Annotated in this window: 77 protein-coding genes and 9 pseudogenes; 30 read left to right on the top strand and 56 right to left on the bottom strand. The window is 58.4% G+C overall.

The features are described from left to right. Window positions 1-306, top strand: a 306-nt coding sequence (locus tag XI09_RS07840) for a hypothetical protein (protein ID WP_271566363.1), incomplete at its 5' end; no start/stop codon positions are given. Between the two features lie 4 nt (window positions 307-310). Here XI09_RS07840 and XI09_RS07845 read toward each other — a convergent pair. Next, window positions 311-1249, bottom strand: a complete 939-nt coding sequence (locus tag XI09_RS07845; RefSeq protein WP_245570259.1) for a class I SAM-dependent methyltransferase — start codon at window positions 1247-1249, stop codon at window positions 311-313. 302 nt (window positions 1250-1551) lie between these two features. Here XI09_RS07845 and XI09_RS07850 point away from each other — a divergent pair, with 302 nt between their 5' ends. Next, window positions 1552-2259 (top strand): hypothetical protein, encoded by a 708-nt coding sequence (locus tag XI09_RS07850; RefSeq protein ID WP_271554269.1) that lies wholly within the window; start codon window positions 1552-1554, stop codon window positions 2257-2259. A 699-nt stretch (window positions 2260-2958) separates the two neighbouring features. Here the strand turns inward: XI09_RS07850 and XI09_RS07855 are convergent. Then, on the bottom strand, window positions 2959-4452 hold the full coding sequence (locus XI09_RS07855) for a DUF1521 domain-containing protein (RefSeq protein ID WP_271566364.1): 1494 nt from the start codon (window positions 4450-4452) through the stop codon (window positions 2959-2961). A 763-nt stretch (window positions 4453-5215) separates the two neighbouring features. Here XI09_RS07855 and XI09_RS07860 point away from each other — a divergent pair. The 10 genes from XI09_RS07860 to XI09_RS07905 all read left to right on the top strand — a co-directional run bounded on the left by XI09_RS07860 (window position 5216) and on the right by XI09_RS07905 (window position 13487). Continuing rightward, the gene (locus XI09_RS07860) at window positions 5216-5521 is read left to right on the top strand and encodes a hypothetical protein (protein ID WP_097669892.1); all 306 of its coding nucleotides are present in this window, start codon (window positions 5216-5218) and stop codon (window positions 5519-5521) included. Window positions 5522-5565: 44 nt separating this feature from the next. Beyond that, entirely contained in the window at window positions 5566-5757 is a 192-nt protein-coding gene (locus XI09_RS07865) for a hypothetical protein (protein ID WP_161533283.1), read from the top strand. Window positions 5758-5874: 117 nt separating this feature from the next. Then, on the top strand, window positions 5875-6768 hold the full coding sequence (locus tag XI09_RS07870) for a SctD/MshK family protein (RefSeq protein ID WP_097669894.1): 894 nt from the start codon (window positions 5875-5877) through the stop codon (window positions 6766-6768). A gap of 33 nt (window positions 6769-6801) precedes the next feature. Beyond that, a complete protein-coding gene (locus XI09_RS07875; RefSeq protein ID WP_097669895.1) occupies window positions 6802-7335 on the top strand; it encodes a hypothetical protein in 534 nt (177 codons plus the stop codon). A 3-nt stretch (window positions 7336-7338) separates the two neighbouring features. Continuing rightward, window positions 7339-7767, top strand: a complete 429-nt coding sequence (locus XI09_RS07880) for a tetratricopeptide repeat protein (RefSeq protein ID WP_097669896.1) — start codon at window positions 7339-7341, stop codon at window positions 7765-7767. A 9-nt stretch (window positions 7768-7776) separates the two neighbouring features. Further along, window positions 7777-9894 (top strand): type III secretion system export apparatus subunit SctV, encoded by a 2118-nt coding sequence (gene sctV / locus XI09_RS07885; RefSeq protein ID WP_097669897.1) that lies wholly within the window; start codon window positions 7777-7779, stop codon window positions 9892-9894. Window positions 9895-10000: 106 nt separating this feature from the next. After that, window positions 10001-10516: a tetratricopeptide repeat protein gene (locus XI09_RS07890; protein ID WP_271566365.1), complete on the top strand. Its 516-nt coding sequence runs from the start codon at window positions 10001-10003 to the stop codon at window positions 10514-10516. Window positions 10517-11100: 584 nt separating this feature from the next. Next, window positions 11101-11328 (top strand): hypothetical protein, encoded by a 228-nt coding sequence (locus XI09_RS07895; protein ID WP_246740486.1) that lies wholly within the window; start codon window positions 11101-11103, stop codon window positions 11326-11328. A 630-nt stretch (window positions 11329-11958) separates the two neighbouring features. Beyond that, window positions 11959-12708, top strand: coding sequence for a hypothetical protein (locus XI09_RS07900; RefSeq protein ID WP_097669301.1), 750 nt, complete (start codon window positions 11959-11961; stop codon window positions 12706-12708). A gap of 59 nt (window positions 12709-12767) precedes the next feature. Next, window positions 12768-13487 (top strand): hypothetical protein, encoded by a 720-nt coding sequence (locus XI09_RS07905; protein WP_161533281.1) that lies wholly within the window; start codon window positions 12768-12770, stop codon window positions 13485-13487. A gap of 286 nt (window positions 13488-13773) precedes the next feature. Here XI09_RS07905 and XI09_RS07910 read toward each other — a convergent pair. From XI09_RS07910 to XI09_RS07930, 6 genes and pseudogenes are all read right to left on the bottom strand, one after another. Then, window positions 13774-14144: pseudogene (locus tag XI09_RS07910) on the bottom strand (NEL-type E3 ubiquitin ligase domain-containing protein); the annotation flags it as partial. Window positions 14145-14317: 173 nt separating this feature from the next. After that, window positions 14318-15825, bottom strand: a pseudogene (locus tag XI09_RS07915) (ISNCY family transposase); the annotation flags it as partial. A 370-nt stretch (window positions 15826-16195) separates the two neighbouring features. Continuing rightward, a pseudogene (locus XI09_RS07920) lies at window positions 16196-16464 on the bottom strand (IS21 family transposase); the annotation flags it as partial. Between the two features lie 159 nt (window positions 16465-16623). Further along, window positions 16624-16818: pseudogene (gene tnpB, locus XI09_RS46030) on the bottom strand (IS66 family insertion sequence element accessory protein TnpB); the annotation flags it as partial. Between the two features lie 379 nt (window positions 16819-17197). Then, window positions 17198-18403 (bottom strand): IS91 family transposase, encoded by a 1206-nt coding sequence (locus XI09_RS07925; RefSeq protein ID WP_271566366.1) that lies wholly within the window; start codon window positions 18401-18403, stop codon window positions 17198-17200. An 11-nt stretch (window positions 18404-18414) separates the two neighbouring features. After that, window positions 18415-19296, bottom strand: coding sequence for a tyrosine-type recombinase/integrase (locus XI09_RS07930; RefSeq protein WP_172648948.1), 882 nt, complete (start codon window positions 19294-19296; stop codon window positions 18415-18417). A gap of 340 nt (window positions 19297-19636) precedes the next feature. On the opposite strand from XI09_RS07930, the gene XI09_RS07935 reads away from it, so the two are divergent. Beyond that, the gene (locus XI09_RS07935) at window positions 19637-20305 is read left to right on the top strand and encodes a hypothetical protein (RefSeq protein ID WP_271566367.1); all 669 of its coding nucleotides are present in this window, start codon (window positions 19637-19639) and stop codon (window positions 20303-20305) included. 29 nt (window positions 20306-20334) lie between these two features. On the opposite strand, the gene XI09_RS46035 is transcribed toward XI09_RS07935, so the two are convergent. Beyond that, window positions 20335-20619 (bottom strand): transposase, encoded by a 285-nt coding sequence (locus XI09_RS46035; protein ID WP_442869548.1) that lies wholly within the window; start codon window positions 20617-20619, stop codon window positions 20335-20337. A 221-nt stretch (window positions 20620-20840) separates the two neighbouring features. Here XI09_RS46035 and XI09_RS46040 point away from each other — a divergent pair. Continuing rightward, a pseudogene (locus XI09_RS46040) lies at window positions 20841-21102 on the top strand (transposase domain-containing protein); the annotation flags it as partial. Between the two features lie 166 nt (window positions 21103-21268). Here XI09_RS46040 and XI09_RS07940 read toward each other — a convergent pair. After that, window positions 21269-22993 carry a M4 family metallopeptidase gene (locus XI09_RS07940; RefSeq protein ID WP_271566368.1) on the bottom strand — a complete coding sequence of 575 codons (1725 nt, stop codon included), beginning with the start codon at window positions 22991-22993 and terminating at the stop codon, window positions 21269-21271. Between the two features lie 30 nt (window positions 22994-23023). Then, the gene (locus tag XI09_RS07945) at window positions 23024-24301 is read right to left on the bottom strand and encodes a M20/M25/M40 family metallo-hydrolase (RefSeq protein WP_271566369.1); all 1278 of its coding nucleotides are present in this window, start codon (window positions 24299-24301) and stop codon (window positions 23024-23026) included. A 1386-nt stretch (window positions 24302-25687) separates the two neighbouring features. On the opposite strand from XI09_RS07945, the gene XI09_RS07950 reads away from it, so the two are divergent. Beyond that, the gene (locus tag XI09_RS07950; RefSeq protein WP_161533271.1) at window positions 25688-26173 is read left to right on the top strand and encodes a prepilin peptidase; all 486 of its coding nucleotides are present in this window, start codon (window positions 25688-25690) and stop codon (window positions 26171-26173) included. A 416-nt stretch (window positions 26174-26589) separates the two neighbouring features. On the opposite strand, the gene XI09_RS07955 is transcribed toward XI09_RS07950, so the two are convergent. Genes XI09_RS07955 through XI09_RS08000 form a run of 10 tightly spaced genes read right to left on the bottom strand, consistent with a single transcriptional unit; the run spans window position 26590 to window position 34766 of the window. After that, window positions 26590-27219: a general secretion pathway protein GspN gene (locus XI09_RS07955; protein ID WP_271566370.1), complete on the bottom strand. Its 630-nt coding sequence runs from the start codon at window positions 27217-27219 to the stop codon at window positions 26590-26592. 13 nt (window positions 27220-27232) lie between these two features. Next, window positions 27233-27796, bottom strand: coding sequence for a type II secretion system protein GspM (gspM, locus tag XI09_RS07960; protein WP_271566371.1), 564 nt, complete (start codon window positions 27794-27796; stop codon window positions 27233-27235). Beyond that, window positions 27793-28854, bottom strand: a complete 1062-nt coding sequence (locus XI09_RS07965) for a PilN domain-containing protein (RefSeq protein WP_246740484.1) — start codon at window positions 28852-28854, stop codon at window positions 27793-27795. The genes gspM and XI09_RS07965 overlap by 4 nt, the downstream gene beginning before the upstream one ends. 2 nt (window positions 28855-28856) lie before the next feature. Further along, the gene (locus XI09_RS07970) at window positions 28857-29795 is read right to left on the bottom strand and encodes a general secretion pathway protein GspK (RefSeq protein ID WP_161533267.1); all 939 of its coding nucleotides are present in this window, start codon (window positions 29793-29795) and stop codon (window positions 28857-28859) included. Beyond that, on the bottom strand, window positions 29795-30523 hold the full coding sequence (locus tag XI09_RS07975; RefSeq protein WP_271566372.1) for a PulJ/GspJ family protein: 729 nt from the start codon (window positions 30521-30523) through the stop codon (window positions 29795-29797). Before XI09_RS07975 ends, XI09_RS07970 begins: the two co-directional genes overlap by 1 nt. Next, on the bottom strand, window positions 30523-30933 hold the full coding sequence (locus XI09_RS07980) for a PulJ/GspJ family protein (RefSeq protein WP_271566373.1): 411 nt from the start codon (window positions 30931-30933) through the stop codon (window positions 30523-30525). Before XI09_RS07980 ends, XI09_RS07975 begins: the two co-directional genes overlap by 1 nt. Further along, the gene (locus tag XI09_RS07985; RefSeq protein ID WP_161533264.1) at window positions 30905-31366 is read right to left on the bottom strand and encodes a prepilin-type N-terminal cleavage/methylation domain-containing protein; all 462 of its coding nucleotides are present in this window, start codon (window positions 31364-31366) and stop codon (window positions 30905-30907) included. The genes XI09_RS07980 and XI09_RS07985 overlap by 29 nt, the downstream gene beginning before the upstream one ends. Further along, the gene (gspG, locus tag XI09_RS07990; RefSeq protein ID WP_161533263.1) at window positions 31359-31871 is read right to left on the bottom strand and encodes a type II secretion system major pseudopilin GspG; all 513 of its coding nucleotides are present in this window, start codon (window positions 31869-31871) and stop codon (window positions 31359-31361) included. Before gspG ends, XI09_RS07985 begins: the two co-directional genes overlap by 8 nt. Before the next feature lie 21 nt (window positions 31872-31892). Beyond that, complete coding sequence (locus tag XI09_RS07995; protein ID WP_161533262.1) at window positions 31893-33104, bottom strand: type II secretion system F family protein; 1212 nt, start codon at window positions 33102-33104, stop codon at window positions 31893-31895. A 9-nt stretch (window positions 33105-33113) separates the two neighbouring features. Then, window positions 33114-34766 (bottom strand): GspE/PulE family protein, encoded by a 1653-nt coding sequence (locus tag XI09_RS08000; RefSeq protein WP_161533261.1) that lies wholly within the window; start codon window positions 34764-34766, stop codon window positions 33114-33116. Between the two features lie 1499 nt (window positions 34767-36265). Here XI09_RS08000 and gspD point away from each other — a divergent pair. From gspD to XI09_RS08020, 4 genes are all read left to right on the top strand, one after another. Further along, window positions 36266-38389 (top strand): type II secretion system secretin GspD, encoded by a 2124-nt coding sequence (gene gspD, locus XI09_RS08005; RefSeq protein ID WP_333939052.1) that lies wholly within the window; start codon window positions 36266-36268, stop codon window positions 38387-38389. After that, on the top strand, window positions 38361-39011 hold the full coding sequence (locus XI09_RS08010) for a tetratricopeptide repeat protein (protein WP_161533259.1): 651 nt from the start codon (window positions 38361-38363) through the stop codon (window positions 39009-39011). The genes gspD and XI09_RS08010 overlap by 29 nt, the downstream gene beginning before the upstream one ends. 717 nt (window positions 39012-39728) lie before the next feature. Further along, the gene (locus XI09_RS08015) at window positions 39729-41060 is read left to right on the top strand and encodes an MFS transporter (RefSeq protein ID WP_271566375.1); all 1332 of its coding nucleotides are present in this window, start codon (window positions 39729-39731) and stop codon (window positions 41058-41060) included. 323 nt (window positions 41061-41383) lie between these two features. Next, complete coding sequence (locus XI09_RS08020) at window positions 41384-41626, top strand: hypothetical protein (protein WP_271566376.1); 243 nt, start codon at window positions 41384-41386, stop codon at window positions 41624-41626. Window positions 41627-41978: 352 nt separating this feature from the next. Here XI09_RS08020 and XI09_RS08025 read toward each other — a convergent pair. Continuing rightward, a pseudogene (locus XI09_RS08025) lies at window positions 41979-43516 on the bottom strand (S10 family peptidase). Between the two features lie 166 nt (window positions 43517-43682). On the opposite strand from XI09_RS08025, the pseudogene XI09_RS08030 reads away from it, so the two are divergent. Beyond that, window positions 43683-43832: pseudogene (locus tag XI09_RS08030) on the top strand (hypothetical protein); the annotation flags it as partial. A gap of 526 nt (window positions 43833-44358) precedes the next feature. On the opposite strand, the gene XI09_RS08035 reads toward XI09_RS08030, so the two are convergent. Then, complete coding sequence (locus tag XI09_RS08035) at window positions 44359-44649, bottom strand: hypothetical protein (protein ID WP_271566377.1); 291 nt, start codon at window positions 44647-44649, stop codon at window positions 44359-44361. Between the two features lie 1216 nt (window positions 44650-45865). After that, a complete protein-coding gene (locus tag XI09_RS08040; RefSeq protein WP_271566378.1) occupies window positions 45866-46120 on the bottom strand; it encodes a hypothetical protein in 255 nt (84 codons plus the stop codon). Between the two features lie 508 nt (window positions 46121-46628). On the opposite strand from XI09_RS08040, the gene XI09_RS08045 reads away from it, so the two are divergent. The 5 genes from XI09_RS08045 to XI09_RS08065 all read left to right on the top strand — a co-directional run bounded on the left by XI09_RS08045 (window position 46629) and on the right by XI09_RS08065 (window position 51825). Then, on the top strand, window positions 46629-47255 hold the full coding sequence (locus tag XI09_RS08045) for a hypothetical protein (protein WP_271566379.1): 627 nt from the start codon (window positions 46629-46631) through the stop codon (window positions 47253-47255). A gap of 681 nt (window positions 47256-47936) precedes the next feature. Then, on the top strand, window positions 47937-49007 hold the full coding sequence (locus XI09_RS08050; RefSeq protein ID WP_246740482.1) for a cytochrome-c peroxidase: 1071 nt from the start codon (window positions 47937-47939) through the stop codon (window positions 49005-49007). 462 nt (window positions 49008-49469) lie between these two features. Further along, on the top strand, window positions 49470-49958 hold the full coding sequence (locus XI09_RS08055; protein WP_271566380.1) for a hypothetical protein: 489 nt from the start codon (window positions 49470-49472) through the stop codon (window positions 49956-49958). Between the two features lie 34 nt (window positions 49959-49992). Further along, complete coding sequence (modC, locus tag XI09_RS08060; RefSeq protein WP_271566381.1) at window positions 49993-51117, top strand: molybdenum ABC transporter ATP-binding protein; 1125 nt, start codon at window positions 49993-49995, stop codon at window positions 51115-51117. 123 nt (window positions 51118-51240) lie between these two features. Further along, window positions 51241-51825 (top strand): DUF2478 domain-containing protein, encoded by a 585-nt coding sequence (locus XI09_RS08065; RefSeq protein WP_333939053.1) that lies wholly within the window; start codon window positions 51241-51243, stop codon window positions 51823-51825. On the opposite strand, the gene XI09_RS08070 is transcribed toward XI09_RS08065, so the two are convergent. Further along, the gene (locus tag XI09_RS08070) at window positions 51722-52240 is read right to left on the bottom strand and encodes a hypothetical protein (protein WP_271566382.1); all 519 of its coding nucleotides are present in this window, start codon (window positions 52238-52240) and stop codon (window positions 51722-51724) included. The genes XI09_RS08065 and XI09_RS08070 overlap by 104 nt on opposite strands. A gap of 936 nt (window positions 52241-53176) precedes the next feature. On the opposite strand from XI09_RS08070, the gene XI09_RS08075 reads away from it, so the two are divergent. After that, window positions 53177-53731: a peroxiredoxin gene (locus XI09_RS08075; protein ID WP_097669268.1), complete on the top strand. Its 555-nt coding sequence runs from the start codon at window positions 53177-53179 to the stop codon at window positions 53729-53731. Between the two features lie 6 nt (window positions 53732-53737). Next, window positions 53738-54286, top strand: coding sequence for a carboxymuconolactone decarboxylase family protein (locus XI09_RS08080; RefSeq protein WP_271566383.1), 549 nt, complete (start codon window positions 53738-53740; stop codon window positions 54284-54286). Between the two features lie 220 nt (window positions 54287-54506). On the opposite strand, the gene XI09_RS08085 is transcribed toward XI09_RS08080, so the two are convergent. From XI09_RS08085 to nifH, 7 genes are all read right to left on the bottom strand, one after another. After that, a complete protein-coding gene (locus tag XI09_RS08085) occupies window positions 54507-54803 on the bottom strand; it encodes a ferredoxin family protein (RefSeq protein WP_161533252.1) in 297 nt (98 codons plus the stop codon). Between the two features lie 38 nt (window positions 54804-54841). After that, complete coding sequence (locus tag XI09_RS08090) at window positions 54842-56149, bottom strand: FAD-dependent oxidoreductase (RefSeq protein WP_161536958.1); 1308 nt, start codon at window positions 56147-56149, stop codon at window positions 54842-54844. An 11-nt stretch (window positions 56150-56160) separates the two neighbouring features. Next, complete coding sequence (locus XI09_RS08095; RefSeq protein WP_271566384.1) at window positions 56161-57270, bottom strand: electron transfer flavoprotein subunit alpha/FixB family protein; 1110 nt, start codon at window positions 57268-57270, stop codon at window positions 56161-56163. A gap of 985 nt (window positions 57271-58255) precedes the next feature. After that, complete coding sequence (nifW, locus tag XI09_RS08100; RefSeq protein ID WP_097669272.1) at window positions 58256-58597, bottom strand: nitrogenase stabilizing/protective protein NifW; 342 nt, start codon at window positions 58595-58597, stop codon at window positions 58256-58258. A 190-nt stretch (window positions 58598-58787) separates the two neighbouring features. Continuing rightward, on the bottom strand, window positions 58788-59936 hold the full coding sequence (locus tag XI09_RS08105) for a homocitrate synthase/isopropylmalate synthase family protein (protein ID WP_271566401.1): 1149 nt from the start codon (window positions 59934-59936) through the stop codon (window positions 58788-58790). Between the two features lie 298 nt (window positions 59937-60234). Next, window positions 60235-61026, bottom strand: coding sequence for a nitrogen fixation protein NifQ (locus tag XI09_RS08110; protein WP_271554240.1), 792 nt, complete (start codon window positions 61024-61026; stop codon window positions 60235-60237). A 148-nt stretch (window positions 61027-61174) separates the two neighbouring features. Continuing rightward, window positions 61175-62059, bottom strand: a complete 885-nt coding sequence (gene nifH / locus XI09_RS08115) for a nitrogenase iron protein (RefSeq protein ID WP_097669307.1) — start codon at window positions 62057-62059, stop codon at window positions 61175-61177. Window positions 62060-62677: 618 nt separating this feature from the next. Between nifH and XI09_RS08120 the strand changes: the two are divergent. Both XI09_RS08120 and XI09_RS08125 read left to right on the top strand, forming a co-directional pair. After that, window positions 62678-63038 (top strand): annotated as a pseudogene (locus XI09_RS08120) (ArsC/Spx/MgsR family protein). A 467-nt stretch (window positions 63039-63505) separates the two neighbouring features. After that, complete coding sequence (locus tag XI09_RS08125; protein ID WP_271566385.1) at window positions 63506-64249, top strand: OmpW/AlkL family protein; 744 nt, start codon at window positions 63506-63508, stop codon at window positions 64247-64249. Between the two features lie 431 nt (window positions 64250-64680). Here the strand turns inward: XI09_RS08125 and XI09_RS08130 are convergent, their stop codons facing one another. From XI09_RS08130 to XI09_RS08200, 14 genes are all read right to left on the bottom strand, one after another. Further along, on the bottom strand, window positions 64681-65028 hold the full coding sequence (locus tag XI09_RS08130) for a (2Fe-2S) ferredoxin domain-containing protein (protein ID WP_271566386.1): 348 nt from the start codon (window positions 65026-65028) through the stop codon (window positions 64681-64683). A 1391-nt stretch (window positions 65029-66419) separates the two neighbouring features. Continuing rightward, entirely contained in the window at window positions 66420-66893 is a 474-nt protein-coding gene (locus XI09_RS08135) for a Rieske (2Fe-2S) protein (RefSeq protein WP_271566387.1), read from the bottom strand. Window positions 66894-67478: 585 nt separating this feature from the next. Beyond that, entirely contained in the window at window positions 67479-68633 is a 1155-nt protein-coding gene (locus XI09_RS08145; protein ID WP_271566402.1) for a DegT/DnrJ/EryC1/StrS family aminotransferase, read from the bottom strand. Window positions 68634-68674: 41 nt separating this feature from the next. Next, window positions 68675-68944: a hypothetical protein gene (locus XI09_RS08150; RefSeq protein ID WP_271554231.1), complete on the bottom strand. Its 270-nt coding sequence runs from the start codon at window positions 68942-68944 to the stop codon at window positions 68675-68677. A 34-nt stretch (window positions 68945-68978) separates the two neighbouring features. Beyond that, the gene (locus XI09_RS08155) at window positions 68979-69338 is read right to left on the bottom strand and encodes a DUF3024 domain-containing protein (RefSeq protein ID WP_097669278.1); all 360 of its coding nucleotides are present in this window, start codon (window positions 69336-69338) and stop codon (window positions 68979-68981) included. Window positions 69339-69353: 15 nt separating this feature from the next. Next, window positions 69354-69593 carry a nitrogen fixation protein NifZ gene (locus XI09_RS08160; protein WP_271566388.1) on the bottom strand — a complete coding sequence of 80 codons (240 nt, stop codon included), beginning with the start codon at window positions 69591-69593 and terminating at the stop codon, window positions 69354-69356. Further along, entirely contained in the window at window positions 69590-69904 is a 315-nt protein-coding gene (locus tag XI09_RS08165; RefSeq protein WP_097669310.1) for a nitrogen fixation protein NifZ, read from the bottom strand. The genes XI09_RS08160 and XI09_RS08165 overlap by 4 nt, the downstream gene beginning before the upstream one ends. Before the next feature lie 356 nt (window positions 69905-70260). Then, window positions 70261-70485, bottom strand: coding sequence for a 4Fe-4S binding protein (locus XI09_RS08170; RefSeq protein ID WP_271566389.1), 225 nt, complete (start codon window positions 70483-70485; stop codon window positions 70261-70263). A 10-nt stretch (window positions 70486-70495) separates the two neighbouring features. After that, window positions 70496-72055: a nitrogenase cofactor biosynthesis protein NifB gene (nifB, locus tag XI09_RS08175; RefSeq protein ID WP_271566390.1), complete on the bottom strand. Its 1560-nt coding sequence runs from the start codon at window positions 72053-72055 to the stop codon at window positions 70496-70498. Between the two features lie 341 nt (window positions 72056-72396). Further along, complete coding sequence (locus XI09_RS08180) at window positions 72397-73260, bottom strand: SIR2 family NAD-dependent protein deacylase (protein WP_271566391.1); 864 nt, start codon at window positions 73258-73260, stop codon at window positions 72397-72399. Continuing rightward, window positions 73257-73481: a putative nitrogen fixation protein NifT gene (gene nifT / locus XI09_RS08185; RefSeq protein WP_097669282.1), complete on the bottom strand. Its 225-nt coding sequence runs from the start codon at window positions 73479-73481 to the stop codon at window positions 73257-73259. Before nifT ends, XI09_RS08180 begins: the two co-directional genes overlap by 4 nt. Then, a complete protein-coding gene (nifS, locus tag XI09_RS08190) occupies window positions 73478-74659 on the bottom strand; it encodes a cysteine desulfurase NifS (protein WP_271566392.1) in 1182 nt (393 codons plus the stop codon). Before nifS ends, nifT begins: the two co-directional genes overlap by 4 nt. After that, window positions 74656-74922, bottom strand: a complete 267-nt coding sequence (locus tag XI09_RS08195; RefSeq protein ID WP_271566393.1) for a NifU family protein — start codon at window positions 74920-74922, stop codon at window positions 74656-74658. The genes nifS and XI09_RS08195 overlap by 4 nt, the downstream gene beginning before the upstream one ends. A 40-nt stretch (window positions 74923-74962) precedes the next feature. Then, on the bottom strand, window positions 74963-75283 hold the full coding sequence (locus XI09_RS08200; RefSeq protein ID WP_271566394.1) for a HesB/IscA family protein: 321 nt from the start codon (window positions 75281-75283) through the stop codon (window positions 74963-74965). 273 nt (window positions 75284-75556) lie between these two features. Between XI09_RS08200 and XI09_RS08205 the strand changes: the two genes are divergently transcribed. Continuing rightward, entirely contained in the window at window positions 75557-76147 is a 591-nt protein-coding gene (locus XI09_RS08205; protein WP_271566395.1) for a hypothetical protein, read from the top strand. Window positions 76148-76156: 9 nt separating this feature from the next. Here the strand turns inward: XI09_RS08205 and XI09_RS08210 are convergent, their stop codons facing one another. The 10 genes and pseudogenes from XI09_RS08210 to XI09_RS08255 form a co-directional block, all read right to left on the bottom strand. Further along, entirely contained in the window at window positions 76157-76552 is a 396-nt protein-coding gene (locus tag XI09_RS08210; RefSeq protein ID WP_271554221.1) for a Rieske (2Fe-2S) protein, read from the bottom strand. A gap of 1369 nt (window positions 76553-77921) precedes the next feature. Continuing rightward, window positions 77922-78221, bottom strand: coding sequence for a ferredoxin III, nif-specific (fdxB, locus tag XI09_RS08215; protein ID WP_161533243.1), 300 nt, complete (start codon window positions 78219-78221; stop codon window positions 77922-77924). Between the two features lie 15 nt (window positions 78222-78236). After that, window positions 78237-78437 (bottom strand): CCE_0567 family metalloprotein, encoded by a 201-nt coding sequence (locus XI09_RS08220; RefSeq protein WP_097669289.1) that lies wholly within the window; start codon window positions 78435-78437, stop codon window positions 78237-78239. Between the two features lie 8 nt (window positions 78438-78445). Next, the gene (locus XI09_RS08225) at window positions 78446-78910 is read right to left on the bottom strand and encodes a NifX-associated nitrogen fixation protein (RefSeq protein ID WP_271566396.1); all 465 of its coding nucleotides are present in this window, start codon (window positions 78908-78910) and stop codon (window positions 78446-78448) included. Window positions 78911-78916: 6 nt separating this feature from the next. Then, window positions 78917-79312 (bottom strand): nitrogen fixation protein NifX, encoded by a 396-nt coding sequence (gene nifX / locus XI09_RS08230; protein ID WP_097669291.1) that lies wholly within the window; start codon window positions 79310-79312, stop codon window positions 78917-78919. Continuing rightward, window positions 79309-80718 carry a nitrogenase iron-molybdenum cofactor biosynthesis protein NifN gene (gene nifN, locus XI09_RS08235; protein ID WP_271566397.1) on the bottom strand — a complete coding sequence of 470 codons (1410 nt, stop codon included), beginning with the start codon at window positions 80716-80718 and terminating at the stop codon, window positions 79309-79311. Before nifN ends, nifX begins: the two co-directional genes overlap by 4 nt. Before the next feature lie 9 nt (window positions 80719-80727). Then, window positions 80728-82374: a nitrogenase iron-molybdenum cofactor biosynthesis protein NifE gene (gene nifE, locus XI09_RS08240; protein ID WP_271566398.1), complete on the bottom strand. Its 1647-nt coding sequence runs from the start codon at window positions 82372-82374 to the stop codon at window positions 80728-80730. 93 nt (window positions 82375-82467) lie between these two features. After that, window positions 82468-84024 carry a nitrogenase molybdenum-iron protein subunit beta gene (nifK, locus tag XI09_RS08245; RefSeq protein ID WP_271566399.1) on the bottom strand — a complete coding sequence of 519 codons (1557 nt, stop codon included), beginning with the start codon at window positions 84022-84024 and terminating at the stop codon, window positions 82468-82470. Window positions 84025-84090: 66 nt separating this feature from the next. After that, entirely contained in the window at window positions 84091-85593 is a 1503-nt protein-coding gene (gene nifD / locus XI09_RS08250; RefSeq protein ID WP_271566403.1) for a nitrogenase molybdenum-iron protein alpha chain, read from the bottom strand. 433 nt (window positions 85594-86026) lie between these two features. Then, window positions 86027-86373 (bottom strand): annotated as a pseudogene (locus XI09_RS08255) (aminotransferase class V-fold PLP-dependent enzyme); the annotation flags it as partial.

The following is an 86373-nucleotide window of genomic DNA, read 5'->3' on the forward strand; positions in this document are numbered from 1 at the left end:
ATACATCTGCAAATGCTGGACATCCCAGCCAGAACGATTCAAGCTCAATCCGCTCCAGCAAATGCCGGGACTAAACACCTAGAACACCAGCACGTTTATCGCTCGCGCTATAGCCTCCCGCTCGAAAGTGATCGGTCCCGCGTGGGCTATATTCCTGGTTTTTACTTCGGCTTGCGCATGGTCGAGCCAGAGGTCCATCCCTCCGAAATATCATCGGCTGCGGCGCTCTGTTGGCCAGAATGGCTTCGTTCTCGACCTCCTGATCCAGCCCAGAACGGGGCTGGCGCGCAGCGTAGCGGCTTCTGACCTGTCATGGCTCTAGCGCGACCTGCAAGCCCTCGGTGCCTTCAACATGAACGTAACGGGGGCCGATCGGCCGCCCCCTGCCGCTGGCGACCGTGACAATGTTTTCCAGAGGAGTGGCGCGCGCATCGGCCTCAGGGCGAGACAAGATCAGATCGGCGTGAAACAGCCCTTCTGATTCAAGGCCGGTCGCATCAACGCCAAGAGCCGCCAAGCTGGCCAAACAACCTTCAAACTCTTCAGCATCGCGAAAGCGGCGCTGGATAAATGTCGCGCCGTAAAGACGTTCCGTCACAAGGCCACGGTTCGCGAAGGTCGAGGCCAAAGACTCAAATGGAAACATTCGTAGCACGAAGGAGATGATCCATGGACATCTCTCGGTCGCATCGAGAATTTTTCTGAACGTCTTCTCGGTAATATAGCCGATGCAACCCGTCGACATGATAACATCCGCAGAGCGGAGAATTTGCGCGCTGTCTGTCGATAGCGCGTCTTTTTCAAGGTCAGCGACAATGCCCTGGTCCAGGAGGCCAACGTTTGTTGCATAGCTAATCGCCGGCGCCGACACGTCCAAGCCGATAAACCGCGCCAACCCGACATCGGGCCAAGCCGCATAAAAATTGCGATCGAGGCGCACCAGTGTCTCAGAACTGATTGCCCTCATTTCGCGCCGAGCGTAGCGGTGACGCAGGCCCCCGAAGGTCAGTGGAAAGCGATGCACTGCTGCGTTGATGCCGTATGAACATCCAATATCAAGAACGACAGGCTTAAGACCGGTTGCGGAAGCTTTCGCTGCCAGAATTTGTCGCACGACCGGCTCAGCCACGTCCGGGATCATATAATCCAAGTCGCCCAGGACAGAGAAGTATGCCCTTGGATCATCCAAAGCATAAATGTCATCAAAGATCGCTTTAGACCGATTGATACACGAAAACTCTGTTCGCACCCAAATGTCTCCCATCTCATTTTGCAACCCGGTCGCCGGCTGCTACTTCCAAGTACTTGACGACCTATCCCAGAAGTTTGGCGAGGTGCAACCCCATCGCGTCTTTTTTTGGCTCGCATCGTGAGACAGAGGGCGGGCCTCCTTATTGCAGCGTACGAGAAGACAAATTGGCGCCAAAAGCGATCCTCAGAGTCGCGGCACTTTTGTGGGAGCTCGAAGACCTATTGAACTTCGAACGGCAGCGACTGCGATAATTACGGGCTAAGCGCGCAGGCTTTCGTAGCCCCATCAACGTGATACGCTTGCGCACGCGCCGGAAAAATCGTTCTGCAGGGTTAGAAAGAATCAAGATCAGCCGCGCCGCGTCTTCGCAATCTAGGTGCTTGACATTCAGAACCGCGAACAAGAACGGCAAGCGCGAGGTCGATTTCGTCACATCTGCTGCATCTTGCCATGGACAGTTGGCTTGGGAGATCTGTCCTTCGATTGCCTGCTGGACCGCATCGCGGCGGTTGAACGTGGCGACTTTTATGATGCAACAGAATTTCGCCGAGCCGGAATTTAATATTCGCTCACCAAGGGCTTGCCCCCGGACGGTCTTTTCGCTGACAGATGCCCAGCCGATCCACCTTTCGTGTCGTGCCAGCACAGTCCTTTGCACATCGACATTCCACGAGGCAAATCAACTCAACATCAGTGATCGCAGAATTTATCAGAGACGCGATCTTCGTCAGCTTCTCGCAAGCTGCCCCTGCTATCAGAGAGCAGGTCATCTCGCGGCGACGCCGCTATGTGAGTGTTACGACATGGACGCAGGCGCCGCCGATATCGCAGCGACAAGGCCAGAGGCTGGCGCAGACCCCGACACCGCGGCGAACGGCGGCAACCGCTCGCCTGCGGCATTGTTGCAGCAAGCTTTCGAGAAGGCGCTCGTTTCCGTCGCCACGCAAGTCATAAGCGACTCCCAGTCGGATATGGATGATGCCATGAGCGAGCTGGATGAGGGGTGAGGCGGGATGGGGATACATCGGGCCCGCTGTTTAAAACGAGCCCGATTGGACGAAGCAAGTGGGACTTGGTACCTGCAGCAAGCCAGACGCGCCTTCAGCGATGCTCCAAATGGCTTGCCGAGCGGGTCCACAAATCGGTGTGCACCCGGCTCTCTCGGCAAACGCTGCTGCGACTTTTGGTCTTCCGCAGCGGCAGACCTGCACAGCAAGGCCGAAGCTCCACCGGCAAGCTCCTTGCTATCCCGCCCAAGAATGACGATACGAGCGCTCTCAGCAAGGGGTAATGAACGATAGCACGCAAGCCGTGCAACATTTCCCTCATTCGAGGATCGATTGCGCTCGCCAGGCTGTCCTTGTTCAGATCCGCGGCTGACCGCGAACCTGTCTGCTAGAGAGATCTCAAGGACTTTTCCTGAGGGCCAGCATCGTTGGCGCTCAGAGCGTGAGGGCTCTCCTGCGTATGCAACTCGTGCGCCTTCGCCACAGCATTGGAAGATGTTGCCAGTACTTTGTCCTGCCGTCACGGGCTGCTGTTGGCCCGGTTGGGGCCAAAGCTTTGACTGCGCGATCGTCGGACGCGAGCAGCGATTCTGGATTCATAGGCGGCAGCACCTGCTATTCTCATCGTCGCTTGCCGAACATGAGAAGCGGGCGCTAGCGCCGCCCGCTTCACAATTTGTCCAATTGATGGACTCGGCCTCACGCAACCCGCCGCAACATCATTTCCCGCATCATGGTCTTGAAATCCGGCGGCGCGTCCGGGTTCTCATTGTGGTCGATGACCGACTGCGTCACCCTGCGTCCGGAGTTGTCAACCCATCCCTGATTTTGCTCGTGGATTGTCTGAGCTCCATCAGATGTCAGCTGATCAAGGGTTCGGCCGGCATTGGATTGGGTCACCTTCAGATTGTTCTTTCCATCCTTATCATCACCGAGTCCCTCGACAACCATCGCATTGTCGCCGTTGGTGATGGTCAGCTTTGAGGAAATGGTTTTGCCTTTACCAAAATCGACCGTGTCTACGGTAATCTTTGTGCCGTCATCGAGCTCGAAGCTCATGCCTTTCTTGAAGTCGAAGTCATCCTTGCCGTCGCCATTCGCATCGACGTGAGGATCGCCGTGGATCTTCGTGACATGGCCGGTCTGATTGTTGCGAACGGTCCAGGTGCCGTCTTTCTCATCGGCCGTGATCGTATACTTATCACCAAGGTTAATCGTCGCCTTGCCGTCCTTCACCTCATGCGACCAAACTGGCGCCGGCTGAGGCGACTGCCCAGGAGTCGGAGCGACCGCAACCGGCACCATCGCGAGGGGCGGCGGCGGAGGCGGAACGAAGAAGACGGGGCTCGCACAGCCTGACGGCGGACTTGCATACTGGTAGTTGCCCGGTCCGCGCCCCCGTTCACCCGCATTGATACTCGCCTGATTTACCGCGCGTCCGGCGCCATCGACCCAACCCTGGCCGCTCTCATAGATTGTCTGAGCACCATCGGCTGTCAACTCATCAAGGGTCATTCCAGCATTGGACTGCGTCACCCTCAGGTTGTTTTTGCCATCCTTAGCGTCGCCGAGCCCCTCCACAACCATCGCGTTGTGGCCGTTTGTAATGGTAAGCTTTGAGGAGATGGCCTCACCATTGCCGTAGTCGACGTTATTGACCGTAATTTTCGTGCCATCGTCGAGCTGGAACGTCATATCTTTCTTAAAATCGAAGTCGTCCTTGCCGTCTCCGTCGGCGTCGACGTGGGGGTCGCCATGGATCTTCGTGACATGGCCGGTCTGGTTGTTGCGAACTGTCCAGGTGCCATCCTTCTCGTCCGCCGTAATCGCATACTTGTCGCCGAGATTGATCGTGGCCTTGCCATCCTTGACCTCATGCGTCCACACCGGATCCACAGGAGGCTCAGAGCTCTGATTCGGCTGACCCACCAGCATGGTGGGAGGGGGCGGCGCCATCATGTACGCCTGGGTAGTAACGACGGCTGGAGCCACGGCGACGGGAACAACACTTGTAACGACCGAACCGACCAGGGCTGGCGAAGCTACCGGTAGGTACTGATAGCTCACCGGGGCATACTGCCCCAACAAGGCGTTGAAAGCAGGAGCGACAACCGCGCCTTCCGGCACCACTCCGTTCATCGTCGAATCGAGCGCGCCGACCACGGGAAGACCGGCCACGGGAAGATACGGCATTTAGTTCACTCCTGTTGCATTGAAGAAAGCTGTAAACCTTCAAGCCTTACGCGCTAGTCAACCGAACACGCCCTTCAGACCTGCATGAGCACACCATTAGCCCACCCAAGCGCATATATGCCTGTCGTCACTAGCACCTGCGTCCCTGAAGAGGCCACTCCGTCCTCATACTCCGCAGTTATGGCACGAGCATATCGCACGCGCATTCAACGTCAGAAACGCTACCCGCAATACCTGTCGAAAAGCTGACGATAATAAACTATCGACGTCGCACTTGCTGCGATGACACCGATCGGGGTACAGCAATCCATAGACTTCAGATGCGATCTGTATGCGTGCGGGCCACTAGACGGTCAGCTTCCACAGCATCAGGGGCTCGCCAAACCTGCGCCCCTTCGGCATCCGCCAACGGCCAAAGCTGGGGACTGGATGACTCAACCAGTCACTCCAACTCGATCGCCTTATCCGGCCGGTCGCGTCGCTCCACGCAACCGAAACGCCGCCGCTCGTTCCGCAAGAACGAACAATTCGCATGAACGCAGGCAAGCACGGTAACGCTATTTTTTCCGACGCGCCGAGCCATACGCGCGGCTAGACAAGCCTGAGCGAACCGATAAGTCGAGCAAGCGCTGGGCCGCCGCAACAGTCCCTTCGGACGTGTGACTCGTCAGCTTCTGGAAAGGTAGCGCCCCTAGCATGAGCACGCTGAACTCTAGGCGAGGAGTCGTCTATTGAGCGTAACAAGACAGCATAGGAGAAACTGATGATCGGAGAAATGATCGGAAGCGCTGCGGGCGGATGGCTTGGCGGCCCCGCCGGAGCGGCGATTGGTTCTGCCTTGGGCGGGACAGTCGACAAGGTCTTTGATAAGGTTGTCCTTAACCTGGAGCCCGAGAAGAGTGGCCCCGCTAAGGCCGCCGAGACCAAAGACGCCGGCGAGGAAAGCAGCGTACACACCAGGCCGACTCTCGGCAAGAACCCGGAGCTGAACCTTAGCCTTAGCACGCTCGGGGGCGAGCCCATGTTTCTTTCCATTCCTGCCATCGTTTCGCCCGCCCGCGCGACGTAACAGAGCACAAACTAGCAACATACGACGAAGAAAGGTGAATCGACATGGCAGTTAATAGTGTTGGCGGTAACGGTGGCGCGACTGGCGCCCAGGCGACCGGGGATGCTGGCTTCCAGAATCAGATGGCTGAGTTCGAGCGTGTTAGCCATAAGGTTCAGGAGCAGGCCGTGGCAATGCGCAGAATCACGACCGAGCTCTCGTCCGAGAAGAAGATCGCCGACGAGCGCGTTCAGTAATTCTGCAAGACGGGTGGCTCATCGCGTCGCTTATCATGGCCGCGTTGTGAATGACGAACTCTGAATCAGCCGTACGGCACTGCCGTACGGCTTCTCTCGTTATTCAGGAGATTATCCGTGACCGAATCGATTTCCCTCGACTTCGAGGTGCTATCGGGACTCTATACCGGGCTTAAGGGCAAGGCGGCGGCCGGGCACAGTATTGTCGGCAGCGGCCTCGATGCCGATATGATCTTCGTTGAACAAGGGCTCGAACCGCATCACCTTCGCATCATCCCACAGCGGGATTCGATCGAAGTGGAGGCGCTTGGTGCTGGTATCAGCGTAGACGGCCACGAAAGTATCACCTCAGGGGAGCGCGTCAGTGTACCTCTTCCTGCGATCGTTCATGCTGGCGCGATGTCAATCCGCTGGTCGGCGCAGGATCTCCCGCAAGCTAGTCCCAGCAATCGCTCACGTGGCTTGATCGTGGCACTCAGTCTCCTCTTGCTCAGCTCTGTCGCGATTGGCACCGTCTCAACTATCTTCGGTCCTACCGACAGCGCGGGGGTGCTGAGTACTGATTCATTGCCGGCAGCCGAGGTTGCCGCCAAACCAACCATCAATCATTATGAAGCGAGCGACGCTGATGCAATCGCCGAATTGCTACGGCAGGAGGTCGAGCGAGCGGGCCTTCTTGATGTCAAGATCGGGGCTGGCTCCGGCGTTGTCACTGCGGAAGGCACTGTTACGCCTAGCCTCATCACAAAATGGAAACAAATCCAGCAATGGTTCGATCATCAAACCAACGGCACTCCTACCCTTGTGAATGCAGTCACGGTCAAGGAGGAGAAGACGCCGTCTTCGATCGCTGTCCAAGCCGTTTGGCGTGGAACCGAGCCTTATCTGCTTATCGGCGGCCAAAAGTATTTCGTGGGTGCGCTATTAAGCAATGGATGGACCGTCGACCGAATTGAGGATGGGCGAGTGCTGCTCAGCCGCAACGGCCGATTTGCTGCTTTGCCATATTAGAGTGTCTACCCTGCAAGAAAGAAGGAGAAGTCGATGGCTAGGCTGCCCCAGCACGCTGTAGGGCCCGGCACCCCATTGCAGGGATTGGACGCGGGCCAGAACGCACCGGCTATCGGCTCGTCCTCCTCGCAAGCCGATATGGAAGTCGGAGTTGCTCATGCAGATGGGGGCACGAAACGGGCGTCGTGGCGAGACGCGCCCGCGCAGAATCTGCCAATTGAAGGCGCGAGCGAAGCCGCTCTCGAGGTCAACTCCATCAACGCCGTCTCGGGCGTCGCTCTGTTCGAGATGGGTGCCGGCGCAAATGAGATCGACCCACGCGTAGTACTGGCTTCGCTTTATGGGTCCAATCTCTCACACGGCCTACTCTCCTTCGTCATTCCACGTCTACGTCATCCGGACGTGCTGCGCGCGGACAAGCATGGTGTTCTTCTGGAGCGCCTAACCCAGACATTGGAGGCTACGCCAGACGACAAGACGGCTTGTGAGTGTCTGGCAATCCTGCAGCAGGAGCTGCGCCGGCTGCTTCTGCTCCGGCAGAATCAAAACAGCATAATCAAGGGCTAAGCGATGGCCGAGCCTAATGTATTGCAGCATGTCCCCGCCACGTTGGCACCGGAAGCTTCCAAATCGGGCGATATCTTGTCGATCTCCGGGCCGGAGCGCGACCTGCTCTGCGCCCTCTCCTATGTCCACCTCGCGTGCGGGCAGAGTGCACAGAGTCTGGCTCTGCTGAGAATCGCAGCTCGCGAGCATTCCCACGACGTCGATCTGCTCCGCATCCTGGCCTACACTCTTATCGCAGAGGGCCTTGGCGATGAAGCGCTTGATGTGCTGGATCGGCTGGACGCGCTCGATGTGCACCCCTCTTCACGCGTGCCTATGACGCTCTTGCGTAGTCACGCATTGCGACACGCCGGCCGCATGACCGAGGCTCGTGATGTTTTCCAGCGCTATGTGTCACTGCGCGCGAGCACAGCCTTCATTAAACAGCAATAGGGATCTTTCATGGCCAACGTCTTGCGTAACTTCGTCGTGCGCGCGCCGGCCCACCCGGATTTCATGGTCGCCTTGATGCTGCTTCTGGCGATCGGCATGATGATCATGCCGATCCCAATCATTGTGATCGACATGCTGATCGGCTTCAATCTCGGCTTTGCTATATTGCTGCTGATGGTTGCCCTCTATCTCAGCACGCCGCTCGATTTTTCGTCCTTGCCGGGCGTCATCCTGATCTCGACGGTATTTCGTCTGGCGCTGACTATTGCAACAACGCGACTGATTCTTGCTGAGGGCGATGCCGGCAGCATCATCCACACCTTCGGCGATTTTGTCATATCGGGGAATATCGCTGTCGGAATTGTCATATTCCTGATCGTGACCATGGTTCAATTCATGGTTCTTGCCAAGGGCGCCGAGCGTGTCGCAGAGGTGTCGGCCCGCTTCACACTCGACGCGCTGCCGGGCAAGCAGATGGCGATCGACGCCGAATTGCGCAACAGCCATATCGATCAACACGAAGCACGTCGCCGGCGCGCCGCGCTGGAACAAGAGAGCCAACTTCATGGCGCCATGGATGGCGCCATGAAGTTCGTGAAGGGCGACGCGATCGCCGGACTGATCGTCATTTGCATCAATATGCTCGGCGGAATCAGCATCGGTCTGCTTTCCAAGGGTATGTCGCTCGATGAAGCGCTGCATCAATACACCCTCCTCACGATTGGTGATGCACTTATTTCACAGATTCCGGCGTTGCTGCTGTCAATTACGGCCGCAACCATCGTCACGCGTGTGAACGGGCCTTCCAAGCTCAAACTCGGCGCCGATATCGTTCACCAACTCACCGCGAGCACGCAAGCGCTTAGATTAGCCGCCTGCGTTATGGTATTCATGGGGCTCGTTCCAGGCTTCCCTTTGCCGCCGTTCGTCACCCTGGCTGTTCTTTTTGCTGCGGCAAGCTATATCAAGGTCGGCGCGAAAGCTGACAAGGCTGCCGTTAAGACAGGCGCTGACGGCGTCGCTTCGGCGCCGGCCCCTGCGCCGCCTCAGAAGCAAGCCGTGCATGCGGAAGCACTTCCGATTGCTTTATTTCTTGCACCGAACCTGACGCATTCGATTGACAAAGACGAGCTGGAACAGTGCATTGCGCGTGTTTCAACACTGGTATCGGCGGATCTTGGCATCACCGTTCCGCGCATACCGGCCCAGATTGGGCAGAACTTGTCCACGTCGCAATTCAGGGTGGATGTCGACAGTGTGCCAGTTGAACGCGATGTGATCGATCCGACCCAACTGGTGCTCAATGACGATTTGGCAAACATCGAATTGAGCGGCCTCCCCTTTCGGCAAGACCCGGAGACAAATCGGGTCTGGATCGAAGAACGGCATGCAGCCGCTCTCAAAGCAGCCGGCATCGGATATCACCGACCGAGCGAGATTCTTGCCTTACGTCTCCATTCGACATTGACACGCTATGCACAGCGCCTGGTCGGCATCCAGGAGACCCGCCAATTGCTCGCCCGGATGGAACAGGAATACCCCGACTTGGTGAAGGAGGTGCTGCGTACGGCCACCGTCCCTCGGATCGCCGAGGTCCTGCGCCGGCTGCTCGATGAGGGCATCCCCATCCGCAACACCCGCTTGCTCCTGGAGGCGCTGGCAGAGTGGAGCGAACGCGAGCAAAACGCCGTCCTGCTCACTGAATATGTTCGTGCTACTCTGAAGCGGCAGATCTGCTTTCGCTATGCTAATGCTCATCGTGTTGTGGCCGCCTTTATCATTGAGCGCGAGAGCGAGGAAATTGTGCGCGGCGCGGTGCGCGAAACTGCTGTCGGCCCATACCTCGTTTTGGATGAATGGCAGAGCGAGAAGCTGCTTGCACAGTTCCGTCACATCCATTCGACCATCGCACAAAGTAAGAGTCAGCCTGTCATTCTTGGATCGATGGACATCCGGCGTTTCGTGCGTGGCTTTCTCACGCGCAACGGGATCGACCTGCCCGTCCTATCCTATCAAGATCTCGCCGCGGATTTCACGGTTCAACCGATTGGATCCATTAAGCTTCCAGCTTCCAAGGACAGGGTCCCTTCCCCGGAACGTGGCGGGCTCCTTCCCGCTGCGGGTTAACAGTTTACAGCAGCTCGTCATGAGAAAGCCTATGAATTCAAATGAGATCAGGGGCCGGAGGCGCTTGTGCTCCATTCTTCCGGGGGCGTGGCCAGCTCTGCTCGCAATGCTCGCCGTTGTGCTGCTCGCGGGTTGCGCTATCTCGGATAGATCGGGTGTTTCACCGCAGCAGACGTCCACATCAGACCTCGCAGGCAGCAAAGAGATTGACCCTGCCGTGCGCCAGCGCATTTCGTACACCCTCAGCCGGGATCCTGATGAAGGGGCTCTGCGCGATACATTGAAGCAACAGCCGAACAACATCGATGCGGCGATTCCTCTTGCGCGAGCCCTGCTGGCACGCAACTGTCCGAATGATGCGCTAGAGTTGCTCGACGGCGTCTTATTGGCAGCCCCTGGCGACCTGCGCGCATTGAATGCCAAAGCAGTTGTTCTCGATCACGAGGGCCGACATCAGGAGGCCCAAGAACTATACCGCCAAGCTCTCGCAGCGGAACCCGCAAACCCGATGCTGCGCAACAATTTCAAACTGTCCCTCGCCCTTGAAGGCAAGAGGGAGGTCGACGACGCCGACCCAGCACCGCAGGCGGACGGCCGGCACGCATTGGCTCGTTCGAGATAGCGCAGCGAACAAGAGCGGATCGGAATGGCGAAGTTTTGAGGCCTAGCTGTCATCTTGCCGACAGCTAGGCTTACTATGAGCGCGGAATCTCAATCGGCGGCAGCCCCCGCGACCCTCATGTCGTCGATACAAATAGGAAGTGTCATGTTTCAGCGTACCAACAATTTATCCAATACCCAACGTGCTTCCGAGCCCGATGAAGTGAGAATGAGCGCGACCCGTACGCCTACGCGGATAGCCAAAGGTTTGCGGATATATTCTCTACCCTGAATTCGGCGCCATCGAGTTTCTCCTCTGATCCATCTTCGACGGCAGTCCCGCCATACGCGCTGGTTGACGAGCCACCGGTTGAGATCTCTAGATCTTCATTCGAGCACAAGCTGGCAGAGTTTTATGGAGGAGACATAGAGGATATTGCTGCTAATCCGCAGCGATACTCTAGCTGGGTGTCCCGAAAGGCTCAACGCACAGCGGACGTTGCGTTTCGCTTCGGCATGAAGTCAATTTCGGAGAAAGCGCGATATTTCAGCTATCAGCTTGGGAACAAGAGCGTCGGGCTCCTGAGAACGGAACCCGGAAGTCGCATGAGTGAGCTGTTCGAGGGCAACAATGATTGGCGCGAAAAATTTCCTGGGCGAGATGAAATCACCTCAACAATAGCTTTCCGGGTTACTCATCCGCTTGTCGATAACGCGGGCGATATCTTGCTTGAACATCAGCTCCGGATCGACGGCACGAACCGCTCGTTCTCTCCCACTCTTCCAATCCGGAAGCGAAAGCCCGCGCAGCAGCGTTGGGCTTTCTTGAGGTAAGTGACTCGATGATGGTGCTTGATCCCACCAAGCACAAGGACAAATGGAAGAACAAAGGACCACACTCCCGCCAGGCGCCGAGCAGCTAGACGCCGCCCCGAAGGCGCCCCCCAATTAACTTTCTAGCAGCCCAGGCGCTTAGCAAGCGCCTCGCTCTTGCGCGCAGAGTGCGTCTAGCCACCCGCCTTAGCTCGCGGAGATATTCGCTCGTTGGGCAGTTACCATGTGGCCGCTCGAGACCGCCTCGATTTGCGCTTTCATCGAGCTCGCAATCTGACGCTACGTAAGATTCGGTCGCTTCATGTAAATTAGAAGCGGCAGCGACGGCGTCGATAGATAACCTATGGCAATGCAACGATCACCACAGGCAGGCAGTTGGTTCTTGGCGGCGCGCATTCCAGCTGTCCACAAACCTCACGTAGATCACCGGTACAAGTGATTACTACCCATTCTCGGGCCCGCATCGTCACACGACGTCACTCGCTTAATGTTGAAAACGTTCGTCGGTTGCAGAGCTCTCGCATCGAAGGTTCATTGCCCCTTCTTTCTGCCATGTTCACACCCAAAGCAGAGACGCGCCGATTGCGCACTTTGCGCGCGGCAACAGCGAGTGTCTCAGGAGATATTTTCATGGTGAAACCAGTTGTAATTGTGGTAGGTGCGGACAAGGGAGGAGTCGGCAAGACGACCGTATCACGAACGCTACTGGACTACTTCAGCGTAAACAACGTGCAAACACGCGCATTCGACACGGAGTCGCCGCGGGGAACGCTGAAGCGATTTTATCCCGAGATCACCCAGATCGTCGACATGACGACGACGGCGGACCAGATGAAAATCTTCGATACCCTGAACTCAGGGCTGTCCGTCACTGTCATCGATGCTCGCGCAGGCTTACTGTCCTCTGCGTTGGCTTCCTTGCGCGACATCGGATTTCTGGACTCGGCACGGTCTGGCCAGATCACATTTGCCGTGTTCCATATCCTGGGATCATCCATCGCTTCGCTAGACGAGATCGCGGAAACCGCGACCTTCATGAGCGGCGCAAAGTACTACCTGGTCAAGAACTTCATCAACGACACTCAATTCTTCCAGTGGGATCAAGCGACCTATAATTCCTATTTTCACCGCATCAAACATGCGACTGAGTTGGTCATACCGAAGCTTAACGAGATGGCTTATGAGCAGGTGGAAGTCGCATCCGTCCCATTCATAGACTTCGTCGCAAACAAGGGTAGGAACGATGAGCCCGCGAACAACTCCTTCGTGCTGCGCGGCTATGTCCGGCACTGGCTGGCAAATGTCTGGAGCGAATTTGATCGCATCAACTTGACGGAATTGGCCGGCGCCAAGTCTGGCACCCGGGCCGGCGAGAAGTAGTCGCACATTCGGTGGGCTCAGATCGGGCCCACGTACGGAACGAAATTGATCTGCTGGCTATGTTAGCGACCCCCATCTACATCATCTGCTCTCCTAGCCCGCAGGTCGGTAAAACCCTCATCGCTCGGGCCATGAGCGAGTTCTTGCTGCTGAAAAACGGCACAGCGCTGTCCTTTGATGTCAACTTGAAAGAGCCGTCATTGCTCGACTACCTCCCCAACATCACGGAGACCGCGGATGTGATCGACACTTACGGCAAGATGCAGCTGATGGATCCTCTTATCATCCACGATCGGGTACCCAAGGTAATCGATCTCGGCTTTCACGCCTTCGACGAATTCTTCAAGATGTGCGAGGAGATCGGCTTCATGAAGGAGACGGCGCGCTGCTATGTCGTTCCTATCATCCTCTTCGTCGCGAGCGCTGACCGTATCTCCTTTCGCGGTTATGAAATGCTGCGGCGGCGAATTCCGCCGGCGTCGCTGGTCACCGTCCACAATGAATTCGTGCTACGCGGCGGATTACCTGAAGCGATGGATGGCGAGCGGGTGCTTCGGATTCCCGCACTTTCGCTGTTCCTCAAGAGATATATAGACCGGCTTAGCTTTTCCTTCACTGGATATCTGCGCAACGAGAAGGACTGGTCTACCGAGCTGCATCAATGGATCCGACGGAATTACAGCATGTTTCGCGATCTGGATTCGAGTATGATGCTGCGAGGGTCCTATCGATCGCGGGGGACGGATATCGATAGCCTACGTTTCACAAGAGCCACTTGAGATTTCGGTCTGCTCGCCATCTATTCGTCCGGCCTATGAATGTGTCGTTGACCAATGACTTCAATGGCCGCCGCGGGACGCGAACGCATGAATTGCGGTATACGAATCTTCGCTTTGATCGCGCATCTTTACCGTGATCGTCCGCACGGACCGCGCGACCGGCAGTTGACGGCAGCTCATTCGCCGAATGGCTTCATGCAGACACGCCCGTCCTCGAAAGGATCGATGACTGTCTTGACCTTGTGACCGGCTAAGCGGATCGTCGGGCCCTTCAGTCCGAGGGCGCTCATAGCTCAAGGCCGAGTTTCCCGAGCACCTGGTGCATGACCGCGCTTTTGATCTCGCGGGCGATCTCGTTGCGTATCTGGGCGCCGAGCACCCACTCGGCATCGGCATCGCCTGTCAGACCATGCTCGGCCAGTCGCCCGTCCAAGCGGGTTTGAAACTGTACGCCCATCGCGTCGACGAGCCGCTCCTGCATTTCAGCATTGTCTTCGGGTGCGACACCACGCTTTCCCATGGTTGCCAGCGCGCTGCCAAATAGTCCGGAAATTCCGCCGCTTCCTGGTTCCGCACCGATGCCTCGGCCCTGGCCACATCGTCCTCGGTCACGTGAGAGACGTTCGTGACGCGCATGTCGGGAGCGATGTGCCGCAGCTATAGCGCGACGATCTGGGTGGGAAGACGTATTGCCTCACATATCGATGCTCCCGAGTGAGATCGGCTGCCTCATTTATTTTGCTCCCGGCTTGGGTTGAGGAGGAGGCCGGGTGCGGAGATGGCCGGGGTTTCGGAGCGCCCGGCCTCCTCCGCTGGCACCTGGCACAGCATTGGGGTGTTGTGACCTCATACCCCGGAAGCGTTTCCTCCGTAGGAACGAACAGTAACGCGTTCGCTTGCTCGCTGCGCCAAGATTTAAGTCGACGTTGAAGCGTTCGAAGAAGCTTGTTCGGATAGGCTCCAGGATATTCCACCTGCAACCGGGAGAGCAGTTCGCTGCCAGTCCGCCAGGGTTCGATTTCAAACCATTTTCGCAAGTCCGGCGTTGCCCTGATGAGCGGGTCGGGACGGCGCCGGCCTCTCTTCGCTTTCACGATTGGCCGATCCGTCGGTCGCATAGCTCCGTCCTTCCAGGCGGTTCGTAGACTTGCCAGAAAGAGATCAATCGATTGCGATGCCGCAGCAGGATTGACGATTGGCTGGGTATCCGCAAGCGCCGCGAGGCGTTCCTGCGCGCCGCGGATATCGCGCACCAACGCGACCGGGTCGAGAGTGGCATAGATTTTTTTGGAGATGGGCGCGAACCACGTCGGGCGTGCGCGCGTCGGCGGCCAAGCGCTGGTGTGGTGTTGCCGGCGCGCTGTATGTCTTGCGCACACGCGCCCCGTCGCGCTGCTTGGCTATCAATTTGAACGAGGGCTGGAAGAAGTTCACGAGCAGCCGCGCCGATCGATAGCGTTCAGCCAGCAGCTTGGCCGCTTCCAGGCCCTCGAACCGACGATAGCCGACCATCCTGCGCACGACGGCGCCGTTCTTCTGCTCGACGAACGCTTGGTCATTCTTTCGGTAGGGCCGGCAACGCGTGAAGACGATGTTGGCCGCCTCGCAGTAGGCTTTCAGCGTCTCGTTCATGAACACGGTATCATTGTCAGTATCGAGGCCGAGCAGCGCAAAAGGCAATTGCTTGCGCAATTCCGTCAGCACGGTGCTCAACAGCGTCTGTTCGCGCACGATCAGAGGAGCGCACTCCGTCCAGCCGGTAGCAATGTCGGTGAGCACGAGGGTCTGGATGAAGCTGCCGCGCGCAGATGGACCGCTATGCGCTACAAGGTCGGCCTCGACGAATCCCGGCGCCGGATCATTGCAATCTGCCGACGTCCGTATTGGAACACTGCGACGCAACGAGTGCGTCGCATGCCGCCGGCGCTTGCGACCTAATTCTTTCGGATCCGCACCAAGGCGCGGTCGATCGTCGCAGCGCTCATCGCCAAAAGTTTGGCGCGGATCTCGGGGGCAAGGTCGAGGTGGCCGTGCCGTTCCATCGCCTCAATCAGCGCAGGCATTAACGCCTTCAGCCGCTTCCCGCAGATCCGGTCTGACGCCTCCCAAAGGAGCACGAGCGCGTCGTGTTCTGCCTCATTATAGACTCGACGTCCCGTCGGTCTGGGCGTGCGTCTTCCTGACCTCGAAGTAGTCGCATCGCATGCTTGCGATGGTATCCGGTGATGTCGACGAACTCGTCCAATATCCGCGCCTTCTTCGCGCGATCCGAACGCCGATAGCGCGCGCCTGCTGCTGCCGTCAGTTCCTTCCGCGTTGCCATGCTTAGCCATCCCATCTTCGCCCCCGCTCGTTCCCGATCCAAGGGAGCAATTTACGTGAGGCAACGGCTCAGCATCCGGTAACAATTAGGGCGAGGCAATGCGAGGTCTCACCTTGATCGCCGCCGCCCACTCGAGGCGGCCGCGCTGCGTGCGATTGAGATCCAGGCTCGCAACTACCCAAGTGCCAAATCGATCCTCGAGAAGGGGCTCGATCGCGTTGCAACGCCTGCGTCCCCCAAGCGCGAGCCGATCATACACACCAACATCAGAGGCTCGGACTATTCCCACTATAAGGGAAGAAAATGCTGACACACCCCACACTCCACTTACTTACCCGCCGGCGAGGCTCGTGAAGGCATCGCCGGCCTTACCGGCATGGCCGTTGCGGAACAAGTCACAGAAACGGCTGTATCGGTACCCGTCCGGATGGTCCGCAATGTACTCTTCCCGCAGCACCTGTAAGGTCACATGCTTGCGCTTGAGCTCGCGGGCAACAACGGACCAGTCAGGCTCGGCCACCTTGCGGCGACCCGGCTTCACGCCAGGCACCCCGTACAGCAGTTGCTCCAGCCCGGCGTCGCTTATCGCTTCCGGGACGGGTGCCATGCCAGACCCGCGCGCATAAACCGCTTCAGCGTGTCACGTACCCTCGACTGCCAGCGCCTTCTTCAGCGCGGCACTGTCATCCGGAACAGCGTCGCGGTCGGCATCCATGCGACGCATGTGAATCACAGATTGGAGGCGTTGGGACTCCCTAAAATGCCGGCAGGCGCAGATTTTCCTGGATCAGCCCGCGCTCCGCGGTCGCCAGCTCAGTTGCGGATTCCGCCAGTCGATCCCAGCATATAGGCCATCTGAGCTGCTGAGATCGATACCGCCCCGTCCGACGCCGAAGGCCATATGAACTTGCCGCGATCCAGGCGCTTGGCGTAGAGCGACATGCCCAGCCCGACATGCCAGAGGATCTTGACCAGGTCGCCGCGGCGACCCCGGAAGATGTAGAGATCGCCAGCATACGGTTATGTTGCGCGCAACATAATAGAGAGCGTTTTTAGATTGGCGGCCCGGCACCGAAGCTTCAAAGTGCGTCGGTGTGAGTGCGCCGGTAATCTAAAAACGTGTTGGACGAAGCCGCCTAGCGCGCCGGTGCCGCTATGGAAATTGGATGCCGCATCCCCACGTACAGTGCCGTCGCTGAGGCTTCGGGGACATGCTGGATGCGGTCTGGATGGTGAAACATTCTAATCAAGATATGGTCTCCCGGTCGAAAAGACCGGCGACGCCCGCGCCTGGAGCGCTCGATGCCGGAGGCGTGACAATAGGATGCCTGCTGTCTACCTTGGCAGATAGAACGAACGATGATCAATGATTGAAAAATCCCGACCGTCATGAAGTGTCCAGAAACGGTGGGTCTTGTGACGCAACCGGCGCGAGCACCTCGATGCACACCATCTGCCCTTGACGGCAAAAGGGACATTCCCGCAGGGAAACCCCGGTCAGCTCCTCGACCTTGTCGCGATAATCGTGCCCTTCCTTCGGATTCACCGGAGTATCGGAGTGCTGCATTCCGAGGAGTTCGCGGCAGCGGGCGAGCTTTTGCTTGCGGTAGCGGTTGCCCATGAAACCGTAATAGCGGATGCGCTGAAATCCCTCGGGCAAGACATGGACGAGGAAACGCCGGATGAACTCCCCAGCGTCGAGCGTCATCACCTTTTGTCGGTTCTCGTTGCGATAGTCCTTCCACCGGAAGCGTACCTTGCCATCCTCGATATCGACGATCCGGTTGTTGGCGATTGCCACCCGGTGTGTGTAGCGTCCGACATATTCCAGAACCTGCTCAGCGCCCGCGAAGGGTGGCTTGGCATATACCACCCAGTTGACCTGGCGGGCGGGATCCAGATAGCGCCGGAATGCGACGAGATCGCGCAGCCGTTCCAATGATGAAAAGAATCGCAACTCACCGGCCTCGAATGCCCTTTGCAGGCCTTCGAGAAATAATCGCCGGAAGAGTCGGGAGAGCACGGCGACTGGTAGGAAGAAGCCGGGACGGCACGCGATCCAGCGGCTCCCGTCCGGCGAAAGCCCGCCGCCGGGCACGACGCAGTGGAGGTGGGGATGATGGCTAAGATTCTGCCCCCAGGTGTGAAGCACCGCGAAAAACCCGATCTCCGCGCCGAGGTGTCGCCGATCGGCAGCGATGGTGCGCAACGTCTCGGCGGCCGCGTGGAACAGGATCTTGTAGACCGTGCTGGCATTCTGGAAGGCAATCGCGGCGATCTCGTCGGGAACGGTGAAGACGACGTGGAAATACTGCGTATCGAGAAGCTCCTCCCGCCGAGCCTCGATCCATTCCGCTCGGGCGAGCCACTGGCACTTGGGGCAACTGCGGGAACGGCAGCTGTTGTAAGCGATCCGTCGTTCACCGCAGCGGTCGCACTGTTCGACATGGCCTCCGAGCGCTGAAGTTCGGCAGCGCTCGACGGCAGTCATAGCTGCGCGTCGTTCGGTCGATAGCGAGGCCCAGTGCTGCTCTCGCCAGGCAGCACCGTAGCGACGGAATATATCCGCGACCTCCGGACCTGAGCGGCCCATGAGACTGGCCGTCAGAAATGTTCGGGTGGTGGCGAGGAAGCCTTGGGGATCGGACGCGGCAGCAGTTCAAGCGGGCTCGTCGCTGCGCAAACCTTGTTGGTGGCGATCCGCAGATATTGAGCGGTCGTTGACAGGCTGCGATGGCCGAGCAGGAGCTGGATGGTGCGGAGATCGGTTCCAGCTTCGAGCAGGTGCACCGCAAATGCGTGCCGCAGGGAATGAGGTGTTACCGGCTTGGAGAGTTTCGACATCCGATGTGCCTGGCGGCAGGTGGCATCCACGGCGCTTGTCGATATCGGTTCTCCAGCAACGGCACCGGGAAACATCCATGTTCCGGTTGGTCGCACGGCGCGCCAATAGTCCGTCAGCACCTCCAGCAACCTGGCCGACAGCATGACGTAGCGGTCTTTCTGTCCCTTGCCCTGCTCGACGCGCAGCACCATGCGCTGGCGATCGATAGCCTCAGGCTTCAGCCGGGTCGCCTCGGAAATACGTAGGCCGGCGGCATAGCATGTCGTCAGGATCGCCTGGTGTTTGAAGCTCTCGATGCAGCCAAGGAAGTGCAGCACCTCCTCGGGGCTGAGAATGACGGCCAGTGTCTTTGGCGCCTTTGGGCACGGAATGATCCGGTCGAAATCCCAATCGAGGCCGAGCGTGACGCGGTAGAGAAATCGAAGCGCTGCGACGGTCACTTGCACCGAGCGCGGCGCCAGCTTCTTCTCGTTCGTCAAATAGACCTGGTAGGCGTGGATATCCTCCGGGCCGAGCAAAGCCGGCGATTTAGCGAAATGCCGAGCGAACTGCGAAACCTGCAGCAAATACGAATCCTGCGTGTGTCGCGACAGGTTGCGGACCTGCATATCTTCCATCATGCGTAACCGAAGCGAGGTCATAGCGAACTCCTTGACAAGAGGGACGCTGCGCGCGGGCAGCAACACCATCTTGTCAGGGGCAAGCGCTGATGAAATCGGGTGGATTACGTCGCTGTGCGGGTGGTGCCCGGTCAGTCAGAGACACGGGCTGGCTTCAAGGGGGATACGCCGCACTCAACGCGGATACCCTCCCGCGGAGCTGGTTCGTCCAACCGTTCTTATGTGTCGGACGCGATTATGTGGCGGAGACGCCCTAACGCCAGCCAGGGCCGGCCAGGCCTGGATTCCTCCGTCACATAATATTTTCGTGCCTCTTGCGCGGACGCGGGATCCCCCTGCGCCGCAACGCCAGAGGGGCACAATGCTCGAGTTCTATTTTTCGTATCGCGGGGTGCTCAAGCGCCTTCGTAACGGAGCGCTCGGCGCCGAGATGGATCGCATCGCGGGGCACTTTTTCTCGCTCGGTTACAAGCAAACATCCGCTAAGCTCTATCTGAGCCGGATTGCGCGGTTCAGCCATTTTGCTGCAGCACACTGCGGTTCGGGGCCGATCGGCGAAGCTATCGTCGATTGCTATCTACACTCGTTCACCACGGACTCTCCGCGGATTGCGGCAGTGTCCGCGCTTCAACACGCGCGGCGAGTGGCGCCCGAACGATTCATTGCTTCGGCGCCCAGTGTAGTCGATGATCCGGACGCTCCGCTTTTGAGCTTCTTTTCGGACTATCTAAGCAGGGTACGAGGCCTTGAGCCAAGGTCCCGCGATGGCATTCTCTTGGGCGCGCGGCGCTTTCTGGATTGGCTCCGCCATCGCCACCCCGGCCAAGACCTCGAGACGGTGACGGCGGAGCATGTCCTTGCCGCCGTCGAGTATCGGCTGTCGCTCTCGGCGACCTCCGCCACTCGCACGGCGGCGACCTCTTACATTCGAACGTTTCTCCGCTTTCTGCATTGGGCTGGCCACCACGAGCAGGATCTGGCCCGCGTCGTACCCGCGCATGTCGGTGTGCCCGGGCGATCCAGACCCTGACGCCGCTCGGGATCGGGATCATCGCCGTCTCAGAAGCTCAAGAGCCCGCTGCAGCGCCTCCGTGTCCACGCCCCGGTCAACGCGCTCGCGCCGCCGCCAAGCTCGATCTCGATAATGCCGGCCCTTGCACATTGCGCAGGCGGTGAAGACCCCGGTTGTGGCGCGCCACTCGAGATCGGAGCCGCCGCAGGCGTGATCTCAACCGGAAAAAGCACCGGCGCGGCATCCCCGCTCAACTTGCCTTCGCGCGCCAACCGGCGCCACGTGAACAATTGACTTGTCGACAGCCCGTTACGTCGTGCCGTAACCGACACCAGACGTCGCCCGCCATAGCTCTGCTGACGATCCGCTGCTTTTCTTCCAATGTCCAACGGCGTCGAGCGCCTGTCGAGACGACTTCAAGTCGGGAAACCTTCGAAATAGGCATCTGGTCAGTCGTCAGTCATGCGCCTATGTCTTCATCCTCCTTCAAACCGCACAAGGCGGTCCTGCCCGGCCTGCCCGGAGCGCCCACCCCGAGCTACAGGCCGCCTCCGTGGGCCCAAGAAATTGAACCTTCGCCGGCTCCGATGAGGGCATGCGGCTGCGATCTATACCTTGATCGCACGGCCAAGCTCCACGAGATCTATCCACAGGCTAGGCTCGCCGACGTGCTGGCCCGCCTGCCGGATCATCGCGCCAAGCGCATGTCCTGGGAATTGTCGACCTCAGAACGTCGCTCACGCCGCATAAGCGCGGACGACGTACCCCGCACGATGGACATAGGCCGACATTTCCGGACGCCCGAACCGTCATGACAGGCTTCTCATCCTGGAAGCGCGCACTCTCTACGACAACTCCACGCGGCACCCGAAAGGAGCGCTGGAGTTTTTGCTGCATGGCGCTGATTCTTCCCCAATCAATGCGCTGGAGATCCCTCGGGCCCGAACGAGATCTGGTCCGGGCCTGGGAAGCCATACGCCATCAGTTTACCGAGCCGGCAGCGGCCCGGCCAGAGACACAGGCCCAATGTGGTTTGTCTTCAAGCAACTTCCCGGCGGCCTGGGATGCAGCCATCGCGCAACTAATCCCTACTTGATCAAATGCAAAGACGATATCTTTGGTTTGATACTTCAGCTTATCCGCTGCGCGGAGCACCCCTTCGGCACCATTTTGAAACGTGGCGTTCAACGTCCAGTAGTCTTGATTCGCGACAACAAACGTGTGGAATGCCTTCCTGATATCCCAACCAGAGCGTTTCGATAGGATACAAAACACCTTGTTATAAATTCCACTAGAATAGTGAACCTCCAGTCCATCGTAGTATTTGGAGACGTGGTCTATAGACACGCCATCCTGTGGCGGGTCGCACATATATCGCAAGGACGTGCCAGCTTTTTGGGTAACATCCGCCCCCACGGTCAAGTCAGGCCCCGATCTTCCGAATGTATCGCCATACTTCTGGAAGTAATAGGACTCGGCAGCCTCTCCTGCCATGTCGGAAAACGACTCATTCATTCCACCTGACTGGTACTGATATTCGAGGTTCGAATTCTGCTCTGTGAAACCATGCGACACTTCATGGGCAACAACATCCAAGCTCACGAGAGGATAGAACATCGTTTTCCCATCGCCAAGCGTCACTGAGCTGCCACTCCAAAATGCGCCGTCCTTATTCTTGGAGTAGTGTACGCGCAAATGCAGTTTCTGCTTCAAAGGACTGACGCCGTACCAGTCCCTATACATGTCCACAACAACCTTCCCGAAAAATTGGGCATCATTGAGCGGTGAGAACGCGCCATTGATATCATCCCCTGCGTTGTTGTAACACCTAAACGCAAAAGGCTCGTTCGTACCTTCGTCAGAGAAGTTCATGTGCTCGGTGAAAACATCTGGGCTATCCATTTGACAGATGCTGCCCTGCTCGTTCACTTCGAAGGGCGGAACGGTTTCGCTTCCATAGGTGTATTGGCCAGTCTTGGCATTTCCGCCAGGCCCCGTTCCTTTTTGGGCGTGTTGTAGGTTTTCATAGGAACTCACCGTTTCGCCTGTGATAGCGTCGATAAACAACACAGGACGTGTCGGGCGTGGAGCTGCTGTTCCGTCCCGGACAGTTGTAAAGAACGACGTGCGGTACACAAGCCGGACCTCGCCATTCTTTTGAACGAGATACACGAGATCGGCCTCTTCATTTTTGTAGCTGCTCCCGCGAAGCGTAGGAGCAGAGGAGAGCACAATCTCCTTAGCTTTTTGAAGCGCCTGCTGTTTGGTGATCTTGGCGGTCAGGGCCGGACCTAGATCGTAGGCGGCAGTTCCGCTTAAGGCAACAATTCTCGTGCCATCAGCAGATCTCTCGGCAACGATCTGCGGGCCCCACACGGGAATTCCGTTGTGCTGCTGCTCAAGGCGGAGGGTGGCGCCGGAACGGTTAGGCAGCGCCTTAAGCGACGAAGAAGTATCGAGTTCGAGTAATCCGGCAACGGAGGCCTCAGGTGATCTTCCTTGAGCTATTTCACCTAGGGGACCGGTTTGAGGTACAACCTTGTTCACCTCACGAATCTCGGCGGCGGTAGCTGACCCTAGCGAGGCACTCAATACAAAGCACGCCAGTGCGTGGATACGGTTATGACGCATGACACTGTCCTCAAGCTCGATTAATCGCTTCGCTGCGCTGAAAGTAGCGAACGTAATTGCTGCGATCTGGCTCAACCTGCATATTCATTGTCATCTCCCCCTTCATCAGTTGCGATAGCTCTCACGACCATCGACGCCTTTTGCTGTTTCGATCACAAACTCAATTGCAAGCTTGGCGAAGCGCGCGGCTTTTGTTGCATCCAACTTGGAGACCACGTCCTCCGAAGTGTGAATGTATGGATTGATACCTTCGAGCGGAGCCTCGAAAGGCCAGGCTGCGCGGATGCCATTTCTCGTCCACGAGGCATGATCAGAGCATGCGTAGCAGCCCTTAGTTTCACCGTGCGTGATCGCATGAGCACCAGAATGGTTGTATTCCTTTAGGAGCTTAGTGAGAAAACCATTTAGTTCGGGGCTGGTGTAATCATCGTTCACCAGGTAGATGTCCCGGGGGGACCGGTCGGCATTGAAGCCGGTCATGTCAAGCTGCAAGGCCGCAATTACCTTTTGCCCTTCTTTGCTGTATCTGTCCGCGATTTCTGCGGAACCTCGGAGCCCTACCTCTTCTGCCGAGTAGGCCATAAACTTAATGGTCCGCTGCGGTTTGAATCCCGTTTCCATCAGCACACGAAGCGCCTCTGTGACGACCGCGACTCCGGATGCGTCGTCGTCAGCACCAGGCGCGTTCTCTTTGGGGTTCTCTTTATTCTTATTAATTGAGTCGATATGCGCGCCAATCACCACTATTTCATCCGGCAGGGACGCGCCTCGGATTGTTCCGATAACCGAGTTCTGAACCCAGCCGTGCGAAAATAGCGCGACTGTGAAGTCTGGACGCTCCTGTCCCATGCTCTCCCATTCTCTACGAACAAACTCAGCCGCTTCTTGCCCTTTGGACGTTTCGAAGTGTCGCGTCCCGAAACCTTGGAGCATTGTGATCGTGCTGAGGATCTTATCGCCCTTAACCCGATCAAGGGCTCGGCTCACGATACTCTGCTGATCAAGCGTCTCCGGAAGGGAAGCTAAGTAGCGAAATCCGGGCTTGTAAGCTGGGTTGTCCACCTCCTTGAGGGCTGCCTCGCGCGACGCGTGAACAGTGAAGCCGCCGCAGCGTGGGCATGCGCTGCGCATCCAATTAGAAAACCTGTCTAAGTCTTTCTCAGCGATGTCAGCAACGGACATGCCGTTGATCACTTGAAACGTGGGAGCAACGAGATCGTCAGCAACTGATTGGCGGCTCGCAAGAGACCGCTGCGCGGCAGCTGCCGCATTGTCGCCAGTGACAACCCAAAGCCTTGAGGATTGTGCATAAGTACGGGGACTGCCCACCAGCAACATGGCTAAAGCAGTTAGAATTGTCTTCGAGCAACTCATTCTTTTCATGCCTACTCCTTTTCGCCGACGCATGAGCATGCCGATGACGCAACCGCGCTACGCACGGTTTGCGGCGGCTGCCGGACAACCAGTCGTCCAGCGATGACTCGCGGCCGGTCCGCTTGAGGTTGATGTCCTTTGCGAGAATTGCTGTGGTCGTGCGAACAGAGCAAGCGGCGTGCCAAATCGAAATTCCAACATTACGCGTGCTTCGTAGCATCTGGGTGCGTCGAAGCTCGATATTGGGCTAACCTGACAATCGGCACGGCTAGTGACCGACATTCGTTGCAGCGTTAGCGACGAAATTGCGACTATTCAGATACTGTGCAATCGGTGCCGCTGAGCGCACCGAGTTGCAGGACCGGCAGCCCGGCCATGGGGATCCGCGCCATCAAGTTCTGTTGAAATGGAGAACCAAGCTAGCCTTGGCGCCATTCTCAAGGTCCCGCAAGTAGCCAGCTTTGTGCTCGTGTTGGATCGTTCAGAACGAGCCGCGCTCACGGCGGGTTGCGCCAGCAGCAACTGAACGCCGGCGAGCGCTTTGTAATGGCCGGGCGGGCAGTTGTGAGAGGCCTTGTCCTGCTCAGCCGCCCGAATTGCTGCTACTAATTGAAACAGGACCGCTCGCATGAGAGCAGGCCTAATCAAAAACCTAGTCGAACTCGGACGGCTGCCAGCGTTGCCGTAGCGACGCGGATCATATTCTCACTGCGGCATATTCCGCTTGTGGCAGGGGGATCCACTCGAGACCTAGCCAAGACCTCGTTGCAAATGCGCGTGCGATCAATAGATGATCCCCGCAGATGGGGCTGCCAGCGCTACATTCTCCGGACGTGCCGCTTGCGGGGAGGAGTATGAAAATTGTAATGCGGCACTGCCGATGGCCTGGATCGCCGTCGTTGTCGAGGGGGACTCAATCGAGACGAAACTATTCCTTTCCGCCGCGGCCCAGGATCTGCAGAGCGGTCGAGTGAATGTGTCGCTGATACCGAATCCTCGTCGGGACTGCCCTTGTTCGGTCAAACCAGGGATGCCGACCTGCGGTTAGCTGGTTTGTGTGTGACGAAACCGCCGGTCACCCTCCGAGGCGAATGACGACTACGCATTCCCACGCCGCTGCTGTGCGCGGGGTACCGTCACCCAGCCTTTGACCGTAGGCGACCGCTGCAAGCAGTGTCCCGCCTCAGTCATTGCATGCCGGTTGCGGCCCGGCTAAGCTCGTAGCGTGCCTATGTGCATCGCAATTACATTCTCATTTGCCGAACCGAGTTCAGGTGGCAACGCGCACCGTCTGGCCACCCCGGTGCTCGGAAGCTGGATCGCCGCGGTCGATCTTGGTGGCCAGCCCCGCTCGCATTGTGAGCCGCCGCTCCGTGTCGTCATGCCGCCCCCTTCATGACAGACTTGACTAACACTATTTGCTACGCGCTGCTGCTGTTCGCGTGTGGCTGGCTGATCTGGACCGATCTCCGCCATGGCATCATCCCTGATTGGATCAACGGCTTGATCGCAGCGCTGGGACTTGCGAGGACGTTTGCAATGGAGGGGGCTCTTGGTCCACTGATCGCGGGCAGCCAAGGCCTGATAATCGCTGCCCTGCTCCTGCTGCTGAGAGTACTCTACTTCCGTTGGCGCAGCATACAAGGGCTCGGCCTTGGTGACGTCAAGTTCCTGGCCGCCGCTACGCTTTGGACTGGACTATTCGACTTGCCGATTCTGTTGCTTGCCGCAAGCGTCGCGGCGCTGTTCGTCGTACTCTGTCTCCATGTTGTCGGGCAAGGCGTCACCGCACGAACGTCGATCCCGTTCGGACCATTTCTGGTCGTTGGCCTACTCGTCGTGCTTGCTGTGCAGACAAGTTTTGCAAGTATCCCTTTCTAAACTATCAATTTATTGGATGGTTTTTTCCCGCCAGGCAGAATACGTCGGACATTCACGGCGCGACAACAACGCGCCGTGCTGCCTCGCCTACAACCGCTCTGGCGCAAGAGAGGTCACATAATGACGAAAATTGATGTCAACGGCGATTGCGGCATTCTGAAGGTGTTTTAGAGATCCCGAGCAACAACATGCTCACGACTAGCTCCTGGACCTTGACGAATTAGCACGCTTACCGGAAATCTGATCGAGAACGTCGTCACGGCACAGGCGAGTCGAAATCGCTGGGCGCTCGGGCATTGAATCCATGCAGCGGAGAAGCGTGCAAAGGCAACACGCATTCATTCCGCGACTTCGTAGATTGACAATAAGACGGAACACAGGCGTTGTTTGGGAGGACCGGATGTTGGATCGGACCACTACTGCAGTTGTCGAGGTCCCAGCTCCTGTTCGGCGGTCGTCGAGTTCAAGGGTGATAGCTGGATCTCTCCCTCACTTCCTTTTCCAGGCTGGGGCATAGACATGATCGCCTTCTTGGAGGGGTTTTCCAACATCACCTCGCGAGCACGCACCTCGCGTAGGACCCAGCCATCATGCTGTTCGCCGACCCTCATCCGAAGCGACAACTTGCTGGACTGATCGATGAAGATCCCGAAGCTCTCGAGCCCTCCTACAACGGTTCCAACCAGCGAGAGCGCCGGCTTCTCCGGTCTCTTGGAGGACAGCGGAGGCACGGGCACAGCGGCAATGGGCGTCGACACGGGAAGAACCAGCGCCCGTCGTGAGGGCGAGAAGATGGGACGATCGCGGGTAGCGGATAGCCGGGTCAACGGAATCCCCCACAAGGGATTGGCACTGGATGCGGCCTCTTTCGGCGCCGGCACCGAATTGACGGTCAATAGCGAGGGCTCAGGCTTGTCGACTCCTGCCCCACCCTCCCGCTGCCCTATCGAACCAGTGTCCGTCACTTCCTCGCTTTTCACAGCCGCTATGGCCGCGCAGACCGACAGGTTTGTTATGGCTAATACGACGGCGGCCAACCGGATCATTTGATAGGACGCATCATTTGCGTTCCTGCCATTGGCCCGATACCGTCAGCGAAACGCGCAGCTTTCCTGGCGGGGTGGTCGTGACGGTCAAGAACGTCTCGACCAAGAGTTGCTCCACAAAGAGGAATGGAAGACCGGCTTCCAGATCATAGAGCAGTTGCTGTAAGGCTGGTTGTTCGATCTCGCAACTCGTCACTACACTAATGAAGCCTGCTTTCGAATGGTTACCCTGCAGTTCGACCTCGGTCGACAGAACGTTGCCCCCAGTTTTTGTGACGGCGCCCACCACCCTTTGCACCAGTGCAGCGCCTGCAAGGGTCACAGTCTTTCCTTCGAGAAAGGCCGAGCCGCCAGGCCCGGTCAGATTAGGCTCGCCGCGGCGATCTGGCCGAACCGCTCGTCCCTCGAACTGAGCCAATAGCTCTCCAGCGTCGTGGAGCTGGTCGTATCGCGCAAGTAGATCGGTGATGGCGCTTGCGATTACCCAGAGGAAAGCGAGAACTACGATACCATAGCCTGACGCGGCTGCGGCAGGTGATGACCGAAATGCCACCTGAAAGAGAGCGGATCCCCTCATGTGCTTCCCCTGAAATAGGCATTCACATGAACCTCGATGTGAAACCGCTCGCCGGGCTCGTTTGATGATCTGGTTGTCGGCGCGAAAAATGCGGCTCGGCTGAACTGCGGCGACTGCTCGATCAGCTGGATCAGCGTCGGGGCGTCCTGAGTCAGACCAACCAGTTGCAGCCGATCGCCCTCGACACGCAGTTTGGTGACATAGGTACCATCGGGCAGGATGCTCGAAAGATGATCCAGAACCACCACCGTCGCTGGCGTAGTCTGCTTACGCCGAGCGAGCAGCGCGTCGGCAGTTGATGCAGCGTCGCTCGGATCGCTCTTGACTGCTGCCCGCTGACGCGCGATCGTGCTGCGCAGTTCTTGCAATGCTCCGTCTGCTTTGGTGCTGAGCACCATGGTTATTATCAGCACCAATGCAGTCGCAGTCCCAGCGCCGAGCAGAAAAAACTTCAGGAGTTTCGCGAGGTCTCGGCGACCGGAGATTGCCGAACGAAGACCTGCGCTGAAAAGCGTAATCGGTTGCAAGGACAACTCGCTGTGAGTATGGATCGCGACTGTGGCAGCTCCGACATGATCCGCGAACTGGACCAGCGGCTCTACCGTGGCACGCGACACCGCCGCTAAAATGAGGCCGATGCGTTCCTTGGGTGCCGACTGAGGCTCACTAAAACCAAAGAGCGCCTGTTCGGCACTCCAGGGCGTTAGTCGATCGATCTGTGAACGGATCATTCCATTTAGAAATGGTTCTGCCTGCTTTGGAAAGTCGAGCTGCCGAACCAGAACTTGGTTTGGGGCGAGGTAAATGTCCATTACGCACCCGCGCAGTACCCCAATCCAGTTGCTTGGCAGGGTATGGTCGCCGGCCAGCCGAACTTGGGCATTCTCTGGCCGCAGCTTGCGTGCGGAGTGCTGCAGCAGCTGTAGCGTCAGCCCGTCCGCTCCGTTGTGCCAAGCGCTTACCCGCCGGCGCCGGTGGACACGGTTCGCGATCGCTTCAAGAGCGCTAGCCACCGCGGCACACCACGCGTTAAGCGCCGTTTCGATGTCACTTGCCATCTTCATGCCCCACGGCGCGCGCCGCGCGCGTCGTGTGTTTGCGCGCCCTCGTCCTCGTGCGACAGAACTCGATAAGGCAATTTCCCTTCGCCCAATTCAATTACGACCACCGACGACCGCCGCCGACCATCGGCTGCCTCTAATGACACACGCAACCTCCACGCGTTGCTCTTGCCCGCGATGACCCTGGCACTTGCGGGTACCAGCGCCTGCCCAATAGCAGCCGGGTCGGCGGATAACGAGTCTCGTGACGCGAGGAAATCCTTCAGGATTAGCGGCGTCATTCCCGGAACTGAAGCGACCACCTCCGCCGGGGCGGCCAAGATGTCTATCCCAGGCGAGCCGCTGAAGACGGTGACAAACGGCATCACTCGGTCAAGCAACCAGGACGGCGGCCCCAGCACCAGCGGTAGCTCGTCGACATGGACGAAGGGGGCCAGCCTCGGACCATATTTACGTCCCGCCGCTGCATAAAGCGCCTCTTCCGATCGCGCAGCCGCCTTATCCACCGGCTTGGTACGCCACGATACCACCCTATCGGCGTAATCCTGCGCCGCTTCGGCGTCTGCGCCAAGGATATTGAAGAGATTGGCGATCATCTCCTTCGGCGCGGCATTGAGATCGACTCGGGCGGCCTCGGTTAGGAACGAGACCGCCACAACGTCCCCGCCGATCCGGATGCTGAATCCACCGCGCCTTGGCCGCTCCTCATTTTTAGCCATGAGCAACTGATAAGCCGCTAGCTCAACGCCGGCAGCGACCAACGCTTCTGCTTGCAAGGCGTCATCATCAATCCGCAAGACTCGCGCCGAGTTCGAAAGGTACTGTGAGAATACCACGATGAGCGCGGCCAAGGCTGCTAGAAACCACAGCACCGCCACCAGGATGAAGCCATCCCGAGGGCCAGCCTTGCGTGACGATTGCCCTTTCGATTGCAACATTAATCGCTCCGCGCGCCACCGAAAGCGGCCTTCGGACCCTGCTGTGGCTCGTCCGACCTCGAGCTAACGCAGTCCCTCTCGCCTTCAATACATCCCGCAACCGGAGCATCGACATGAATCCGGGCCACCCTCGACATTATGGCTAATCCGCCCCGACTACGATCGAGAATAGTCAAGCGAACGGCAGTAGGAAGCCGACCCGCCTCATGCCAATCCGACCACCAAGCGAGGCTCGCATCCGCATAGGCAAAGGACAGTCGGAAGGGAGGAGTAAGCAGCACCACTCGATCGGCGAAATGCAGAGTTTCGGAAAGTGAAACGCCGACGGGCAAAGGTGTGAAAGGGGTTCGCGAGCGCACGAGCGCAACATCGGGTCCGTTAGAAGTTTCGCCAATCTGGACGATGTCAAGGCCAGGCTCGACATTCGGTCCAATCGCCTTGCGAACAAACGTCACCCCCAGCTCTCCCCCTTCAAACAGCGGCCGCGTCTGGTCGCGATTTGACGGGACAAACTCCGCTGCAGAAAGATCGTTGGCTATTCGGCGCAGGGCCAAACCGAGCATCTCCGCACGTTGAACACGATTGACGCCGCGATTCCACGCCGGAAACCATTGCGACGTCATCGTCGCGAGCACCGACATCACGAGCCCCGCGACAGCAAGCGCAGCCAGGGCCTCGATCAGGGTGAAACCGGCCCGCTCCTCACGATATTCTGATGCCGCACACATCAGCCTGCAGTCCGCGCCAGTCGCACTGTGCGCACATCGACGACGGCGCCCGATGCCGAACGGAGACGCAGCTCGACCATGCGAGGAATCCAGCCCGCCTGACCGGCGGCGACGTCCCAACCCGTCCCGATCGGCGCAACCAGAACAGTCCACTCGCCAGAGGCGGACGCACCGCGCAATGTACCGGGTAGCAACCGATCACGGCCTGGAACCGCGGTGACAAGAGCCGCGCTCGCCTCTTGGATGACTGCGACCCTCTCCTCGATCTTACGAACGGCACGCATATTGGTTGATACGACCGTGCCAATTAACCCAAGTGACAGGCTGAGCACCGCGAGCGCGACTAGCATCTCTATCAGAGTGAAGCCAGCGTCACTCTCTTCAGCCATTGATGAGGGAACGAGAGACAACCTCAATCCTCCCAGTCAGCCAGTCGATCCTGATCTCGAGACGCAGGTCAGCCCGCCAGAGTGCAATCGCACCACCGCAGGACAGGCCGTCGGGAAAGAAACTGATCGTCGATAAGACCGGACGTTGGTTGCAGCTGCGTGGCAATATCGCCTCGAATTCGACGTCGTCCGGCACCTGGACAGCAGCGGAGCTGGCCCCCGAACGAATCGCCCGGCCTCGCGGATCAACCAGAGTATCCACCCTGACGCCACCGCCGACCGACATCGCCCGGTCAGCTTTCAGGATCGAGGCGGCCGCAAGAGCATAGGCCTGCAGCCTTGCCTTGGAGGTCTGCCGCGGCACGAACGGCAATAGCACGGCTACGATCATTCCGGTGATCGCGAGCATGCAAACCACCTCCAGCAATGTGAAGCCGCGTTGACCATCACTCATTGCGTGCACTCGTCTGCGCACCGAGCATAATGTCGGCAGCCGTACCGCTACCTCCCTCCTGACCGTCGGCGCCAAAGGATATGATCTCGTATGGGCCGCGCTCGCCGGGGGAGCGATAAACATAAGGCGTATTCCAGGGATCGACGGGGATCGCGCCACCTCTCAGGTACGGGCCATTCCAGGCCGTAATGCCGGCGGGCTGGCTCGCCAAGGCGCGTAACCCTTCTGATGCCGTGGGATAACGACCCGCATCCAGATAAAAGAGGTCCAGTGCGCTCGCGAAGCTCTGCAACTGGATCTTGGCTGCCTTGACCTTGGACTCCCCGAGATAATTGAGGACCCTTGGTCCGATCAGCCCCATGATCAGGCCGATGATGGTGATCACAACCAGCATCTCGGCCAATGTAAATCCGCGCTCGCCTTCGGAGACCTCCACTGGAATACGCCATATAAGTCTCGATTGGTATGCACGACGTTCCGCGACCGGCTGGCATTCTGTTGTCATGCTGATCTCCTCTGCGCTTCGTCAGTCGACGAGCTGCGTGACGGAAAGCAGCGCCGTCATGACCGAAACGATCAGGCCTCCGACGACAATACTGATTGTCAGTATTGCGGCTGGCCCGACCATTCCCAAGACACGATCAAGGCTGCGCTGGAGTTTCGCCTCATAGAATTCCGCGATGCGGCCGGCCAGCACCGGCAATTCGCCGGTCTCCTCGCCCAGCCGTAGCATGCGAACCGCCATGGGCGGGAGCACGTTGGACTCTGCAAGCGCTTGCGACAGCTTGCCGCCGTACCGAACGCGATCAGCCGCTTCGATCCACGGGGCAGGAGACGAGGTTACGGACATCACGTCGACGAGAATGCGCTGCGTTGCGGTGAGATTAACGCCACACCCCAACAACAGTCCCAAGTTCCGACAGAACAGGCTCGTGCGGTGGAAGACGAAGATTCTGCCAATTCCAGGCAGCGTTGCAAGCGCAGCAACGATCGAAGCACGCACCTTCGTCTGCCGCATGAGCCACCAGCCCCCGGCCAGGACGAACGCGCCTGAGATCAGCAGCAAAGCGCGGTTAGCTCGCATCAGATCAGAGGCTTCCATGAAGAAGCCAAGTGCCGGGTCAGCGCGGCCGCCGAAATCGCGCAGCACTGATGAAAACTGTGGCAACACAGCCAGAATGAAGAACAGCATAACGCAGCCCGCTGCAAGCAACACGAAAATCGGATAATGCATGGCATCACTGAGCTTCCGCCGAGTTGCCTCAGCCCGATCACGCTCCGCGGCCAGAATCTCAAGGACTTGGCTGAGCGTACCAGAGGCTTCACCGACCTTCATGAGTGCGCCATACATTGACGGAAACAGATCAGGTTGCGCGGAAACTGCATCGGTAAAACTTTCGCCGCCAAGCACGGCCAACCTCAATCGTGCAATCACCGGCCGCAGCCGGCCAACATCGCAATCGCCTGACAGCAGATCAAGAGCGTCATCAAGGCGCGCTCCTGCCTTCAGAAGCAGCGCAAGGTCGCGCGTGAAACTCGTGACCTCGGCGTATGAAGGACGGTTAGGCCAGAATCCGCGGCGAAATACCGACGCGGAACGGGCCTCCTCCACGGCTTCAATCGGTAGCAGATGCAGAGATGAAATCCGGCGCTCGGCCTCTGCTTGCGTCGATGCCACCAACGAGCCGGCAACGATCTCTCCGAACTGAGTCAATGCTCGATAGCGGAAACTTGGCATAATCCTGATTCAGCGTGCAGCAACAACACGAAGAATTTCAACCGGCGCTGTGATTGCAGCTCGGCATTTAGCAATCCCATCGTCCAGCATCGTCGTCATCCCCCCGCCGATCGCCGCCTGATCGATTGCCAGCCCATCGGCATTATCGGCGATCAGCTCACGCAAACCGCTGCTGAGTTCGAGGAGTTCAAATACTCCGATCCGACCGCGATAACCGCTGTGGCTGCAGCGTGCGCAGCCCCGCGGCTGCCACATGATTTCCCCTGCAGATAGTCCGAGGCGGCTCACTCTTGTGTCCTGGCTCTGTTCATCCTCGCCGAACGGTACCGGCGCCTTGCAGTGCTCGCAGAGTTGTCGCACCAGCCGCTGTGCGATAACGCCACGCAAAGTCGATCGCAAAAGATAGCCTTCCACACCGAGATCAAGCAGTCGCGGCACGGCCGCCACGGCCGTTTCGGCGTGCAGCGTCGTGAGCACAAGATGTCCCGTGAGCGCGGCATGGACGGCAACATTCGCCGTTTCCGGATCCCGGACTTCACCGACCATGATCACGTCGGGATCCTGACGAACAAAGGAGCGGAGTGCACTCGCGAAAGTAAGCCCGATGGCAGGCTTGATTTGCGACTGATTGATTCCGGGGATGTCGTATTCCACGGGGTCCTCGACCGTCAGGATTTTCCGTTCTGGCACATTAAGCATGGACATTATGGTTGCGAGAGTTGTCGTTTTGCCGCTGCCAGTCGGCCCTGTGACCACGATCATGCCGTGCGGAGCCGTGATCAGCCTGCGCAGAACAGCCTCATCGCGCTCGGAAAGGCCAAGACGGTCTACTGCAAGCTGGGAGCGGTCCTTCGGCAGAAGACGCAGAACCGCGGACTCGCCATACTGCGTCGGCATGATAGCGACACGCACGTCGATCTCGCGGCCGACCCGAATTCGCGCAGCTCCATCTTGCGGCAGACGTCGCTCCGCGATGTTCAATCCAGCAATGATCTTGATGCGAGAGATGACTGCCTGGGGCAGCACACCCGCTGGCGGCTGAATGGCACGAAGCAGCCCATCGATTCGCAGCCGAACCGTAAGGCCCATTGAGAACGGCTCGACATGAATGTCACTAGCGCGCATCTCGAGGGCTTTTTCGATCAGATCATTGACCGCGCGCACGACGGGCGCGCCGCTTGCCAGGTCGCGCAGACTTTCGATGTCGTCGTCGCGCAGCTGCTGAACGGCGGACTGCCCCCTCTCTTCAGCAGCCCCGAGCTTCTGATCGAGAAGGATAGTAATGTCCTCTATCGAAGCTACCTTAAATGAGGTCGGCACCCCGAATACCAGCTCCGCGGCTCTACGCGAGGGCTGGTCGGTGGGATCCGCCATGGCAAAGACAGGTGTGCCGTCCGAAAGGCGGTGAGGAAACGCGACCACTTCGCGAAGAAAGGCTGGCGAAAACTGATCGATTGCAGGAGCGGCCGCCATCATTTCCTGCAGCGTAATACGCTCGAGACCAGAAAAGCGGGCGGCTTCGTCGGCAAATGACTCTGCCGATAAGTCAAACATCTCCCAAGTTCTCGTCGGCCGATCACCGGTTTGAGCGTCGCCCTCCAGGTGTGCCGAACACATCCGCCGGAGATGCTCGATGAATTGCATTGACGACGTGCCGCACATAACATGATCCGCTCGCGCCCTGGGTCGGCATAGGACCCGAGGCGACTCGTCAAACATCTCTGGCAAGTCACATGCCAAATTGTGAGAGACGCCGACATCGGCTCGCAGTGTTGTTTAGGCAGATCGTCCGCCGGGGAGCCGCGCGCTTCGTCGGCTGGAATGCGCTAGTGTTCGACTCCGAACAAGAAGGGGAACGAAGCCTACAATCCGCGAGCTCCGTCGCGAGCGCGACATATCAGATAGGCGCCATGTCGCCCCTGCAGATTGGTACAGTCCTTGCTGAAGACTTAAAGCTGGAGCGAGCCTGAGACTCTGACCGATTGGGCAATTTGACTTGGGCCGCTCCGCCGAAAGCGACAGAGGGGAGAATGACCCAGAGCACGAGACGAAAGATTGATGCGGCTGATGGGGCTGCAGAGACATGCGATGGAGGGCAATCTGACGCAGCGCTATTAGCTGCATCCGGGGCAACGAACCCAGCAACTTCTGGAGCCGGTGGCCCGCACATTCAAGAGCGGCAGCGGCGAGTACGGCGCAGCAATCATGGAAAGCCGCTGGTCGCAGGCACTGCCAGTTGCTCCGTCTTGTCCGCTCAAGCGCCTATGGGCCGCCACCCGCCGCTAACCAGGCGACGATCCGGCGCTGATGCGGCGGATCGATGAACGTTCACGAGTTACCACGATTACTCCAGCACGACGTCCGTGGCGCTGGCGCTGAGCCTAGAACGATCCCGGTGACCCCGGCCGGCGAGTGAGGCGCGTGGTCAAACCAGCTCAAACATGAAACGCTATCCGCACGAGGACCGTCGTTTGGAGAGACGTTGAGTTTCACCAACCCGCCGGTCGCGAGCGCCAACGACACTCTTCCTATAGCGGCACTTGGATATGTGGGCCTGGGGCGCTTGGCCACTCAAACGGTACGAGATAATGACTGCGACGAACTACACCGCAAACTGGGCACTCGCCGCAACGTTGAGCTCTTCTTGCCATTGCGCCTCTTCAGGGTCGCGATCCGGCTCTTCAGTAACGTCGATGTGGGCGGGGCGACTTCAAGCGCATCAAATACTGCAACGGGCAAACGAGTCATCCATTCCACCTCACTTCGAAGAAGACGCGGGCGGGCAACCGATAAAAGGATGAGTCAGCTGGACATAAGCGATCGAACGCGTGCTCCGACAAGATAACCTTGGTGGCGAGATTACCCATCCTCCGCGGAATGGGCTTCAGCTTCAAACGATTGGCTATCGACATGGAAGTGGTTAATCGCGGCGCATCGGCGCACCCACGTTGCTGGCTTTCGTGCGCGGGACAGTAAATCTGCCGCGGAGCTCCAAGCCACATCCATCACTAGCCTAAGTGGATCGCAATCCAGTGAGTCTTCCAGTAAGTCGAAGTCAGTGCGGTGGAGTCGCGCGCAAGGTACTGCTTGTCGCGGCAATGCTTCTGTTCGCTTCATGTAGCATCGTCACGAACGGCGCACCCACGACAGCACCCGCTGATTTGGACGTCCTCGACAAGGTCCGATCGCTCGACATCCTTCCGCGCAGCGAACAGCCGATCGCGTCTTTCCAAGCGTCGCCTAACTCAGACGGTGTGGCAAGCAGCACCTACTCGGGTTCAGAGGTCTTCGAAGCCACGGAGGTGCGGCGGCAGCAGACCCCAAATGGTCCCGGCTACGATCTGAACTTCGAGAACGCGCCTGTCGCCACCGTGCTAAAGGTGATGCTCGGGGACACTCTCGGTCTCGGCTATACCATCGATCCACGCGAGCAGGCCACAGTCAGCCTGGTGTCCGCGCGACCGGTGCCCAGATCTGACATCGTTTTCGTGCTCGAGAGCGCGCTGCGACTTTCCGGCCTTGCGCTGGTACGCGATACGGGCGGATACAAAGTCACTCCCCTCGGCAATGCCACTGGAGCAGGCCACGTCGATGCCGATGCTCGTCGTTCCGAAGCCGGCTATGGTGTGTCAGTGGTACCGCTGCAATATGTTGCAGCGAAAACCATCCTCAAGTTGATGGACAGCTTTGCAACCCGCGCCGGAAGCGTACGTGCGGACCCCACGCGAAACCTGCTTCTGATCCAGGGGACCGGACCCGAGCGGCGAACGGCCGTCGAAACTGCCCTGAGCTTTGATGTCGACTGGATGAAAGGCCAATCGGTAGGCATTTATCCCATTCACAATTCCGCGCCAGAGCCTCTGATCGCAGAGCTCGAGAGTATCCTGGATTCCGGCGACAACGGGCTCAGTCATGACCTTGTGAAGCTTCAAGTCGTCTCCAGGTTGAACGCCATCATGGTCGTAACGCGCAAGCCGCCGTTGCTCCAGACCGTAGCGACTTGGATCCATCGGCTCGATCGGGCAGACTCAGCTCAAACCGGCGTTCGTGTCTATCGTGTCCGCTATAGTGACGCCCGCTACTTGGCCAAGGTGCTGAACCAGATGTTCGTCGGCAGCGCCTCGACGTCGATCGACATCGGCGATAAGGAGGCCGCTCGCACGACTTCGGCTGCCGAACGGCTGTCTGCGGATACATCCGCGCCGTCCCCCAGCCTGTCCACCCCCGCGTCGGGCGGCAACGGCGTAAGTAACACCTTCCCATCAGGCTTGAATTCGTCGAACGGAACGGATGCCAGCGGTGGACTTGACACACCAACCGGTGGTCGACCGCCGGTCATGCCCAACGTACGGATCACCCCTGATATCGTGAGTAACTCTGTCTTGATCTATGCCAGTCGCGAAAACTATCGGATTATCAGTTCCACCTTAAAGCAGCTCGATCAACCCGTGCTGCAGGTCGGCATCGAGGCGACGATCGCGGAGGTAAAGCTCACCAACGAGTTGAGTTACGGGGTCCAGAGCTATCTGACCAGCAAGCAGCTTGGATTGAAGACCGACCAGGGTTCTATTCTTAACTCGACCAGCGGTGCGGTGAGTAAGGCAGCGAACGCGCTGCTAAATCGCGCAGTTCCGGGATTCAACTTCCTGATCGGATCGGAGTCACAGCCGGCCATTATTCTCGATGCGCTACACGGGGTGACCAGCGTCAATGTGTTGTCCAATCCTTCACTCGTCGTCACCAACAACCAGCCCGCAACCCTTCAGGTCGGCGATGTCGTTCCGGTCCAGACTAGCAAAACGAGTTATCCATCGCAAAACGGCACCGTGGTTAATACTATCGACTACCGCAACACCGGCATTATTCTTCGCGTTGTGCCGCGTATCACCACAAGTGGACACGTCAGTCTCGAGATCGAACAGGAGATCAGCCAGGTATCCTCGGCCGGTTCATCCGAGCTTACGCCGACCGTGTCCCAGCGCAGGGTGAAGAGCGCGGTCTCTGTGACAAACGGCCAAACCGTGGTGCTGGCCGGACTGATCAGTGAAGACCACAAGGGAGATCGCAGCGGCATTCCGCTACTTGACGAGATTCCCGGTCTTGGCGATGTGTTTTCACACCAGCGCAAAAAGGGGCAGAGGACGGAGTTGATCATCTTCATCCGACCCCAGATCATCCAGACCGGCAGCGATGCGCATCAGCTGGCAGAGGAGCTACGTTCGAAGCTTCGCGGTGCAGTCGGCGCGAGCATTACAGATGACCTGCGTGTCCGCAATGTCCGCTGATCATTCTCATATCCCGCTGTTGGCTCGACGCGACATCATCCGGTTTGTGCTGGCGCAAATGATGGCTCTGCTTGTCGCGTTGGCGCCAGCACGCGCAGACGCCATTGCATCGGCAAGGAGCGCCTACGCACATGGGGACTATCAGAAGGCGGTCCGGCAGCTCACCCCACTTGCTTTACGCGGCGACGCGCAAGCACAGGCGACGCTTGGTTTCATGTACGAAAACGGCTTCGGCGCACCAAAAGCCTACAATGCTGCAGTCGGCCTATATATTCAGGCCGCAAATGCCGGAATTCCATTTGCCCAGGCGATGCTCGGCCTGATGTATGACAAAGGCCATGGTGTTCGGCGGGATGTCGTTCTCGCCTACAAATGGATGAATATTGCGGCAGCTCAGGCCCGCAGCGCTCAAAGGAATTATTTTCTCCGCTTGCGCAACGCGATTGCTTCCAAAATGTCGATGAATCAGATCGCACAGGGGCAGGCATGCGCGCTGGCGTGGACACCAAATCCATGGTCAGGCCGGACGCGCAGCTCCCCCTCGCAGTTCTCGAAGGGCGAAGCGGCGCGGCGGGTTATTCGTTCAAGAGGCGCTCGCGGTGGTACAACCGGGACGCCTTAGCTGACCCAACAGCGAAGGCGTCGCGCTCTCCAGCCGTAAAGGTCTTCTGCGGCGATGGGGGTGATTGCCGGTTTCGTGCGGATGCCGTGCCACGGTCCCAGCCAATGCTACCAAGCATAGCTCAGAAAGTGTCATTCGTGGCGCATCGTTCCAAACGCTGGTCGCCGGCCCTGAGACGGCCTCGAAATGCTCGAGCCGCGTCGTCGGAATCATGGAACTGCTCCGGAACCATTGCTGGAGCAGAGACGCCAGCCGGTGACGCAGCGGGAGAGGAAGTCACGGCTTTTATCGAACGTGATGCCAAGTAAAAGACCTCGATGGCGCCTAAACGAGAACCGCGCAGCCCCACTGGAGTTCGGAGCTGCCGGATCGCGGCGGCCCTTCGGTGTGAAGAACAGGCACTGCCTGTTCCGTGCCCGCCAGTGTTGTCGCAAACGCGCCATTGCATGGGAGCACAACGACGGAGCCACCCGACAAATTGCAGCGCGTTCCTTTATTCATCCCTGCTGACGATTGCCGCGATCCGTTCAAGGTTTGAATGGGGCTGCAGCAGACAGGCATTTTTATTGCACTCAACGCCCTGAGCTCGACATGTGGAGCGCCGGGGCGCGTGGCCGGCCACCTCAAGCTAGACGACATGTAGAGAACGTGGAATGCGTGCGCGACTTAGCTGGTTGAAATGTTCGGGCCAGCGATCGCGATCGAGACGGATCGAGGATGGCCAGGCAATTTACTGGGAAGAAGCTGGAGCCGGTCCTCCTTGCGGCAGACGAACGCTTGACCGGCCGCGGCGTGTTGGGCGCAACCATCGGCAATATTCTCGAATTCTACGACTTCGGGACCTATAGCTTTTTCGCGATCCAGATCGGTCAGGCGTTCTTCCCGGCGGGCGACCCGTTCGCCAGCCTCATGCTATCACTCGCGACGTTTGGCGCGGGTTTTGTGACCAGGCCGATCGGGGCCATCGTGCTCGGCTCGTACTCGGATCGGGTCGGCCGCCGGCCCGCGATGACCGCCAGCTTTGCAATGATGAGCGCCGCGATTCTTGTGTTGGCGGTTACACCCTCGCACGAGACGATAGGAGTTGCCGCTCCGTTGCTGGTCATTTTCGCACGTTTGGTGCAGGGCTTCGCGCTGGGCGGTGAGGTTGGCCCGACGACCGCCTATTTGATGGAAGCGGCCCCGCCTGAAAGGCGCGGTCTTGCTGTCTCGTTTCAGCCTGCCAGCCAACAGATCGCTGCAACTGCCGGAGCGTTGATTGGAGAAATACTCTCTCTCACCATGACAAGCGAGGCACTCAATGCGTACGGATGGCGGATCGCGCTCTTGCTCGGCGCCGCTACGCTGCCGTTCGGGCTTTGGCTGCGAAGCACCCTACCCGAAACGTTGCACCGCCCCGAAGTCCCGGCTCCCGTTGTCCAGCCTGCAAAGAGATCGCCTGCCGCTCGCCGCATCATGAGCTTGGGATTCATCATCTTGGCTAGCTGCACGATTATCACCTACATCACGGGATATATGACCACCTATGCGCTGAACACCCTGCAGGTTTCTGCGCCACTCGCCTTTGCGACCACCCTCATCAGCAATACGGTAGGAATTGCTGCCGCACTGCTGGGCGGATGGCTCGCGGATCGGGCCGGACGCCGGCACATCATGATATGGCCGCAGATCACCGCGTTTCTGATGACCTATCCAGTTTTCTTGTGGATCGCAGAAACCCGCAGTGCCCTTGCACTTCTCGGAGGCCTCGGCGCGCTCACCCTCATCGGAACGATTCCCTATAGCGCCTTCTATGTGAGTATGGCCGAGGGTTTGCCCAAGAACATTCGCGGTGGCGCGTTCGCGACGATTTACGCTTTTGCGATAGCGATCTTTGGAGGCACCGCTCAACCAGTCGTCGCCTGGCTCACCCAAGTTACCGGGAACGCGCTGGCGCCCGCCTGGTACATGCTTGTCGCTAGCGCGGCGGGGCTCTGTGCCATGCTTATGATGCCCGAGACCGCACCGCTCAAAATTCAGAGCGCTGTGAATAATCAAAGCCCGCCATAGGGCTGGACAATGTGATCACGGGTCCCCTTCCGGCGGATATCGCGCGCCGCCTCACGCGGTGCAGCAAGAATGTAGGTCGCCGCCTTTGATGCAAACGGTCGCGCGGCCGTCGAGAGCACCGACAGCATGGATGGCTCAGAGAGCGCCCAAGTAGTGCAGGCGTGCGGTGCTCGAAGGTCCTGCTAACCTTGGGTACGAGGTCTCCAAGGGAATGGCGCCTCCTGGGTCCAGAACGGCCACATCATCCTGCGTAATGCGGCCAATCCTGGCTATGGAGTAGAGCTCCTGGGCGGATCGAGATCGAATCTCCTCAGGTGGGAGCTGTGAGCATCGGCAGCTCGGCCGAAGTTCGCGATGAGAACCGTGACCGCGACATGGAGGCGATCTGGTGCGGCGAGTTCGATGGAGGGCATTGGTCGCTAAAGCCGGCGGGAACGTTGCGATGGATTTTGCAAGGCCGGCCGGCGAATTTCCCTCTGAAGATCGTCTTTGATCTGGGTGTAAGCCACGACGCGGCGGATGCCGAAAGGTCATATCGAGCACTACCACTCAACCGCCACAATTAAGCATTTTCAAGAAACCCAGCCACCGGCCTAAAGAGAAAAACATCTCGCAGGTGCTGGCGAAGATCACACTGCCCAAAGTATCTTTTTTGCGCAGTCGAGAGCTTCTGTGGCGGCTCTTTAATAGCCGCTCCTTGTAAAGGTGACTCTTCTATTGCGCCGCATACAAATTCAGGATTCGGTCTATCAATCTGAAGGATGGCTTCGACGACGTCCTGTCGACCCCTGATTGAAGCGAGTTGGACGAAGGCGTCTGATCGATCGGAGCGGGCGCTAGGATTTCATCTGCACTCGTTGACAAATTATAAATGCCTGTGCGAACGCCAGCTTGCTTGTGATCAGTTCGTCGTCGGCGTTACTTCATCATCGCTTCAATTTCTGCACGAAAAGCTTGGCGCGAGGCGTCTCGTGAATAGAACATGTGACCGCCCGGAAAGACGACAAGATTGACGCGCGGTGTAGAGGCAAATGGCGGCAATTGATCGAGCACGATCTGTGATCCGAAATACGGCGTGGCGAGGTCAAAAAAGCCGTGCGCGACCAGCAATTTCATCTTCCGGTCCGTTGCCAGGATCTGGCGCAACTCCAAAAGTGACTCCGGCGGGCTGGGGCCGAAGTTCCAAGCCTGACCGACCGTGCCGTTGACCAGCTCATAGGAGCCGTCCGGCCGCCAGTTAAGCTTGCGCGTAATGAGATCGACAGTGGCGCTGGTCAAAGGCGCCAACAGCGTATCGCTCGAGGGATCGCCGGAAAGGTGGAAATCGGACTCTGGATATGGATCAAGGCCACGCACCGAGGCGTCATAATTGCCGATTAACTTGCCGTTCTTACGGTCGAATTCACGGCGGAACTCGGCGAGGTTGAAGCGGCCCGCAAGCCTACGACTGACCGCTTGGTCGATGCCGGTAAGCGCTGCGGCCTTGTCGGCCAGACGCGCGGTCGCTTCCTTGTCCGCCTGGCCTTTAAGGAGATCGACCAGAAACTCCCCGCGTGCATAAGCTTCCACGTCGGCGAGATCGGTTCGGTTTACCGGACCTGCGGCTTCACGAAGGGTCGCGACATAGCTTGGCAGCCTTGCGACGTATTGCAGCAGGCTCGTGCGGGCAAACTGGCTGTAGTCGAACAGTGGCGACACCATGATCAGGCCGTTGATGCCTATCCCCTGCCGCATCTGCAACTGGTGGACAACCTTTGGCCCGCGAATGCCGCCATAGCTTTCACCCGCAATGTACTTCGGCGACAATAGCCGGTCATGCTTTTCGAGCCAGCGGCGGACCACCAGCGCTAGCGCGTTGACGTCGCCCTCAACGGAATAGAGCAGCTTGCGCGCATCCTCGCCGGTCCCCACGAACCGGCTATAGCCGGTGCCTACGGGGTCGAGAAACACCAGATCGGTAAAATCCAGCCAAGTTTCCGCGTTTGGCCTCACCGCCGGAAGCGTTGATGGCGTGACCTCGTCAGCATTGATCGGCAGCCGCCAGGGTCCAGCATTGCCGAGCTGCAACCAGGCCGATGATGAGCCCGGTCCACCGTTGAAGAAGAATGTTACCGGCCGCGTGCCGCGATCGGTGCCGTCAAGCTGATAGGAGGTATAGACGATGTCGGCCTGCGGCTCGCCCTTGCCGTCGAACAGGCGGATAGAGCCGGCGGTCGCGACGAAAGAAAGCGTCCGCCCAGGGAGCTCAAGCGTGTGCTTGGTGCTGGAGTCCGGCGGCAAGCGATGCTGCTCGGCTGCCGGCGGCATACTCGACGGTTGGCCGGCGCCACCCTTCTGGCCGACCGGCGTCATGACTTGGCAGGCGGCGGCGCATCTGCGGCCCGTGCGCTTCCCATTACCCCGCAGGCAAACAGGATCAGCGCAAGAGAGGTGCGGCACGGTGCGGCCAACTGCATCGAGTTTCTCCTGTCCCGGCGCGCGCTTTGATGCGCGAGGCGTGTCTGTCAAAAGGGCCTCAATCACTAGCTCATGCCGGGGAACAACAAACCTACTGGATTCAGTAGTAGTCACTATCGCCGGGTGCCCTATCACTCACGGCGTTAAACCCGCCAGTCCAAACCGTCAGCTTCAGCAAATGCTGCCTACGGAGGGCACAATATTATCGAGGGCCGCTTTTGCTGGCTCAAGGATTTCCATAGCGTTGCAACTCGCTACGACAAATTTGCGAGAAACTTCTTGGCATCCGTGTACCTCGCCGCCATTGTCACCTAGTGGACCAATTAAGTCTGAACCTAGTTAGTTCGGCTTTGCCAAGAACGAGTTGATCGCGTCAGCACCTTGTCACAGCGCTAGGATTGCCGTGCCCATGTCTGCATTCGCAGCAGCCGCGATCTTCCATGCGATCGCCGCGGTCATGCCCAAACTCTCGTACCACCAGGCGCCTCAGTCGGCGTATTTACCATCTGGGCAACCGTTTGCTCGCCGACCTGGGGCGTCTGCCAATCCAGCGCCAGGTCGTGCCAGACGTAGTCGGGGTCGAACGCGCCCAAAATATTGATCCTCCAGGATCGTGTTAGAACTGGAAAGTTCATTGCAACGCGCATGACATCTCCCCCAGTCATGCTCCACGAGATCAATCGGTTGCGCCACCTTCCCGAGTTCGCCCACACGCCAATTGAGATAAGCATCAACCGAACAATCGAAGCTGGGTGGGGAAGCTGCCCGAAATCCGGGTGGTGAGAAACGAACAATATTTCGGTCGCTTTGCGGGAGGAGATCGTCCCAGATCGCCTCGGTTTTAAGATTTCGTGAACGAGAACGATTGGCGTAGCCCCACGCTCTCGCGGATGCTTTCCTCGAAACTCGGCAGAAATCCAAATTGAAACTCAACCACCGCCTTTTGCTGGAACACCGAATGGTCCACGTTGCGCAGTTGCTTGTCGCGCGTAACCACCACTGTTGAGAATTCAACGATGTCGCTGGCGCGATCGATTTCGCGTCGCGCCCTCGTTCGGCTAGTTTGAAAGAACATAAGACCTTCCGGGCTTTCACCGCAGCGCTCTGTGCGGCCATCAGCGCTGCCGGTCATCGCCTCTGGCTGGATATGGACCGTCTATTCCGTTCGAGTATTTGCTTGCGAGCGCGGGCTATTCACCCAGCGCGCTTTCGCTGGACGGCTAAAACCGCGATTGTCAGCCATATTCTGCTGCCTGCATCATACCATCATCCAGGCGAGCTCGCGACTTCAACTGGTCAGTGTACTTGACAATGGCTGGCCCGGCGCCCGGTGCCGACGATGGAAATGGCTTTCCTGGCCATCGCCCGCAAGCGAGAAAACTGGCAATCAGCAGGCCGTCCGCCTCGAATCTCCATTTGCGATGCGCCGTCAAAGCCCGCCAAGCGGGCTTTTATCTTTCACGCATCAGCAAGCCGACAACCTGTCGCAGCGTGAGATTCAATTAAATCGGTCTTCTGAGCCCGACTGTGCACAGCGGATGTCGATAGCAATGATTGTCTGTGGAATGCTCATTTGGCTCGACACTGCGTCTAGCCGACAATTTGCCTCGGATAACCAAGGTCCCAACCCGGTCGCGTGCGTTTCTTTGATTGGGTGGCGTGTGCCGGGGATCGCAGTCAGGCTGGCTCGCCTTCCTCAAACGTCGTCCCCTTGGCTTTCCCATGTTGTTGATGAGGTCCACCTCGCCCATAATTATTTATCTGGTAAGCGATTGCGAATGCCCGGTAGCAGCGTGGGACTGACCACCATCACAGAGGAGACGATCGCAATGAAGCCGCCATCGCTTTACACCGCTTCGGCCGCTAGAGGTCGACATCGTTATGTTCCGAGTCGCGAGCTGCTGGCCTAAGTCAGGTCGCGCCTAGCGCCTGAACAGGCAATAAAGCCGTCAAACGCTTGCATATTCCGCTGCCATCGACCATGGGGACATGCGTTGTGCGTTACCAGCTCCTGCTTGAGCCGTCTACGTGTCGGACATGGATCTAACTGCTCTCCGGTTTTCCTTTGTGTTCGCGCACCAATCAATCCTGTGGAGCGCAGGAATTGTGCAAGGCACACGATCGCGGCGTCGTGAAAACGCGAGGATCTGCCGCGATTTCTCGCCACACGCGCGTTGTATGGTGATATTTATTGATAAGAGTTGCATACATCGAACTGCTCGCCGCCTCCGCGGAAGAACGGGCGGGACGTCGCAAGTCCTCGGATCAACTATTGGGCAGGAATGCGGAGCCAAGGAATGGCCGTTCGATGACGATCGCCATGATTGATACTCCAGGGACGAAGTGAACTACACTGTGATGCCTTCAATTGATGATACATTAAGTGAGATCAGATGGCTGCGGAACGAAATCTGGCGCTGCCGTCGACTACTTAAAACGGGCTTGCCCGGCGCGGAGCGCAAGGCCGTTGAGAAGCGTCTGCTTGAACAGCTTTCTGCCTTTGAACGGCTCTTGTCGACGGCGTTTCCCTTGAGCTTGAGCTCTAAAGTGTATTCGGCCAGAAGCACCACGATCGGGCGAAGCGACTCCCCTGAGGCGCCCATCGAGAACGCCGCAACGGCATCAAGCGGTTGCTTCTGGAAGTCGATCGGCGGCTAAACAAAAGAGGTTTCCTAGCTCAATCTATGTCTTGAGCCCGGCAGTCGAGACCAAGCTAATCCCAAGCTGAGAACTCTGAGTAAGACCGCGATCGAACAAACCTCCAACGTTAACATTCCGGCAATCTTTTACCAGTCATCGCCGATTTAGCCACCTGCCCAAAAATACCTGCTCGCCGACCGCAACGCCACAGATTGGAGGGCAGTACGGATTCCTGCAGATGCACGGCCGTAACCACCACAGTTGACGCAGATTGTCCTTCGGACCAGTTACAGCGAAGCGATGGCAACCTCACGACGGCCTCAAAGTCGCCGAATGGCTGCAGCGCTGAATAAAGCGCAACTGCTGCAGTACGAAATCGAAATTCAGGGCGCAGTACGACCTTGTAACACGCGTGGGCGGACTATCGATCGCTGATCGGTGCCAATCGATTCACGGAGCTAAGTCCCCCAGATGGATGAACTACGGCTCGGCGGGCTGATGCCTCCAGCCCGATCGCCTTTCGGCCACCAAACTGGCCAAAATCCGGCGCCTGTCGGTCTGAACACCTCACTGTCGCTCGATTTCTGCAACTGCCGCTCGGACGCCTCACTCTCGATGAAGGACGACCGGAAGCCTGTTGAGTCGTCGTCTCGGTCCGCCGTTCCGCTCCGCCGCGATTGGCATCATGCGGCGGCATTCGCCGCGCAAGTTTTTGAAATTGTCCCTAAGACAAAATATGGCCACGTCCATATCGCTACGCCTTGTAAAGCGGTCACAGAAGCGGATCACGTCTGGTCTGCACGACATCAAGACTTCCTCGGCCCGCCGATCTCGCGCGCGGGCGTGGTCTGTGCACCACGTCGCTGCGATCGCGATTGCAGCGAGGGCGGCTGCACAGCGATACGCATTGCTAGTCCAGCCCATTCGTCGGTCTTGATTCATCAAACCTCTCTTAAGCCGCATATCCTTCACTATTGCTATTTGCCCCGCGAGGGTGATCTGTTTACCGGATTGGGCCGCCTCAGCAGCCACTGTCTCGCTGTTGAACGCAAAGATTACGCCCCCCGTATCATCGTCGCGCCACGCGCAACACGTTGATTGCGAAGACCGAGATACAACAGACATCGGCCGTTTAGCGCCTGTGTGGCGATGCTGACTAGGTTGACTCCCAATATCGCGTTCTGTTTCGCAATGCCTACAACCTGACGTTACGGTCGATTCAAGCGCTTTGAGCGTCCGGTAAGTCAGGAATACGTTCTAAGACGGACATACCCACATTGGGAGCAGTAGGACGAACTCTGACAACTGCACGCCTGACCGGCTGCCCCGGGTACGAACGTCCCCGACGTTGGTCGATGACGCTTAGTTTAGTGTTTGGGTTGAAGGCGCAAAGGGCACGCATTGATAAGATCAGCGACAGAGTCAAAGAGTTTTCGGTACGATGGGTTTCCGAGAAGCACAAAGGTTGGACCGACAGGCCAGGACACCGCGACTGGATGGCGATTGTCGCAACTGTCACCTTACAGTCGACTCCACAGCTTCAAGCCGCCTGCTGCTATTCACGGTGGGCAATTGCTTGAAACCCGCTCGGCGGCTTCGACCTTGAACCCGCTGGCACGCCGCTTGCTGCTAACATCGACAGCGCGTCGGCCCGGATGCAGCCTAGCCGGAACCCGGAGACATCATTCGTCGATGACTGCCGCAGGTCTTTCTGCGGACGCACGCGGCGGGCGCGCTACATTCGCGATTCAATGATCTAAGACAAAAGCGAGACTTCACATGAGGACATCAACGGGACGCGGGCTTTCCATGGCCGGCACGTTAAGTGTTTTGGCCGCAACCATTTCAATTTCGCCAGCAGCAGGCGCCAACGAGGATTTGATGAGCGCCGCCAAGCGGATTTTCAAGCCGATTCCCTCAGTCGTTCCAGCGGTGAAGGACAATCCTATTACCCATGAAAAGGTCACACTTGGCAAATCCTTGTTTTTCGATCCAAGGCTATCGGCGAGCGAGGTTATTAGCTGCAACACGTGTCATAACCTTGGGACGGGCGGGGTAGATGCCGGCCCGACGTCGATTGGTCATCGCTGGCAGCTGGGTTCGCGTCGTGCGCCAACGGTCTATAACGCGGTCTTCAACGTAGCGCAGTTCTGGGATGGACGCGCGGCGGATCTCAAGGCGCAGGCCGCAGGCCCTGTCCAGGCCAGCGTCGAAATGAATGCGACGCCCGATCACGTGCTCAGCACATTGAATTCAATGACCGATTATGTCGTTATGTTCAGTAAGGCCTTTCCCAACGATGCCGCGCCCGTTACGTTTGAAAATTTCACCAAGGCCATCGAGGCTTTCGAAGCGACATTGATTACTCCCGCCGCCCCCTTCGATCAGTACCTCGAGGGCGATGGACATGCTCTCAGTGATCAGCAGAAAGCCGGGCTAAAGCTATTCATCGAAAAGGGATGCTCCTCTTGCCACAACGGAATCAATGTCGGTGGACAGGATTACTTCCCGTTCGGCGTCGTTGAAAAGCCAGCCGAAAGCCTGCTTCCGAGGGAGGACAAGGGTCGTTTTGCCGTCACCAAGAATCTTAGTGATGAGTATGTTTTCCGCTCGGCGCCATTGCGCAATGTCGCATTGCGCCCCCCCTACTTCCATACTGGTCAGGTCTGGAGTCTTAAGCAAGCGGTTGGCATGATGAGTGAAGTTCAGCTTGGCGCAAAGCTCAGCGATGAAGAAATTGACAAGATTGTCGCCTTTCTGAATTCGCTCACCGGGCAGATGCCAAAGATCGATTACCCGATACTGCCCACGCGCACCACTGCAACCCCAAAGCCCTCCTTAGACAAATAGACCTTCGCGATAGCGATACGCCACGTCGTGACTAGCGAGAAAGATAGCCTGCCGCAACGAGATCGGGCGATGCCGCGGTCCATGCTGGAGCATTGGATGGCATGGACTTGTGCATCATTGACGAGTTTTACGGCCGCATATTCGCCAAAGCACAATCTCCAAGGCGAAAGGCGATGGTATCATCCTCGGATTCCATCTCGCAGCTCATGCATGTGCTGTAGGTGACGCGAGCGTCCAAATCCCTACAATGAGATGCGGCGATTTACGACGCCGGTAACTTGGGACGCGCCTAGTCGTCGGGCGCGTCCCCTAGCCGCAACGCAATACGCGCTGGTGGAGACCGATACAAAGCCTCTGCTTGCCATTAGCCGCACAGATATTCCTTGAAACGGCACGCGGATTGCTGCGGAAGGATCAACCAGTTGCCGCGAAGGAAGCTGTCGCGGCGGAGCCGGAGTTTCAATGAGGCTTATCCGATTTATCCTGATCGATCTGGCTTTGATGCTGCTCGCACCCGAGAATGCAGAGGCCATGACTATGGCGACAAGCGCAAACTTCAAATCGGCTTCAAAAGCTGCGGGATCCTTGATGCGGATTTCCGGCCCCGAGCCAGTATTCAGCTCTGGTGTGAGCCGACATCTTTACCGCAACACCTCTCAAGCCACGCCATTTGAACATTCAGCAGAACCCCTCGGCCCGGCCAAGCAGGCTGAGAACCTCGCGCTGCTGAAAAGGCGCTTTGCGTCTCATTGGCAGGCGCACCGGGCAGCGTTTGATTGCCACGATCCTCGCGGCGCGAAGATGCTCAACAAGCCTCCGGTCTTAACACCGATCTGCAGTTCGCCGTCCCACCTTATGCCCTCACGCGAGCAGAGACGCCGTGCTGGAGCGGAACGGACTGAATTGTCGGAGACATGGCCATCATCTTCATTGCAGCGATTGTGCTCGTGACTTGGATGGGAAGATACAGCACAGGCGCAGGTTCATGAGAGAAGCAAAACCGGGCTATATTGAGGTTGCCTTCAACGGCTCTCTCGCAAGCATTCCGCTAGATGCGCAATTCAGCCTACCAGCCAAAGGCGTCACAGCGATTCTTGGTCCGCCCGGGTGCGGCAAGACCACACTCGCGCGCTGCATCGCTGGCGTGCAGCGTCTGCCAAACGGATTCTGTGCGATCGATGGAGAGATTTGGCAGGATGAGACCACGTTTCGACCGTCTCATTTGCGTCGCGTCGCATATGTATTCCAGCTACCAGTTCTTTTTTCTCATCTGTCTGTACGGCGTAGCCTTCTATACAACGCGTCAAAATCGAAACCGACACTGATCGATTTTGATGGTGTGGTCGAATTGCTCGCCTTGGCGCCACTGCTCGAGCGTTCGCCATCACATCTTTCCGGGGCCGAGCGACAGCGACTTGCCCTTGGCAGCGCGCTGTTAGGCCAGCCTCGGCTACTTTTGCTGGACGATCCACTCATTGTGCGCGACCGCTCCGCTAAATGCGAGATCCTGCCATTTCTCGAGCGCATGCGGGAAAAGCTACCATTGCCGATGATCTACATCAGCCATGACATCGCTGATATCGAGCGTTTTGCCGATCATCTCGTTATGATGAAAGACGGCGTCGTGACTGCGGCAGGGCCGCTCAATCTCGTTCAGAGCGATCCGGCGCTTGCCAGGCGCGGCGAAGCGGCAGTCTGTCTTGATACAGTGGTCGGCGGCTATGACGGACGCTACGGGCTGATCATTCTCCGCCTCAAGGCTGCGCGCCTTCTGATACCTGGAGCGCCGCTTAGACCTGGCGTGCAGGTGCGGCTGCGCATCGCAGCCGGCGACGTCAGCATTGCCTGCCAGCCCGCGCGGGCAAGCTCTATCCTCAATGTATTTCCGGCACGCATCAAAGCCTCTCTGCCGTTCGACGAGGCTGAGGTCACCTTGGTTCTGGCTCTTGAAACTGGCCGTTCTGGCGTGCTGCTTTTGGCGCGCATCACGCGCCGCTCCTTTGATGCGCTACGGCTCAGCATTGGAGCGGACGTATTCGCGGAGGTCGCGCGCGCCCTTCCGCTCGCGACTGCCGAGCGGTTGCTTGCAACGCCTGCCACATCCGCATGAGAACGTTCGACAGCTATGCCCCGATACGAGAAACACATCAACGGGATCCCGGCCGTGATCGATAATCTGGATGAGAGAGATCAGAATAGTGTGGGGGCAATTCTCTACCGTCCATAAGACGATATCGATAGGCTACTGGCCGATTTCGCTCAGGATATCGCGCAGCAAGGCGTACGCATCGGCGGCATTATGCAACGACACTCGAGGCGCGCAAATGGCACCCACGTCATGCTCGCAATCGACGTTGCGACGGGACAAGAGATCTCGATTTCCCAGCCACTCGGCAGCGGAGCTATGTCCTGTAATCTCGATACAAATGGGCTTGCTGAGGCCGCAGTTGTCGTTTCCCAGGCACTTCGCAACAAGACCGATCTCCTCGTGATCAGCAAATTCGCCAAACAAGAGGCAGCTGGCCGCGGCCTGCGCCTCGAATTAGTTGACGCGATCACCCGAGGCGTACCAGTCCTGACAGCCGTTCCAAAAAACTGCCTTGCCGACTGGCGAACCTTCACCGCGGGCGTTGGCACGCTGCTGCCTTGTGATCGTCAATTCTTGGAGCAGTGGTGGTGCGATATCTCAACGCGCGTGGCGCGCAGCGGGGCCTTCAGCCCCAGCTGCGGTTATTTGGGGACGACGATACCGGACCGCTTAATAACGACAGTGAGACTGTCGAGCACGTGGAGTGTTTCCAATGCTCCACCCACATAGTCCTGCTATTGGCGCTTGCCACCTTCATAAATTCATCTTTATAGGCTGTCAGCAGATCAACATTGCCAGGCAGGTCTTTCAGAGTGACGCCTTTCGGCCGGAGGAACTCGCTGAACATCCGAAGAGCCGTCACGTAGTCCTCAATGGTCTCGGACTTGCGGCTCGCGCCAGCCAGTGCCGTCTTGAACTCTTCAATCAGCTCCAGGTCTGCCTCGGAAGGGCGACTGCGCTTTGCAAAGTCGATGCGAAGCTCCGAATAGACCTCATCCGATTCCGGGCCGCCGGACCACTTTTCACGGTGGCTTCCTCCAAAGACTTTGCTTAGTCCTGATTTGACCCGGGAGAACAGACCGCGGAGCTTGTTGTCTTTCGTCCGGGCCGTAGGTTGTGCTTCCGACGGCGCTGCGTAGCGCATGCTGCTGAATGGCCTGCCCGTAAGTCGGAGCGGTAATCATTTGCAGACTAGCCAAAATGAGGGCGCGAAACATCGACACTGTAGCGCGTGCTACTGAACGAGTCGTTCCGCACATTCAATCGAGGAGGCATCCGCATCGATCCACCAACGTCGGTACGCTGGATATTTTCGTGCGACCGGGCACATCCGCTACAAACCGGGTCGCGCCTGCACAGCCACGTGCTCCAATGCACCCAAGATCTTGAGACGTTGAGGTATCTCCTTGTGATCATGAAGCTTCAGAGCGATCGCCGCATGTATGATCCAGGCTGTACAACCTGACGCTACGTAAGCTTCAAGCCCCCATCGCCGCCGCGGCGAGCCTGGTTAGCTTTCATACGCGTTTCAGGATGCGGCAAATCCTCGCAGCTTTGTGATCTACCGCCGCTTCAAGCGCCTCAATGCGCGAGACGCCGTCCCCCATGATCACTAAACACCGTATTTGGCAGCGGCGACGATTTGGGGCCTACTCAGCTCAATCTGATCGTCGCAGAGATACATCCGCTCTCGTTTGCGCCAGATTTCGCAAAACCACGCGGCTTCGTGAGGTTCAGTACTCCCGTTAAAGCCCGGCAGGCCGAGAGCCGTGACTCATTTGACACATCGATGTCTCGATGAAACATTTTGCTCTGAGGGACGCAGAACGGGCTTTGACCAGACGCTTGCAGCCGAACACCTCGGGCGGTCGCGCAAAGGTCGAGTGTTCTCATAAGGTTTTGTATGTGCTCCAGACGACCCTCAACTTAGTGTCGATCGAGGCCCCTAGCGCGCGAGCATGCCTGTACCCAAGCCGCTGGGCTGGTTTCGTTGCGACAATTCCAATCCTGAGAACGGATGGCATATCGTTTGCTTCACCAGTGAGGTCGCGATCTACAAAATGAAAATTGTGAGGACAGCATGCTCGGAATTGGCAGTCGGTTGCCGCCATTCGAAATCACAGGCGTGAAGCCCGGCTTTCAAGCGCAGGAAGAAGAAGGACAGAGTGCATTCGAGACGCTGACCGAAACGAGCTTTCCAGAAAAGTGGAAGATCATCTTCTTCTATCCCAAGGATTTTACCTTCGTCTGCCCGACAGAGATCGCTGAGTTTGCCCGGCTTTCCAAGGAATTCGCCGACCGCGACGCGGTTGTACTGGGTGGTTCGACTGACAACGAGTTCTGCAAGCTCGCCTGGCGGCGCTCACATGTCGACCTGCACAATCTACCAATCTGGCAGTTTGCCGACACAAAGGGAACGCTCGTCGATGGCCTTGGCGTGCGTTCACCCGAAGGGGTTGCCTATCGTTACACCTTTATTGTTGACCCCGAAAACACGATCCAGCACGTCTATGCGACCAATCTCAGCGTCGGGCGCAGTCCCAAGGACACGCTGCGCGTTCTGGACGCGCTTCAAACCGACGAGCTCTGTCCCTGCAACCGCGAAATCGGCGGCGAAACCCTGAAGTTTTCTTGAGGCAGCATGTCGTCGATCGAACAATTGAGCCACAGGATTCCCGATTTCGCGAAGGATGTCAGGCTTAACCTGACCTCCTTGGTGGCCGATGAGACGCTCTCGCCGCAACGAAAATACGGGCTGCTGCTGGCGAGCGCGATTGCCACCCGCAATGCAGCCCTGATTGCCGCGATGGAATCGGCTGCGTCCGCCGTGATGACATCTGTGGCGATCTCCGCAGCGAAAGCCGCAGCCTGCGTGATGGCAATGAACAACGTCTACTACCGCTTCGCTCACCTCGTTTCCAGCCCGGAATACAAGATGATTCCGCCACGGCTGCGTATGAACGTGATCGCCAATCCCGGCGTGGACAAGTCCGATTTCGAGCTGTGGTCGCTTGCGGTCTCCGCTATAAACGGCTGCGGTGCCTGCATCGATGCCCATGAGAAGACGCTGCGAGCGGCGGGCGTCAGTTCCGAAGCGATCCAGACCGCCGTGCGCTTTGCCGCGATCATGCAGTCAGTGGCGATCGCAATCGAGGCCGCTGGGCCCAACCCCTCTCAGGCGACGGACTGATCCTTCCTCTGTCATCCGATCGACGGGGTTGTGGCGCCACTCAGTGGCGCCGCAACCAGTCCTTCGCGGCTCCCGAACGAGCGTGACATCCGCAAGTCATGTCTTGCGCAGCGTCCCCATGAAGTATTCCAGGCGCCGAGCAAGTGACGCGGAATGCGCCACAGATACGGTAAGATCCTGTCGCCTAACGTCGGTCGCACCACGGCCCTTCGTTCCACCATCACCCAAACTTGAACAGCACTCCATATCCGCCGCGCGGATGGCTCCATTGAATGTCGCCGGTGGGCTCGGCGATCACGCGGCAGGTACCGCACTCGATGCAGCCGTCAACTGTTACCTCGACCTGGCCGTCGTCGTTGAGCTCGTAGCATCGCGCGGGGCAGGCTTTCAAAAGTGCAAGTAGCTGCGGAGATGGCCTCGTGTGCGCACGGACCTTGACGTGAGGGTGACCGACGTCGACAACATAGCGGTTGTAATACAGCTTGTCTTCGACGCGCACTGGGGGTTCGACATTCATGCTTTGGCCTTCCATTGTTGGAATTCACACTGTTGCGGTCAGCGCCAGGCTCGGGCAAAACGACAAGCATCGCCTAACAGACCTGTCCATGACCGCGCCTTCACAAAGGATTTCAGGGTCGCCTTCTCCTTCTCAGCCTTAGGCGTACCATCGACGCGCACAAAGTTTTGCATCGCCTTGGAGATGAGCTGCGGATAGGTGAGAAAGAAGTTTTGTGAGTGGGTATGCATCAGGGGCGGAAAATCCTTGTACTTCTTTAGATCTTTGATGACGAAGGAATCGTCCAGCATCTTCTTGTAGATCGACAGATTTGTTGCACTCATCGGCTCGCCGCGCGATTTCACCAGACCTATCGCTTCGGCGGCGATGCGGCCGGAAGTCATCGCGAGATTGGAGCCCTCACGATGAATGGCATTGTTGAGTTGCGCCGCATCGCCCACTACGACCCAGCCTTCCCCATAAAGCTGCGGGATCGACTTGTAACCGCCTTCAGGAATGAGATGCGCCGAATATTCCTTAACTTCGGACCCCGCTATCAGCGGCGCCAGGGAGGGATGTCTCTTGAATTGGTCTAGCAGGCCGTAGGGCGTCTGGCCCGTGCGCTGGAAGTCGGCGACGAGACAACCGATGCCGAGCGAAATGCACTCTTTATTGGCGTAGATGAAACCCATTCCGGTCATGCCGCGGGAAATGGTACCGGCCGCCTCGATCACGACGCCTTCATCGCCCTTGAGATTGAAGCGCGCCTCGATAGTCTCGCGAGGCAAGAAGTGCATTTCCTTCACCGCGAGCGCAACGTTATCGGGTGTCGGGCGCGCGCGCAGGCCCGCGCGCGTCCCGAGCAGGCCATTGACCCCTTCGGCCAGCACGACGACGTCGGCATGTATTTCTCCGTCTCGGCGATCTGTACGAACACCGACGATCCTTTCACGGTCGTCCCGTGCGAGCTCGGTGACTGTCGTCTCGCACAGCACGGTCGCGCCAGCCTCCCGCACCTTGGAAGAGAACCATTTGTCAAACTGCGCGCGTATAATCGTGTAGCGGTTCGGCCGTTCCTCGTTGAAGTCGTCCGAGCGGTAATGCATGCCGACATGGGAGCGATCGTCCATCATCCAGAACCGCTGCTCGATCAAGTGACGTTCAAGCGGCGCCTCCTCTCGAAACTCGGGGATCAGCTTTTCCATCATGTCGGCATAGAGGATGGCGCCCTGCACATTCTTCGATCCGGGATATTCGCCCCGCTCGAGCTGCAGCACCTTCATGCCGCGTTTGGCCATGGTCAATGCCGCCGCGTTGCCGGCCATACCGGCTCCGACCACGATCGCATCGAATCTCTCTTCAATCATCATCACCTCCTCTAGACCGCGATCCGGGCGCGCGAATTCGGCAAAAGCCGGGCGCGAAATGCGGTCGTCAGCGCCGGTAGCAATTGCATGGCGTCACTGACGATCGCGAGATGGGCGAAGTCGAAGATCGGAGCGTTCTTGTCAGTATTGACGGCGACGATCAGATCCGCGCCCTCCACGCCAACCCGGTGTTGGATCGCGCCGGAAATGCCGGCGGCAATATAGAGCTTTGGCCGGATGGTTTTGCCCGTCTGGCCGATTTGCCGGTCAGACGTAACCCACCCTTTTTGCACCAGAGGACGCGAGCAACCATATTCAGCGCCAAGCAGAGTTGCGAGCTCGCGCACCAACCGAAAGTTCTCAGGCGATCCCAGTCCCAGGCCGCCCGCAACCACGACATCGGCATAGGCCAGATTGGACGTTTCTGCATCGCGGTCGGGTAGGAACGACAAAACTTTTGTGACAATATCGTCTTCGACAAGGCCGAGCGGATGGACGATGATACGAGCGGCATCGCGTACGACGCGCTCAGGCATCGGCATGACCCGCGGGCGGACGGTTGCCATCTGCGGACGATAATTCAAGGTATAGATCGTGCAGAGCAGCGTGCCGCCAAAGGTCGGACGCGTCGCCGCAAGCGAACCATCGGCGTCGACGTCCAGCGCGGTGCAGTCGGCAGTGAGCCCCGTCGACAGGGTCGTCGCCACGGAACCTGCGAGATCGCGACCGAGCGTCGTCGCCCCCAACAGCAGGATCTCGGGCTTGTAGGTGTTGACGAGGTCGGTTAGCGCTTTGGTATAGGATTCGTTGCGGTAATCCGACAAAACATTGTCGCTCACGAGATAGGCCAGATCGGCGCTATAGCAAAAGGCTTCAAGCGCGGCGTTACGTGTCTGCGGCCCCTCCGGACCGATAACGACAGCGGCAAGATTCACCTTTAGCCTGTCGGCAAGCCTGCGCCCCGCACCCATGAGCTCCCAGGAAACCGGATGCACCCGGCCGCGCTCCAGCTCGACAAAGACCCAGACGTGCTTGTACGCCTTAAAGTGCTCCGGCAGTTCTTTTTTGGCTGCTGCGCGGCCGGCCGCCGCCGGCATGGCCGTTCTGGTGACATTGCTCATACTCTAAATTCCCCTCAAAGATAGGCGCGCCCGCGCCACAGGTTCGCTTTTTAGCTTCGTTAACTGAAGATCACCTTTGGTCAGCAGTGGCCGGCTGCTCTGCCCCGTCTGCTTGGTCCGACCGGCCGCACAACGCGTCGTCGCGATAGACGTACCGGTCCGGCCGGACTTGGAGAGGTCTTCCACACTGAAGCCTTCCGCGCCGGGTTCGACGAGCGCCACCGCGGCGGCCAGGGCGCCGCGGTGAACCGGTCGCTTCCATGCCTGAGTTGGCGAGTCCGTTCGCTGCGCAATACCTGCGCCTCAATTTCGGCCCAGCGGCTCCACATTGACGGTGACGACGAGGGCGATCCCGGCAACGCACCTGTCACGCAATCCATGCCGAGCCTCCAGCGCCGACAACCCGTATGGGCCGACGTTGGCCCTCTTGCTGACGCGTGTTCCTATCCGCCATGAGATGGATACAAATCTGAGCGGAATCGCGGACGGATTTGATGCGGACGACGCTGTGCATACCCTCTCCAGATGTAGCGCGAACGGGCGACTTATCCATTGACCAGCATCTCACCGTCGATACGGAACTTCGACCGCGTCAAAGACCATTTCGAACGGACCTGGCGCGATCGTAGGCCACGAGATGATCCCGCAGCGCTCGGCAGGCAGTAAAAGCAGCATCATGGGTATTCCTTCAATCTCATCTCGGACGACTACCATCTGTCGGCAGCGATGAACGGATCGGCAGGACAACAGCAAGTGTCGTACCAGTTGCAAAAACCATTGAAAGTCAGTCGAAAGTAATGGTTCGGGAGACACTTGAAATGGCCGCTGATACCGTGGACACGATCAGTCCAGACATGGGTCGGGAATACGACAGGCGCCGCTCGGGTCATGGCTGCACAGAGTGGACCCGGATAAAGACGAAGGCCCCACATCGGGTTGCCGGGGCGCCCCGTCGGGCACACCTTGCTTGCAGTGGAGCGCGCGATCACTTCAGCTCGCTCAACGGGACAAAAGCCGCGGCCTTCTTAGGGTCTGCGACGGCATCCTTCAAAACCTTGAACACTCGCTGGTCGATCGGTGACGATGCCACGAAATCGGCATAGGCCTGCTCCAGCATCGCCTTGCACCGAGCCCTGATTTCCGGCTCCGCGGCACCAGCAAATTGCTCTTTGGCAAAATATTGTCCCATCCGCTTTAAGATGTGAAGGCGCGCGACATTCACGATTTTAGGGTCGTAATCGACGCCAAGCAGCGAAAAAAAATCCTCTGCCGACGAGGCCTTGCTGAGCCGATCCAGGATACCGGCTGCCGGGCATGAGTTGGTCATCGACAATTCTCCTTCGGATTAGCTCTGGACGGTCAATGGGATGGGGTGGCGCCTGTTGACTGCTGCCGTCCTGCCCCGCAGAGCTGGTGCGCATCGCCAAAGCCTGACTCCAAAAAGCGGTGCCCTCAACTTCGCTGCCCGGATCGGCAGGTCCGCCGGTGACGACGTCAGTCCCGATGAAGATCCGGGATCAATGGCCACACCACGATCGCGGTTGACACTCGTCAGGACGGTCGCCGGACTGGAAATCAGCCGCGCGAGAAGGCGCCGATTGGCAGTCGGCGCTGGCGACGAGCTGCAGTTCATCGAGTAACGCGGTGATCGCCGCAAGTCCGGAATGCTTGCCGATCACAAAGCGGTTGCAGCGGCCAAGCAAAACGGGATCAAGCAATTGATAGGTGCGTTGATCCTTCAGAAGGCCAACGACATGAATGCCGGACTCGTGCGTAAATACATGCTCTCCGACGATCGCCTTGTTCATAGGAATCGCACGTGCGGCCGCGGCTGCTACCACCGCGGCAACGTTCTCGAGCTGCGGAAGTATGATGCCGGTCTCGCGCCCGTAGAGCTGCTTGAGTGCGACCGTGATTTCCTCGAGCGGTGCATTTCCGGCCCGCTCGCCAAGCCCGATGACGGTCACTGAGGCGTGGCTCGCGCCAGCCTTGATGGTGGAGAGCGTGTTGGCGGTTGCGCGTCCGAGATCATCGTGACCGTGACATTCGAGTTCGAGATCGGTGGTCGCACGCAAATTCCTGACCAGCGCGTAGGCTGCGTCGGGATCGAGCACGCTAAGCGTATCTGCAACACGAAAGCGACATGCGCACACGGCTTTTGCAGTTGCCATCAGTCTGATGAGAAACTCGATGTCGACGCGGGATGAGTCCTCACCACCGACGGCGACCTTAAGTCCGCGCTCACAGGCACAGCTTACCACTCGCTCCACCCGTTCCAGCGCCAGGTCACGATGACCACCTAGGTTGGCCACGATCTGGACATCGGAGGTCGGGATCGACATATTGATCATGGACACCTTTGCTTCGATCGCCGCGTCGACATCCGATTCCCGCATCCGGCACCAGCCTATGGTGGTCAGCGGAAGATTTGCTTCGACAATGGCGCGGACGGCGGCGATCTCCTCGTTGCCCATCGCCGGCGTTCCCGCCTCGATCTCCGTGATTCCGGCCCGCGCCAGAGCCTGCGCGATCGCCAGCTTTTCCTCTGTGGTGAACGCAACGCCAGGTGCCTGCTCGCCGTCGCGTAATGTCGTGTCGTTGAGCACGGTTGGCTTGGCGCACACCTGGTCGGACCAAGACGATTTGGCGGCGGTGCTGGCGGCAATCACGCGAGAGCTCCTCATAGTTTGATCTACCTACGCTTCAGCAACCAGCATGCCAGCCCGTCGTCCGAGGAAGTCGTCGACGAAGCTAACGCTTCCGTCCTCGGCGTCCTTCCGCAAATGGATTGTCGCAAATCCGACACGCTCATGAACCGGACGCCTTGCCTGTTGCTACGCCGAGTTCGAACGTTAATGTAATTGCGGCGCGCCAGGATGTGAGAATTGTCGCGGAGCACTGGGGACCGCCGCCGCCTTGGACACATGGTCACTCGCTCGCATCGAAACGGCGTCAGCCGCGCCCTCAACCTCCTGTGCGGCTTACCAAATCCGGCGAGGCTTTCTCGGATGACGGTGCGATCGCGGACCCTTGTGGCAGTTCAGATGGCCAGACGCCGGCAAGGACCGGCCGAGCCGCCTGCGGCAGAACATCGCGCCGGCGCTCGGCCATCCGGCTCTCACCGCTTTCTTCGCCGAAGCAGAGGTTGAAGTCGTCACATTGCTTGCACACGGGTGTTGTGCACATCACGAGGCCTTCATTCTCGCAAAGCATGCGGTAGAAGAAGCGCTTCCAGCGCATATTGTTGACATTGCGCGCGGCGAGCGGCGCGAAATGGCGGCTCAGCAGCCGAGAGAGTTCGCCACGATTGCGCAAGCCGAGAGCTTCCCACAGATGGTCTGGCCCAATGGCGCGGCGCGCGATCATCGCAGCCAGCCAGCGGCCGATATCCCCTTCCGTCGAGCGTTGCTTGAGCAAGAGATCACGCAGCATTGCGATCTCGTCGTCCTCTTCGCACTTGAAAGCCGAGAGCTGCTCCACGAGCTTGATCTCAAGCGAGGGAAAGTACTGCTCCAGCAAGGCCGCCAGTTCAAGGCCGGACAGGCCGGCCTTCTCGGGAAGGGAGCCACCATCCATTGTGGCAGCCGCCAGGATAGACGCCAGGACATGGCGATCGAGATTGCTGTCAATGGCAATATCGGCATCTGCAGGAGGCACACCGGTGAGCAGGCGGTAGGTTGCAATTCCCCTGTGCATCTGGCCGTTGGAATCAACGGCACAAGCAGCGATGAACGGAAGGAAGTGCGCTTCGGACATAATTTTGCGGGTTTCCACAGTGGTCAGGTTTGCTCCGCCGCACCTGGTTTTGGTCAGGGTCGATCGTCAGAATGCCGGCCTCCCGGGATGGGCGGTGAGGGAGACCGGCATCCGTCGCGCGCCTTCACGAGGCCGCGACTCGCGACCTTTACGAGGCCGCGAGTTCGGCGGCGGTCTTGCCGATGATGGATTCGTCCACGGGCTTCATAATGCCATGCTCCATCAGCATGTCCTCGAGCTCGTCCATGGAGATCGGGGTCGGGATGATGCCTTTGCCGCCATTATTGTGAACCTTGGTCGCAAGATTGCGATAGTGATCGGCCTGCTTGGACTCGGGTGCATATTCGAGCACCGTCATGCGGCGTAACTCGGCATGCTGCACCACGTTGTCGCGCGGCACGAAGTAGATCAGCTGAGTGCCTAGCTTCTTGGCCAACGCTTCCGCCAGTTCCAGCTCCTTGTCGGTCTGCCGCTCGTTGCAGATCAGACCGCCCAGCCGCACGCCGCCAGAGTTCGCGTATTTCAGGATGCCCTTGGAAATGTTGTTTGCGGCATACATCGCCATCATTTCACCGGACATCACGATATAAATTTCCTGCGCCTTGTTCTCGCGGATTGGCATCGCAAAGCCACCGCAAACGACGTCGCCGAGCACGTCGTATGAGACATAGTCGATGTTCTCGTAGGCGCCGTTCTCCTCCAGGAAATTGATCGAGGTGATGACGCCGCGTCCGGCGCAGCCGACACCCGGCTCAGGACCACCGGACTCCACGCAGCGAATGTCCTTGTAGCCGACCTTCATAACGTCCTCGAGCTCGAGGTCCTCCACGCTGCCGGCGTTCGCTGCAAGGCTCAAAATCGTGTCTTGCGCCTTGGCGTGCAGAATCAGGCGGGTCGAGTCAGCTTTCGGATCGCACCCTACAATCAGGATTTTCTGACCCATCTCGGCCAGCGCCGCCAGCGTGTTCTGCGAAGTGGTCGACTTGCCGATGCCGCCCTTCCCGTAGAACGCGATTTGTCTCAGTGAAGACATTTTGCTCTCCATCAACCGATTTGCCAAAAGTTGCGCGCTTCTTGCGCGCGAGCTTGTTTCTCTCTCAGAAACGGGGGCACACGGGATCAAGGGAAGGAGCGCATCGCTCGCCTTACGCGTCGGCGTGCACTCAGCCCTCACTCAGTGTTGCTGCCGCTTATTAGCAACCGCCGTGCCAACGCTGACCGCGCTCCTTAAGCTTCTGATTACGTTTCTAAAAACCAACCAGCCGGTGAGTGATCCTGGCTGTTTTGGATCTGCGCGGCTGTCAGAAAACTAACAACGACCACAACCATCAACGCGAAATGCCGATTTGGCGGGACCTGTTCCGATGCCTTCAGGTGTGGAACGGAACTTGCCGCTCTTCTCGCAAGCCGGGCGATTTGAGGAGAGTGAATATGTCGGTCGGGCTCGAAACCTGGCGGACCAGCGGCGAGTGTTGCACATACGGTACGGCGCTTGGTGCGCTGACATTGGAGATGATCGGCAATAAATTCGAATGGGCTCCCGGAAGCAGCAGCGCCGCGCGAATCGTTCAGCTCAGCGCGTCTACATGGGTATGTCGTGGCGACAATGATCTTTTAGCAGAAGCCCGGCTGCCCCACTAACGCGCGTCAGATTCAAGCGCTGAAGTCCGCCAGCCACGACATGATCGCCGAAGACATCTTGAAGGAGCCATGGGATGCGGAGGAATTGCGCGTTCTTCTTCGGCAATATGCCCGTCGAATCCTGGTTCAACCGAGCCGCGCCCCGTATCAAGTCAGGCGAAGTCAATCCCGATACTATCGACGCGGCAATCGCACTCGCATTGATGGTAGGCGATCCGCTCCTGATACGACGACCGCTGATCGACGTAGACGGGGCACGATGTGCCGGACTCGATCATGAGCCCGTGCTGTCACTGCTTGGTGGCAAGACGCAAAATGATGTCGAGGAATGCTTGCACGAAGCAAACCGCACGCGTTGTCCGCAGAGGTGAGGAAACGGCGGAGCGCCCCCCCAAACCATCAGACGAAGCAAAGAATGACGTTTCCCACTTCCGGCTTCCTTCACGGGTAGTAGTCGACAGGACCTTCGCTGAGACGACCCGAGCGAGTGGCTGCTCCGCAAGGCGGCATCGCCCATATTGCGCTCGAATGCCGCACTTCTCGCCTATGCAGTGTGTGAGAGGCCGCCGCAGTTGCCGCCTTTATCACGCATAACCTCCGTGGCCCGGATTGGTTCAGAGTACTAAGCCGAGAGGCAGTTTTTTGAAGAGATTCGGCTTAGACGGATTCTTGAATTGAATAACGATCAGAACAGACCACGACGCTTCCCGGCCGTGATCCTTATGCAACTTAGCGGCATAATTGCGCTATGGCCGCTCCCATTTTGATCGGTATCAAATCCTTCGCCATTCCCGCTGTGTGACAGAGATCTCGCGCGGCTCTTCGCGCGGAATTTGGAATGGAGAATAAGATGAGAACAAGGACAGTTCTGACGACGGCATCGCTCCTCGCGCTCGCGACCTCGTTGGCCAGCATCTCGGTACTGGCCGCGGATCTGGGTCCGGCGCCGGTCTACTACAAAGCGCCTCCGATCGAACCCTTCAATCCATGGATGATTCGCCTGCGCGTGCTCGGCGTTTTGCCGGATACCGCAGGCAGCTCGGTCAACGTTGCCGGGGCGCCCCTGCTGTCCTCACCAAGTTCTGGGCTTTCGATCAGCGAGCAAGCCATACCCGAGCTCGACATCACCTATTTCTTCACAAAAAACGTTGCCGCCGAACTCATTCTCGGCGTGACCAGCCATCACATCAGCGGCAATGGCGCGCTCACTGGGCTCGATATCGGCAAAGCCTGGCTGTTGCCGCCAACACTGACCCTGCAATATCACTTCACCGATTTCGGCCCGCTCAAGCCCTATATCGGCGCGGGCGTCAACTACACCGCATTCTTCAACCAATCGGCAGCCAATACGTCGCTCGGCGGTCTTGCCGTAACGGATTTGCGCATCAGCAACCAATTCGGCGCGGCGGTCCAATTCGGCTTCGATTACATGCTTGATCGTCACTGGGGCCTCAACTTTGACGTGAAGAAGCTGTGGCTGCGGCCGGAGTACTCCGCGACCGTAAACAATGCGATTGCCGTCACCGGGCGCGCCAATATCGACCCATGGCTCCTCAGCGGCGGCGTCACTTACAAATTCTGACGCTAGAACAGGACCAGAAAGCGGAATCCGTTTGATCAACCCGGACGCGGCGAGCTTATCGAGCGCGTCCCCTAACCTCACCGCAGTGCAAGCGGGGAGTGAGATGACGCGCCAACGACGCGTCATCTCGCGAGACGCGGGGAGCCATTCGCAGCATTGCTCTCGCTGTGAGCTACGGATCGCGCGGCATGGAGTGACGGTACACAAACAGATCGACCCAGCATATGATCATATTCTTCTTTCGTCGCGCATTGCAAAGGCGCCATTTGCTTATTGGGCCGGAGAACAAAGGCGGCACGCCGCGCCAAGGCAGACCGGGAGCGTGACGCCCCCGCTCAACCTCAGGCGATCCGAGCTCCGAGCGGCCAGCTCATGGATGGACAAGCCGTCCATGCTTACTAGCCCGGGCAAATGGCCGCTAAGCGAAGCCTCTAGCTTCGCTTTAGCACCATCACAAGGCGGTCGACACGTTTGCCCTGCTTGAGGTGGGAGTTTACGATTTCGTCAACGTCCTCAGGCGTGGTCGCGCGATACCAGACTCCGTCGGGATAGACGACCATCAAGGGACCACAGTTACAAAAGCCAAGGCAGCCTGCCATCGTGAAGCCAACATCGTTGAGGCCTTGCGCTTCGATCGCCTTGCCCATTCGATCCCACAGGGCTTGCGCGCCGGAGGCGCCACAACTGCCGTGCGGATGAGTTGGCGGACGCTGCGTGTGGCAAGCAAAGACATGATGCCTATAAAGTTGAGGAAGTTCGAATTCGGTTTCTGAGTTCATGCGCCTACCCTGTGATCAATCGGCTTCATCTGAAAGGAGACAAGGTGTGATCACATCGCCCCCACAATCTATTATGATTGAATGCCGCATCGACCAATTAATGCTACTGATTCCCACTCGCGCTTGCGAACGCAGGCGAAATGAGCGGGCGCCATAGTTACTGTGGTCGCTGAAGATCAGCGATAGATATCTTCGCGTCCGAAGCAGCCTCCTTGATCAATTCCAACCTTCATCATCGCGATACGCATCACTTGCTCACCATCCAACTTCTCAAAAGCAAGTTGCACACCAGACGCGTAACGTTCGTTTCTGCAATGATCCCTTGCTCTGCCTGGCGCGACTCACAATTATTGCCGAGGTTGCGACAATGTCGTTCGCTTCTGTTTCGGACACGACAAACCTCGCATAGCGTTTGACCTCCCGCTTCAACCTTCGGCAGCTTGTACGCAGAATGAGCGAGACTCTCGGTTATTTTTCCCAGCTCTTGCGCTATCATATCTTGGAATGAGCAGCGATCTTCATGATCTTCGTGCCGCCTATCGAGGAGCCTTGATCCTCGACGATCGCGCGGTGGATCGAGCGCTCCGTTCTGCCATGGCGTGGTCGGCTAGCCGCACCGTCCGGCGCGAGCCCACAGCATCTTTTTCGCCCTGAAGCTGGACGCTGCGTTCCGCTGCTGCCGATCTATCGTTTGCCTCAATAGACAGCGGCTGTCGCGAAGGCCCCAACGAGGCAGGGATGATCGCCGAGCCACCTTTTGGGGCTGCAGACCAAGCCGGCCGCAATCCCGATTGGCAGCAACGGCAAACCGGCAACCCAGCGGTCCCAGATTGGGCCCACGCTTCGGACGATACATGTCAAGACGCGCTTGCAGCGGCAAATGCGGAACAACGAGCACGTGCTCATTAATGCATCTGCTCCTAACTGGTCCCTAGCTGACGATGGTGGCGCCATTCGCTAAGGACGTCGCACGAGCTGAGGTTTGGCATTGCAGTTGCAACGCAGGCAATAACGCCAGCTGCGCCGGCCGCCAAAGACTTCTGACACAGGATCGTCATTCCTCCTGCCTAAACGGTCCTGTCAGTCTGGGTCCCCCCAGACGATGCCCTCGGCGAACTTCCAGCCGCCGGGGGCATTTCCCGCTCGAACATACCGCCGGCAGCAGGAAGCATCTCCTGCCAGCCGGCTCGATTTTGGCGAGCTAGCGCAAGAGCAGCTTCTTGGTGCGGCGGAGGTCGCAGGGTGCAAGGCCGCAATCCGGCGGGCTGCCTGTTTTGTCTCACAAGTCAAAAGCCGTGACACGCATCCGCGCTAACGCTCACGAGTACGACGGCCTCATCCGACGGCAAAGCGCCCCAGGCAGCTTGAGCAACAGCAAAGCGATAGGCTCGTTAGTCCGGATGGATCGTGATATCCATGGTTTCGTCGCTGCCCCCGAACGGGTCGGCGAACCGATCGTCCTCCAGCAGCTTGACGCCGCATAGGCAGACGTCACCTTCGATCACGGCGAGCGCTACCGGCTCAAGCGATTGTCCATCGCAGGGGCCATCGATGCACATCCCAGTGTCGATCTCGAATCTTGCACCGTGGCGGCCGCATCTGAGAAAGGCGCGGTCCGCCGAGAAAAACGCACCGGAGCCGATGTTGAGCCAGACGCTCTCATGCGGACAACAGTTGACGTAACTAAAATAGTCGTTGCCGAAGGTGCGCACCACAATAATTGGAAACGGCCGGCTCTCGCCACTATCATCGATCTGCGACAGGCTAAAGCCCATGGCGCCACTCCGCTCGATGGCATCGGCCGGACAGACGGCGAAAACCTCGATCTGATCGCTCATCAGGTTGCGGATTATCCGTTCGCTCATCCCGGCCCCGCAGTTTCCTGCTTGAAAGCATCGATCGCAGTCCGGCTCAGCCGAAAAATCCCACGGCCACGAGCGAGCGGCCGATAAGCCGAGCTGGCACGGGCGTTTAGGACATCAAACCATTGGTTCGGCGTGAGCTTCGCCGGACGCTCGCTGATTTGGATCACCCTCCCGTTCGGACCGAAACGGACGTGGATTATGACTTGTTGCGAGTTCATACCGATCCCCTGTTTTGGTAACTTTGACGATTCCGAGCGGAAACCGAGACTGTCGACTGTGATGGGCTTGGTTTCTGGCACCTTGGCGCGTGGGGCTCAAGCCGCGCCTTGGACGCGGCGCCTTTGCTACTATCGAGCAGGTCTTCTTCGCGTTCGCTTGGAGCATTTCTCTTGCGGCCTTCCCAGACGAGTACATTCCTCGAGCGGCATCCGGCGCGCTCCCGCATTTGTGTGGATCACAAGCTGCGCCCGACAACGCTGCCACAAACGACGTATCCTCGATCCCCTTGCCCATCTCTCCCGATGACAAAAACTACGATCATCGCCATTCAATCCTCGTGCTTCCGTGTGGTGGATGACGATCATCTCAGTAGATCGCTGCACCTGCACCCACGTTGATCGACGCATCTTTCATGGTCTCGACGATAAACTCGATCTGCTTGTTCGCGAGATGGGTGTGAAACGGAAGCGCCAGAGCGCGATCGGCTATTTTTTCCGTAACCAGGAAATCGCCACGCCGATAGCCGAAGTCAAAGTAGTGCCGTTGCAAATGCAGCGGTTGGCTATAGGCGGCGGATTCAACCTGTGCGTCGCGTAGATCATCGATAATGGCGGCGCGCCCCGATCGCGTGGAGCGTGTCCCCAGATGAACGAGATAAAGCAACCAGCTCACCTCGGTCACATGGAGGCCAACATAAGGCGGCTTGATGCCCTCAAATGATTGCATATGTACGTTGTAAAGCTGCTCGACCAACCGACGCCGCTCCAGGATTTCATCGAGACGCTTCAGCTGCGCCAGGCCCAAGGCAGCCGCGAGATCGCTCATGCCGGCCTGGTAAGGTGCCGTGCTCCCGACAACAACGGAGGAGCGCTCGTCCAGACGATGGACGCGATGGCGACGCAAGCCGACCGCGATGTCGATATCATCGGTCACCACCACTGCGCCTTCGCCACAGGTTAGGGCCGCCGGCTGGGCAAAGTCGAACACCGCGAGGTCGCCAAACCGGCCGACGAGCTCAGCCTTGTAGCTCGATCCGATCGCCTCGGTGGAATCCTCCAAAAGCAGCAGCTGATGGCGCTGCGTGACCGCGCGCAGTTCCGACCATGGCGCGGGATGACCGCTGGGATTGCCGGCGACAATCGCCCGCGTGTTGGCCGTGATGCGCTCTTCGGCCTTCGCTGGGATCAATGCTCCGGACCAATAGTCGATATCGGCAAATACCGCTCGTGCGCCTGCGAGACTGATTGCATGCGCGGTCTCACGAAAGGAGTAGGGCGAGGCGATAACTTCCTGCCCCGGGCCGATGCCAAGCGCCTTCAGCGCAAGCAGGAGCCCGATGGTACCACTCGAGACCGCAACAGCATATTTGCGGCCAAGATAGGCTGCGAAAGCGTGCTCAAGCGCCTCAGTGATCTGCCCGTTGGAGATTTGCGGCGAACACAGCAGCCTTTCCACAGCAGAGAGCTCGGCGAAGGTGATATCAGAATCGGACAGTGGAACGAAAAATTCATTTCTCTCCACAGTGTGCGCGCCATCAAGCCGATACTCTTCTAGTTCAGTGCTCACCGCCCAACATTCCTTTTGGCCAGTACGATGCCGGTGGCTCGCATCGGATCGGCCGTAATCTGCACGCAGTGATCCGATCCATCGAGGAGATGAAGGTCGAAACGAGGAAACTGCCGGAACGGCTGATCCGCTACATCCGACGCATCACAGCGCACCCAAGCAAGCTGCGGAAAGCGGCGCCGCAGCTCGACAAACGGACCCATCTCGGTGCCATCGGCTGCAAGCAGCCGCTCGATTTCGATCAATTCCTCCTCGGTGAGCGCCATCGTGGCTCCTCTATGACTCGTCGAAGGTGGTTCGTCATTGCCAGAACAGACGCTCCGGATCCGCGTTCAAGTCGTCGATTGCAGAAGTCAAGCGATGGTAAAGGCTGTAAAACTCCCAGATTCCTCGCGCGTGATTCTTGCAAAACAGCTTCCAGATCCCGCTCACGGGATCATAAAGAATCAGCGCGACATCGATGAGAGCGCCATCCTTGTCGATGTTGTGCGAGCAACAGGGGCTCTCGACGAGGTAGCCGCCCCTCACCTGCGTCACGTTCGGCGAGACGTAGAGATAACGCTTGCGCGAGCTCAAGCCGCGCTCGATCCGTTTGCGATCGAGCTCGTTGGGGTGAGGCACCAGCCCGGCGTTTACCTTCCTCATTAGCGCGGCATTCATAGCGAAAGCCTCCCTTCAAAGCACTGTGATTTCTTCTTCAAGACAGCCGATGAGCAGCTGCTCACCAAAATCGACAATATAGATCGGCACGTTCGCTTCGGTATGGATAGCGACGTTGATGATCTCGCCAGTCGCTCCGGCGGCGAGCAAGACTCCCTCGGGCTCCGTATTGGGAAATGAGTGGTCGTTGATGAGGTCGACTGCGGTTTTGACCCGCTGGCCCCGCCGATACTTCGGAAAGCCGGGCTCAGTCATGACTCCTCCGGCAATGGCAGATCATCGATCTCCTCGCAGGCGTCCACCGGCTCTAGTTCCTTGCGCTTCATGCCAACGCGGTAACCGCTTTCCAGAAATTCGACGCCGTAGATGTAGAATTGCTGCAGGAACGTGCCGATCGAGACGACGTAACCCACCTCTCCCTTCTTGACTAAGACGTCGCCAATCTCCTTGCCGCGATAGGTGCCATCATTGCGGATGGTGCGATTGGCTCGCAGCTTTTGGCCAAAACTGAAGACAGGCGGGTCGCTGAGCTCGACGACGTCGCTGTCGCGAACAATGCTGTTCATGTACCGCTCCTCATGCATCCCTTCCTCGTAGAGACGCAGGGACGCCGCCTGGCCACCGCAGGCGAGATCCTGCATCACTTCGCGCTCGTGCGGCATCGTCAGTCATATCGACGATCGCAGCGCTGCCTGGGAGGCCGCTCTCGCCATCGAGAAGCGCCTTTGGACCTCCGCCCGGAATGAAATGCCCCAGGGCCGTGCTGCCGACCAGCAACAGCACTATCGCAGGGCAATCCAGAGCAGTCGCCGTCCGTGAAGGGGACCGAACGTGGGCGCCTGCGACGCCCCCGACGCGCAGCACGAAGCGTGCGACGTTTTCAGCACCAGCTCTTGGCATGCCGTTCATAGGGGCTCACGCTTTAGGCTGGCGCTTGGTAGCGAGGTAAGGACGTATCAACCACGCAGGTATTGTCGAGCGGGCAGGCGGCGACACATTGCGGCTCGTCGAAATAGCCAACACATTCGGTGCATTTCGCCGCTTCAATCACAAAGTTCCCCCCCTTCTCCGAGATGGCAACGTTCGGGCATAAGGGTTCGCAGGCTGAGCAGCTCGTACACTGCGAGGCGATGATCTTGAATGGCACATATTCCCCCTTACGCCGCAGAGATCAGAGCGCCTTGCCGGATCGCGGCGTCGCCGCGCGGCGCGTGCTGGATCTCCCCGCGTTTCACCTTGTCCAGATAGGATCTGAACCAGGCGATCGCCGACTTTTCAATGAACTCATGGGCGAATCGATCGACCGGCTCGATCCCCGCCTTGATCAGATTGCTTTTCGGGCAGCCGCCGATCTTGGCCACGAAGACCGCATGGCAGTCATGGATGCCACGCATGATGGCGGAAAGCCTGTCCTCCTCGCCATAACCGCCCTGGCAGTAAACGTCCACGCGCCGGTGGCCGACGAATTTGGCGCCGGTTCTAGAAAGTTCGTACACCTGAAATTCCTTTGCATGCCCAAAGTGTTCGTTGATCAACCCCGAGCCCTTGGTTGCGACGGCCACCAGAAGAGTGATCGCGCTCATCTCTCCGGCCAATTCCGCAAGCTCCTTTTGGCCGGCCGCGACTTTGGCGGCACGCTCATCCTCTACCCTGTCCTGATAAGCCTTGCGCATCTCTAAGTCATATTGGACGTCCATTTTCATGACCTGATCGGTGGTGAACTCTGCGCTGCGATCCTCCCCGAGTAGACCGACCGCATCGGCGCGGCACTGGCGGCAATGCCGCATCATGTTTATCTCCCCTTCACAAGCATCTTGCAGCGTCTTCAATTCCTGCGCCGTCGGTCCGCGCTGACCGTTGAGGCCAAATACTGTGCCGTGCTCGGGCGCGGAGATCAGCGGCATGATATTGTGAAGGAAGGCACCGCGCGACTTCACCGCCTTGTTGACCTCGACCAGGTGGTCGTCGTTGATGTTTGGGATCATCACCGAGTTGACCTTGCACAGGATACCTCGTTCGCTAAGCATCTCGAGGCCTTGCAGCTGGCGATCGGTGAGTATCCTTGCCGCGTCGATGCCGGTGTAGCGCTTGTGGTTGAAGAAGATCCACGGATAGATCTTGGCGCCGATTTCGGGATCGACCATGTTGATGGTGATGGTGACGTGCTCAATTTTGGACCTGGCGATGGTATCAATATAGTCCGGCAGAGCCAGTCCATTGGTTGACAGACATAGCTTGATGTCGGGAGCCACCTTGGCGACCAGCTCGAACGTTTTGAACGTCTTTGCTGGATTGGCCAAGGGATCGCCGGGACCAGCGATGCCAAGCACCGTCATCTGCGGAATGGTGGTCGCGACCGCGAGCACTTTTCTTGCCGCCTGCTCAGGGGTAAGCTTCTCGCTCACCACACCCGGACGCGATTCATTGGCGCAGTCGTATTTTCGGTTGCAGTAATTGCACTGGATGTTGCAGGCTGGCGCGACCGCGACATGCATGCGGGCGTAATGATGATGCGCTTCTTCGCTGTAACAGGGATGGTTCTTGACCTTTTCCCAGATTTCGGTCGGCAGATCGGCTTGGCCGGCCCGCGAGCCGCAGCTCGCCTGCCCGGTCGTGGCCGAAGCGCAACAGCCCTTATGCTCGGCGGCGGGCTGCATCATCTTGCCGTTATCCACTGCAGCTTTGACATATTTTCCGCGTCCGACGACCGCGTTCATTTTCATTTTCCCTGCAGGCATCATCGGCCTCCCAGGACCATCCGTGAGCGAGCCTCAAGCAGCTGAGTAGCAACTTGCATGCCATGGCGGAGACGATGAAATTGCAGCCATACGCCAACGAGTTAGCGGAAACGATCGGCGCTGGCGCATGTAAGAACAGTAATGATGCGCGTGTTGACGATGCGACAGGTACGTCGTCATTCTCACGCAGAGCTCCATGACTTGCGCATTCATTCTCGCGCCAAGCTCGCCGGAACCCGACTCCATCTGAACGGGTTTTCTCGCGTTGCGGCTCTCACATATGCCGATACGAGCTGGGGGATGCGGGCTTCAGAAGCCCACTAATGGGTCAGCAGTATCTCAACCGCGCGAGGGAGCCCAATCGCAAGCGGCGTCAGGCCTTGCTCGAGTAGAAAGCGGAGCTCGTTGCGAGAGAGCGCGTCCGGATCAACGATCGCATAGTGGGTGTCGGCCGAGCGCTTGATGATCTGCCGCGCATAGCTACGCAACAGCTGGTCGTTGAAGCGACAGCCGATGAAGAGAAAGGTCTGTCCGGTTCGCCTTTCCTTGATGATGTCCGGAATTGGCGTCTGAATGTCGATTTCGGTCAACGCCTCGACATAATCAGCGTCGGAGACAAGGAAATTGTTGGCCGGCTGCACGCTGCCATGCGGCTTGTACAGCACCGTCGCCCAGCTGCCGGCCACGGCACTGTCGACCTCTTGGCCAACCGGATCGTAAAAGCGATACCAGCGATTCTCGCCAATACCTGCGCGGGTGATACCCTGCACTTCGCCCCATCCATCGCGCTCACCCAGCGCCGCGCGCATGGCGTCATCATACCACGCGTCTACTATGACGGGCAGCGACAGGGACGCAAGATGATGATGCAACCGCGTCGGCTCGACTGGCCGAGCGAAAGCCTGTGTCATCAATGCGGTCACGGCGGACCGATGTTTGCTGATCTCGATATGCTGCGCCGACGCCCACGCATTGCCCCTAGCCCGCCGCGGCAGCGGAACCTTGCTGGCGAAGAAGCCGGCCAATGCCTCTGGTGTGGTCGGCACATCGGATCTGCACAGTTCGGCGAGGCCAGGACCGAGATAGGGAATAATGCTGGCGGCCCTCAGGCCGGCAGCGATGTCCACGAGAGTGGCCTTTGCATCGGCCGCATGGACAAAGTCGATCTGCGGGGGCGCCTTCACGGATCGTCCCCTTTCTCGCCTCGTTTTTTAGCGTTGATTGTGATCGGTAACCGTGTGTCGCTCGCCATCTCGGGCAAATCGAGCACCCAGCCATTGGCTACTTTGATCCAGCCGCCCCATAGCGTCTCGTACTCGGATTCCACGATTGGCTCTTCGAGATCCTTTTTTGGCACGTAGATCGACAGGCCCGCGTCCGGAGACCGGCGGATCATGATTTTCACGAAGTCAACTCCCCGACTGTGACGCAGGAGGTGGCGCGCAGGCGAGCCACGATGTCGGAAACTGCGCACACGACCTCATCGACCTCCGCGAGGGAGGTTTCACGCGACAGAGAAAAGCGTACCGCGCCGCGCATCCGCCACGCCGGCACCTGCATGGCACGCAGAACATGCGATGGCTGCATTGAGCCGGAGTTGCAGGCTGATCCGAGCGACACGGCGATGCCCGCCCGATTGAGATGGTGGGCGATGGCTTCGCCTTCGAGATGGTCGAAGGCAATGTTGGCCGTGTTCGCTAACCGATTGCTGATATCGCCGAGCGAAACGCACTCGCCATTGTGCAAAATTCCCTGCTCGAGGCGGTCGCGCAACGCGCCAATGCGAAGGCGCTCCGGTTCGAGCCGCTCCGCCGCAAGCTCGGCAGCCTTTCCCAGGCCGACGATGCCGGGAATATTCTCAGTCCCGCCGCGGCGCCCTCGTTCTTGTGATCCGCCGCAGATCAGCGGCCGGAATTTTGTCCCTTTGCACAAATATAGCGCGCCGATCCCCTTGGGACCGTGCAGTTTGTGGGCGGATAGCGACAGCATGTCGATCGCACTGTCCTTTAGGTTGACGCGCACCTTACCGATGGCCTGGACCGCATCGGTGTGAAACAGCGCGCCCGCCTCACGGGTCAACCCGGCCAGAAACTCCACAGGAAACATCGTTCCGGTCTCGTTGTTGGCCCACATAACCGAAGCAATCGCTGTGCGTGGCCCGAGCGCGCAGCGAAACGCCTCGATGTCGAGCCGGCCGCGGGAATCTACGGGTACGATGTGCGTCTTGACTCCTTTTGTCGCCAATTGCTCGGTTAGCGCAAGAACGGCGGAGTGCTCTACCGAGGTCGTGACGATCTCGTCGCGGTCCTCCTGCGTCGCAAGCGCAGAGAGGACCGCGGCATTATTGGCCTCGGTCCCTCCCGAGGTGAAAACGATTTCATGATCGCATGCGTTCCCTAGCAGGCCCCGCAAGCTACGCCGGGCCTGCCTCAGAGCGGCTGCGACCTCGCTGCCAAAGGCGTGCGTGGACGAGGCATTGCCGAATTGCTCGGTGAAGAACGGCAAAATGGCTTGCACGACGGATGGATCGGTCCGCGTCGTTGCATTGTTATCGAGGTAAATCGGCACTCGATTTTCGCTCAATCCAATGCCTCGGCTGCAGCAGCAACGGGGATTAGTTTATCGACCAGCCGCGCCTGAATGCCTTCCAGCGTCACGCTCGAAAGCTTAGAGAACATACAGGCACCGGTTAGCCTGATCATAATCCTGCCATCGATGCCGATCAGCTGACAGTCGCCACCGTCGCGTTGCAGATTGGGTCGGATCTCTTCGAGAGCGCCGCGAATACGACGCGCTCGGCCTGTCGCAGTGCACGACGATTGCCTCAGTTGTTCTTCGGCCTGCATGCTTCGATGTCTCCTCCTCATCAGCTGAACGATTTTTTCATCAGCTGAACGATTTTCCGCAGGAGCAGTTCGCGGTGGCGTTCGGGTTATGAAAGGTAAAGCCAGAGCTCTCCAGTGCCATCACGAAATCGATGGTCGTGCCGACTAGATGCTCGCGGCTCTTGTTATCGACGAACACCTTCAGCCCGTCGCGTTCGATCACGGTGTCGTCAGGCTTCGGTTCCTCGGCCAGATCCATCTTGTATTTGAATCCATTGCAGCCGCCTGGTTCGATCATAACGCGCAGACCGCCGCTCGGGTGGGTCGACGATGAAATCGCGCTCTTGATTACATTCACTGCGCTATCCGTCAGATTGATCACGGCTTATCCTCATCAGCTTGGATTTAGCTGCCAAGGGCAAGTCACGTGCCAGCGTGCAGATGCTTGATGCTGCTCACTTTTTCGGATCGCGCCTGTTGGCTTTGGAACCGGTGTCGGGTTCCTGACGAGGCTACTTGAGGCGATCGCAGCCCACTGACGCGTTTTCTTTCTAAGCTACGCCGAAGGCCGCTACACATGCGACGGCAAGCAATTTGCATCGCATCCGGCACCGGCCAAGGCGTCGGTGAAGAGCTTAGATCGAGGACGACATTAATGACTGCAATCGAGAACACCGCACTCGGCAGACTTGAGAAGGAGGGCCGCCTGCTCAATGCCGTACTCAAAGGCGGGACGACCAAGCCGGGCCGGTTCGGCTTTCGCGGCGACGTCGCACTAAAATTCCAGACTCAAGTCGCGGATGAGAAACGGCCGCCGGACTATTCGATCGAGCAGGTGTTGACAATCGCGCAGGACGGAGAATGGACTATTCCGGTGCTGGCCGGCTACCTGCACTCCTTCGCGTATCTTGCTGACGTCGCGACCGTCCTTGACGGTGCCTTAAGCCCAAACGGCAGCTACTTCATGTTCTGCAACAACATAGATTTGCTAGCGAAATACCAAATCAAGCTCGGTGATATCAACTTCCACGTCCTACCGTGCGATGAATCCACCGTTTGGAAGGAGATGATGGACCTGGTCGGGCTCAACAAGGACGACATCAAGAAGCTCGATCCGGGCGGCAAGCTTGATTGCCTCCTCGATGCCGCAAGGGATCTCGATCTGTCCTATGAGGAGATCTCGTACGACGACGGGCTAACGAGGATAGAGCCCGTGAAAAACCGCAACGAGAACCGGCCGGTCTGAGCGCGGTCTTCAGTTGTTGGGCGATGCATCGTCTTCGACAAGACGCACGCCGAGGACACAGATATCACCATCCAGAACTGCCAACGCGATCGGTGTGAGCGCTCTACCTTGACATGGACCTTCGACGCACCGCCCGGTGCCGAGTTCGAAGGTCGAACCGTGCTTGCCGCACATCAGCCGGATACCGAATGGATCGAGGAATTCGTTCCGCTCCCAGTCCAAATTGACCCTGTTGTGCGGGCATTTATTGACATAGCCAAGCACCTTTTTGCCCCAGCGCACCACAATGATGGACCACGGCCGGTGAGTGCCGTCATCATCGACGACAATAAGATGAAATCCCATGGCCTGGCGGCTCGGAATGTGGTTAAAGCCGCAAATCGCATAGATGGCATCTGGCTGCATTCATCGCTCGTTTATTGCAAGACGTTCTTCACTGTCGCTGTGCAATCAATCCTGCAAGAACCGTACAAGTGCCGGAACGGCTCGCGTTTCTGGCAATCCAACGCAAGCTTCGCCATTGCCGCACACCTCATTGGCCCGGGCGCATAATTCAGACCAATTCGCACGAGCATTGAGCCTTGTTGCCCTTTCCATGCTGGCTGCGCAGCTGCAGCTTTCTCGCTCCAACCTTTCTCAGCTAAACGCGGTGGCTGGTCGTTGCTGCTCGTTGATCGCCACGCTGTGGAAGGCTCGGTTACGATGCCCTCGGATGGGGAATCCCACCGCGGCATCCCAAGTGCCTTCGCAGAAAGGTTGAACGCTCGCTTCCAGCCAGTGAGGGGCGCACGCGGCGAGCGTGTGCCTCCTTTAGGCTAAGACCGTTGCGCCCGCGCGTGGAACGGCGAAATGTCCGTCATTTCAGGCCCGGTGCTGCTGTTGCAGCCACTGTGCGCCACGCTCAGCCCCATAAGAGCGCGCTCCAAGTAAAATGAAGGGTTATCGTCCGAGGAATTCGTCTCGAAGCTTCCCTCAGTATCGATATCACTGCCTTCAGCTTTCGAAAGATACTTCGTAGGCCGGTCGACCCGCTGCCACGGAAACCAGAGAGCATGGCGCCGTTGTTTCGGATGACGACTCACCTGGCTCCATGCCTGCAACTGTTTCCGCAAAGCGCAGGCTATCTCCGCCTTCTCCCGATTCATTAGCTTGGCCAGCGCTTGTGGAGCAGAACTTCCGCCCGGTGCTTTTGCCGCGTGCTCGAGGCGTCCACAAACTCGCATACGCAATTGCACCGTCCATCCAATTCCGGCAGCGCCATCCGGTCCCCAGCGGAGGACACAGGTGCCGCCATCACATGCAATTCAGCGCGATCGGCAATCATCGGGCAGACAATGTCCACGCCCGGCGCACCGCGGCCGATTTACGCTCCTGCCCATCCCGCAACCGGGCACGCCACAGGATAAGATGGGCACCATTGGCTCCGCAGGAACGTCCCCTACTTCGGAAACCAGCAATTCGCAATCTATGAAGACCACGAAGGCAGTTTGATCACCCGCCCAGCGTAAAGGCCAGGGCGCTTTCGCGATAACGTGGACCCTGCGATAGGAGAGCGATTAGCGAGCGGGGCGCCACTCAGTCGGTATGGCTTGCCTCGGGACTAAGCAGATCGTTCCGTCTTGCTGTTCAGTGAAAGATCGGGGCCATTCGAGCCCGCCGCCCGAGTCTCCGTTGCGGGTTTACCCGATCACCAACGAGTCTTCCTATATCTCGCCTGCTGGCTGCGAGAGAGAGAGAGAGAGAGAGAGAGAGAGAGAGAGAGCGCCGCCTTCGCTCACGCAGCTTCCGCTGCGGCTGAAATGTGGGTCTGGCAGTTGGCCGGACAAACCCTGGCACATGCACCGCAGCCGATGCAAGCGCCCGAATCGTTCAGAACCATGATCTTCTTTTCGATTTCATCGTCCTCGTCATTGTCGAGGTCGACAAGTTCCCCCTCCTCGTTCATTCCTTTCAAGGTCATGACATCTCGACCGCACACCTTGAAACAGCGGCCACAGCCGATGCACTTCTTGCTATTGATCGAGATCAGATATTCTGGCGTCCAGTCGCGTCCATCGCGCGTTGCAAATGACATGGGTCGGGCCCCCTTTTAAGTATCTTCCAGCGCTTTCAAATCAAGGGTCTTGCGCTCAAGTTCGGCATAGGCATTGTGCGCCTTCTGCGCCACCACCATGATCGAGGTCCAGTTGACTGGCAATTCTTCCGAAAGGTCGTGCAGATCCATCTTGGCTTGTATCGCCTTGGCAGACAGCTTCTTTAGTTCTGTCTTCAGTGTTTCACGATCGCCCATGAGTGTCCTCAATAGTTCGCCACGTCCGGAAATTTCCGAATCAGGTCGATTCCGTCGCTGACATATTTGTCGCCCTCCTGCGCGAGCTTTACGAAATTATCGAAGCCGAAGCGATGCACATCGCGCAACTGCTTGTTTACGGCGATCAGCCGGCCTCCGATCAGCACCACGCGGCCGAAGCCTTCATGATGCAGCTTCAGAATCGGCTGGATCATCACGCCGGTCACCCTCTCGATCGAGAGCGCGACCGCATCGAAGAATAGCTCAAGCCGCCACAGTGTATCGGGATCAGGATCACCGATAATCGGCAATGCGCGCCGCTTCTCCTTGTCCAGAATATAGGGTTCGAGCAGGTCGAGATCGCTCTTCGCCTCCCAGGCTCCGTTGGTATCCTGAGCGCGCCAAATCTTGATCAACTCCATGAGGAACGGCGCGTCCACGGCACTGCCCTGCTGCTCTATTTTTGTGGTCATATCACCTCATTCGTCGAACTCGAACGTACGCCGTCGGTCCTTTGCCATGGCCTTGCGCAGCCAGGGAGGTGGCGTGCCCTTCAGTACGCGCTCGAGTTTTTCGAGCAACACCAGAATGCTTTCTGGCTTATTCACCTTGATAGGATGGATCTTGTTGGCCACCACTCGCGCAGCCCCGGCACCGCCAATGGCGGCGACGTAAAGGATTGCGCAATCCTTGATCGCCTCGATCTTCGGCGCCAACTTGTCGTCGTTGCCGTCTTCCTTAAGATCGCCCTCAAACTCAATCGCTTTGAGAAACACGTGCCCGCCAGGCGTGACATCGTAGATTGCGATATTCTTTGCCCAGCCAAAATGGGCATCGACGCGTCTCAGGTCTTGAGTGGCAAACGCGACCTTCATGCAGTCGACCTCTCAGCTGCGCCGGTGGAGCTGCGATACCCCGAGCATCGTGGCGATCCGGGCGCAGTCCGCCATCTATCGGGCGTAGGCCGATCGTTCTCCTCGCGGTGCGCAATCACGAGATTGGCGATATCGAAGATCAGATTGCGGGTACCACGATAGCCCACGGATAGTTGGTGGCCCGCGCCAAGTCGATCGAACATCGGAAAACCGGTACGATAGAACGGGACTTTCAGCCGAGCCGCCGCTTGCCTGCCATGCGAATGCGTGATCAGCAGGTCGCAATGCCTTGTTTCAGCAAGCCCTTCCAGATCCTCCAGATCGCCAATGAGTACCTCCTTGGTCTTGATCCGCTCGATCACCCCCGACTGAGTGGTCGTCACGGCCGCGGTCACCTGCGCGCCCATGTCGTGCAGCATGCCGGACAGATCAAACAGGAGGTCTGGCTCAGCGCCGATTGCAAGTTTGCGACCGCCAATATGGAAGTGCGCGTCCAGCATTGCATCGGCGAGCTGACCGCGCTGGCGCCGATATTTCAATGGTATGGGGCGGCCGCTGATCTCGCTCAAGAACATCATAAATTCGTCGTTCGGACAGAGACCACACAGCCGCTCGAAGACACGAAAAGGAACGCCCGTCTTGACCTGCATGACCTCTGCCGCTCGCTGCATCTGCGCGCCGATTGCAATCGTCCAACCGGCGCGGCCCATGCTCGCAATTTCGTCGACGCCGATGCCGCCGATGGTCGTTGGCGTAAACTCATCGGGGATATGCCCATCGAGCGATCCCGCCAGGTCAGGGAGGAAGGATGGGCACAACCCGAAATCCTCCAGTATGACGCGGAGTTCATCGAGGTCGCCGGGCGTGAGGTGACATCCCGGCAGAACATTCACCTTCGATTGATCCCGCAGGCCATTGGCGTTGGGCTCTCCCACCAGCACCTCCACAATGCGCGCCACAGCCCTCTCCCATCCGTCCTGGAACGCGCCCTTGAAATCAGGCGTCGAGACATACACCAGTGGCAACTTTGCGAGTTGCGGATGCTTGCTCCGGATTAGCTTGAGGTAGGCATCCACATCGTCGCCGTTGGTCTCAGTGACACCGGTCGAGCAGATTCCGATGATCTTTGGCTTGGCACGGTTGTAGATGTTCAGTATCGCCTGCTCGAGATTCTCATAGCCGCCGAGTACGGTCGCGACCTCACTCATCGCGGTGGTCTGCAGCGGTACTGCCTCTTTGAAATGCCGGACAAAGAGCGTGAGCCCGAAGGATGTGCACCCCTGGGAGCCGTGCAGAAGCGGCATCGCCCCGCGCAGCCCCATGAAGGCGAATGCGCCGCCGATCGGCTGACTCATCTTCAGCGGGTTGACAGCGCAGGCTTTTGTCGGCGCCGTGACGATGGCCATGACGCCTCCCTATTCTGCGGCCTGTCGAATGGCAGATGGCTCGGACACCAAGATACCTTCGATGCGTCTTTGGCAGCAGCCACCGACCGCATTGGTATGCTCTCTGACCGCTGCGACGCTCCTGAGGCCGTGCGCGTAGATTGCATCCTCGATCGTGCCCAGATCGACCTTGTTACACACGCAGATCTTCCTCGCGCGGCGCGCGGTTTCGGCGAGCGCCGGATCGCGGGCGATCGCGGCCACCGGCGATTGCATCTGCTCCATCGCCTTGGCCAATGCCTCCCATGGTGCCGGTCGACGTAGCTGCTCCCACATCGGACTGGAGAGCGACTTATCGATCTCCTCCACCAGCTTGACCATTCCGACATAGCCCATATAGGCGTGGCAACGCTCCTGGTTGATATCGAGCCAGGGCATCGCCGCTTTCAGCGCGACGAACTGCGACTTGCCGCCCGATAGCATGACGTCCGCGTTTGCGTCCTTCAGCATCTTGTACATTTCGCGCGGCGTCATGTCCTCGATCATGTGGGCATCCTGCCCCATGAGCTCCTTGATGCGCTCTTTGTCTTTCCTGGTTGATTTCTTCACACTGGTTCCGACTACCTCAAGCCCGGCTTCCTGGAGTGCCGCAACGACCGACCATGACTTGACGCCGCCGGTAATCAACAAGGCCTTCTTGCCTTCGAATCGTGGCTTGTACGGCTCGATCGCAGCCCAGGCCCAAGCTTCCTCGCGCGCGATCACCGCTTCGGTGCGCCCGAGCAGATCTGTCGGCGCGCCGCGTTCAACCAATAAGCGGGCAAGCTGGCGCAGCGATTCGCTCGAGTCTTGAATACCGTAGAACGACCCCTCGAAGAACGGGATCCTGTAGCGTTGCTCCATCTTGCGTGCGACATTGATCATGGACTTTGAGCATACCAACATCGCCGCCCGCGCGCGATGAGATGAAGCGACTTCGCGATATTTGCCATCGCCGGAGATGCAGGAGAGAATCCGTACTCCAAGCTCGTCTAGCAATGGCTTCACCTGCCAGAGCTCTCCCGAAAGGTTGTATTCCCCGATCAGGTTGATATCGTACGGCGTGGTGTAGTCCGGTTCTTGCGTCCCGATCACATAGTCGAGCAAGGCCTCGCCAGCGAGCTTGTTACCGAGGTTCTTCGATCCGACGAAGCCCGGGGAGTTGATCGGGATCACCGGCTTTGCGAACCTTTCAGATGCCGCCTTACAGACTGCGTTGATGTCGTCGCCGATCATCGCCGGGATGCAGGTTTGATAGACGAAGATGGCGGGCGGGTCGCACTTGTCGATGATCTCCTTGATCGCTTTGCAGAGCCGCTTCTCGCCTCCGAATACAATATCGGTTTCGCTCAAATCGGTTGTAAATGCCGTGCGCCACAGATTCGAGCCGGACGACGCCGCGCCGCGATTGTCCCAGGAATTACCTTCGCACGCGATCGGACCATGCACCAAGTGAGCGACGTCGGTGAACGGCTGCAGCGCAATCTTGGCGCCGTCGAAAGCACAGCCGCCGGCAGCGCTACCCGGCTGCAGCTGTTTGGTGCAGCCCTTCTTGCGTTCAGCCTCCGACTTACTGCCATTCTCGGCGCAGCCCGGCTCGTCGAAAATATTCTGGACCGTGGCCGCTAGTGAACTCATCCTTTTTTCCTCTCAGCGCGCACTGGTTACAAGGTCAACCGTCGTGTGCTTGTGCCATCGGAGCTAGGGCGATGGCGCGCGCACAGTCGCTCATCAACGAATGATGTCGAAGCTGTAGTCAGTTTTGCCGACAACGTTGGTCTTCTTGTCGATCTCGTCGAAGATCTTGTCCAGGATCTTCACCAGCACATTCAGGCCGCCCTGATAGCCCCATAGGGGGGAGCGGTGATGGTGATGCCGATCAAAAATCGGAAAGCCGATGCGGATCAGTGGCGTTCCAGTGTCACGCTCCAGGTACTTGCCATAGGTGTTGCCAATCAGAAAATCGACCGGCTCTGTGAACAGGAGTGAGCGCATGTGCCAGAGGTCTCGGCCCGGATAGGCTTGGCAGCCCTGCCCAAATGGCGAGCTTGCGAGCAGCGCCTGCATTTTTTCGAGCCACGCCTTGTTGCCGTTGGTGGACAGCACATGGGTCGGTTCGGCGCCCAGTTCGAGCAGAAACGCAGCCAACCCATAGCAAAGATCCGGATCGCCATAGATCGCGAACTTCTTGCCATGGATATGCGCGCTGGAGTCAGCGATGGCGTCGACCAGGCGGCCACGTTCTCGCGCGAGTTGCTCGGGGATCTCCTTGCCGCTGATGCGTGACAGCGCCATGATAACGTCATCCGTTGCGGATAAGCCCACCGGGTAGTTGAAGGATAGGACGTCCTGGCCATGCTCAGCCACGAATGGCAGCGTTTTTTCGGTGCACCACTGCTGCATGGAGATTGTCGCCCTGGCGTGAACCGCGTTGGCCGCATCTTCCAGCGTCGTGCCACCGTCATACATCCGGAATTCGCCGTCTGTCGGAGTATCGAAGACTTCAGAATTATCGGCGAGGATCGTGTGGTGAATGCCCATCAACGCCAAGATGCGCTTGATCTCGCGAAGGTTTCCGACGGTATAGCCATCGAACCCACCAATGATGTTGATCGCCCCGTTCGGCTTGCGCTCCAGCTTCGGCGCTGTTCCGGCCTTGCCGTCCCAAAAATGCTCCAGAATGCCCTTGAGCGCATTGTCATAACCGGTGACGTGGCTGCCGACGAACGCCGGCGTGTGGGCGAACGGCACGTCGAAGTCCGCCGGAACAGAGCCTTTTTCTTTTGACGTCTTGATGAAGGCGTTGAGGTCATCGCCGATCACCTCGGCCATGCAGGTCGTAGAGACCGCAATCATCTTGGGTTTGTACATGTTGTAGCTATTCGCGAGCCCGTCGATCATGTTGTTCAGGCCGCCGAATACGGCAGCGTCTTCCGTCATCGACGAAGAGACGCAGGAGCTAGGCTCCTTGAAGTGCCGTGACAGATGGCTGCGGTAATAGGCCACGCAGCCTTGCGAGCCGTGGACGAAGGGCAGCGTGCCCTCAAATCCAACAGAGGCGAACACGGCGCCAAGCGGCTGGCAGGCCTTGGCCGGGTTTACCGCTAGCGCCTCCCGCGCAAAGTTCTTTTCGCGATATTCGGCCGTTTTCGTCCATTCCTTGATACGTTCGATCTCGGCGGGATCGCGAGAATTCTCGAATATCTTCTTCTTGGCCAGCATCTGCTGGTATTCTGGACCGCGGAACAGTTCGAGATGATCGAGCACGTGTTCGGCACTCTGCGCCATTGTTGAAATCCTTCACTATCGAGATTGGTATCGCCCCGGCTTTCCCAGAGAGCGAGATGAGTTGCTTTATTCTGCAGCGAGGAGCTTGGCCCTCGAAGCTTCCTTCCAGGGGGCCTTCGTTTTCTTCCAGACCGGCGAGTTGACAGCCATGTCCATGTCGCGCGCAAAGATCGCAAAGCCGTCATAGCCGTGATATGGGCCCGAATAGTCCCAGGAGTGCATCTGCCGGAACGGCACACCCATCTTTTGGAAAACATATTTTTCCTTGATGCCCGAGCCGACAAGGTCAGGCTGGAGCTTTTCGACGAAGCGCTCGAACTCATAGCCATTGACGTCATCGTAGATGAGCGTGCTGTCCTTTACGTAGTGCTGAGCTGTGCGCTGATAGTCGTCGTTGTGACCGAACTCGTATCCGGTGCCGATGACTTCCATCCCGAGGTCTTCGTATGCGCCAATCACATGACGCGGACGGAGCCCGCCGACGTATAGCATCACCGTCTTGCCCTCCAGGCGCGGGCGATATTTTGCGATAACGGCGTTCACCAGCGCCTGGTACTTTTCAATCACCCGCTCGGCGCCTTCCTTAATCTTGTCGTCGAAATAGCCCGCAATCTTGCGAAGCGATTCTGCGATCTTTGAAGGTCCGAAGAAGTTGTACTCGCACCACGGGATACCGAACTTCTCTTCCATGTGGCGTGAGATGTAGTTCATGGAACGGTAGCAATGCAGAATGTTGAGCTTTGCCCTCGGCGTTGCCTCGAGCTCGGCCAGTGAACCGTCACCGGACCACTGCGCGATCACCCGCAGGCCCATCTCCTCTAGCAGAATACGTGATGACCAGGCGTCGCCGCCGATATTGTAGTCTCCGATGATCGCAACATCGTACGGCGTCGGCTCGAACTTTGGTTTGCCGTCGGGCGCGAGCCGGTCGAAAATCCAATCGCGCACCGCGTCGTTGGCAATGTGATGGCCTAGTGACTGCGACACGCCGCGAAAGCCCTCACAACGGACCGGCACGATGGTCTTGCCGCCGTATTCCTTGGATTTCGCTCTTGACACGGCCTCGATGTCGTCACCGATTAGTCCGATCGGGCATTCCGATTGGATCGTGATGCCGTTGTTGAGTGGAAACAGCTCCTGGATTTCGTCAAGAATTTTGACCAGCTTTTTGTCGCCACCGAATACGATATCCTTTTCTTGGAAGTCGGAGGTGAACTGCAGGGTCACGAAGCTATCGATGCCCGTCGTGCCAACGTAATAGTTGCGTCGCGAGCCCCACGAATACTGTCCGCAGCCGACCGGGCCATGGCTGATGTGGACCATGTCCTTGATCGGTCCCCAGACTACCCCCTTTGACCCTGCATAGGCGCAGCCTCTGATCGTCATCACGCCAGGTATGGATTTGATGTTGGACTTCACTCCGCAGTCTGACTTGCCGGCTTGGTGAACGTTGAGGTGCTTGGCACGCCGTTTCGCGGTTTTCTCCGGATAGACCTTCAGCACCTCTTCGATCAGCTCTTTGTTGCGAGCCCTGATTTCTGCGATGCTCTGGGTCGTGGCGAGACTCATCTGATGTCCTTCAAAGGTTAGCTGTTGCAAGGGCGGCTTCTTGGCCGAGAGTTTTGCAACCGGCATGCCAGCGCCTCCTGAGCACATAAAAACAGAGCGATTAAAATCGCTTAGCGCGTCTCTTGCCGGGGCACGGGGTGTTGTTGCGAACGCGACATCACGCTTTGGGCGGAGAACTCTTGGTTTGGCCCTGTCCGAAATAGAACAAGGGCCGGCTATGCGTGAAATTTGCCCCGCCTAATTCTCGATCGCGTCCACGATCGCAGAAGGCGCCGTAACAGGAAGACCGGCTGCAAGGCCGGCTGGCCGACACAGGTCTGCCCATACTATCTATGGTTGCCGAGACCTACAGGTGCTGCGATGACGATGAGGTGCACGACCATCATCCTCCAGACCTCAACGCGAACTGCCTCGCCACCTGGACGTCGTAGAGGGACGCACCGCACGTCGTCAGCACGCCGAAGCGCTTGCGCAGCGGCATCGCACATTGGGTCCCCGCCCGCACCGCTACACCGCGCGCTCGATGACGGTGGCAATATCATGCGCATGCGCACCCTCATATCAAAGGAAATGATCGGCCCCTTTTCGGCGGAGCTCCGATCATGCGCACGCAGTTGATGTCCGCCAGCCTCTCCTGCGCGTAAGGGAGCAGTACGCTCTCGTGCTTGCGGATCTGGACCTTGCCTATTGAATTGATGTAATCGATAGCCGCGCCTAAACCGATGGCCTCGACGATCGGCGACATACCCGATTCGAACCGGTGTGGCGGATCACCATAAA

The organism is Bradyrhizobium sp. CCBAU 11386 (assembly GCF_028128955.1).
GTDB lineage: Bacteria > Pseudomonadota > Alphaproteobacteria > Rhizobiales > Xanthobacteraceae > Bradyrhizobium.

Excerpts from the sequence above, each read along its gene's own strand:
- XI09_RS08050 (WP_246740482.1), top strand. The coding sequence starts at position 47,937 with ATGAGGACATCAACGGGACGCGGGCTTTCCATGGCCGGCACGTTAAGT.
- XI09_RS08040 (WP_271566378.1), bottom strand. The coding sequence starts at position 46,120 with ATGGGCGCCTCAGGGGAGTCGCTTCGCCCGATCGTGGTGCTTCTGGCC.
- XI09_RS08160 (WP_271566388.1), bottom strand. The coding sequence starts at position 69,593 with ATGACTGAGCCCGGCTTTCCGAAGTATCGGCGGGGCCAGCGGGTCAAA.
- XI09_RS08195 (WP_271566393.1), bottom strand. The coding sequence starts at position 74,922 with ATGCAGGCCGAAGAACAACTGAGGCAATCGTCGTGCACTGCGACAGGC.
- nifK (WP_271566399.1), bottom strand. The coding sequence starts at position 84,024 with ATGGCGCAGAGTGCCGAACACGTGCTCGATCATCTCGAACTGTTCCGC.
- XI09_RS07880 (WP_097669896.1), top strand. The coding sequence starts at position 7,339 with ATGGCCGAGCCTAATGTATTGCAGCATGTCCCCGCCACGTTGGCACCG.
- XI09_RS07865 (WP_161533283.1), top strand. The coding sequence starts at position 5,566 with ATGGCAGTTAATAGTGTTGGCGGTAACGGTGGCGCGACTGGCGCCCAG.
- modC (WP_271566381.1), top strand. The coding sequence starts at position 49,993 with ATGAGAGAAGCAAAACCGGGCTATATTGAGGTTGCCTTCAACGGCTCT.
- XI09_RS07860 (WP_097669892.1), top strand. The coding sequence starts at position 5,216 with ATGATCGGAGAAATGATCGGAAGCGCTGCGGGCGGATGGCTTGGCGGC.
- XI09_RS08085 (WP_161533252.1), bottom strand. The coding sequence starts at position 54,803 with ATGAATGTCGAACCCCCAGTGCGCGTCGAAGACAAGCTGTATTACAAC.
- XI09_RS07985 (WP_161533264.1), bottom strand. The coding sequence starts at position 31,366 with ATGAGTGATGGTCAACGCGGCTTCACATTGCTGGAGGTGGTTTGCATG.
- XI09_RS07900 (WP_097669301.1), top strand. The coding sequence starts at position 11,959 with ATGGTGAAACCAGTTGTAATTGTGGTAGGTGCGGACAAGGGAGGAGTC.
- XI09_RS08015 (WP_271566375.1), top strand. The coding sequence starts at position 39,729 with ATGGCCAGGCAATTTACTGGGAAGAAGCTGGAGCCGGTCCTCCTTGCG.
- XI09_RS07950 (WP_161533271.1), top strand. The coding sequence starts at position 25,688 with ATGACAGACTTGACTAACACTATTTGCTACGCGCTGCTGCTGTTCGCG.
- XI09_RS08095 (WP_271566384.1), bottom strand. The coding sequence starts at position 57,270 with ATGAGCAATGTCACCAGAACGGCCATGCCGGCGGCGGCCGGCCGCGCA.
- nifE (WP_271566398.1), bottom strand. The coding sequence starts at position 82,374 with ATGAGTTCACTAGCGGCCACGGTCCAGAATATTTTCGACGAGCCGGGC.
- XI09_RS08205 (WP_271566395.1), top strand. The coding sequence starts at position 75,557 with ATGACTGCAATCGAGAACACCGCACTCGGCAGACTTGAGAAGGAGGGC.
- nifX (WP_097669291.1), bottom strand. The coding sequence starts at position 79,312 with ATGAAGGTCGCGTTTGCCACTCAAGACCTGAGACGCGTCGATGCCCAT.
- XI09_RS07930 (WP_172648948.1), bottom strand. The coding sequence starts at position 19,296 with ATGACCTCGCTTCGGTTACGCATGATGGAAGATATGCAGGTCCGCAAC.
- XI09_RS07855 (WP_271566364.1), bottom strand. The coding sequence starts at position 4,452 with ATGCCGTATCTTCCCGTGGCCGGTCTTCCCGTGGTCGGCGCGCTCGAT.
- XI09_RS08045 (WP_271566379.1), top strand. The coding sequence starts at position 46,629 with ATGGATGAACTACGGCTCGGCGGGCTGATGCCTCCAGCCCGATCGCCT.
- XI09_RS08165 (WP_097669310.1), bottom strand. The coding sequence starts at position 69,904 with ATGAACAGCATTGTTCGCGACAGCGACGTCGTCGAGCTCAGCGACCCG.
- nifH (WP_097669307.1), bottom strand. The coding sequence starts at position 62,059 with ATGTCTTCACTGAGACAAATCGCGTTCTACGGGAAGGGCGGCATCGGC.
- gspG (WP_161533263.1), bottom strand. The coding sequence starts at position 31,871 with ATGACAACAGAATGCCAGCCGGTCGCGGAACGTCGTGCATACCAATCG.
- nifW (WP_097669272.1), bottom strand. The coding sequence starts at position 58,597 with ATGACCAACTCATGCCCGGCAGCCGGTATCCTGGATCGGCTCAGCAAG.
- XI09_RS08110 (WP_271554240.1), bottom strand. The coding sequence starts at position 61,026 with ATGTCCGAAGCGCACTTCCTTCCGTTCATCGCTGCTTGTGCCGTTGAT.
- XI09_RS08125 (WP_271566385.1), top strand. The coding sequence starts at position 63,506 with ATGGAGAATAAGATGAGAACAAGGACAGTTCTGACGACGGCATCGCTC.
- XI09_RS07895 (WP_246740486.1), top strand. The coding sequence starts at position 11,101 with ATGAGTGAGCTGTTCGAGGGCAACAATGATTGGCGCGAAAAATTTCCT.
- fdxB (WP_161533243.1), bottom strand. The coding sequence starts at position 78,221 with ATGTCATTTGCAACGCGCGATGGACGCGACTGGACGCCAGAATATCTG.
- XI09_RS08210 (WP_271554221.1), bottom strand. The coding sequence starts at position 76,552 with ATGCAGCCAGATGCCATCTATGCGATTTGCGGCTTTAACCACATTCCG.
- XI09_RS07890 (WP_271566365.1), top strand. The coding sequence starts at position 10,001 with ATGCTCGCCGTTGTGCTGCTCGCGGGTTGCGCTATCTCGGATAGATCG.
- XI09_RS08000 (WP_161533261.1), bottom strand. The coding sequence starts at position 34,766 with ATGTGCGGCACGTCGTCAATGCAATTCATCGAGCATCTCCGGCGGATG.
- nifB (WP_271566390.1), bottom strand. The coding sequence starts at position 72,055 with ATGAACGCGGTCGTCGGACGCGGAAAATATGTCAAAGCTGCAGTGGAT.
- XI09_RS07955 (WP_271566370.1), bottom strand. The coding sequence starts at position 27,219 with ATGATCCGGTTGGCCGCCGTCGTATTAGCCATAACAAACCTGTCGGTC.
- XI09_RS08130 (WP_271566386.1), bottom strand. The coding sequence starts at position 65,028 with ATGAACTCAGAAACCGAATTCGAACTTCCTCAACTTTATAGGCATCAT.
- XI09_RS08075 (WP_097669268.1), top strand. The coding sequence starts at position 53,177 with ATGCTCGGAATTGGCAGTCGGTTGCCGCCATTCGAAATCACAGGCGTG.
- XI09_RS07925 (WP_271566366.1), bottom strand. The coding sequence starts at position 18,403 with ATGGGCCGCTCAGGTCCGGAGGTCGCGGATATATTCCGTCGCTACGGT.
- XI09_RS08090 (WP_161536958.1), bottom strand. The coding sequence starts at position 56,149 with ATGATTGAAGAGAGATTCGATGCGATCGTGGTCGGAGCCGGTATGGCC.
- XI09_RS08220 (WP_097669289.1), bottom strand. The coding sequence starts at position 78,437 with ATGGGCGATCGTGAAACACTGAAGACAGAACTAAAGAAGCTGTCTGCC.
- XI09_RS07905 (WP_161533281.1), top strand. The coding sequence starts at position 12,768 with ATGTTAGCGACCCCCATCTACATCATCTGCTCTCCTAGCCCGCAGGTC.
- XI09_RS08150 (WP_271554231.1), bottom strand. The coding sequence starts at position 68,944 with ATGGCGCTCACCGAGGAGGAATTGATCGAAATCGAGCGGCTGCTTGCA.
- XI09_RS08070 (WP_271566382.1), bottom strand. The coding sequence starts at position 52,240 with ATGCGCTACGCAGCGCCGTCGGAAGCACAACCTACGGCCCGGACGAAA.
- XI09_RS08080 (WP_271566383.1), top strand. The coding sequence starts at position 53,738 with ATGTCGTCGATCGAACAATTGAGCCACAGGATTCCCGATTTCGCGAAG.
- XI09_RS07975 (WP_271566372.1), bottom strand. The coding sequence starts at position 30,523 with ATGTGTGCGGCATCAGAATATCGTGAGGAGCGGGCCGGTTTCACCCTG.
- nifN (WP_271566397.1), bottom strand. The coding sequence starts at position 80,718 with ATGGCCATCGTCACGGCGCCGACAAAAGCCTGCGCTGTCAACCCGCTG.
- XI09_RS07970 (WP_161533267.1), bottom strand. The coding sequence starts at position 29,795 with ATGTTGCAATCGAAAGGGCAATCGTCACGCAAGGCTGGCCCTCGGGAT.
- gspM (WP_271566371.1), bottom strand. The coding sequence starts at position 27,796 with ATGAGGGGATCCGCTCTCTTTCAGGTGGCATTTCGGTCATCACCTGCC.
- sctV (WP_097669897.1), top strand. The coding sequence starts at position 7,777 with ATGGCCAACGTCTTGCGTAACTTCGTCGTGCGCGCGCCGGCCCACCCG.
- XI09_RS07935 (WP_271566367.1), top strand. The coding sequence starts at position 19,637 with ATGCTCGAGTTCTATTTTTCGTATCGCGGGGTGCTCAAGCGCCTTCGT.
- XI09_RS07965 (WP_246740484.1), bottom strand. The coding sequence starts at position 28,854 with ATGGCAAGTGACATCGAAACGGCGCTTAACGCGTGGTGTGCCGCGGTG.
- XI09_RS08225 (WP_271566396.1), bottom strand. The coding sequence starts at position 78,910 with ATGACCACAAAAATAGAGCAGCAGGGCAGTGCCGTGGACGCGCCGTTC.
- XI09_RS08155 (WP_097669278.1), bottom strand. The coding sequence starts at position 69,338 with ATGAATGCCGCGCTAATGAGGAAGGTAAACGCCGGGCTGGTGCCTCAC.
- XI09_RS08135 (WP_271566387.1), bottom strand. The coding sequence starts at position 66,893 with ATGAGCGAACGGATAATCCGCAACCTGATGAGCGATCAGATCGAGGTT.
- XI09_RS07875 (WP_097669895.1), top strand. The coding sequence starts at position 6,802 with ATGGCTAGGCTGCCCCAGCACGCTGTAGGGCCCGGCACCCCATTGCAG.
- nifD (WP_271566403.1), bottom strand. The coding sequence starts at position 85,593 with ATGAGTCTCGCCACGACCCAGAGCATCGCAGAAATCAGGGCTCGCAAC.
- XI09_RS08010 (WP_161533259.1), top strand. The coding sequence starts at position 38,361 with ATGACCTGCGTGTCCGCAATGTCCGCTGATCATTCTCATATCCCGCTG.
- XI09_RS07995 (WP_161533262.1), bottom strand. The coding sequence starts at position 33,104 with ATGCCAAGTTTCCGCTATCGAGCATTGACTCAGTTCGGAGAGATCGTT.
- XI09_RS08055 (WP_271566380.1), top strand. The coding sequence starts at position 49,470 with ATGAGGCTTATCCGATTTATCCTGATCGATCTGGCTTTGATGCTGCTC.
- XI09_RS07945 (WP_271566369.1), bottom strand. The coding sequence starts at position 24,301 with ATGAAAAGAATGAGTTGCTCGAAGACAATTCTAACTGCTTTAGCCATG.
- XI09_RS08035 (WP_271566377.1), bottom strand. The coding sequence starts at position 44,649 with ATGACCGGCAGCGCTGATGGCCGCACAGAGCGCTGCGGTGAAAGCCCG.